General features: G+C 60.9%; 109 protein-coding genes, 2 tRNA genes and 1 other annotated feature (2 of these 112 only partly in view). Of the genes, 53 read left to right on the top strand and 58 right to left on the bottom strand.

Annotated elements, in window-relative coordinates:
- The 6 genes from ABNP46_RS05190 to rpsB all read right to left on the bottom strand — a co-directional run.
- Positions 1-717 carry the 5' portion of a phosphatidate cytidylyltransferase gene (locus tag ABNP46_RS05190; RefSeq protein ID WP_349921363.1) on the bottom strand. Its footprint begins 141 nt before the window's first position, so 717 of the gene's 858 nt are visible here — the first part of the coding sequence; its start codon is at positions 715-717; the stop codon falls past the left edge of the window.
- A gap of 26 nt (positions 718-743) precedes the next feature.
- On the bottom strand, positions 744-1520 hold the full coding sequence (gene uppS, locus ABNP46_RS05185; protein ID WP_349921362.1) for a polyprenyl diphosphate synthase: 777 nt from the start codon (positions 1518-1520) through the stop codon (positions 744-746).
- Between the two features lie 72 nt (positions 1521-1592).
- A complete protein-coding gene (gene frr / locus ABNP46_RS05180; RefSeq protein WP_349921361.1) occupies positions 1593-2150 on the bottom strand; it encodes a ribosome recycling factor in 558 nt (185 codons plus the stop codon).
- Positions 2151-2336: 186 nt separating this feature from the next.
- On the bottom strand, positions 2337-3071 hold the full coding sequence (gene pyrH, locus ABNP46_RS05175; protein WP_349921360.1) for a UMP kinase: 735 nt from the start codon (positions 3069-3071) through the stop codon (positions 2337-2339).
- A 71-nt stretch (positions 3072-3142) separates the two neighbouring features.
- Positions 3143-4024 (bottom strand): translation elongation factor Ts, encoded by an 882-nt coding sequence (gene tsf, locus ABNP46_RS05170; RefSeq protein ID WP_349921359.1) that lies wholly within the window; start codon positions 4022-4024, stop codon positions 3143-3145.
- Positions 4025-4128: 104 nt separating this feature from the next.
- The gene (gene rpsB, locus ABNP46_RS05165; protein WP_005303470.1) at positions 4129-4857 is read right to left on the bottom strand and encodes a 30S ribosomal protein S2; all 729 of its coding nucleotides are present in this window, start codon (positions 4855-4857) and stop codon (positions 4129-4131) included.
- 360 nt (positions 4858-5217) lie between these two features.
- Here rpsB and map point away from each other — a divergent pair, with 360 nt between their 5' ends.
- From map to ABNP46_RS05145, 4 genes are all read left to right on the top strand, one after another.
- Positions 5218-6006, top strand: coding sequence for a type I methionyl aminopeptidase (gene map, locus ABNP46_RS05160; protein WP_349921358.1), 789 nt, complete (start codon positions 5218-5220; stop codon positions 6004-6006).
- Positions 6007-6058: 52 nt separating this feature from the next.
- Positions 6059-8734, top strand: a complete 2676-nt coding sequence (gene glnD, locus ABNP46_RS05155; RefSeq protein ID WP_349921357.1) for a bifunctional uridylyltransferase/uridylyl-removing protein GlnD — start codon at positions 6059-6061, stop codon at positions 8732-8734.
- A 135-nt stretch (positions 8735-8869) separates the two neighbouring features.
- Positions 8870-9697 (top strand): 2,3,4,5-tetrahydropyridine-2,6-dicarboxylate N-succinyltransferase, encoded by an 828-nt coding sequence (gene dapD, locus ABNP46_RS05150; RefSeq protein WP_349921356.1) that lies wholly within the window; start codon positions 8870-8872, stop codon positions 9695-9697.
- Positions 9698-9823: 126 nt separating this feature from the next.
- Entirely contained in the window at positions 9824-10207 is a 384-nt protein-coding gene (locus ABNP46_RS05145) for a DUF3461 family protein (protein ID WP_349921355.1), read from the top strand.
- A gap of 248 nt (positions 10208-10455) precedes the next feature.
- Here ABNP46_RS05145 and ptsG read toward each other — a convergent pair whose 3' ends face one another.
- The 6 genes from ptsG to ABNP46_RS05115 form a co-directional block, all read right to left on the bottom strand.
- Positions 10456-11889, bottom strand: a complete 1434-nt coding sequence (gene ptsG / locus ABNP46_RS05140; protein WP_349921354.1) for a PTS glucose transporter subunit IIBC — start codon at positions 11887-11889, stop codon at positions 10456-10458.
- A 428-nt stretch (positions 11890-12317) separates the two neighbouring features.
- Positions 12318-13298, bottom strand: a complete 981-nt coding sequence (locus ABNP46_RS05135) for a MalM family protein (protein WP_349921353.1) — start codon at positions 13296-13298, stop codon at positions 12318-12320.
- A gap of 90 nt (positions 13299-13388) precedes the next feature.
- Positions 13389-14699, bottom strand: coding sequence for a maltoporin (locus tag ABNP46_RS05130; protein WP_349921352.1), 1311 nt, complete (start codon positions 14697-14699; stop codon positions 13389-13391).
- Positions 14700-15221: 522 nt separating this feature from the next.
- A complete protein-coding gene (locus tag ABNP46_RS05125) occupies positions 15222-15662 on the bottom strand; it encodes a flavodoxin (protein ID WP_349921351.1) in 441 nt (146 codons plus the stop codon).
- Between the two features lie 185 nt (positions 15663-15847).
- On the bottom strand, positions 15848-16594 hold the full coding sequence (gene truC / locus ABNP46_RS05120; RefSeq protein WP_349921350.1) for a tRNA pseudouridine(65) synthase TruC: 747 nt from the start codon (positions 16592-16594) through the stop codon (positions 15848-15850).
- A gap of 95 nt (positions 16595-16689) precedes the next feature.
- Positions 16690-17025 (bottom strand): YqcC family protein, encoded by a 336-nt coding sequence (locus tag ABNP46_RS05115; protein WP_349921349.1) that lies wholly within the window; start codon positions 17023-17025, stop codon positions 16690-16692.
- 190 nt (positions 17026-17215) lie between these two features.
- Here ABNP46_RS05115 and ABNP46_RS05110 point away from each other — a divergent pair, with 190 nt between their 5' ends.
- The 5 genes from ABNP46_RS05110 (at position 17216) to ABNP46_RS05090 (ending at position 20156) form a co-directional block, all read left to right on the top strand.
- Entirely contained in the window at positions 17216-18256 is a 1041-nt protein-coding gene (locus ABNP46_RS05110; protein WP_349921348.1) for a DUF3549 family protein, read from the top strand.
- Between the two features lie 95 nt (positions 18257-18351).
- Positions 18352-18648 (top strand): DUF3301 domain-containing protein, encoded by a 297-nt coding sequence (locus ABNP46_RS05105; RefSeq protein WP_349921347.1) that lies wholly within the window; start codon positions 18352-18354, stop codon positions 18646-18648.
- A gap of 80 nt (positions 18649-18728) precedes the next feature.
- Positions 18729-18965: a DUF2789 domain-containing protein gene (locus ABNP46_RS05100; RefSeq protein WP_349921346.1), complete on the top strand. Its 237-nt coding sequence runs from the start codon at positions 18729-18731 to the stop codon at positions 18963-18965.
- 107 nt (positions 18966-19072) lie between these two features.
- A complete protein-coding gene (locus tag ABNP46_RS05095) occupies positions 19073-19363 on the top strand; it encodes a hypothetical protein (RefSeq protein WP_349921345.1) in 291 nt (96 codons plus the stop codon).
- A gap of 7 nt (positions 19364-19370) precedes the next feature.
- Positions 19371-20156 (top strand): Zn-ribbon-containing protein, encoded by a 786-nt coding sequence (locus ABNP46_RS05090; protein WP_349921344.1) that lies wholly within the window; start codon positions 19371-19373, stop codon positions 20154-20156.
- A 75-nt stretch (positions 20157-20231) separates the two neighbouring features.
- Here ABNP46_RS05090 and syd read toward each other — a convergent pair whose 3' ends face one another.
- The gene (gene syd / locus ABNP46_RS05085; protein WP_349921343.1) at positions 20232-20780 is read right to left on the bottom strand and encodes a SecY-interacting protein; all 549 of its coding nucleotides are present in this window, start codon (positions 20778-20780) and stop codon (positions 20232-20234) included.
- 90 nt (positions 20781-20870) lie between these two features.
- Between syd and queF the strand changes: the two genes are divergently transcribed.
- The 7 genes from queF to ABNP46_RS05050 all read left to right on the top strand — a co-directional run bounded on the left by queF (position 20871) and on the right by ABNP46_RS05050 (position 29976).
- Complete coding sequence (gene queF, locus ABNP46_RS05080) at positions 20871-21722, top strand: NADPH-dependent 7-cyano-7-deazaguanine reductase QueF (RefSeq protein ID WP_349921342.1); 852 nt, start codon at positions 20871-20873, stop codon at positions 21720-21722.
- A gap of 115 nt (positions 21723-21837) precedes the next feature.
- Positions 21838-24108: a hypothetical protein gene (locus ABNP46_RS05075; protein WP_349921340.1), complete on the top strand. Its 2271-nt coding sequence runs from the start codon at positions 21838-21840 to the stop codon at positions 24106-24108.
- Positions 24109-24190: 82 nt separating this feature from the next.
- Positions 24191-25792 (top strand): GGDEF domain-containing protein, encoded by a 1602-nt coding sequence (locus tag ABNP46_RS05070; RefSeq protein ID WP_349921339.1) that lies wholly within the window; start codon positions 24191-24193, stop codon positions 25790-25792.
- Between the two features lie 157 nt (positions 25793-25949).
- On the top strand, positions 25950-27305 hold the full coding sequence (gene ppnN / locus ABNP46_RS05065) for a nucleotide 5'-monophosphate nucleosidase PpnN (RefSeq protein WP_349921338.1): 1356 nt from the start codon (positions 25950-25952) through the stop codon (positions 27303-27305).
- A gap of 135 nt (positions 27306-27440) precedes the next feature.
- Entirely contained in the window at positions 27441-28256 is an 816-nt protein-coding gene (gene xni, locus ABNP46_RS05060; protein WP_349921337.1) for a flap endonuclease Xni, read from the top strand.
- 150 nt (positions 28257-28406) lie between these two features.
- Positions 28407-29414, top strand: coding sequence for an isocitrate dehydrogenase (locus ABNP46_RS05055; RefSeq protein ID WP_349921336.1), 1008 nt, complete (start codon positions 28407-28409; stop codon positions 29412-29414).
- A gap of 118 nt (positions 29415-29532) precedes the next feature.
- Entirely contained in the window at positions 29533-29976 is a 444-nt protein-coding gene (locus ABNP46_RS05050) for a hypothetical protein (RefSeq protein ID WP_349921335.1), read from the top strand.
- A gap of 109 nt (positions 29977-30085) precedes the next feature.
- Here the strand turns inward: ABNP46_RS05050 and rlmM are convergent, their stop codons facing one another.
- The 6 genes from rlmM to dinB form a co-directional block, all read right to left on the bottom strand.
- Positions 30086-31180, bottom strand: coding sequence for a 23S rRNA (cytidine(2498)-2'-O)-methyltransferase RlmM (rlmM, locus tag ABNP46_RS05045; protein ID WP_349921334.1), 1095 nt, complete (start codon positions 31178-31180; stop codon positions 30086-30088).
- Positions 31173-31559, bottom strand: coding sequence for a DUF423 domain-containing protein (locus tag ABNP46_RS05040; RefSeq protein ID WP_349921333.1), 387 nt, complete (start codon positions 31557-31559; stop codon positions 31173-31175). Before ABNP46_RS05040 ends, rlmM begins: the two co-directional genes overlap by 8 nt.
- A 24-nt stretch (positions 31560-31583) precedes the next feature.
- Positions 31584-32219, bottom strand: coding sequence for an alpha/beta family hydrolase (locus tag ABNP46_RS05035; RefSeq protein ID WP_349921332.1), 636 nt, complete (start codon positions 32217-32219; stop codon positions 31584-31586).
- Positions 32212-33132 (bottom strand): transcriptional regulator GcvA, encoded by a 921-nt coding sequence (locus ABNP46_RS05030; RefSeq protein ID WP_349921331.1) that lies wholly within the window; start codon positions 33130-33132, stop codon positions 32212-32214. Before ABNP46_RS05030 ends, ABNP46_RS05035 begins: the two co-directional genes overlap by 8 nt.
- A 284-nt stretch (positions 33133-33416) precedes the next feature.
- Positions 33417-35558, bottom strand: a complete 2142-nt coding sequence (locus ABNP46_RS05025; RefSeq protein WP_349921330.1) for a methyl-accepting chemotaxis protein — start codon at positions 35556-35558, stop codon at positions 33417-33419.
- A gap of 66 nt (positions 35559-35624) precedes the next feature.
- Positions 35625-36677: a DNA polymerase IV gene (gene dinB / locus ABNP46_RS05020; RefSeq protein WP_349921329.1), complete on the bottom strand. Its 1053-nt coding sequence runs from the start codon at positions 36675-36677 to the stop codon at positions 35625-35627.
- 122 nt (positions 36678-36799) lie between these two features.
- Between dinB and ABNP46_RS05015 the strand changes: the two genes are divergently transcribed.
- Complete coding sequence (locus tag ABNP46_RS05015; RefSeq protein WP_349921328.1) at positions 36800-37006, top strand: hypothetical protein; 207 nt, start codon at positions 36800-36802, stop codon at positions 37004-37006.
- A gap of 80 nt (positions 37007-37086) precedes the next feature.
- On the opposite strand, the gene nqrM is transcribed toward ABNP46_RS05015, so the two are convergent.
- The 9 genes from nqrM to ABNP46_RS04970 form a co-directional block, all read right to left on the bottom strand.
- Complete coding sequence (gene nqrM, locus ABNP46_RS05010) at positions 37087-37311, bottom strand: (Na+)-NQR maturation NqrM (RefSeq protein WP_349921327.1); 225 nt, start codon at positions 37309-37311, stop codon at positions 37087-37089.
- A gap of 89 nt (positions 37312-37400) precedes the next feature.
- Positions 37401-38438: an FAD:protein FMN transferase gene (locus ABNP46_RS05005; RefSeq protein WP_349921326.1), complete on the bottom strand. Its 1038-nt coding sequence runs from the start codon at positions 38436-38438 to the stop codon at positions 37401-37403.
- Positions 38439-38441: 3 nt separating this feature from the next.
- On the bottom strand, positions 38442-39665 hold the full coding sequence (gene nqrF, locus ABNP46_RS05000) for an NADH:ubiquinone reductase (Na(+)-transporting) subunit F (protein WP_349921325.1): 1224 nt from the start codon (positions 39663-39665) through the stop codon (positions 38442-38444).
- A gap of 17 nt (positions 39666-39682) precedes the next feature.
- A complete protein-coding gene (nqrE, locus tag ABNP46_RS04995) occupies positions 39683-40279 on the bottom strand; it encodes an NADH:ubiquinone reductase (Na(+)-transporting) subunit E (protein WP_100857979.1) in 597 nt (198 codons plus the stop codon).
- Between the two features lie 3 nt (positions 40280-40282).
- Positions 40283-40915: an NADH:ubiquinone reductase (Na(+)-transporting) subunit D gene (locus ABNP46_RS04990; RefSeq protein ID WP_100857978.1), complete on the bottom strand. Its 633-nt coding sequence runs from the start codon at positions 40913-40915 to the stop codon at positions 40283-40285.
- Positions 40908-41696, bottom strand: coding sequence for a Na(+)-translocating NADH-quinone reductase subunit C (locus ABNP46_RS04985; protein WP_349921324.1), 789 nt, complete (start codon positions 41694-41696; stop codon positions 40908-40910). Before ABNP46_RS04985 ends, ABNP46_RS04990 begins: the two co-directional genes overlap by 8 nt.
- A complete protein-coding gene (locus ABNP46_RS04980) occupies positions 41686-42915 on the bottom strand; it encodes an NADH:ubiquinone reductase (Na(+)-transporting) subunit B (protein ID WP_349921323.1) in 1230 nt (409 codons plus the stop codon). The genes ABNP46_RS04985 and ABNP46_RS04980 overlap by 11 nt, the downstream gene beginning before the upstream one ends.
- Positions 42916-42918: 3 nt before the next feature.
- Positions 42919-44262: a Na(+)-translocating NADH-quinone reductase subunit A gene (locus ABNP46_RS04975; RefSeq protein WP_349921322.1), complete on the bottom strand. Its 1344-nt coding sequence runs from the start codon at positions 44260-44262 to the stop codon at positions 42919-42921.
- Between the two features lie 428 nt (positions 44263-44690).
- Positions 44691-44996: a BolA family protein gene (locus ABNP46_RS04970; protein WP_349922384.1), complete on the bottom strand. Its 306-nt coding sequence runs from the start codon at positions 44994-44996 to the stop codon at positions 44691-44693.
- A 204-nt stretch (positions 44997-45200) separates the two neighbouring features.
- Here ABNP46_RS04970 and ABNP46_RS04965 point away from each other — a divergent pair, with 204 nt between their 5' ends.
- The 6 genes from ABNP46_RS04965 (at position 45201) to ABNP46_RS04940 (ending at position 50389) form a co-directional block, all read left to right on the top strand.
- Positions 45201-46334 (top strand): methyltransferase, encoded by a 1134-nt coding sequence (locus ABNP46_RS04965; RefSeq protein WP_349921321.1) that lies wholly within the window; start codon positions 45201-45203, stop codon positions 46332-46334.
- A gap of 24 nt (positions 46335-46358) precedes the next feature.
- Positions 46359-46931, top strand: coding sequence for a YajG family lipoprotein (locus ABNP46_RS04960; RefSeq protein ID WP_349921320.1), 573 nt, complete (start codon positions 46359-46361; stop codon positions 46929-46931).
- Positions 46932-46946: 15 nt separating this feature from the next.
- Positions 46947-47498 (top strand): peptidylprolyl isomerase, encoded by a 552-nt coding sequence (locus ABNP46_RS04955; RefSeq protein ID WP_349921319.1) that lies wholly within the window; start codon positions 46947-46949, stop codon positions 47496-47498.
- A gap of 144 nt (positions 47499-47642) precedes the next feature.
- Complete coding sequence (locus ABNP46_RS04950; protein ID WP_349922383.1) at positions 47643-47936, top strand: hypothetical protein; 294 nt, start codon at positions 47643-47645, stop codon at positions 47934-47936.
- 85 nt (positions 47937-48021) lie between these two features.
- Complete coding sequence (locus ABNP46_RS04945) at positions 48022-49425, top strand: AmpG family muropeptide MFS transporter (RefSeq protein WP_434476177.1); 1404 nt, start codon at positions 48022-48024, stop codon at positions 49423-49425.
- 157 nt (positions 49426-49582) lie between these two features.
- On the top strand, positions 49583-50389 hold the full coding sequence (locus ABNP46_RS04940; RefSeq protein ID WP_349921318.1) for an outer membrane protein OmpK: 807 nt from the start codon (positions 49583-49585) through the stop codon (positions 50387-50389).
- A gap of 117 nt (positions 50390-50506) precedes the next feature.
- On the opposite strand, the gene ABNP46_RS04935 is transcribed toward ABNP46_RS04940, so the two are convergent.
- Positions 50507-50989: a YajQ family cyclic di-GMP-binding protein gene (locus ABNP46_RS04935; protein ID WP_349921316.1), complete on the bottom strand. Its 483-nt coding sequence runs from the start codon at positions 50987-50989 to the stop codon at positions 50507-50509.
- Between the two features lie 226 nt (positions 50990-51215).
- Here ABNP46_RS04935 and ABNP46_RS04930 point away from each other — a divergent pair, with 226 nt between their 5' ends.
- The gene (locus tag ABNP46_RS04930; RefSeq protein ID WP_349921315.1) at positions 51216-52163 is read left to right on the top strand and encodes a ketopantoate reductase family protein; all 948 of its coding nucleotides are present in this window, start codon (positions 51216-51218) and stop codon (positions 52161-52163) included.
- Between the two features lie 40 nt (positions 52164-52203).
- Positions 52204-52779, top strand: coding sequence for a DJ-1 family glyoxalase III (locus ABNP46_RS04925; RefSeq protein ID WP_349921314.1), 576 nt, complete (start codon positions 52204-52206; stop codon positions 52777-52779).
- Between the two features lie 117 nt (positions 52780-52896).
- Here the strand turns inward: ABNP46_RS04925 and ABNP46_RS04920 are convergent, their stop codons facing one another.
- The 9 genes from ABNP46_RS04920 to phnW form a co-directional block, all read right to left on the bottom strand.
- Complete coding sequence (locus ABNP46_RS04920) at positions 52897-53640, bottom strand: hypothetical protein (protein ID WP_349921313.1); 744 nt, start codon at positions 53638-53640, stop codon at positions 52897-52899.
- Entirely contained in the window at positions 53640-56810 is a 3171-nt protein-coding gene (locus ABNP46_RS04915; RefSeq protein WP_349921312.1) for a toxin VasX, read from the bottom strand. Before ABNP46_RS04915 ends, ABNP46_RS04920 begins: the two co-directional genes overlap by 1 nt.
- A complete protein-coding gene (locus ABNP46_RS04910; RefSeq protein WP_349921311.1) occupies positions 56807-57676 on the bottom strand; it encodes a DUF4123 domain-containing protein in 870 nt (289 codons plus the stop codon). Before ABNP46_RS04910 ends, ABNP46_RS04915 begins: the two co-directional genes overlap by 4 nt.
- Entirely contained in the window at positions 57673-59721 is a 2049-nt protein-coding gene (locus ABNP46_RS04905) for a type VI secretion system tip protein VgrG (RefSeq protein ID WP_349921310.1), read from the bottom strand. Before ABNP46_RS04905 ends, ABNP46_RS04910 begins: the two co-directional genes overlap by 4 nt.
- 285 nt (positions 59722-60006) lie before the next feature.
- On the bottom strand, positions 60007-60525 hold the full coding sequence (hcp1, locus tag ABNP46_RS04900) for a type VI secretion system effector Hcp1 (protein ID WP_349921309.1): 519 nt from the start codon (positions 60523-60525) through the stop codon (positions 60007-60009).
- 237 nt (positions 60526-60762) lie between these two features.
- Positions 60763-61524, bottom strand: a complete 762-nt coding sequence (locus tag ABNP46_RS04895) for a LuxR family transcriptional regulator (RefSeq protein WP_349921308.1) — start codon at positions 61522-61524, stop codon at positions 60763-60765.
- A 521-nt stretch (positions 61525-62045) separates the two neighbouring features.
- Positions 62046-62885: a phosphonoacetaldehyde hydrolase gene (gene phnX / locus ABNP46_RS04890; protein WP_349921307.1), complete on the bottom strand. Its 840-nt coding sequence runs from the start codon at positions 62883-62885 to the stop codon at positions 62046-62048.
- A complete protein-coding gene (locus tag ABNP46_RS04885) occupies positions 62878-64269 on the bottom strand; it encodes an aspartate aminotransferase family protein (protein WP_349921306.1) in 1392 nt (463 codons plus the stop codon). The genes phnX and ABNP46_RS04885 overlap by 8 nt, the downstream gene beginning before the upstream one ends.
- Positions 64266-65408 (bottom strand): 2-aminoethylphosphonate--pyruvate transaminase, encoded by a 1143-nt coding sequence (gene phnW, locus ABNP46_RS04880; protein WP_349921305.1) that lies wholly within the window; start codon positions 65406-65408, stop codon positions 64266-64268. Before phnW ends, ABNP46_RS04885 begins: the two co-directional genes overlap by 4 nt.
- 188 nt (positions 65409-65596) lie before the next feature.
- On the opposite strand from phnW, the gene phnR reads away from it, so the two are divergent.
- The 5 genes from phnR (at position 65597) to ABNP46_RS04855 (ending at position 71870) form a co-directional block, all read left to right on the top strand.
- Complete coding sequence (gene phnR, locus ABNP46_RS04875) at positions 65597-66304, top strand: phosphonate utilization transcriptional regulator PhnR (RefSeq protein ID WP_349921304.1); 708 nt, start codon at positions 65597-65599, stop codon at positions 66302-66304.
- Positions 66305-66406: 102 nt separating this feature from the next.
- On the top strand, positions 66407-67426 hold the full coding sequence (locus tag ABNP46_RS04870) for a putative 2-aminoethylphosphonate ABC transporter substrate-binding protein (protein ID WP_349921303.1): 1020 nt from the start codon (positions 66407-66409) through the stop codon (positions 67424-67426).
- A gap of 228 nt (positions 67427-67654) precedes the next feature.
- Entirely contained in the window at positions 67655-68719 is a 1065-nt protein-coding gene (locus tag ABNP46_RS04865; protein ID WP_349921302.1) for a putative 2-aminoethylphosphonate ABC transporter ATP-binding protein, read from the top strand.
- Positions 68719-70440, top strand: coding sequence for a putative 2-aminoethylphosphonate ABC transporter permease subunit (locus ABNP46_RS04860; protein WP_434476191.1), 1722 nt, complete (start codon positions 68719-68721; stop codon positions 70438-70440). Before ABNP46_RS04865 ends, ABNP46_RS04860 begins: the two co-directional genes overlap by 1 nt.
- Positions 70441-70457: 17 nt before the next feature.
- Positions 70458-71870 (top strand): FAD-dependent oxidoreductase, encoded by a 1413-nt coding sequence (locus tag ABNP46_RS04855; protein ID WP_349921301.1) that lies wholly within the window; start codon positions 70458-70460, stop codon positions 71868-71870.
- A gap of 247 nt (positions 71871-72117) precedes the next feature.
- On the opposite strand, the gene ABNP46_RS04850 is transcribed toward ABNP46_RS04855, so the two are convergent.
- Positions 72118-72205 (bottom strand) — tRNA-Ser (locus ABNP46_RS04850).
- Positions 72206-72403: 198 nt separating this feature from the next.
- Here ABNP46_RS04850 and ABNP46_RS04845 point away from each other — a divergent pair.
- Positions 72404-73153: a DsbA family protein gene (locus tag ABNP46_RS04845; RefSeq protein WP_349921300.1), complete on the top strand. Its 750-nt coding sequence runs from the start codon at positions 72404-72406 to the stop codon at positions 73151-73153.
- Between the two features lie 67 nt (positions 73154-73220).
- On the opposite strand, the gene galE is transcribed toward ABNP46_RS04845, so the two are convergent.
- The 13 genes from galE to ABNP46_RS04780 all read right to left on the bottom strand — a co-directional run bounded on the left by galE (position 73221) and on the right by ABNP46_RS04780 (position 85500).
- The gene (galE, locus tag ABNP46_RS04840; protein ID WP_349921299.1) at positions 73221-74234 is read right to left on the bottom strand and encodes a UDP-glucose 4-epimerase GalE; all 1014 of its coding nucleotides are present in this window, start codon (positions 74232-74234) and stop codon (positions 73221-73223) included.
- A gap of 83 nt (positions 74235-74317) precedes the next feature.
- The gene (locus tag ABNP46_RS04835) at positions 74318-75313 is read right to left on the bottom strand and encodes a hybrid-cluster NAD(P)-dependent oxidoreductase (RefSeq protein WP_349921298.1); all 996 of its coding nucleotides are present in this window, start codon (positions 75311-75313) and stop codon (positions 74318-74320) included.
- A 117-nt stretch (positions 75314-75430) separates the two neighbouring features.
- Complete coding sequence (gene hcp / locus ABNP46_RS04830) at positions 75431-77080, bottom strand: hydroxylamine reductase (protein ID WP_349921297.1); 1650 nt, start codon at positions 77078-77080, stop codon at positions 75431-75433.
- Positions 77081-77347: 267 nt separating this feature from the next.
- A complete protein-coding gene (locus tag ABNP46_RS04825; RefSeq protein WP_349921296.1) occupies positions 77348-77815 on the bottom strand; it encodes a Dps family protein in 468 nt (155 codons plus the stop codon).
- A 165-nt stretch (positions 77816-77980) separates the two neighbouring features.
- Complete coding sequence (locus ABNP46_RS04820) at positions 77981-78199, bottom strand: TIGR02450 family Trp-rich protein (RefSeq protein ID WP_349921295.1); 219 nt, start codon at positions 78197-78199, stop codon at positions 77981-77983.
- A gap of 172 nt (positions 78200-78371) precedes the next feature.
- On the bottom strand, positions 78372-78800 hold the full coding sequence (locus ABNP46_RS04815) for a nuclear transport factor 2 family protein (protein WP_349921294.1): 429 nt from the start codon (positions 78798-78800) through the stop codon (positions 78372-78374).
- 1 nt (position 78801) lies between these two features.
- Positions 78802-80238 carry a deoxyribodipyrimidine photo-lyase gene (gene phrB, locus ABNP46_RS04810; protein WP_349921293.1) on the bottom strand — a complete coding sequence of 479 codons (1437 nt, stop codon included), beginning with the start codon at positions 80236-80238 and terminating at the stop codon, positions 78802-78804.
- Positions 80235-81089, bottom strand: a complete 855-nt coding sequence (locus ABNP46_RS04805) for a MerR family transcriptional regulator (RefSeq protein ID WP_349921292.1) — start codon at positions 81087-81089, stop codon at positions 80235-80237. The genes phrB and ABNP46_RS04805 overlap by 4 nt, the downstream gene beginning before the upstream one ends.
- 71 nt (positions 81090-81160) lie before the next feature.
- A complete protein-coding gene (locus tag ABNP46_RS04800; RefSeq protein ID WP_349921291.1) occupies positions 81161-82120 on the bottom strand; it encodes a YbgA family protein in 960 nt (319 codons plus the stop codon).
- Positions 82121-82274: 154 nt separating this feature from the next.
- Positions 82275-82904 carry an autotransporter gene (locus tag ABNP46_RS04795; RefSeq protein ID WP_349921290.1) on the bottom strand — a complete coding sequence of 210 codons (630 nt, stop codon included), beginning with the start codon at positions 82902-82904 and terminating at the stop codon, positions 82275-82277.
- A 326-nt stretch (positions 82905-83230) separates the two neighbouring features.
- Positions 83231-83809, bottom strand: a complete 579-nt coding sequence (locus tag ABNP46_RS04790; RefSeq protein WP_349921289.1) for a DUF3157 family protein — start codon at positions 83807-83809, stop codon at positions 83231-83233.
- A 93-nt stretch (positions 83810-83902) separates the two neighbouring features.
- Positions 83903-84742 (bottom strand): hypothetical protein, encoded by an 840-nt coding sequence (locus ABNP46_RS04785; RefSeq protein WP_349921288.1) that lies wholly within the window; start codon positions 84740-84742, stop codon positions 83903-83905.
- 158 nt (positions 84743-84900) lie between these two features.
- A complete protein-coding gene (locus ABNP46_RS04780) occupies positions 84901-85500 on the bottom strand; it encodes an HAD family hydrolase (RefSeq protein WP_349921287.1) in 600 nt (199 codons plus the stop codon).
- A 185-nt stretch (positions 85501-85685) separates the two neighbouring features.
- Positions 85686-85807, top strand: a sequence feature (Phe leader region).
- Positions 85808-85845: 38 nt separating this feature from the next.
- On the opposite strand from ABNP46_RS04780, the gene pheA reads away from it, so the two are divergent.
- Positions 85846-87018 carry a prephenate dehydratase gene (gene pheA, locus ABNP46_RS04775; protein ID WP_349921286.1) on the top strand — a complete coding sequence of 391 codons (1173 nt, stop codon included), beginning with the start codon at positions 85846-85848 and terminating at the stop codon, positions 87016-87018.
- Positions 87019-87311: 293 nt separating this feature from the next.
- Here pheA and ABNP46_RS04770 read toward each other — a convergent pair whose 3' ends face one another.
- Both ABNP46_RS04770 and ABNP46_RS04765 read right to left on the bottom strand, forming a co-directional pair.
- The gene (locus ABNP46_RS04770) at positions 87312-87737 is read right to left on the bottom strand and encodes an LPP20 family lipoprotein (RefSeq protein ID WP_349921285.1); all 426 of its coding nucleotides are present in this window, start codon (positions 87735-87737) and stop codon (positions 87312-87314) included.
- Positions 87738-87750: 13 nt separating this feature from the next.
- Positions 87751-88371 carry a FlgO family outer membrane protein gene (locus ABNP46_RS04765; protein WP_349921284.1) on the bottom strand — a complete coding sequence of 207 codons (621 nt, stop codon included), beginning with the start codon at positions 88369-88371 and terminating at the stop codon, positions 87751-87753.
- Positions 88372-88649: 278 nt separating this feature from the next.
- Here ABNP46_RS04765 and ABNP46_RS04760 point away from each other — a divergent pair, with 278 nt between their 5' ends.
- Both ABNP46_RS04760 and ABNP46_RS04755 read left to right on the top strand, forming a co-directional pair.
- Positions 88650-89804 (top strand): flagellar assembly protein FlgT, encoded by a 1155-nt coding sequence (locus tag ABNP46_RS04760; protein WP_349921283.1) that lies wholly within the window; start codon positions 88650-88652, stop codon positions 89802-89804.
- Positions 89805-89854: 50 nt separating this feature from the next.
- Positions 89855-89931: transfer RNA gene (locus ABNP46_RS04755), tRNA-Arg, on the top strand.
- Positions 89932-90304: 373 nt separating this feature from the next.
- Here ABNP46_RS04755 and ABNP46_RS04750 read toward each other — a convergent pair.
- A complete protein-coding gene (locus ABNP46_RS04750) occupies positions 90305-90874 on the bottom strand; it encodes an MSMEG_1061 family FMN-dependent PPOX-type flavoprotein (RefSeq protein WP_349921282.1) in 570 nt (189 codons plus the stop codon).
- A 168-nt stretch (positions 90875-91042) separates the two neighbouring features.
- Between ABNP46_RS04750 and ABNP46_RS04745 the strand changes: the two genes are divergently transcribed.
- From ABNP46_RS04745 to ABNP46_RS04730, 4 genes are read left to right on the top strand one after another with little or no spacing between them, the layout of a single operon-like run.
- Positions 91043-92029 carry an iron-siderophore ABC transporter substrate-binding protein gene (locus ABNP46_RS04745; RefSeq protein WP_349921281.1) on the top strand — a complete coding sequence of 329 codons (987 nt, stop codon included), beginning with the start codon at positions 91043-91045 and terminating at the stop codon, positions 92027-92029.
- Between the two features lie 5 nt (positions 92030-92034).
- Positions 92035-93057, top strand: coding sequence for a FecCD family ABC transporter permease (locus ABNP46_RS04740; protein ID WP_349921280.1), 1023 nt, complete (start codon positions 92035-92037; stop codon positions 93055-93057).
- The gene (locus ABNP46_RS04735; protein ID WP_349921279.1) at positions 93057-94097 is read left to right on the top strand and encodes a FecCD family ABC transporter permease; all 1041 of its coding nucleotides are present in this window, start codon (positions 93057-93059) and stop codon (positions 94095-94097) included. The genes ABNP46_RS04740 and ABNP46_RS04735 overlap by 1 nt, the downstream gene beginning before the upstream one ends.
- Entirely contained in the window at positions 94094-94903 is an 810-nt protein-coding gene (locus ABNP46_RS04730; protein WP_319872978.1) for an ABC transporter ATP-binding protein, read from the top strand. Before ABNP46_RS04735 ends, ABNP46_RS04730 begins: the two co-directional genes overlap by 4 nt.
- A 41-nt stretch (positions 94904-94944) precedes the next feature.
- On the opposite strand, the gene ABNP46_RS04725 is transcribed toward ABNP46_RS04730, so the two are convergent.
- Positions 94945-95829, bottom strand: coding sequence for a LysR family transcriptional regulator (locus ABNP46_RS04725; protein WP_349921278.1), 885 nt, complete (start codon positions 95827-95829; stop codon positions 94945-94947).
- A gap of 122 nt (positions 95830-95951) precedes the next feature.
- On the opposite strand from ABNP46_RS04725, the gene ABNP46_RS04720 reads away from it, so the two are divergent.
- The 4 genes from ABNP46_RS04720 to ABNP46_RS04705 all read left to right on the top strand — a co-directional run bounded on the left by ABNP46_RS04720 (position 95952) and on the right by ABNP46_RS04705 (position 100558).
- Positions 95952-98072 (top strand): TonB-dependent siderophore receptor, encoded by a 2121-nt coding sequence (locus ABNP46_RS04720; protein ID WP_349921277.1) that lies wholly within the window; start codon positions 95952-95954, stop codon positions 98070-98072.
- Positions 98073-98359: 287 nt separating this feature from the next.
- Entirely contained in the window at positions 98360-99184 is an 825-nt protein-coding gene (ppk2, locus tag ABNP46_RS04715; protein ID WP_434476190.1) for a polyphosphate kinase 2, read from the top strand.
- 116 nt (positions 99185-99300) lie between these two features.
- Positions 99301-100371: a PQQ-dependent sugar dehydrogenase gene (locus tag ABNP46_RS04710; protein WP_349921275.1), complete on the top strand. Its 1071-nt coding sequence runs from the start codon at positions 99301-99303 to the stop codon at positions 100369-100371.
- Between the two features lie 40 nt (positions 100372-100411).
- Positions 100412-100558, top strand: a complete 147-nt coding sequence (locus tag ABNP46_RS04705; RefSeq protein WP_349921273.1) for an entericidin A/B family lipoprotein — start codon at positions 100412-100414, stop codon at positions 100556-100558.
- Between the two features lie 20 nt (positions 100559-100578).
- On the opposite strand, the gene ABNP46_RS04700 is transcribed toward ABNP46_RS04705, so the two are convergent.
- Positions 100579-101367: a DeoR/GlpR family DNA-binding transcription regulator gene (locus ABNP46_RS04700; RefSeq protein ID WP_349921272.1), complete on the bottom strand. Its 789-nt coding sequence runs from the start codon at positions 101365-101367 to the stop codon at positions 100579-100581.
- Between the two features lie 245 nt (positions 101368-101612).
- Between ABNP46_RS04700 and ltnD the strand changes: the two genes are divergently transcribed.
- From ltnD to ABNP46_RS04650, 10 genes are all read left to right on the top strand, one after another.
- On the top strand, positions 101613-102521 hold the full coding sequence (ltnD, locus tag ABNP46_RS04695) for an L-threonate dehydrogenase (protein WP_349921271.1): 909 nt from the start codon (positions 101613-101615) through the stop codon (positions 102519-102521).
- Positions 102518-103768 (top strand): 3-oxo-tetronate kinase, encoded by a 1251-nt coding sequence (gene otnK, locus ABNP46_RS04690; protein ID WP_349921270.1) that lies wholly within the window; start codon positions 102518-102520, stop codon positions 103766-103768. The genes ltnD and otnK overlap by 4 nt, the downstream gene beginning before the upstream one ends.
- On the top strand, positions 103761-104393 hold the full coding sequence (locus ABNP46_RS04685; protein WP_349921269.1) for an aldolase: 633 nt from the start codon (positions 103761-103763) through the stop codon (positions 104391-104393). Before otnK ends, ABNP46_RS04685 begins: the two co-directional genes overlap by 8 nt.
- 61 nt (positions 104394-104454) lie before the next feature.
- Positions 104455-105228: a 2-oxo-tetronate isomerase gene (gene otnI, locus ABNP46_RS04680; RefSeq protein ID WP_349921268.1), complete on the top strand. Its 774-nt coding sequence runs from the start codon at positions 104455-104457 to the stop codon at positions 105226-105228.
- Between the two features lie 41 nt (positions 105229-105269).
- A complete protein-coding gene (denD, locus tag ABNP46_RS04675; RefSeq protein WP_349921267.1) occupies positions 105270-106220 on the top strand; it encodes a D-erythronate dehydrogenase in 951 nt (316 codons plus the stop codon).
- A complete protein-coding gene (locus tag ABNP46_RS04670) occupies positions 106217-107722 on the top strand; it encodes a GntP family permease (protein WP_349921266.1) in 1506 nt (501 codons plus the stop codon). The genes denD and ABNP46_RS04670 overlap by 4 nt, the downstream gene beginning before the upstream one ends.
- Before the next feature lie 85 nt (positions 107723-107807).
- Positions 107808-108698, top strand: coding sequence for a DMT family transporter (locus ABNP46_RS04665; protein ID WP_349921265.1), 891 nt, complete (start codon positions 107808-107810; stop codon positions 108696-108698).
- A gap of 59 nt (positions 108699-108757) precedes the next feature.
- On the top strand, positions 108758-110692 hold the full coding sequence (locus ABNP46_RS04660; protein WP_349921264.1) for a methyl-accepting chemotaxis protein: 1935 nt from the start codon (positions 108758-108760) through the stop codon (positions 110690-110692).
- 496 nt (positions 110693-111188) lie between these two features.
- Positions 111189-112592, top strand: coding sequence for an OprD family outer membrane porin (locus ABNP46_RS04655; RefSeq protein ID WP_349921263.1), 1404 nt, complete (start codon positions 111189-111191; stop codon positions 112590-112592).
- Between the two features lie 106 nt (positions 112593-112698).
- Positions 112699-113529 carry an SDR family oxidoreductase gene (locus ABNP46_RS04650; RefSeq protein WP_349921262.1) on the top strand — a complete coding sequence of 277 codons (831 nt, stop codon included), beginning with the start codon at positions 112699-112701 and terminating at the stop codon, positions 113527-113529.
- A gap of 39 nt (positions 113530-113568) precedes the next feature.
- On the opposite strand, the gene ABNP46_RS04645 is transcribed toward ABNP46_RS04650, so the two are convergent.
- Positions 113569-113901, bottom strand: a complete 333-nt coding sequence (locus ABNP46_RS04645) for a DUF1904 family protein (protein ID WP_349921261.1) — start codon at positions 113899-113901, stop codon at positions 113569-113571.
- A gap of 86 nt (positions 113902-113987) precedes the next feature.
- Between ABNP46_RS04645 and ABNP46_RS04640 the strand changes: the two genes are divergently transcribed.
- Positions 113988-114143: the beginning of a TraB/GumN family protein gene (locus tag ABNP46_RS04640; RefSeq protein ID WP_349921260.1), read on the top strand. 732 nt of this gene lie beyond the right edge of the window; only the first 156 of its 888 coding nucleotides appear in the window; its start codon is at positions 113988-113990; the stop codon falls past the right edge of the window.

Below are 114143 nucleotides of genomic sequence, written 5' to 3'. Positions count from 1 at the left end.
GCTCTCGGTGAGATCGCCGAGCACGGAGGCCAGCACTGCCAGCAGGGAGCAGAGCAACACCACCCCCATCTTGGCGGGCACGAAGCCCATGAACCAGGTGACACCGACCGCCAGCAGGCTCGCGGTAAACAGGCCGCCCAACATGCCCTCGATGGTTTTACCCGGGCTCACCGCCGGCGCCAGCTTGTGTTTGCCGAATGCCTTGCCGAAAAAATACGCGCCAGAATCTGCCGCCCAGACCAGTCCCATGACGAACAGCAGGATCCAGGCCCCCATCATGGGGTCGTGATAGAAGTTGTAGCCACGGATGGCCACCAGGGACCAGAAGAAGGGCACCAGGGTGACCAGGCCAAACAGGGACTTGAGCCAGATGGACTTTTGCCACAGCTTGGCGCTCTGGGGGTAGCGCAATACCAGCAGCAGCCCCAGCAGCCACCAGCTGACCGCGGTCCAGAGTACCCCCATCAGCAGGGGATGCAGCTGCGGGATCCAGAGTTGCTCCACCGGCACCCAATACAGGCTGGCGCCGAGCAACAGGCAGAACACCAGCGGCAACCATTGCTGCGGCTGGGCAGAGACGAAGGCGCTCCATTCACGGCTGGCCAGCACGAAGACCAGGGCGGCCAGCAGGGCGAAGAATTTCAATGGCAGAAAAAACAGTGCCCCCAACACCAGGGGTACTAGCAGTAATGCGGTAATAATTCGTTGTTTTAGCAAAAGAACCTCTCTCTTGGGAGCGGGATTTAGCCGGTCTGGTGCTCGGCGATCAATGCCCGTATCTGTTCACCCGTGCACCCGAAGCGACGCTCGCGGGCCACGAAGGAGGCTACCGCCTCACTGAACTCGGCCTCGTTGAAATCGGGCCACAATACCGGAGTAAAATAGAGCTCGGCATAGGCCAGCTGCCACAGCACAAAGTTGCTGATGCGATGGTCGCCACCGGTGCGGATGAGCAGGTCCACCGGCGGCAGACCGGCCATGCAGACCTGGTCGGCCAACATCCCCTCGTCGATCGCCTCCGCATCCAGCTCACCGGCGGCCACGGCGCGGGCCAGCTTGCGAGCAGCCTGGGCGATGTCCCACTGACCACCATAGTTGGCGGCAATGTTGAGGGTCAGCCCCTGATTGGCGGCAGTCAATGCTTCCGCCTTGGCAATCTTGGCCTGCAACCGTTCGCTGAAACGGGCGGTATCGCCGATCACCTTGAGACGGATGCCGTTGCTGTGCAACTTGGTCACCTCGCGTCCCAGCACCGTCATGAACAGCTCCATCAGGGCGTTCACCTCCCCTTCGGGACGGCGCCAGTTCTCGCTTGAAAACGCAAACAACGTCAGCGCCTCCATCTGGGCGCGGGCGGCGAAGGTCACGGCTTCACGGACGGACTTCACACCCGCCTTGTGGCCCGAGACCCGCATCTTGCCGCGGTTTTGAGCCCAACGACCGTTTCCATCCATGATGATGGCAACGTGACGAGGCAAGGACGAGCTGGCGCTATCGCCCAGCGCTGCCAAAAGCGACATTCATTTCTCCCACAAAGACAAAAGCGCCGTGCAGGGGCACTACACGGCGCTCGTAATATACCTGTCGGAGGCTTAGATTTCCATTAGCTCCTTTTCCTTCGCAGCCAGCGCTTCGTCTACCAGCTTGATGAAGGAATCGGTGAGCTTCTGGATCTCTTCCTGGCCACGACGGTCGTCGTCTTCGGAGATCTCTTTGTCTTTGAGCAGGGACTTGAAGTCGGCGTTGGCATCACGACGGATGTTGCGCACCGCAACCCGGGCACCTTCCGCTTCGGCGCGGACGATCTTGGTCAGATCGCGACGACGCTCTTCGGTCAGCGGCGGCAGGGGCACGCGCAGGGTCTGGCCGTTGCTGGAGGGGTTCAGGCCCAGATCGGAGGTCAGGATGGCTTTTTCCACCGCCTGGATCATGGAGCGATCGAAGATGGAGATGGAGAGCGTACGGGCATCTTCCGCCACGACGTTGGCCAACTGTTTCAGAGGAGTGGCGGCACCGTAATACTCCACCTGGATGCCGTCGAGCAGGCTCGGGTGAGCACGGCCGGTACGGATCTTGGACATCTGGGTTTTGAGCGATTCTACGCTCTTGGCCATGCGGTCCTTGGCGTCGTTTTTAATCTCGTTGATCACAGTGTTTTCCTTTTGGCGAACGAGCCGGTACGCGGCTCGTGTCTATCTTATTGACTGGCGTAATGGATAAGCACGCCTAATGACCCAGGTTATCTTATTAGCTGGTGTCATGAGCAAGTGCACAGGGTTGCCCACTCTACCCGATTGGCCAGCCATGGATAAGAAAGTCCGATGACTGACGCTATCTTACTTGCTGGCCTGATGGATCAGGGTGCCTTCCGGCTCACCCATGATGACACGGCGCAGGGCACCCGGCTTGTTCATGTTGAACACCCGGATCGGCAGATCGTGATCACGGGCCAGGGTAAAGGCTGCAAGATCCATTACCTTGAGTTCTTTTTCAAGAACTTCATCATAACTCAGTTCGTGATACAGCACGGCATCCGGATTCTTGACCGGATCGTCGGTGAACACGCCATCGACCTTGGTCGCTTTCAGCACCACGTCGGCTTCGATCTCGATGCCGCGCAGGCAGGCTGCGGAGTCGGTGGTGAAGAAGGGGTTGCCGGTACCGGCGGAGAAGATGACCACCTTGCCGGCGCGCAGCTGGCTGATGGCTTCGGCCCAGCTGTAAGAGTCACAGACCCCCTGCAGGGAGATGGCCGACATCAGGCGGGCATTCACATAAGCACGATGCAGGGCATCACGCATGGCCAGGCCGTTCATGACGGTCGCCAGCATGCCCATGTGGTCACCCACCACGCGGTTCATGCCCGCCTTGGCAAGACCGGCGCCACGGAACAGGTTGCCGCCACCGATGACCAGACCAACCTGAACACCCAGCTCAACCAGCTCTTTGATCTCTTGGGCCATCCGTTCCAGCACCGCCGGATCAATGCCAAAACCCTCGGATCCTTGCAGGGCTTCACCACTCAACTTCAGAAGAACACGTCTGTATGCAGGCTTGGGATTGGTACTCATGTCACTGATTCCTGGTCATATAAAGACCGCGACATAAGTCGCGGTCTGGGGAAACGGAAAAACCGGTTCGATTAGGCCTTCTGAGCGGCCGCGATCTGGGCTGCTACTTCAGCAGCGAAATCGGTCTCTTGCTTCTCGATGCCTTCGCCCACTTCGAAACGGGTGAAGGAGACAACGTCAGCGCCTTCTTTCTTCAGCAGATCGGCAACAGTGATGGACGGATCCTTCACGAAGGGTTGACCAGTCAGGGAAACCTCACCGGTGAACTTCTTCATGCGGCCTTCAACCATCTTCTCGGCGATGTCTTTCGGCTTGCCGGAGTTGATGGCGATGTCGATCTGGATTTCGCGCTCTTTGGCAACGACTTCGGCAGACACGTCTTCCGGCTTGACGAATTGCGGGCTGTTGGCAGCAACGTGCATGGCCAGATCTTTGGCCAGCTCGGCGGTACCACCGGCCAGCTTGGTGATAACACCGATGCGGGAACCGTGTACGTAGGTACCCAGGTTGTCACCTTCAACCAGCATCACGCGACGCAGGTTCATGTTCTCACCGATCTTGGCGATCAGGTTGGTGATGGTCAGCTCAACAGACTCACCGTTACCGAAGTCGGCCGCCTTCAGGGCGTCAACGTCAGCAATTTTCTGGGTCGCGGCGATGTCGGCGATCTTCTGGCCCATGGCCATGAAGCTGGCATCTTTGGCGACGAAGTCGGTTTCGCTGTTCAGCTCGATCATGGCGGCAACGTTGCCTTCGGTACGGGCGAAGATCACGCCTTCAGCGGCGATACGGCCCGCTTTCTTGGCGGCCTTGGCCTGACCGGATTTACGCATGTTCTCGATGGCCAGCTCGATATCACCAGCAGCTTCTTCCAGTGCTTTTTTGCAATCCATCATGCCAGCGGCGGTGCGCTCGCGCAGTTCTTTTACCAGGGCGGCAGTAACGTTAGCCATGTCCAGTATCCTCGGTCTTGATTTGACAAGAAACAGGGGCCACAAGGGCCCCTGCTAACCAATTACATCAGCTTGGTTAATAAGGGCTTTTCAGTCCTTACTAATTACTCAGCTTCAACGAAGCCATCTTGTTCGGCTTGAACAACGATGTCCTGAGCGCGAGCTTCCAGTACGGTGTCAGCGGCAGCATTCAGGTACAGCTGTACGGCACGGATAGCATCGTCGTTACCCGGGATGACGTAATCAACGCCGTCCGGGTTGGAGTTGGTATCAACGATGGAAACTACCGGGATACCCAGGTTGTTGGCTTCTTTGATAGCGATGTGCTCGTGGTCGGCATCGACAACGAACAGAACGTCAGGCAGGCCGCCCATGTTCTTGATACCACCCAGGCTCTTCTCCAGCTTTTCCATTTCGCGAGTACGCATCAGCGCCTCTTTCTTGGTCAGCTTGTCGAAGGTACCGTCTTGGCTCTGGGTTTCCAGATCCTTCAGACGCTTGATGGACTGACGAACGGTTTTCCAGTTGGTCAGCATGCCACCCAGCCAGCGGTGGTTCACATAGAACTGGTCGCAACGCTCAGCGGCTTCTTTAACGGCTTCAGACGCGGCACGCTTGGTACCTACGAACAGTACCTTGCCCTTCTTGGCAGCTACGGAGCTGATGAAGTTCATGGCATCGTCAAACATCGGAACGGTTTTTTCCAGGTTGATGATGTGAACTTTGCTGCGGGCGCCGAAGATGTAGGACTTCATTTTCGGGTTCCAGTAACGAGTCTGGTGACCGAAGTGAACGCCGGCTTGCAGCATGTCGCGCATAGAAACTTTAGCCATTTTATACCTCTGTATTGGGGTTAGGCCTCCACACATCCCATGTAACCGACCCCAAAGGGGCACCCCGGTACAGGTGTCGATGTGTGTGTGTTGTTTAAGTAAGGGTGATGGAGCGAGGAACAAGTTCCCCATTCCGGCGCGCTTTATACCATAAGTTTGCATGGGATACCACCGGCCGCCTGCCTAAAAATCCCCCTGTCTGAACCGGGGTGCGACCGCTGGCTGACGTTGGGATGACGATCACACTGGAAGTGAACGGGGGTTGGGGATAAAATTTTGTCCTGATTGCAAACGCATCTATTTTTCATTACCTGGCTGGGTCATCCCGCGATGAGAGGCCAGGGTCGCAAGAGAGAATCCATGTCCATCACCATCAAGACTCCCGAAGAGATCGAAAAAATGCGCGTTGCCTGCCAGCTGGCAGCCGATGTGCTGGTCATGATCGCCCCCCATGTAAAGGCTGGCGTGACCACGGATGAGCTCAATACCCTGTGCCACGACTTCATCGTCAATGTGCAACAGGCCGTCCCGGCGCCGCTGAACTACCACGGCTTCCCCAAGTCCATCTGCACCTCGGTGAACGATGTCATCTGTCACGGCATCCCCAACCACAAGAAGCTGCGGGAAGGGGACATCCTCAACATCGACATCACCGTCATCAAGGATGGCTACCACGGCGACACCTCCGCCATGTTCATCGTCGGCCAGACCACGCCCCTGCGTCGTCAACTGTGCAAGGTGGCTCAGGAGAGCCTCTACGCCGCCATCAAGCGGGTCCGTCCCGGCATGTGCATCACCGAGATCGGCGCCGTGATCCAGCCCATCGTCGAGCAGGCCGGTTTCTCTGTGGTCCGTGACTACTGTGGCCACGGCATCGGTGCCGAGTTCCACGAAGAGCCGCAGATCCTGCACTACCGCAACGGCGGCAAGCAGGAGCTCAAGCCCGGCATGTGCTTCACCATCGAGCCCATGGTCAACAGCAAGAAGTATCACTGCCGCATCAACCCGAAAGATGGCTGGACGGTGACCACCAAGGATGGCGGCGACTCCGCCCAGTGGGAGCACACCCTGCTGGTGACCGAAGACGGTTGCGAGGTGATGACCCTGCGCCCCGATGACACTATCGACCGCTTCATCAAACACGGTTAACATCAAACCCCGGCCCATGCCGGGGTTTGTGTTTTCAAGACGACGAGATGCCATGGACGCCAGCCTGCTTTCCCCCCACCTGTTGCCCGACGATCAGCTCAGCCGCGAGAACTGCAAGGAGTACCTCAGCCGCTTTCTCACCTGGTTGCACGCGCGTTTCGATGCCGGCGACAACATCATCGAACTGGTGGCGACCCGCTCCGAATACATGGATGCACTGCTGACCCGCTTGTGGTGCAAGTTCGGCTTCGACAAGACCCCCCTCACCCTGATTGCGGTGGGCGGTTATGGCCGCGGCGAACTGCACCCCCACTCCGATATCGATCTCCTGATCCTCTATGAAGGGGACGAGCTCGACGAGGTGCTGGGGCTGCGCATCGGCGAGTTCATCACCCTGCTGTGGGATCTCAAGCTGGAGGTGGGGCAGTCGGTGCGCAACGTGAGCGAGTGCATCGAACAGGGCCGGGCCGACATCACGGTCGCCACCAACCTCATCGAGGCCCGCTACATCACGGGTCGTCTGGCTGGCTTCGAGCAGTTGCAGGCCGCCACCCAGCCCCAGCATTTCTGGCCGAGCGAGGAGTTCTTTCGCGCCAAGCGCGAGGAGCAGACACTGCGTCACCGGCAGTTCCTCGGCACCGCCTACAAGCTCGAGCCGGATCTCAAGAGCAATCCGGGTGGCCTTCGCGACATCCAGACCCTGGCCTGGGTCGCCCGCCGCCACTTCGGCGCCACCACCTTGTTCGAGATGACCAGCCACGGGTTCCTCAACCGCGCCGAATACCGCGAGCTGCTCGACTGCCAGAATTTCCTCTGGAAGGTGCGCTTCGCCCTGCACATGGCCATCAACAAGGGAGACAACCGTCTGCTGTTCGACAGGCAGCGCACCGTGGCCCAGATGCTGGGCTTCGAGGGCGAGGGCAACGGCCCGGTCGAGCAGATGATGAAGCGCTTCTACCAGACGGTGCGCCGGGTGGCGGAGCTCAACGAGATGCTGCTGCAGCTGTTTGACGAGGCCATTCTCGGCAATACCGCCATGGACGTGCGCCGCATCAGCGACGAGTTCCAGCTGCGTGGCCGCCTCATCGACGCGGTGGACTCCGAGCTGTTTGGCCGGGATCCCGCCGCCATATTGCGACTTTTCTACCAGATAGCCCAGCACCCCGACATCGCCGGCATCCACTCCGCCACCCTGCGCCAGCTGCGCGAAGCCAGACGCACCCTCAGTTGCTGGCTGCAGGACTTGCCCGAATGCAGGCGCCTGTTCATGGCGCTGCTGCGCCACCCCAATGGCATCGGCCGACCGCTCACGCTCATGCACAAGTACGGGATCCTGGCGGCCTATCTGCCCCAGTGGAACCTCATCGTCGGCCAGATGCAGTTCGACATGTTCCACGCCTACACGGTGGACGAGCACACCCATCGGCTGCTCCAGAACATCCATCGCTTCGCCAACCCAGCCAGCCGCCAGACCCACCCACTCTGTCACGAGGTGTTCACCCAGTTGCGCAAGCCGGAGCTGCTCAGCATCGCCGCCCTGTTCCACGACATCGCCAAGGGCCGGCGCGGGGATCACTCCGAGCTCGGCGCCGTGGATGCCCTGGAGTTCTGCCAACTGCACGGGCTGGATCGCTACGAGAGCCGCCTGGTGGCCTGGCTGGTGCGCCATCACCTGCTGATGTCGGTCACCGCCCAGCGACGGGACATCTATGACCCCGAGGTGGTGACCGATTTTGCCCAGAAGGTGCGGGACGAATTGCACCTCGACCTGCTCTACTGCCTCACCGTGGCGGACATCTGCGCCACCAACGACACCCTCTGGAACGACTGGAAGGGCACCCTGCTGCGGGAGCTCTACTTCGCCACCCAGAAGGCGCTGCGCCAGGGGCTGGAGAATCCGCCGGACATGCGCCTCAAGATCCGCGAAAACCAGCGTCAGGCCAAACAGATCCTGGCCCAGCGGGAGGTATCAGAAGAAGCCGTCAACACCCTCTGGAGCGACTTCAAGGCCGACTACTTCCTGCGCCACAGCCCGGAGCAGATCGCCTGGCACTGCCGCAAGATCATCGAGCACGGGGACAACCCGGCCCCCCTCGTCACCATCGGCAAGCACAGCACCCGGGGTGGCAGCGAGGTGTTCATCTATTGCCGCGACACCCCGAACCTGTTCGCCACCGTGGCCTCGGCGCTGGATCAGAAGAACCTCAACATCCACGACGCCCAGATCATGAATTCGCGCACCGACTATGTGCTCGATACCTTCATCGTCTTGGAGCCCACCGGCGACCCCATCAGCCCGAACCGCACCGCCACCATCAAGAAGGCGCTGGAGAAGGCGCTGCAGGAGCCGGGCAAGCTGGTGCTGCGCAGCAAGCCCCTGTCCCGGCGCCACCGCCAGTTCAGCGTGCCGACCCGGGTGGTGTTCCTGCCCCACAAAGGGGAAAACCGCCACACATTGCTGGAGCTGACGGCGCTGGATACCCCTGGTCTCCTGGCCCGCATCGGCGCCGTGTTCCAGCAGTGCGGCCTCTCCTTGCATGCGGCCAAGATCACTACCATCGGCGAGCGGGTAGAGGATTTCTTCAGCCTCACCACCCTCGCCGGGGAGCCCCTGACCCCGTCCGAGCAGCAAGCCCTGGAGGAGCGGCTGGTCAATCAGCTCAACCCCTCGGAGAACGGAGATGACGGCACCGAGGAGGGTCTCGGCAGGCGCCATATTTCGTTCTGATTTATCAGTCAGAACAAGCCCTTGAGCAAGCAACGCACAATAAATCGCCGCTCTCTCGAAGAAATCGGCCGGGCCCCTTAAAAACAATTGGAAAAATGTGATACAACAAACGGAATTTTTTAAAGGAAACCTGTCATGACCGAGTTGCAACAGACCATAGAAGCGGCCTTCGAGCGCCGTGACACCATCACTCCCGGCTCCGTCGATGCCACCACCAAGAGCGCCATTCTGGAGGCCATCGAGCTGCTGGACACCGGCAAGGCCCGGGTCGCCGAGAAGATCGCCGGCGAGTGGGTGGTTCACCAGTGGCTGAAGAAGGCGGTACTGCTCTACTTCCGCATCAATGACAACGGCATCATCAAGGGTGACGACGCCCAGTACTACGACAAGGTTCCCCTCAAGTTCTCCGACTACAGCGCCGAGCAGTTCAAGGCGGCCGGGGTGCGCGTGGTGCCGCCGGCGACCGCCCGCAAAGGCTCCTTCATCGCCCCCAACACCGTGCTGATGCCCTCCTACGTCAACATCGGCGCCTTCGTCGATGAAGGCACCATGGTCGATACCTGGGCCACCGTCGGCTCCTGCGCCCAGATCGGCAAGAACGTCCACCTCTCCGGCGGCGTCGGCATCGGCGGCGTGCTGGAGCCGCTGCAGGCCAACCCGACCATCATCGAGGACAACTGCTTCATCGGTGCCCGCTCCGAAGTCGTGGAAGGCGTGATCGTCGAGGAAGGCTCCGTCATCTCCATGGGCGTCTTCATCGGCCAGTCCACCCGCATCTATGACCGCGAAACCGGCGAGATCCACTACGGCCGCGTGCCGGCGGGTTCCGTGGTGGTCTCCGGCTCCCTGCCCTCCAAGTGCGGCAAGTACAGCCTGTACGCTGCCGTCATCGTCAAGAAGGTGGATGCCAAGACCCGCGCTAAGGTCGGCATCAACGCCCTGCTGCGCTCCATCGACGAGTAAGCAGCCTTGGCTGGATAAAAAGGCGCCTAATGGCGCCTTTTTTGTTTTGGCGCCCCTGTCACAGGCAAGCCATGGCGACTCGGTTAAGATAGATGGGTCAGGAACGTTTCAAATCGAGGAAGCCCGATGTACGAGAATCTGAAGAGCCTTGGGATCCAGGATCCCGCCTCTGTCGACAGCTACACCCTGCGCCAGGAAGCCAACCACGATATCCTCAAGATCTACTTCAAGAAGCAGAAGGGCGAATTCTTCGCCAAGAGTGTCAAGTTCAAGTATCCGCGCCAGCGCAAGACCATCCTCATCGATTCGGGTACCCATGAGTACAAGGATGTCACCGAGATCAACGCCAACCTCAAATACGTGGTAGATGAGCTGGACAACCTGACCCAGGGGCTGCATGTCCAGGCAGATCCGGACATCAAACAGAAGATTTTGCGCGATCTGCGCCACCTGGAGAAAGTGGTGCAGAACAAGATCAGCGAGATAGAGCGGGATCTGGAGAAGCTGTAAGCACTGCTCCATCGCAAAAAGAGCGCCATCAGGCGCTTTTTTTATTGCCATAGGCAGTGTTAATCACCGCCACAGAAAAGATAGGCAGTCAAACAATCTGAAAAAGATGAACGACCAGGTCTCACGAATGGCAGTCCAGGCCTTGTCGATGCCGGGGAAGCCATCCCCCTCGCGACATGGCCGGATCCCGCCCAGCAAAAAGGGAGGCTTGCGCCTCCCTTTTCGGAACTCTTGATGTCAGGCAAGGATTAGTTGCTCTTCATCCAGATGTCCATTTCGGTTTTCAGGTTGTCGGACTTGGTACCGAAGATGGCCTGGACACCGGAGCCAGCCACTACCACACCGGCGGCGCCCAGCTTCTTCAGACCTGCCTGGTCAACCTTGGCCACGTCCTTCACACCGACACGCAGACGGGTGATGCAGGCGTCCAGGGAGGCGATGTTCTCTTTGCCACCGAAGGCGGTCACCAGGGCGGCAGACATCTCGTCCTTGCTCTGGGCGGCAGTGGATTCCTGCGCGGTTTCGTCTTCACGGCCCGGCGTCTTCAGGTTCATGGCACGGATGACCACGGTGAAGACCACGTAGTAGAGGACGGCGTAGACCAGACCCAGACCCACCAGCAGCAGCATGTTATCGGCACGGGGGGATTGCACCACGAAGTCGATGAAGCCGTTGGAGAAGGTGTGACCGTGTACGATCCCCAGGGAGTTGGTCAGCACATAGGCCAGACCCGCCAGCAGGGCGTGGATGGCGTACAGTACCGGCGCCACGAACAGGAAGGAGAACTCGATAGGCTCGGTGATACCGGTCAGGAAAGAGGTCAGGGCGGCAGAAGCCATGATACCGACGATCTTGGCGCGGTTTTCCGGCTTGGCACTGTGCGCGATGGCAAAGGCAGCAGCAGGCAGACCGAACATCTTGAACAGGTAACCACCAGCCAGCTGGCCGAAGCCGTTACCGGCAGCACGGGAAGCGTCATCGGCGGTCAGGAAGCAGGTCATGATGCCGTGTACAGTTTCGCCAGCGGCGTTGACACAGGTACCGGCCTGATAGAAGAACGGCACGTTCCAGATGTGGTGCAGACCGAACGGGATCAGGGAGCGCTCAACCACGCCGTAGATACCGAAGGCCAGTACCGGGTTCTGGTTGGCAGCCCAGTCGGAGAAAGCACCGATGGCGCCCCCTACCGGCGGCCAGATCACGGACAGGATCACGCCCAGACCGATGGAAACGAAACCGGTGATGATGGGCACGGCACGTTTACCGGCGAAGAAGCCCAAATACTCTGGCAGCTGGATCTTGTAGAAGCGGTTGAACGCCCAGGCGGCGACGCCACCGGCGAGGATACCACCCAGTACACCGGTATCGATGCTCTCGACACCCATCACAGGGGCCATGACCTTCAGGGTGGCGACCATGATGCCGTAGCCGACGATGGCGGACAGACCGGATACACCGTCGTTATTGGTGAAGCCAAGGGCCACACCCACGGCGAACAGCAGCGCCATCTGACCGAATACGGAACCACCGGCTTGCTCCATCAACTGGGATACAATTTCCGGCAACCAGCTGAAGTGGGCAGCCCCCACCCCCAGCAGAATACCTGCAACAGGCAGGACGGATACGGGCAGCATCAGCGCCTTACCGACCTTTTGCAGATTAGAGAAAGCATTTTTTAACATGTGTGCGCTCCTGAATGGATTTGTTTCCGTACACGATCCAGCCAATTTATAGGTGACAGCGTTCGTCATCTGACCTTGTACTGAATTCGACCGGGTTTGCTTATTTTGACCAGCTGAATATAACCCAGCGATATCGGAATTTCTTCCATCAGGCAGAGGGGAATAATGAATTTGGAGGAGAGATCACAAGATATTACGAGAGGGCGAATCATCTAATTTTCAGAATATAATTCCGCATCTTTATAGTATTACGGATAAATATGAAGTGCTGTTTCCTATTGTATTTTAGAGAATCCCATTAATACATAAAGAAACTCAATGTAACCATTCGTAACGCATTGCTATTTTCTATGATCTAGTCTAGCGATTAAAAAGGCCTCCAACAAGGAGGCCTCACATAAATATTATCGCGGACAAAATGCGGTTATTTAGTTCTTTTGCGAACGCTTCACCGCATCGATAAAGACCGACTTCGCCTTGGTCGAACCGGCCCGTTCGGCCTCGCTCACCAGTTGCATCGCCTTGTCGATATCACCGGCCTTGACCGCCTTCTCGATCTGGCTGTTGTAGAAGGTTTCGGTCTCGCTCAGCATGGCGGGAGCCGGTTTGCTGGGGGCGGCCACCACGGCAGCGGTCGTGGCCGTTGCCGCCGTCGCCACCACGGCGGTGGTAGCCGGTTTGGCCTTACTCATCTCCACCTTGTCGGCATATTCGGGCTTGAAGACGGCCTCGAGGCCCTGATCCTTGGCCATGTCGACGGTCTTGATCTGTACCAGGCCCCAGGGCGAGTGCGGGATGACGGGGTCGGCAATATCCGGCTCGACGGTGTGATTGGCACGGGCAAAGGCCTTGGCCGGGTGCAGTATAGTGGTGCTGCCGGCGAGCTCAGTGGCCGGGGCATAAACCACCATGTAGGCTTCGCTTGCGGGGTTGCCCGGCATGCTGCGATCGACGAACACCCGACCTTCGATGCGATCGTTGTCAAGCAGGTGGGCCGGTTGGTAACTGAACACAGATTCACCCAGCACGCGGGTGACCTTGAATTGGGAGTCCAGCATGATCACCTTGGGGATCAGCACCGTCTTGCTGACCTGGGAGGCGAGCGTGATGGCCAGGTTGCCGGTGTTGATCGGCAGACGATAGGCGGCAAAGTAGCTCATGCCCTCGTCAAACTGATAACTGGGCTGCTTGCCATCGATGGCCAGCAGCGTGTCTCCCTCTGGCAGGGCGACATAGTTGAATTCGTTGAATCCTTTGCAGCAGCTGGTCGCCTGGGCGAGCACCTGTTTGGCCTCATCGGCATTACTCAGGATGGACGCATGCTCTTGCACGGGGACTACCATGCTACCGGAACAACCGGCCAACAGCGCGGTAACCACGGCCGCGATAGACATCTTTACCAGTTTCATTCTTCTTATCTCCATAACCCGATGGCCATATCCGACGAAACAAAACTGCCCCCAGAAGGGGGCAGTGACTAACTTAACTTAAAGAACGGCTTACCACCAAGCTTCTGCTTGAACACCCACTTGCCAGGTATCCTTGGAGGTGTTGCCTTCGAAGACTTCATTGTCTTCGGTGTTTTCCAGGTAGGAGGCGAACACACGGATCTCCGGACGGGCCCAGAAGCTGGCGCCAGCAGACCAGGCCTGAGCCAGGGTCAGCTTGTAGCCACCGTCTTTGTCAGACGCAGCACCATTGGTGTAGCTGGTCTTGTCCTTGAAGTAGCCGCCTTCGAAGATGGTCTTGTTGAAGTCATCCCACTTGTACATCGGGCGCACGACGGCGGAGAAGGTCTCGGCCTTGTCGTTGCCATCCCACATCTCGTTGCCTACCCCGTAGACCAATTGGTGACCCATCTCCCAGGAGTTGCCCATCGGGATAACGCCCCAGTTGATGATACGGTAGCCATCGGCACCGTCTTTGGCTTCGGCACCGTACCAGGAGCCATCACCGTAGTAGGCCATGGTCTTGGAGTAGCCTTCGGTACCGTACTGCAGCACGGTCTTGTTGAAGCCACCGAAGATGCCCTGGGTCAGCTCGGCAGTCAGCATGACGCCGTCTTTCATGTTGTCGTTTTTCAGCTCTTTCTGGGCGTCGGTCTCGTTGACCATGGCGTACATGACGCCCACTTCCAGAGAGCCGTCTTGCCACAGCGGGATGCCGGCATAGCGCGCATCAAAGGTGTTGACGTTCAGATCTTCATTCTTCTGGTACACACCCGGGCTGGTCTGGGTGTACTGACCGAATACATCGGCCGCGCTGCGGTCGTTGCGAACCCAAGCCAGGGAGATCTTGCCAGGACCGGCCTGGATGCCTTCGATACCGGCGCCGGCACCGGAGATGTTCCAGTAGTAGAAGTCAGAGATGTGAATGTCGTGACGTTGGTAGTAACGCTTACCGGCCCAGAGGGTCGCTTCCGGTGCAAAGCCCAGCAGGCCCTTGGCCTGGACGTTGAACTGGCGCAGGGCAAAGTCGGAGTCACCGTTGCACTGTTTGGCGTCGAAGTTACAGACGGTACCGGTACCTTCCCAGTCATTAGAACCGTTGGAAGACATGGCGAACATGGAATCTACGTAGAAAGTCTTGCCGTCCTTATTGAAGACTTCCTGACCCAATTGCACTTCACCGTAGGTGTCGTTTTCGTTACCCAGACGACCTACTTTGTTGACGTTGTATTTAACCATGTCCCCGTCACCGGAAACACCGACACCTGAACGGAAGTAGCCGTGGAAATCAACGGCGAAGGCGGCTTGGGAAGCCAGGGCAGCGGTTACTGCTGCTGCAATCGGGAGCCACTTTGCTTTCATTTTCATTTTCCTTATTCCCGCTGGGAGTGTGATCCTGAATATTCAAGTTCTTATCACCGTAAAAACGTTTTGGTGATAACCGGGGTCGATTATAAGTAGCCAATTTCGCGACAAACATGAGCTGATTCACAAAATGCTGACAAATCGCTCGCCCGAGACCCTAGCAGCAAAAAAACATAAAAAAACAGAGAAACCAAGCAATGCATCACCACAAAAAGTGAAATAAAAGAAAAAACACACCCTTGAAATCGATTTCAAATATTAATTCTCGATGACAATTAAGTCATCAAATGCCAACTCCGTTGCAAAAACATGACTGAAATCGCTTTCAATGGGGAACTTTTAATTTTCTGATTTGTCGCCGTGCCGATTAATAACGAGGATAAGCAGGTCGTTTTTCAGGGAAAAAATAACCTGACAAGTTGAGGGATATATTTGAAGAGAAGGTTAAGTGAGTCCCAAAATAACGATCCCCCGGGATGGTTCCACGGGGGATAATTTCCAACGGCCGAGAGAGAGAAATTAAAGCCTGTCTTCCCAGGTTTTCAGCCAGGCCAAGGCTGCGACTTCGGGTTCATCTTCCACCGTCGCATCGATCTCCAGCCTGGGTACCAGGGCCTCGGCCGCCAGCTCCTGCAGCAGTTCATCCAGCTTGCGACCCGCCCCGCAAAAATGCTCGTAGCTGCTGTCCCCCATGGCGATGAGGGCATAACGCCACCCCTTCATATAAGGGGCGCCATCGCTCAGGGCACTGGCAAAAGATTGCAGATTGGGGGGGATGTCCCCCTGCCCCGTGGTCGCGGTGACAACCAGCAAGAAACGAGAGGCATCGATGTCGGCCAGCTCGGCCTCATCGAACAGATGACAAACATGGCCCTTGGCCTGCAGATGGTCGCTCAGGGTTTCGGCCACCAGCATGGCCGAACCGTAGACGGAGCCGACCAGGATATCGATCTCGGCCATCAGCGCACCTCCCCATGGGGTGAGTGAGACAGGCAGGCGGGCACGCGGGGAGCACAGGCCTTGGCAACAGGCCGGGCGTAGGGGGTAACTGGCAGGGTATCTTGTTGAATCATCACCTGTTCCTCTGACTGACGTGGCCTACAGCATGCCACAGCCCGGCCAGAGGCAACAGATGATAACGGGGGTCAGAGGGCGTAGTCGCTCTCGCTGGCGGGCCAGCCCAGCTTGGCAAACAGCTCCAGCACTTGCGGCCCGAGCGGCGCCTGGATCCGCATCGGCACCTTGAGCACAGGGTGCTCGAAGCTCAAGCGATGGGCCACCAGCAGCAGGCGATCACAGCCATAGTGCTCGCGGAAGAAGCGATTGTGGCGGCCGTCGCCATGAGTGGTATCACCGACGATGGGGTGGAACAGGTGATCCAGATGGCGACGCAGCTGATGCTTGCGCCCCGTCTTGGGGAAGAGCCGCACTAGGCTGTAGCGACTGGTGGGGTGCTTCTTGGAGACGGCATGGGGCAGCTCCACCTGATGGAGACGGCGAAACTCCGTCACCGCCTCCTGGGCCGGGCGATCGGGATCGCTCATGGCGTCGGCTATTTTGTCCAGCTGCTCCTTGAGCGGGTAATCGATGAGCCCCTGCTCCGGCGCCCAGCCACGTACCAGCGCCAGGTACTCCTTCTGCACACGGCGAGCGGCGAAGGCCGAGGTCAATGTACGGGCCACCGCAGGATCCAGAGCAAACAGCAGCACCCCGGAGGTGGGTCTGTCCAGCCGGTGCACCGGGTAGACATGGCGCCCGCCGATGAGATCCCGGGTCATCTGCATGGCGAAGCGGGTCTCGGCCTTGTCGAGCCAGCTGCGATGCACCAGCAGACCGGACGGCTTGTTCACCGCCACCAGCCAGTCATCCTGATAGAGCAGGGTTAACTTCATAAAAACACCACCAAATGGCAATAACTCGATACGTTATATTGGCATGGAGCTGTGAAGCCGGATCTCGTCGCGATGCGCCACACCGGCCATCAGCCTCATTGCTCCACTATCTTGCCGGAGAGCAGCAGATCGAAGCGGCCGATGAGACGCAGCAGCCCCTCCACCTCGGCCAGCTCCTCTTTATAAACTTCGCTCGCCATGGGGTAGAGGGAGATGCTGGTCGGCAGCGGTGCCTGCAGCATCACCAGCTGTTCCATGCGCGGGATCAGCACGAACTGCAGCCACTGATCAAAGCTCAGGGTATCGACGCAAAACGGCAGCTCGCTGGCGAGGGCGTCACTCCCCGGGTGTTCCGCTTGCCAGCGCTCAAGGCGCTGCAACTCGGCGGTCAGTTCTCCCAACAGTCCGGCTACCAGCAGATATTGACTCATCTCGACCTCCTCTTCATCGCGGGGCCCACCCGACCAGGGGGCCACACTCATCAAACATGCCTATCAAAAAGGGGCGCTACTATACACCGCCCCTCCCCCGGCTGCCACGGCCCCGTCATGTTCACCCCGGGTTGGCTATCGGGTGCGGCCTCCTTATAATCGCCGACATCACTCTCTGCCGGATCCCCTCATGTCTGCCACTCCCCCCAGCATCAACACGCTGACCGAATTCCTGACCCAGGCCAACACCCAGTTCCAGCTGTTCGACATGGGCCGCCAGGTGCGCCCGCTGGCGAGCGATCACTTCTCGCGCATCGAGCAGCAACAGGAGCCCTACCCCTGGCCCTTGCAGCAACACGCCTGGCTCGCCGTGCACTTCTTCCAGCCGGATGAAGCCAGACACTATCTCTGGTTCCTCAAGTTTGCCCTCGATGAGCGCGGCCTGCTCATGGCCGCCGGTCCCAAGCACTTCATGGATCAGGTGGTCGAGACCCTGGGTTACAAGCTGACCGGTGAGCTGGACGAGGAGAAAGCCGAGCGGCTGGCCGAGAACCCCTACACCTTCCGCCCGGCCGAAGCCAAAATGGCGAGCCTGCACGCCAAGCTGGCCCGTCAGCTGGAGCAGGCTCCCTCCACCTACTTTGATGCCCTTTGCCACTATCTGGCGGCGCCCGGAGAAGAAGGCTGGCAGAGCCTGGGGCTGCAAGGCTTCGCCGATCTGGCCGAACGCCTGCAGGATGAGCGCAACCTCGCGCTGGTGTGCAAGGCGCTGCCCAGATTGCCCGATGCCCCGCTCTATGCCTTGTGTCAAAGTCTGGAGAACGCTCCCCTGCCCCCGGCGCTGCAAGGGGCCCTGCTCGAGCGGATTGGCAAGGAGCAGGAGTGCGCGGCCCCCAATGCCGAAACCCTGGCCTACCTGTGCCGGGCGCTCGCCGCCTGCAATGGCAACAGTCTGCGTACCAACAAGCTGCTGACCCTGCTGCAAACCCAGCCGAGCCCGGCCCTGCTGCTCGCCATCGCCGGTCGACTCTGGCCCGATCTGGCCAGCCCGGCGCTGCTGAGTCTGTTCCTAGAGCAGCTCGCGCTGCAGCCCACCCAGTTTTTCAATCAGGTCTTTGCCGAGCTGGTCACCCTGCCGGCCCTGCGAAATGATATGCTGGCCAGGCTGCGTGATCCCGAGCGTAGCGACGCGCTCGGTCAGGCCATCGGTCGGCTGTTCGCCTCGGCCTAGGGCCGCGAGTTTACCGGCATGATCGCCAGGCGCCCCCAACGGGTCGCCTGGGCGATCGGCCATCACAGATGATGTTCAGCACAAGGAACCCGCTGATGGGAGAAATGCTCGGAATCCTGCTCCTGCTGCTTGCCGGTGGCGCCTTCTGGCAACAGCGCCGTCAGGCAGAAATTGCCTGGCAATACATGAGACGCTACTGCCAGCACCACGATCTGCAGTTGCTCTCTCTGGCCCGCAGCCACAGGGCGCTGGGGCACAAGCCGCTGCGTCTGCTCACCTATTACCAGTTCGAGTTCTCAAGCGATGGCGAGAGCCACTATCAGGGCCAGCTCTGCATGCAGGGGCTGCACGTGGTCGGGGTCGAACTGCCGCCCCATCGCATACCGTCCTGACTCCCAATGCAGGGCGGCGCCTGCCCACGGGGCGTGCCAGTCTGGCTATAATTTCGAAAATCCCGCCAAGGAGAGACGAAATGGAACTGCTGACCCACGACATGGCCGCCCTCTTCGCCCAGCTCGGCCTTGCCAATGACGAGATGAGCCTGCACCGCTTCATCCGCGAGCACAGCCTGGACAACCAGACCCTGCTGCCCGAGGCCAGCTTCTGGAACCCGGCCCAGGCCGGTTTCCTGCGCGATGCCCTCTGGCATGATTCGGACTGGTCGGAAGCCATCGACCAACTGGATGTGATGCTGCGCCAGCCAAATTAACGCAGCCCCATCGCGCCTGCTTTCCTGATGGGCAGGCTTTGTTTAAGCTCTCTCCTCTTTAATCCCGCAGCAAGACGACCCCCGTCAGGTCGCAGTGAGAAAACCAGATGTCAGCCCAAGAGATCATCCGCATTGCCAACGAGCTGAACGCCAAGGGGATCACCCCCTCCACCGCCATGGTCAAGGCGCGCCTCAGCCAGCCCGTGCCCATGGCCGAGCTGCTCAAGGTGTTGAGCCAGTGGAAGCAGCAGCCGCAGACGGTCGAACCGGCCGCCGAGCCCGCGGCGGCGCAGCCCCAACCCGATGGGATCAACCTGCAAGCCCTGAGCGATCAGCTCAACCGCCTCGAACAAAAAGTCGATCGCCTGACCGCCCTGCTGTTGCAGCGCGCTGAATAAGGCTGCCATGTACATCCTCGAACTGCATTTCGAATGCTATCGCGACACCTCCCTCGGTGAGGCCGAAGCCGCCATCGTCAATTATCTCGACATGTTGCGCTACCAGGGCCAGATCCTGGGGCGGGAGTTTCCCACCAGCATGCAGGAGGGCTGCTTCATCAGCCGGGTGGTCTGCCCGGAGCAGGACAGCCTGCACCCTGACAACCAGAGCGAACAGGTCGCCCTGGCCGAACAGGGCCTGCACCAGGCCGGGCTGCTGGCCCCCAAGGTACAGTTGCAGGGCATGGACTTGCTCTCAGACAGCACGGACCCCTGTGGCCAGGATGGTGAGCGGCCCAGCTGGATGCTGCTCTATACCAGTTTCCTGCACAGTTGCTCGCCCCTGCGCTGCGGTGACCACTTCGCCCCCATCCCACTTTATCGTCTGCCCGCCATCGCCAACGGCGATCACAAGCAGATCATCAAGTGGCAGGAAGACTGGGAGGCCTGCGACCAGTTGCAGATGAATGGCTCCATCGCCGAACACGCCGCCCTGCACGAGATTGGCGAGGTGGGAAGCCGACTGCACCGCCGTGGCAGCGATCTGGTCAGACGGCTGGAAGCCCTCTCCGGCATCCCGACCTACTACTACCTCTATCGGGTCGGCGGTCTGAGTGCCGAGGAGGAGCGTCGTCGCCCCTGCCCTGGCTGCGGTGGCGACTGGACACTCGCCGCCCCCCTGCACGAGATCTTCGACTTCAAGTGCGATGGGTGCCGCCTCGTCTCCAATCTCTCCTGGGATTTCAAGGATTGACCCACGTTCGCTAATCCGCCGCGTCAAGACAGGAGGCCCTTGCCGGATGGCGAGGGTCTCCTGGTCAGTGACCGCTCACTGGGGCAGGGTTTCCAGCCGCGCCAGGAAGGCGGGCAGCGAGGGGGCCAGGGTCAGGCGGCGGCCGGAATCCAGCCACTCCAGCCACACCTGACCGGTTTCGTTGTCAAGCGACACCAGAGTCATCTCGTTGCGGGTCGTGGCGATAAAAAGCGACGGCGAGCGCTTCAATTTACGCAGCATCAGCAGGTGGCCGATGAGGTTTTCCTTGAGCAGATCCAGATCCGCTTCGTTCCAGGGCAGGATGAGCTCGATGCGCAGCCCCTTGTAGAGGCAAGGAAGAGGGCGGCTGAACCAGTGACCGAACAGGGCGATGGCGGCGGGATGCAGGGTCAATTCCAGCGCCTCGTTCATGGCGTCGAAGTCCGCCGGCTCAGGACGCTGCTGCGGGCGCCAGGCGACCTTGCCCTCCTTGGGGCCGTCCAGTTCGCAAGGGGAGCGCCAATCCGCCTCCCAGTCACACAGAGGCAACCCTCGTCTCGCCTCACCATCGCGTTGCCAGCGTAAAAAAAACTGCCCAAGGGCAGACAAGACTTGATCCGACATCGAAATCCCCCACAATAACGACCCCAAATAGCCGCGCTGAATGACCGAAAAATCCGGCTATTGCACCATCAAACTCCTGGGCAGACAAGCATGAGCAAACAAGAGAGATACGCAGGCGCCAGCGCGCTGCAGGGCCTGAGCCTGGGCCAGCAGGCGGCCTACATCAGCCAGTACACCCCGAGCCTGCTGCAACCCGTGCCCCGCAGCCTGAACCGTGACGACCTTGGCTTGGGTGAGGCGGACTTGCCCTTCGAGGGCTGCGACGTCTGGACCCTGTATGAGCTCTCCTGGCTCAATGCCAGGGGCAAGCCCGTGGTGGCCCTCGGCGAGGTCTCAGTCCCGGCCCAAAGCCCGAATCTTATCGAGTCCAAATCGTTCAAGCTCTACCTCAACTCTTTCAACCAGACCCGCTGCGACTCCATGGACGCGGTGCAGGCGATGCTGACCCGGGATCTGAGCGCCTGCGCCGGTGCGCCGGTTCAGGTCACCCTCTTCCCCCTGGACCAGGCGCCTCATCAGATAGCCAGCCTGCCCGGTGAGTGCATCGATGAGCAGGATATAACGATCGACCACTACGAGTTCGACGAGACCCTGCTGCAAGGGGCCGCAGGCAGCGAGATCGTCGAAGAGACGCTGCACAGCCACCTGCTCAAGTCCAACTGCCTGGTCACCAGCCAGCCGGACTGGGGCTCGCTGGTGATCCGCTACCACGGCCCGCGCCTTGATCGGGAGAAGCTGCTGCGCTACCTCATCTCGTTTCGCCAGCACAATGAATTCCACGAGCAGTGCATCGAGCGCATCTTCATGGATCTCAAGCACTTTTGCCGCCCGGATCAGTTGACCGTCTATGCCCGTTACACCCGCCGTGGCGGGCTCGACATCAACCCCTTCCGCAGCGACTGGGAGGCGGTTCCCGCCAACCTGCGGCTCATCCGCCAATGAGCGCCGGATGCATTCATGGAAGGGGTTTCTGATGCCTTTCGTCCCTCAGTAAATGGTGGACGCACAGGGGTCGGCTTGGATAACATGCCTGCACCCCTGTGCCGCTCTTAATCCAATGAATCAACTGTTTTTTCTGGCAATGATGATGACCTCCCTGTCGGCTCCGGATCTGGATCTGGCCAAGGAGCAATTGTCGATCGATCTGCAGCAGGCCCAGACCCTGGTGCTGACCGATCCCGCCAGATGCGTTCAGTTGGCCTCCTCCTTCCTCGAGCGCACCGCCAATAATCCCAAGCAGATCATCAGCAATCGTCAGGAATATGGCTATCGCGAGCCCATGCTGAATTACGGCACCGCCACCCAGGCAACCGGTGCCCACCTGCTGAAAGGAGAGTGTCTCGATCAGCTGGGAGAATACAAAGAGGCCCAGGCGTCCCTCGATCGAGGCATCGCCCTCGCCAAGAAAGAGCAGCAATTCGAGCTGGAGGCCCATGGCCTCTACCTCAAGATCCGCAGCCAGAACATGCTGCAGGGTTCCCACAACGCCAGCGCCATCCTGCTCGATGACCTGGACAAGCTGCTGACCAACCCCAGCCTCAAAGAGAGCCAGCTTCAGGTCTACAGCCGCCTGCTGCACATCAACGCCAGCATCGAGGGGCAAAGGTTCGACATCGCCAAGCAGCAGTTGGCCGATGCCAGGATCTGGGCCGAACAGGCACGCAACCCCCTCTCCCAGGCCTGGGTCAGCGCCGTCGGCGGCGATCTCTACCATGCCCTCAAGCAGCCCCAGCTCGCCCTCGGTGAATACATCGATGCCCAGCAACAGGCCAGGGGCGTGCAGGATCCCCTCTTCCTCGGCCTGCTGTCGAACCAGATGGTCAAGCTCTACCAGGAAGAGCAGGAGCCCCAGAAGGCGCTGCAGTACGCCAACGAGGCCGCCAACTACTTCCACGCCCTCGGCAACCCATCCCTGCTGAGCGATGCGCTGATCGTACTGGCCAGCCTCAACCGGGAACAGGGCGAGATGAACATGGCGCTGGTCTACTTCTTCAATGCGCTGGATCTGCTGGACGAGGGCAGCGATCGTACCCGTATCGCCCACCTCAAGTTCGAGATAGGCAAGACCTATCTGCAGACCGGCAACCTGACGCTGGCCCGCAACTATCTCAACGCCGCCCGCCAATCCCACGAGCTGGGAGATGACAAGTCATCCCTCATCGATACCCTGCTGCTGCTCGGTGAACTGCACCTCAAGCAAAAGGAGGCGGCCATCGCCATCCTGCAGTTGGAGAATGCCCTGAGCCTCGCCAATCGCACCGGCGACATCCGCCGCCAGCTGAATATTTTCCGCCTGCTGGCCATCGCCTATGAGCAGAAGGGCTACCTCAAGCAGGCACTGGGCAGCTACAAGCAGTACCACCAGCGCAGTGAACTGGTGCGTCAGCAGCAACTGGACTTGGAGCAGGAGGCGGTGCGTGACAACTATGCCCAGGTGGAGCGGGCCCAGCAGGTCAAGGAGCTGGAAAACAAGCTCGATGCCAGCGAACATCAGCAGGAGCGCTACCTCTGGTCCAGTGTCAGCACCGGCCTGCTGCTGGCGCTCTTCATCTATCTGTTCTTCACCCTCTGGCTCAAGCTTCGGGTCGCCCGCCTGAGGGCCAAGCAACTGGGGGAGGCGCTTCTGATCGAACCACGCAGCGGTCTTGCCAACTGGCAACGGCTGATGAGTCGCTGGCCGCGGGAGATGGCCAAGCGCCAGCAAAAATCCGAGCGTTGGTATTTAAGTGAACGTACCGACAGCGAATTTGATGACAAGCTGCATTATCTGCTGTTCCGGGTACCTTTCTTGGTCAGCGCTCTGGAACAGCACGGCTATCAGGTCAGCCGGGAGATAGAGCAGGCCTTCGGCGACTACGTCAACAAGCTGACGCCCCGGGACGGTCGGATCTACGACCTGCGCGAGGGGCATCTGCTCTATGTGGTGCCACAGCGCCACGTAGCCCATTTGCACCAGCTGGCCCAAGAGCTGCTGGCAAGCCTCGCCGCCTTCCCCTGCGACTACGAACTGGACAGGCACATCAGCCTTGGCATTGTCAGCCACCCCTTCCTCCCCAAGGCGGCGACGGCCCTCGATCATCACGGCCTGTTCGACCTCTGCTATCTGGCACTGTCCGGAGCCATGCAACTCAGTGAAAAACACCAGCAAAACGCCTGGTTGGAGCTGGCTGCCATCGATTGTCAGCAGGCCGCATTCTTTAATGGTGATGTGTGGCAATGCGGCTTGATGGCGATTGACAAGGGACTGGTAAAAGTAAATTCTTCTCATGAAAAGCAATGGGTTAACTGGCAAGCACTCACACGGACGAAAGTGCTGGATAATCCGTAAAAAAGGTACTCAACGGGGTCTTTCATTGGCTTACTGTTGCTGGACGACACAAAACGATAATGACAACAGGGCGACCTGAACAATGAATGATATCGCTGCCGTAACAGGACAACTGGCAAGACTCAGGGAATCCCTCCAGCAGAAACAGCAGGAGCTCGATGGCATGGCCTCGTTCTCCGATGCCGAACGAACCCGCGGCATCCAGTTTATCGGCAAATTGATGCAAGCCTGCCACGGCCACGATCGTGAACTGGACAACCGCCTCGCCAAGCTCAAGCAGAAACTGGATGGCAACCCTCCCCTCTCTTCACTCGATGGCGATCTGGCGCTCATCGAGAAGCTGCTGCAACAACACAGCAACGCGCTGGAGGAGTCCATCGGGCTGACCCTGTCCGCCATCGAACTCGGCAGCAAACAGCTCAAGCAGCTCAAGGGGTTCCCGGAAGAGAGCCGTCGCTCCCTCAAGGAGTTCTTGGCAAGCCCCAAGGGTTATGGCATCGGCGATCATCAGAAGAAGGTGATCCGCTTGCTGGAGTTCTACCAGCAGGCCATCAAGATCCAGCTGCTGCCTCGCCAGCCACTGCTCGCCCCGACCCAGGAGATGACCACCGAACTCTCCTCCCCCGAGGCGTCCGATCCCTTCGATGTGAAGGCCCATGCCCAGATTGCCGACGAGTTGCAGCGACTCATCACCGAACTCGACTTCGCCGGCGCCGTCGGCGAGAGCCTGGCAGACATTCGCCGCCAGTTGCTGAATGGCGTCACGCCGCAGTTGCTGGCGGAGATCTGTCTGCAGATCATCGAGCTCATCATCGAGGGCACCCGGGAGGAGCGCAAATCCTCCCAGACGTTCCTCAGCACCCTGAACGAAAGCCTCTCTTCGGTCCATTTCGGCTTCACCGAATCCCTGGACGAAGGGCGGGCCCTGCAAAATGCCTCCCATCTGAGCGGGCAGGCCCTGGAACGGGAGCTGACGGCCATCGATCAGACCCTGACCATCCATGACTCGCCGGCAGCCCTCAAGGGGGCCATTGGCGAGCACCTGGATACCATCCGCCGTCTGCAACAGGAAAGAGAGGCCATGGCAGGGCGCGAGCGCCACCTGCTGACCCATCTCTCCAACATGGAAGCCAAGTTGCGGCTGATGAAGGAGGAGACCGCCGAGTACAAGAAGCGGCTCACCATCCAGAAGCACAAGCTGTTCCTGGACAGCCTGACCCAGGTACACAACCGGGCGGCGCTGGATGAGCGGATCGAGCTCGAATACAAGCGCTGGCTGCGCTACGGCACCCCCTTGTGTCTGGCCATCATCGACATCGATCACTTCAAGAACATCAATGACAACTACGGCCACATGGCCGGTGACAAGGCATTGAAAGTGGTCGCCAAGGCGCTGCAGAAGGCCTTGCGGGACACCGACTTCATCGCCCGCTTCGGGGGGGAGGAGTTCGTGGTGCTGCTGCCGAACATCAATCCGGACAAGTACTTCAAACCCCTCGAGAACCTGCGCCAGACCGTCAAGAACATTCCGTTCCGATTCAGGGACACCCGGGTCGAGATCACCATCTCCATCGGTGCCACCCTGTTCCGCCCGGGTGATCACGCGACGGATGCGTTCGAGCGGGCCGACAAGGCACTCTACAGCTCCAAGCATTCGGGACGGGATCAGGTCAATCTGGCCTGAATCCGGCCTGACTGCCGGTCAAAAAGCGCACAAACGCACTCGCCCCCTATTCCCCTCCCCACCTCCTTGCCTCTACTATCGAAGATGAGGGATGCTGTTGCATCCCGTTCTCTCCCCAGGGAAAACACAACGATAACAAGCGAGTGAAGGGGAAATTATGATCACCCACATCAATCCGGTCGGCAGCATGGACTTGCTGTCACAACTCGAGGTGGACCGCCTCAAGCAGACCGCCTCCAGCGATATCTATCAACTGTTTCGCAACTGCTCGCTGGCGGTACTCAACTCGGGCAGTCACACCGACAGCTCCAAGGAGATACTGGAGCGCTTCAAATCTTTCGATATCCACGTGATCCGACGCGAGCGTGGGGTCAAACTCGAGCTGTTCAATGCCCCCGAGCATGCCTTCGTCGATGGCGAAATCATCCGCGGCATCCAGGAACATCTCTTCTCCGTGCTGCGCGACATCCTCTATGTCACCACCCAGCTGGAATCCAACCGCCAGGTCAACATGACCAGCTCCACTCATATCTCCAACGTGGTGTTCGCCATCTTGCGCAATGCCAAGGCGATCCTGCCAGGGGCCGATCCCAACATGGTGGTCTGCTGGGGGGGTCACTCCATCAACGAGGTGGAGTACCAGTACACCCGTGCGGTGGGCAATGAACTGGGGCTGCGGGAACTCAACATCTGCACCGGCTGCGGCCCGGGTGCCATGGAGGGCCCCATGAAGGGAGCCGCCGTCGGCCACGCCAAGCAGCGGGTGCGCAACGGCCGCTACATCGGGTTGACCGAGCCCTCCATCATCGCCGCCGAGCCGCCGAACCCCATCGTCAACGAGCTGGTGATCCTGCCGGACATCGAGAAACGGCTGGAGGCCTTCGTGCGCCTCGGCCACGGCATCATCATCTTCCCGGGCGGCGTCGGTACCGCCGAGGAGCTGCTCTATCTGCTCGGCATCATGATGCACCCGGCCAACGAGCGCCAACCCATCCCCATCGTGCTGACCGGCCCCAAGGAGAGCGCCGACTACTTCCGCGCCATCGACGATTTCGTCAAGGCCACCCTGGGCGAGACGGCCACCAGCCTCTATCGCATCATCATCGGCGATGCGCCCGAGGTGGCGCGGGTCATGAAAGAAGCCATGCCCAAGATCCGCGAGTACCGCAAGTCGGTGGGGGATGCCTACTCCTTCAACTGGTCCCTGCGGATAGAGCCCGAGTTCCAGCTGCCGTTCGAGCCGGATCACGCCAGCATGGCGAGCCTGGATCTGCACCGCAACCAGCCACCCCAGCTGCTGGCGGCGAACCTGCGCCGCGCCTTCTCGGGCATAGTCGCGGGCAACGTGAAGGAAGGCGGCATCCGCGCCATCGAGAAGAAGGGGCCCTTCAAGATCCACGGGGACAAGGAGCTGATGCACCTGATGGACAGGCTGCTGGAAAGTTTCGTCAAGCAGCAGCGGATGAAGCTGCCTGGCAGCCAGTACATTCCCTGCTACGAGATCGTGAAATAGGCAAGCGCGAATACGCGATGATCCAGAGAGGAGCCCAGAGGCTCCTCTTTCATTATCAAGACCTTGTGTCAAGAGAGGGTTAGCATCATGCCCCCCAGTTGTTACAATGGGCTCCCAGATCTGCGAGAGAGCCCCATGTCACAGCCCAGGCCACACCTGCTCATCATCGATGCCCTCAACCTCATCCGCCGCCTGCATGCCGTACAGGCCCAGCAGGGGCTCACCCCGGTCCAGGCGCTGCTCGCCACCCGGGCCAACCTCATCAATACCTGCAAGAAGCTGCTGGCGGCCAGTGAGCCGACCCACGCCATCGCGGTCTTCGATGGGGAGAGCGATGTGCAGAGCTGGCGCAAGGGGATCTATCCGGCCTACAAGGAGGGGCGAACCCCCATGCCGGCAGAGTTGAAAGAGGGATTGTCCGAGCTGCAGGATGCCTTCTGGGAGTGCGGCGTCGATGCGCTGCTCTCCGAAACCGACGAAGCGGACGATCTCGTCGCCACGCTGGCCTGCGGGGTGGCCCAGCACGAGGCAAGGGCCACCATCATCTCCACCGACAAGGGGTTCTGCCAGCTCATCTGCCCGCAGATCCAGGTTCGGGATCATTTCAACAAGCGCTGGCTGGATGCGGCCTTCGTCCAGCAGCAATATGGGGTCGCCCCCGCCCAGTTGGTGGACTTCTGGGCGCTGACCGGCATAGGCGGCTCCAACATCAAGGGGGTCCCCGGCATCGGCCCCAAGACGGCAACCCAGCTGTTGCAGCAGCACGGGGATCTGGCCAGCCTGCTCATCGCCTGCGAGCAGGAAGACGCCGGCAAGGCCCTGCTCAAGCTGCGTCAGCACAAAGACGAAGCCCTGCTGGCCCAGCGGCTGGTCAGGCTGCAGCGAGACATCCCCCTCGGCTTCAACCTGAAAGATATCCGCTACCCGCCCCAGCCCGACACGATCCCATGAGTGAAAACCGGCCAGCATAACGCCCATCTCTGGCCTGGCTGACTGTTGATATAAATGGGAGATATGTAAAGAAACATGGAGAAAGTGGTGCAAAAATGGTATAAAACCGCCGAATCCTCCCCCTCTGTCCCCTAGAAGTGGATACGCCTCATGTCAAAAAGAAAAATTACCGTCATTCCGGGCGACGGCATCGGCCCCAGCATCATCGAATCCGCCATCCAGATCCTGACCCACGCCGGTTGTGATTTTGACTACGAATACGCAGACGCCGGTCTGGTCGCACTGGAGAAGCACGGCGAACTGCTGCCCCAGGCTACCCTGGATCTGATTGAGAAGAACAAGGTCAGCCTGAAGGGCCCGCTCACCACCCCGGTCGGCGGCGGCTTTACCTCCATCAACGTCTCCCTGCGCAAGAAGTTCAACCTCTACGCCAACGTACGCCCCGTCATCTCCTTCAAGGGCACCAAGAGCCGCTACGACAACATCGATATCATCACGGTGCGTGAGAACACCGAAGGCATGTACTCGGGCGCCGGCCAGAAGCGCAGCAGCGACAACCAGAGCGCCGAGGCGATGAGCATCATCACCCGCGACGGGGCAGAGCGCATCGTCACCTTCGCCTTCGAGCTGGCACGCCAGGAAGGGCGCAAGAAGGTCACCATCATTCACAAGGCCAACATCCTCAAGTCCACCTCGGGCCTGTTCCTGGAAGTAGCGCGGGAAGTGGCCAGTCGCTATCCGGACATCCAGAGCGAAGAGATGATCGTCGACGCCGCCTGCATGAACCTGGTGATGTACCCGGAGCGTTTCGATGTCATGGTCACCACCAACCTGTTTGGCGACATCCTCTCGGATCTCTGCGCCGGTCTGGTGGGCGGGCTCGGCATGGCGCCGGGTGCCAACATCGGTGAAGGGGCGGCCATCTTCGAGGCAGTACACGGCTCGGCGCCGGATATCGCGGGCAAGAACATCGCCAACCCGACCTCGGTGATCCTCGCTTCCATCCAGATGCTGGAGTATCTGGGGATGCAGGACAAGGCCGAGCGTATCCGCGATGCGGTACGAGCCACTATCGAATCCGGTGATCGCGTGACGCGGGATCTCGGGGGCTCAGCCTCCACCAGCGAGTTCACCCAGGCCATCATCGACCGCCTGTGATTGCAAGCAACTCATTGATTTAAAAAGGGAGCTTCGGCTCCCTTTGTTTTATCCCGGATCCCCCTACCCCCCACGCCAGATGAATACTATGTTCAAAGGGAGGATAAGGAGATCCACTATGCGCGTGACCTTCATCTTGCTGTTTTTCAGCAGCGCTGCCATGGCCCTGGACAGGCCCATCGACAATGCCTGGCTGACACCGCCGCCCCAGCAGGCCGAACCCGCCAAGCAGGTCTGGCAATCCACCGTGGATACCAATGACTTGCTCCAGGCCCCCAACCCCCTCTCTTTTGGCGTGGACGTCATGACCGACAGCAATGGCACCCGCAGCATCACCCCCTACCAGAAACTGAATCTGACCGCCGAGAAGAGCGTGACTCTTTCCTTCGAGAAGCAGAAACCCAGGATCAAGTTCAATGTCAGCGGCATCAATACCGCCGTCAAACTCAGGGGTGATGGGGTCAAGATGCAGTTCAACCCGAGCGACAAGACCATTCCCCTGCAGGTGGAGCTCAAGCTCACGGATGACGAGTCCATGATGCGGGTCGACTATCGCTTCTGATGGTCCCAGATAGCACGAAACCGGACGGGTTGGCCCGTCCGGTTTCGTTTTTATCGCTTATGCCATAGACCTCAGCCATTCTCGGGCGCAGAGGACATCGGCGGGTAGCTTATGCCTTGGCTTCCAGCTTGGAGACCCAGTACTTGTTGTAGACGTGCACCGTGATCTCTTCGCGATCGTGATAGAGCTGCTTGGCCTGGATGACGAAGGCGTTGTCGATCTCCTTGAGCAGGCCGCGCAGTACCTCGATGTTGTGCACCGCCTCGGCGTAGCGCTTCTTCATCGGCAGCTTGAGGTTGAACATCGCCTCCTGGCAGTCGTTCTCCCTGAACCAGTCGGCCACCATGTGAGTCACCCGGGCCGGCTTGTCCACCATGTCGCATACCAGCCAGTAGATGTTCTTCTTGCTCGGCCGCCAGACGAAGCCATCGTCACGGATGTGCTTGACCTGACCGGTATCCATCAGGGATTGGGCCATCATGCCGTTATCCACCGCGGTCACCATCATGCCACGGCGCACCAGCTGATAGGTCCAGCCACCCGGGCAGGCACCGAGATCCACCGCCTTCATGCCGGAAGTGAGGCGCAAGTCCCACTCTTCCTTCGGCACGAACACGTAGAAGGCCTCTTCCAGCTTGAGGCTGGATCGGCTCGGGGCATCCGCCGGGCAGCGCAGACGCGGGATGCCCATGTGGAATTCGGAGTTGTTGAACGAGTAGGAGTAACCCAGCATCAGATGGTCGTTCGCCAGGAAGAAGGCGTGGAACACCGGGCGGTGCGGCGTCTCCTTCTTGGTCAGAATATCCTTGCCGCGCAGGGCCTGGCGCAGGGGTACGGTGAACTTGCGGCAGAAGGCCGACAGCTCTTTCGCCTCGTTGGTATCGGCGGTTTCCACCCGCAGATCGCCGCAGATGGCGTACTCACTGGCCGCCTCCAGGATGGGAGTGACCCGATCCGAGAGACTCAGATCCTTGAGCTCATGGGTCACCACCAGCATCTGGCGGATGAAGATGAGCTCACGGAACGGCAGCTTGCGCGCCAGCAGATCCGCCTGCTCCTCGTCATACAATTCGAAGATCACATAACCGCTGTCGTCCTTGACCCGGGCGAAACCATAGCACTGCATGTTGCCGGCACGCTCGGTGATCTCTGCCGCCGCCTCTTTCTCAAAACCCGGGCGGCAATACAGCAGCAGATTATTCATTCTTTCCTCCAAGACGACAGCCGGCCCATATCAGAGCCGCCCATCCCAACATAAAACAGAGGCCACCGGCCGGGGTGATGAGCCCCAGCCCCTTGCTGCCGAGCAGCACCATGGCATAAATACTGCCAGAGAATCCCAGGATCCCCAGCACAAAAGCGGTACCGGCGAAGGTGATCACCTTGCCGCGCACCCCGCACCACCCCAGGATCAACAGGGCCAATGCGTGAAAAAATTGATATTGCACGGCGGTATGAAACGCCGCCAGACGCTCGGGACTGATCCCGGTCGCCGCCAGTCCGTGGGCCCCATAGGCCCCCAGCATGGTGGCCGTCAGGCCGAAGAACCCGGCCAGTACCAGCCAGTGTCGCTGGATATGCATCCCTCTCTCCTTGTTATCAAGCCATCAGCCCCGGCTCGGGGTGGTCGCGATGAAGTTTCTCATGCTGTCCGCGGCCAGCCGCAGGTTATCCTGCTCGCTGAGTCCGCTCGCCTTCCTCGGCTTGAAGCCATGGTCACCATCGGTCAGCCAGTGGACCGATACGGCGGGTGAGAAGGGGAAGTCAGCCAGTTCGACGCGAGTGCCGAAGGTATCGCGCTCCCCCTGCAACAGCAGGGTCGGCGTCTTGATTTGCTTGAGCACCTCGCCCCGCCAGCTGTCGGGCTTGGCCGGGGGGTGGAAAGGATACCCGAGAATGAGCAATCCTGCAGCATTCATCTCGTCGGCGATTTCCGCCGCCATCCGTCCCCCCATGGATTTTCCCGCCACAAACAGCCTGGGATGGGCAAAGGCCTCTGCCATCTCCCGCCAGTGGGCGAGCAGCACGGGCTGCCGGTCCGGCGGGCGGCGCTTGCCATCCAGGGCGCGCTTGCTCATGTAGGGGAAATTGAAACGCACGACCTCGATATCCGGCCCCGCCAGCAGGGCCGAGAGCCGGGCGAGGAAATCGTGCGCCATGTCAGCACCGGCACCATGGGCCAGCAGAATGCGAACGGGGGCGTCGCTCGCCCCCTCCCGGATCACATCCAGCGCCTCAGCCATCGGCGAGTCGGGCCCGCCGGCGGGCCTCCTCCTGCTCCACCAGCTCCAGCATCCAGTCGCGGAAGGCCACTATCTTGCCCTGGTCGGACTGCTGCTCCTGGCATACCAGATAGAAGGCGTTCTTGCTCACCAGCACCTGCTCGAACGGGCAGATGAGTCGACCCGCCTCGATCTCCGGCTGGGCCAGCACGCTGTGGCCGAGCGCCACCCCCTGACCATGGATGGCCGCCTGGATCACCATGGTGGAGTGGCTGAAGATGGGCCCCTGGTTCACGTTGGGCGCATCGATGTCGAGCTGACGGAACCAGGCCTTCCAGTCGCGGCGGGAGGTATCGTGCAGCAGGGTATGGCGGGTCAGATCCTCCGGCGTGCGCAGGGGCTTGGGGCCGCTCAGCAGCAGGGGGGCACAGACCGGGATCAGATACTCGGTATGCAGCTTGTCCGAGCGCAGCCCCGGCCAGTTGCCGCGACCGTAATAGATGGCCACGTCCACGTCGTCGGTGAGGGACCCTTCGTCCATGTCGACCGCCTTGATCCGCACGTCGATATCCGGGTGACGCTCGCTGAATTTCACCAGCCTTGGCACCAGCCACTGAATGGCGAAACTCGGCTGCAGGCTGACGGTGAGCGCCCCCTTGGCGCTGCGGGCCAGCAACTTGTCGGTCGCCTCGGAGATGGAGGCGAAGATGTCCTTGATGTCGAGGAAGTAGCTCTGACCCTCTTCGGTCAGCAGCAGGGAGCGGTTCTTGCGGCGAAACAACTTGATGCCGAGATACTCTTCCAGCGCCTTGATCTGGTGGCTGATGGCGGCCTGAGTCACGAACAGCTCTTCCGCTGCCCGGGTGAAACTCAGGTGACGAGCCGCTGCTTCAAACGCTTTCAGTGCATTGAGCGGAGGTAAACGACGAGACATGGGATCGGCCGACGATGAATTTTTCTAATGGGGCGCATTATAAATTGTCGGTTGCGGGTCGACCAGTGAATAAACATAATTCGCCTCGCAATCAGTTGTCATATGGCTCGCATTCTTTGCTTCCATGTTGGTTTACATGTGGTTTTTGTGAGCGAGCCGACAATGATTGTGGTGTTGTGTTTCTTCCTCTGCGGGAAGAAAGGGCTAAATCCATCGGATTTAACCCAGTCTGTCATCTGAATGTGTTTGGCGCCTCCGGTTGGATGGCGCCTTTTTTGTAATCCTTACACCTTGAACTGCCCCACCAGATGCTGCTGCTTGTCCGCCAGTTGCGACAGTTCCCGTCCGTTGTCGGCGGAGGTCGCCGCCTCGGCCCGGATGCTGTGGCTCACCTCGCGGATGTTGCTGACGTTGCGATTGATCTCGTCCGCCACCCCGCTCTGCTCCTGGGCTGCCGTCGCTATTTGCTCGTTCATCTGATGGATGGTGCTGACCGCCTGGATGATCTGCTCGAGCACGCTCACCGACAGCTCCACCTTGGTCAGCGTCACGTCCGCCTGGCTGTGACCCGTCATGATCGCCTTGACCACCGCCTCGGTGCCTGACTGCAGCTGGCTGATGAGGTTCTGGATCTCGACGATGGCGTTCTGGGTGCGACCCGCCAGGTTGCGCACCTCGTCGGCCACCACCGCAAAGCCGCGGCCCTGCTCTCCGGCGCGGGCTGCCTCGATGGCGGCATTGAGGGCCAGCAGGTTGGTCTGCTCGGCGATCCCCTGGATCACCGCCAGGATGTCGTTGATGTTGTCGCTGTTGGCGGCCAGCCGCTCCACCACCGGCTTGGCATCGCTGATGACCACCATCAGGCGGGACATGGCCGCCTGGGTATCCGCCACCACCGCCTTGCCCTCCTGGGCGGCCCTGTCGGCCTGGTTGGCAGCCTGTACCGCCGAGTTCGCATCTCCCGCCACCTGCAAGGCGGTGGCGCTCAGCTCCTCGAACGCGGTCGCCACCAGATCCACCTCCTGATATTGGGCCTGCATGCCGGCGCTGGTGCGATCCGCCCCTTGCGCCGCCTGCACCGCGCTGGCCCGGGTGCCCGCCACGGTATCGATCACCTGACTGATGGTGCTCTGCAGCTTGTCGAGGAAGTTGTTGAACCACTTGGCCAGCTCGCCAATCTCGTCGTCCCGCTGCAAGTTGATCCGCTGGGTCAGATCCCCCTCCCCGCTGGCGATGTCCTTGAGACGGGCCACCACGGTGCGGATAGGGGCGACGATGCGCTGCGCCATCCACCAGATGCAGAGCAGGGCGAGCAGCGAGATGACGCCACCGATGAACAGCTGGGAGAGGACGCTACGGTCGGACTGGCTCTCGAGATCCCCCTGCAACTGCAGGGCGGAGGCGAGCACCACGGCGCGAGGTAGCTCGATATAGATACCCCACTTGCGATCCGTGCCGCGCATGCGTACCGGTACGAAGGTCTGCAGCAGGGCGCCGTCCGGGCTCCAGCGTGTCACTACCTCCCCCTTGCCGAGCCAGCCGTTGAGGTCGCTCACCAACCCCTTGTCCTGCTGCTCCAGGGTGCTGCCCGGCGCGATCTGGAAGCCCTCAACCCCGGCGACCCGCCCCTCGTGGCTGAGCAGCAGCACCTTGCCCTGTCCGCCATAAAGGGTCTTGCCCATCTCCTCCACCAGACTCTGCAGGGTGGTCAGCGAAATATCGACCCCCACCATGCCGAGCAGGTTGCCCTCCTCCAGCAAGGGAGCCGTCACCGACGTCATCAACACCTGCTGGTCACCCACCTCGTCGAGATAGGGCTCCAGCAGACAGAGGGCCCGTGACTGGATGCTGCACTTGTACCACTCGTTCTCGGGATGACCGTTGGCGCCCGGCTTGGCATTCGCCAGCATGGCTTCGTCCATCACCTCCAGGGTCACCTTGCCATCCACCCTGGCCCAGTAGCTGGAGAAGCGCCCCTTGTCGTTGGCCCCGAGGGCGGTCGAGCCCTGATAGTTGGCATCTTCGCCATCCAGCTGATTGGGCTCGAACACGCCGTAGACCCCGATCATGTTGGCAGAGGATTCCGCTGCATCCTGCAGCTGTTGATTCACGGCGCCGCGCAATGCCTCGGAATGGACGAAGTTATCCGCTGCATTCTTGCGCTGAAACAGAATATTCTCGGCCAGCAAGGTGGCGCGAAAATAGGCCTCGTCGAGGTAGCTGGTCACTCTGGCCGCCTGGGTGGCGCCCATGGCCTGCATCCAGTTTTCTGCCGCGTGCTGCGCCTCCAGGGTAGTGGAAGCGAGCACCTGCTCCTGCATACGGGCCGCGTTGAAGAGGGATGAGGCGACCAGTGCAGCGGCACTGGCCAGGAGGCAACAACCGGCTATCAGGGTGATCCGTCCCTGAACAGAAAGAGAACTCATGCATGATTTCCTAACTTCTACAGATGTAACCACTGTATCGGATTTGGAAACAGAAACTTAACTAAATCAGCCCAGATCCAGGCTAAGTTGATTGCGCTCCCCGGTGCTCGGCAGCCCCACCACCAGTCCGAGCAGGCGAATGGGTTTTCCTTGAGCCCTGTGTAGCCCCTCGTGCAGCAGATCGTGGAAACGAGCGGCCTGATAGCTCCCCTTGCGATAGACGGTGGTCTGCTGAAAATCGGCAAACTTGAGTTTGATCCCCTGCCCCATCAGCATCTCGGCAGGGCAATCCTTGGCAAAGCGCAGCTCCAGCTCGGGGATGAGCCGACTCAGCACGGCCCAGCAAGCCTCCTCGTCCAGCACATCGCTGCTGAGGGTGGTCTCCACCCCTACACTCTTGCGCACCCTGGAAGCCTGTACCGGCTGATCGTCCAGCCCCCAGATGCGACCGGTCAGCATCTCCCCCAACTTGCCGAAGCGGGCGATCAGCTCCTCACTGCTCATGGCCCTGGCATCCTCGCAGGAGTAGAGCCCCTGGGACTCCAGCCGATCGGCGGTCTTGCGGCCAATACCGGGCAACTTGGCCAGGGGGAGCAGGCGGACGAACTCGTCCACCTCCTGGGGCCGGATGACGAATAGGCCGTCCGGCTTGCGCTGCTCGGAGGCGAGCTTGGCCAGAAACTTGTTGGGCGCCACCCCGGCGGAGGCGGTCAGCCCCAGCTCGGCGTTGATCGCGGCACGGATCTCGGCGGCCATCAGGGTGGCGCTGCCGCCGCAATGGGGGCTCTCCGTCACGTCCAGATAGGCTTCATCGAGGGAGAGGGGCTCCACCAGTTCGGTGTAGCGCAGGAAGATCCCCCTCAACTGGCGGGAGACCTCCTTGTAGACCGCCATGCGACCCGGGATCAGCACCAGCGGCGGGCAGAGCTTCTTGGCCAGGCCGCTCGGCATCGCGGAGCGCACCCCGAAGCGGCGCGCCACATAGTTGCAGGTAGAGATGACCCCGCGCCTGTCCGCCGAGCCGCCGATGGCGAGCGGCACCTCTCGCAGGGCCGGGTTGTCCCGCATCTCCACCGCCGCGAAGAAGCAGTCCATGTCGATGTGAATGATCTTGCGCATGACACTGTACAAATAAACAGTTAACTGAGCCCATGCTACCCCAGTGCTGTGATTTCTGCCAGTCGTAGCAACGCGGGGAGCATATAGACTCTTAAGGAACCCATCATCAAGGAGGAAGAGGGATGAACAAGATCTGGCTGGGACTCTGTCTGCTGCCCGTCATCACGGCGGCCAAGGATCACCCGACTGCCGAGTGCAGCTGGCTGTTCGAGCGTATCGAGATACTGGAAAAAGCCATCAAGCAAGGGGATGAGCTGGGTACCCGGGAGGAGCTGACCCGCAGGAAGGCCGAGTTCAATAAAAAATCCTGCCAACAATACGATTACTGAGCACTGGCCCTTGCCCACAAAAAAAGCGAGCCGACCTCAAGGTCGGCTCGCTCTGTCAGGCGCCATGACGACGGTGCCGCTCAGATGATGCGGTGCTCTTCCAGCATCTTGCGACGGGCCTCTTCCTTGGCCATCTTCTGCTTGCGGTTGTCACAGGGCTCCGGGCAGTCGCACTCCTTCTCGATCCCTATGGTGCCAAGGCCGCCACAGGAGCCGGAGATGGTCTTCTTCTGGAAGATGTAACCGATGGCCATGGCCACCACCACCGCCAGAAACACCCCGAAGGTAATCAGAAAAGTCTGCATGCTATTACCCCTTACTGTTTAACCGGATGCCGCGAGAGGCACCCGTGCACTCAATACGTCAACGCCACCCCCGAAGGGATGGCCGTTCATTACTTCTTCACCAGATAGGGCTTGAAGGCATCCGAGTAGGACTCTTTGAAGCCATCGTCCGTCTTGGTGATCACGAAGATGGCCAGCCCCTGCTCCTTGGCATAGGCCAGGCTTTTCTCTGGCCCCATGACAGTGAGCGCCGTCGCCAGCCCGTCCGCGGTCATGCAGGAGGGGTGGATCACGGTCACCGACACCATCCGATGCTGAATGGGTTTGCCCGTCAGCGGATCGATGGTGTGGGAGAAGCGCTTGCCATCCATCTCGTAGTAGTTGCGATAATCCCCCGAGGTGGCCACGCCGTTGTCCCCGGGCTGGATCACCTCCTGCACCGAGCCGACATTGACGGTCGGCTTCTCGATGGCCACCCGCCAGGGGTGCCCCTTGCCGTTGACCCCGTTGAGGCGCAGCTCACCGCCGATCTCCACCAGGTAGTTGCGTGCCCCCAAGGATTCCAGATACTCGGCGACCTTGTCCACCCCGAAGCCCTTGGCGATGGCGGAGAGATCCACATAGAGATCCGGGATGTCTTTTTGCAGGGTATCCGCATCGGCGGAGGTGATCACGTGCAGATTGCCGAGCCCGGTCTTCTGGCGGGTCTGGCTGATCAGGTCATCGGACGGTACCTTGGTCGGTTTCGCGTCCGGGCCAAAGCCCCACAGATTGACCAGGGGGCCCACGGTCACGTCCAGCGCGCCGCGGCTCTCGCGGCCAATGTGTATGGCCTCGGTCACCACCCGTGCGGTGTCCCGGGAGACCACCACGGGCGTGTTGTCCTTGTGCTGGTTGAAGCGGGAGAGCTCGGAATCGGGTCTGTAGGTGGACATCTGATCGTTGACCCGCTCCAGCAGGACATCGACCTCGGCCTGTAATTTGGCTCCATCCTGGACGGCGTCATCCGCCACCTTGATGGAGTAGTAGGTACCCATGGTGCTGCCGGTGATGTGGATCTCCGGTTTGGATTGGACCGTTTCCTGACCGCACCCAGTCAAGAAAAAGGCTAGCCCGAAGGCTAGCCAGGTCTTTACAACGCTGTGCATGGATTAACCACCAAAGTCATCCAGCAGGATGTTTTCGTCTTCAACACCGAGGTTTTTCAGCATGTTGATGACGGCCGCGTTCATGACGGGAGGCCCGCACATGTAGAACTCGCAATCTTCCGGCGCCTCGTGGTTCTTGAGATAGTTCTCGAACAGCACGTTGTGGATGAAGCCGGTGTAGCCATCCCAGTTGTCTTCCGGTTGCGGATCAGACAGGGCGACGTTCCAGGTGAAGTTCTCGTTCTCGGCGGCCAGCATGTCGAAGTCCTCGACATAGAACATCTCGCGCTTGGAACGGGCACCGTACCAGAAGCTCATCTTGCGCTTGGTCTTCAGGCGACGCAGCTGATCGAAGATGTGAGAGCGCATCGGCGCCATGCCCGCACCACCACCGATGAACACCATTTCGGCGTCGGTGTCCTTGGCGAAGAATTCGCCGAACGGACCGGAGATGGTCACCTTGTCCCCTGCTTTCAGGTTGAAGATGTAGGAGGACATCTGGCCGGGAGGCGCAGTCCAGTTGCTCGGCGGCGGGGTCGCGATCCGCACGTTCAGCATGATGATGCCGAACTCTTCCGGATAGTTGGCCATGGAATAAGCACGGATGATCGGCTCATTGACCTTGGACTCCAGCTCGAAGATCTTGAAGCGATCCCAATCACCGCGATATTCCTCGGGAATATCGAAGTTCTTGTACTGCACGTGGTGTGCAGGGGCTTCGATCTGGATATAACCACCGGCGCGGAACGGGACGCTCTCGCCATCCGGGATCTGCAGCTTGAGTTCCTTGATGAAGGTGGCCTTGTTGTCATTGGAGATGACGGTACATTCCCACTTCTTCACCCCGAAGATCTCTTCGGGAAGCTCGATGTCCATGTCGGCGCGCACGGTGACCTGGCAGGCCAGACGCTCGCCATGACGGGCCTCGCCCTTGCTGATGTGATCCAGTTCGGTCGGCAGGATGTCGCCGCCGCCGGACTTCACCCGCACCTTGCACTGACCACAGGAGCCACCGCCGCCACAGGCGGAGGAGACGAAGATACCGCTGCCGGCCAGGACGCCGAGCAGCTTGCCACCCGCCGGGCTGGTGACAGCCTTGGCCGGGTCGCCGTTGATGCTGATTGTCACGTCACCCGCGGTCACCAGCTTGGACTTGGCGAACAGAATAACTGCTACCAGGGCCAGCAGGATCACGGTGAACATGACCACACCCAGAATAATTTCCATCTATATTTCCTTTCCGATTACAGGGAAATACCAGAGAAGGACATGAAGCCCAGTGCCATCAGACCCGCGGTGATGAAGGTGATGCCGAGGCCACGCAGGCCTTCCGGAACATCGGAATACTTCATCTTCTCGCGGATCCCTGCCATCGCGACGATGGCCAGCATCCAACCGGCACCCGAGCCCACGCCATAGACCACAGACTCCACGAAGTTGTAGTCACGCTGCACCATGAAGGAGACGCCACCGAAGATGGCGCAGTTCACGGTGATGAGCGGCAGGAAGATACCCAGGGCGTTGTAGAGCGCGGGGAAATACTTGTCCAGCGCCATCTCCAGGATCTGTACCAGGGCCGCAATCACACCGATGAAGGTGATGAAGCTCAGGAAGCTCAGATCCAGGCCCTGTACCAGGGCGCCGTCTTTCAGCACATAGTTGTAGATCAGGTTGTTGGCCGGTACGGCAACAGTCTGTACCACAATCACGGCGATACCCAGACCCATGGCGGTCTTGACCTTCTTGGACACCGCCAGGAAGGTACACATCCCCAGGAAGAAGGAGAGCGCCAGGTTTTCGATGAAGATCGAACGAATCAACAGACTCAGATAGTGTTCCATACCTTAATCCTTTGCCTCCACCTGCTTGGGATCCTTGGTGCGTACGCCCCAGATGATCAGACCAATGATGAAGAATGCACTCGGCGGCAGCAGCAGCAGGCCGTTAGGCACATACCAGCCACCGTTGTTCACCAGCGGCAGCAGCTCGATGCCGAACCAGGTGCCGGACCCCAGGATCTCGCGCACCGTGGCCACGGCCAGCAGCACGGCACCGTAGCCCAGACCGTTGCCGATCCCGTCCAGGAAGGAGGGCAGCGGGGCGCTCTTCATGGCATAGGCTTCGGCACGACCCATCACGATACAGTTGGTGATGATGAGGCCGACGAACACCGACAACTGCTTGGAGATGTCATAGGCATACGCCTTGAGCACCTGGTCAACCACGATAACCAGGGATGCGATCACCGCCATCTGGGCGATGATCCGCACGCTGTTCGGAATGTGGTTGCGGATCAAGGAGATGAACAGGTTGGAGAAGGCGGTGACCGCGGTAACGGCCAGCGTCATCACGAACGCTGTCTTCATCTGGCTGGTAACGGCCAGCGCGGAACAGACACCCAGCACCTGCAGTGCGATGGGGTTGTTGCCGAGCACAGGCGTCAACAGCAATTTTTTCATTTCGCTCTTGTCAGCCATTGTTGATTTCTCCTGCACGTACCTTGGCCAGGAAGGGACCGAAGCCCTTGGGACCCATCCAGAAGTCGAAGGTGTGCTGTACGCCATTGCCGGTCAGGGTTGCACCGGACAGGCCATCGATTTCATGCTCGGAGCCTGCCGGAGCATGGCCCTTGATCACGCGCAGCGCCGGCTGACCGTCCTGATCGAACAGCTTCTTGCCGACGAACAGTTCGCGCCAGGCCGGGTTCTCGATCTCGCCGCCCAGACCCGGGGTTTCGCCGTGATCATAGTAGGTGATGCCTTTGACGGTCTGACCGTCGGCCGCGACCGCGACGAAGGCATACATGGTGGACCACAGACCCTGGCCGTAGATCGGCAGGATGATGTTGTCGACCTTGCCGTCGGCATCCTTGGCAAAGAACACGGGAACCAGCTTGGAGATTTGACGCAGGCCAGCCTTGTCGTCGGCCGGGGCCAGACGGATGTTCTGGGCCGGATCCTTGGCGGCGACCTTGGTGTCGAAGTTGTCGGCATCGCCGTCAACGAACTCACCGGTAGTCAAATCCACCAGACGCGCTTCAATCTTGTCGCCATACAACTGGGCCAGGTCACGCTTGGCCACAGAACTGACATCGACACCGGCGACGGACAGGATATTGCTTTGCTTGTCCAGCGCCTTGTTTTCCAGCTGGGCCGGACGCAGTCCCACGGCGGCCACGGAGACCACGATGGAACAGACCAGGCACAGACCGGTTACGACGGTGAGGGTGCCGATAGTAGAGTCTTTATTAAAGGCCACGTGCGATCCTCCGCTTGATGTTCGCCTGTGCCACGAAATGGTCAAACAAGGGGGCAAACAGGTTGGCAAACAGAATGGCCAGCATCATGCCTTCCGGGAACGCGGGGTTCACGACCCGGATCAGCACCACCATGACGCCGATGAGGGCGCCATACCACCACTTGCCCTTGTTGGTAAAGGCAGCGGAGACCGGATCGGTCGCCATGAACGCCATACCGAAGGCGAAGCCACCCAGCACCAGATGCCAGTGCCACGGCATGTTGAACATGGGGTTGGTATCGGAACCGATGACGTTGAACAGCAGAGAGGTCGCAACCATACCGATCATCACACCGGCGATGATGCGCCAGGAGGCGATCCGCATGTAGACGATCATGGCCGCACCGATGAGGATCATCAGGGTGGAGACTTCACCGATGGAACCTGGCAGGTTGCCGAGGAAGGCATCCATCCAGCTGATGGCTTCGCCGGTCGCACCGTTGATCAGCGCCATCTGGCCGCCCTGGGCCCACTGGCTCAGCGCAGTCGCACCGGAGTAGCCGTCGACGGCAACCCAGACAGCATCACCGGAGATCTGGCCCGGGTAGGCGAAGAACAGGAAGGCACGACCCGCCAGCGCCGGGTTCAGGAAGTTCTTGCCGGTACCACCGAACACTTCCTTGGCCAGCACCACGCCGAAGGTAATGCCGAGAGCGGCTTGCCACAGGGGCAGCTCGGGCGGCACGATCAGGGCGAACAGGATGGAGGTCACGAAGAAGCCTTCGTTGATCTCGTGCTTGCGCACCATGGCGAACAGCACTTCCCAGAAACCACCGACGATGAAGACGGTGATGTAGATCGGGAAGAAGTGCGCCGCACCGATCAGCATCTTGCTGCCGACGCCGGCCACGGCCGGATCCAGCGAGGCACCCAGCAGGGTGGCGATGGTGTATTGCCAGGTATCGGCACCGGCCGCGCTGCCCAGATGGGCGATGGCGGCGATGGACTGGTTGCCGACGTTGTACATGCCCCAGAACATGGCCGGGAACACGGCCAGCCACACCATGATCATCATGCGTTTCAGATCGATGGCGTCACGGACGTGAGCGGCATTGCGGGTCACGGACCCGGGGGTATAAAACAGGGTGTACGCCGCTTCGAACAGGGCATAGTACTTAGCGTACTTGCCACCCGGCTCGAAGTGATGTTCCATATTTTCAAGAAGTTGCTTGAAACTCATCGCTTAACCTTCCAGTTCTATCTTGGTCAGGCACTCACGCAAGATCGGGCCGTATTCGGTCTTGCCGGGGCAGACGAAGGTACAGAGCGCCAAATCTTCCTCATCCAGCTCCAGGCAGCCGAGCGCCTGGGCGCTGTCGCTATCACCGGAGATCAGATCCCGCAGCAGCAGGGTCGGCAGGATGTCGAGCGGCATCACGCGCTCATAGTTGCCGATAGGCACCATGGAGCGATCACTACCGTTGGTGGTGGTCGTGAAGTTGATGAGCTTGCCTTTCACCAGGTGCGCCAAGGTGGTGCGGGTGATGGAGAACTTGTTGGCACTGGGGTTGACCCAGCCCAGGAACTCTTTCTCTCGGCCTTCGCCCAGCACGCTCACCTGGTTGTGATAACGGCCAAGGTAGTCATGGACTCCCGCAGCCTTGGAACCACTCAGGATGGAACCGGAGATGACACGGTTCTCGTCGGCGCGCAGCTCGTTGTTGGTCAACTGGCTGATGCAGGCGCCCAGACGGGTGCGCAGCAGGCGCGGCTTGACCACGTTCGGACCGGCCAGGGAGATCACCTTGTCGGTGAAGATCTGACCCGTGGTGAACAGCTTGCCGTAGGCGATCACATCCTGATAGTTGATGTGCCACTGCACTTTCTTGGCACCGACCGGGTCCAGGAAGTGGATATGGGTGCCAGGCAGACCGGCAGGGTGCGGACCGACGAAGACGGCTTCTTTGACTTGTGCCAGTTCGGCATGGGGTAGGCTCGCCTCGCCCTTGCAGACGTGAACGGCGCCATCAGTCAAACGGGTCAGCACGGCCAGACCATCGAGGAAAGCCTGTGACTGTTCCTTGATGATGATCTCGGCATTGGCTGCCAGCGGGTTGGTGTCCATGGCGGTGACGAAGATGGCACGGGGGGTGGAACCCACGGCCGGCACCTTGCTGAATGGACGGGTACGCAGCGCGGTCCACTGACCTGACGCGACCAGGATCTCCTGCACCTTGCTGCGCTCGAGCTGTGCAAGCTCGGCAGACGCAAAGTGTTCAAAGGTTACCTGCTCGTCGGAGCCATCGAGATCGATGACGACAGATTGCAGAACACGCTTGGCACCACGGTTGATCTCAGAAACCACACCGGTGGCAGGGGCCGTGAATTTAACGCCGGGATTCTTCTTATCTTCGAAGAGCTCCTGACCTTTAATGACGCGATCACCTACTTTGACGAACATAGTAGGACGCATCCCCACGAACTCTTCGCCGAGTGTAGCAACACGGGTGATGGCCGGGCCATCGTAGATTACTTGCTCCGGAGCACCCAGCACGGGGATGTCCAGTCCTCTTTTAATTGTAATCATACTCACTTGCACTACCGTTAAGGGAAGACAGGTTGGTTAGCGCCGAGAAATACATCACGACGAGTTGTTGAATGAGCCCGCCTACATCGCGACAAAATGTCGAAAAAACAAACAAATTAGCAACATACAGGATCATTCAAAAGCGCCTGAGTTTACCACCTTAGGCAAGTTAGCTGCCATGCCAAATGGGGAAAATCCCCGCGCTATCACAAAATTAACCCCCATTGAATATTTCCTCCTCATCTCCGCAAGCCGTGGTTTTAAAGGATTTTTCGTCCAGATAACCCTATGGGGGTATTTTTGTACGTCAGACAGGTAATTAGAAAAAGTAATCCGATACTCCATCGACCGCAGATGGAACACCGGTCACCCCGATTCGTGACGGAACCGTTAATTGTTGAAAAATTAGGTAATAAAAACGTCAATTATCACGCGAAGGGGGGCTTGCTGACACAGCTCGGCGTGGTTGGCGCCTGCTCCCGTTGCTGCCATTCAGTCTCGGTATAGGTATGCAGGGCCAGCGCATGAATAGCACCAGCCAGTTCGTCGGCCAACAGGCCGTTGACCTGACGATGACGACCGATCAGCCGTTGCCCCTCGAACGCCTGGCTCACGACAATGACCTTGAAGTGGCTCTCTGAACCCGGCGCCACCCGGTGCATATAGCTCTCGTTGATCACTTCCAGATGACTGGGGGACAAGGCGGCCAGTTTGGCCTCGATCTGTTGTTGCATGCTCACGACAAACACTCCCAAGATGGATGTCCGGCCATTGTAAGCCAGAGCCGACCCGGGATAAATCACGCCGAGGGCCTTATGAGCCAGTCACGCACCGGGCTGGTGAAATTCTGCGTCCCCGCTAGAATAGCGCCACTTCAACGACCGGCTCGTCGCTGGCTGTCGTTGCCATATATAAGCATCACCTTGGATACTTCTCTTATGCAGACCCTACTCGACACGGCGCATTGCCGCCTGACCCTTTACCGGTATCCGCGGCAGAGCCAGGATCCCCTGCAGGCCTGGGATGCGGCAGACGAATATCTCATCAACGAACTCGCCGAGTCGCCGCTCGAGCAGTGCGGCCCCGTCATCATCATGAACGACGGCTTCGGCGCCCTGACTGCCTATCTGCACGACCATACCCCCCGGTGCGTGACCGACTCCCATATCAGCGAACGGGCGACCCTGGCGAATCTGGCCGAGAATGGCCTGGATCCCCACGACATCCGCCTGCAGGATGCGCTGGCTCCGCTGCCCTTGGCTCCCGCTCTGGTGGTGATCAAGGTGTCCAAGTATCAGGCGCTGCTGGAGCAGCAACTGCTGGCCCTGCGCCAGGTGGTCACCCCGACCACCCGGATCCTGGCGGCGGGCAAGGCGAAGGATATTCACACCTCCACCCTCAAGCTGTTCGAGAAATACCTGGGCGAGACCCGCACCTCGCTGGCCTGGAAGAAGGCCCGTCTCATTCACTGTACGCCGGACGCCCTGCGCCCTGCGCTGGATAATCCCTTCCCCACCACCTGGCCGCTGGAAGGCAGCAACATGCTGATCCACAACCATGCCAACGTATTTTCCCGCACCAGCCTGGATATCGGCGCCCGCTTCATGCTGGACAACCTGCCTATCCACAGCGCCCGACGGGTGATCGATCTGGGTTGCGGCAACGGCGTGCTGGGGCTCTCCCTGCTGGCGCGAGACAGCGAGGTGGAGGTGACTTTCATCGACGAATCCCACATGGCGGTGGACTCGGCGCGCCTGAACGTCGAGCACAACCTGCCCGATGCCCTGCCCCGCGCCCACTTCCTGGTCAATAACTGTCTCGATGGGATAGAAACGGGAGCGGCCGATCGCATTCTCTGCAATCCGCCCTTCCACCAACTGCAGGCGATCACTGACCATATCGCCTGGCAGATGTTCACCGATGCGCACCGGGTGTTGCCTCAGGGGGGGGAACTCTGGATAGTAGGCAACCGCCATCTGGATTATCACAATAAACTCAAGCGCTTGTTTGCCAACGCACAAGTGGTTGCATCGAACAGCAAGTTCGTTATTTTGAAAGCCATCAAACGCTAAAGATAAAGCTAAAGGAAACCCATGATGAAAAAGTCACTCTTGCTGCTGGCCGCCCTGATGCTGGGTGGTTGTGCCACTCACTGGCCGGAGACCGCCTTGCTCAACCCGCAAGTCATCCCCGCCAACCAGCAGTACTACTCCGGCAACCGGATCACCATGGAAGGGGTCGACAAGCGCGAAGCCGCCTATGTCTTCTCCATCAAGAAGAAAGAGAAGGCCCCCGTTCTGGTCAACAGTGCCCAGCCCCTCAACAACCTGCTGGCCGAGAAACTGGCCGAGGGCCTGCGCAGTCAGGGGCTTGAAGTGGGCAACAGCGGTACCACCAACCTGACCCTGGCCATCTCCACCGCCGCCGTGACCGTGGAAGAGAAGACCTTCACCTATGTGACCAAATCCAAGGTCAGTCTGCAGGTGATCGCCGATTTCCAGGGCAGCAAGCTGACCAAGCAATTCAACATGTCCTCCAGCAAGGAGGAGCCGGGTGAGCCGAGCATGGCCGATCTGGAGTCCACCCTGAACCAGCAACTGGGCAGCGTACTGCAGCAGATCATGGCCGACGAGGCTCTGCGCGGTTATCTCAAGGGCCAACCGAGCTAAACGAGGAAGCGATACATGAAAAAACTCTGGTTATTGGCCATGCTGATCGCCCCCCTGGCGTTTGCCGGCCCCAAGGTCAGGATGGAGACCAATCACGGCAACATCGTCGTGGAGCTGGCCCCCAAGCAGGCGCCGCAGACGGTGAAGAACTTTCTGCGCTATGTGGCGGACGGCAGCTATGACGGCAGCCTGTTCCACCGGGTGATCCAGAACTTCGTGGTGCAGGGAGGGGGCTACAACCAGCAGTTCCAGCCGCTGCCGACCTTCGACCCTGTGGTGAACGAGTCCAAGGGAGGCCTGCCCAACAAGCGCGGTAGCATCGCTATGGCCCGTACCCAGGCCGTCGACAGCGCCACCCGCCAGTTCTATTTCAACCTGGCGGACAACGACAACCTCAACGCCAATGCAGGCGCCGGTTACACCGTATTCGGCCAGGTGGTGCAAGGCATGGAGGTGCTGGACAAACTGGCACTGGTGCAGACAGGTTACAGCTCCATCCTGAGAGCCAACGATGTGCCGACCAGCCCCATCATCCTGAAAAGAGTCGTGCTGCTGGCGGAGAAATAACGCGGAGCGGATCACATCCTGCCTCATCACCGCCAAGGTCACCGGCGCCCCTTTCTATACTCTGGCCTTGCCCCCATCCCGGGGGCCCCAGAGGAGAAAAAGGAGGCGCCGGTGATCTATCAGGCCTACATAACCCAACACGCCATGCTGCTGTCCCAGGCTGTTCGTCACTTCCTGGCACGGGAAATTGCCTACCAACAGCTGGAAGATGTGAGCTGGCAACTGCTCTCCCACTGGCAAGCCCTGCCCCACTGCACCGACAAACAACCGTCCAGTCAGCGAGAATCCGTCTTCTGGCACCTGCTGCACAGCCTGCATCTATGGGATGAGCAACAGATCGATACCGATCCCCGGCTGCGACTGCAGTTGATGGCCTGCGCCAACTATCTCCTCGAGCAGGGGCCCTGTCCGCCTCACTGCATCGGTTCACGACCCTGAAGGCCTGCGGACGACGTTCTGCTTGCCTTGGCTATCCCCTTCGAACCTGACAAAATAGCCACCTTTTCCCCGAGGAGTCAGGCATTTGAACACTCTCCGCCCGCCCAGTCGTAACCCGGGCCGCCTCACCAGCTGGCGAGACGCCCTCGCCGTGTATCTCGAAGGCCGGGTTCTCATCCTGTTTGCCATGGGCTTCTCCTCCGGCCTGCCCCTGCTGCTGGTCTTTGGCACCCTCTCGTTCTGGTTGCGTGAAGCCGATGTAAGCCTCACCGACATCGGCTACATGAGCTGGGTGGCCCTGGCCTACGGCTTCAAGTGGGTGTGGTCTCCCCTGGTCGATCGCCTCTCCCTGCCCCTGCTCTCGCGCCTGTTGGGACGACGGCGCAGCTGGATGCTGCTCTCCCAACTGCTGACCGCCCTCGCCCTAGTGGGCATGGCCTATTGCGATCCCAAGACCCAGCTCGCCCAGCTCGCCCTCTTCGCCCTGCTGGTGGCCTTTGCCTCGGCTACCCAGGACATCGTCATCGATGCCTACCGCATCGAGTCGGCCCCCGAGCGCCTGCAGGCGGCCATGGCGGCCTCCTACATGACCGGCTATCGGCTCGCGATGATCATGGCGGGCGCCGGCGCTCTGGCGCTGGCCGCCTGGCTTGGCAGCAACAGCGGCTACGACTATCGCGGCTGGCAGCTCACCTATCTGTGCATGGCGGGGCTCATGTCCCTCGGCATTATCACCACCCTGCTGTGTCATGAGCCCGACATCGATCTCGCTCGCCAGAACGAGCAACAGGCCGAGCGCAAGCAACTGCTGCAACAGCAAGGCTGGCCAACCCCGCTGGCGGGGCTGGGTGCCTGGGTCTACGAGGCCATCTGGTGTCCATTCGCCGATTTCTTCCGCCGTTTCGGGGGCTCCGCCCTGCTGATCCTCGGGCTCATCGCCTGCTATCGCATCTCGGACGTGGTAATGGGGGTGATGTCCAACAGCTTCTATGTGGACCTGCAATTCAGCAAAACGGAAGTGGCCACCATCACCAAGGTATATGGGGTCATCATGACGCTGGTCGGGGCGGCATTGGGAGGGGTACTGGTGATGCGGCTGGGAACCTTGCGCATCCTGTTTCTTGGCGCCGTGCTCACCGCCAGCACCAACTTGCTGTTTGCCCTGCTCAACGAAGTCGGCCACAACCTGGAGCTGCTGACCCTGATCATCTCGCTCGACAACCTCAGCGCCGGCATCGCCACCGCAGCTTTCGTGACCTATCTGTCGAGCCTGACCAACGTCGCCTTCTCGGCCACCCAGTATGCGCTGTTCAGCTCCATCATGTTGCTGCTACCCAAGCTGCTTGCGGGGTTCTCAGGCCGTTTTGTCGAGCTGTTTGGCTACAGTCACTTCTTCATCGGCACCAGTCTGCTCGGGGTGCCCGTGATGCTGCTGATCATTGTAGTTTCCAAACGAGGCAAGCATTTGTCACCACAAGCGAACAAATAGCAAGCGTTTGCCTAAATGAGGGGGTGATTAGATTCACAAATCCTGACAAAGTTCCCTGGCTCTTGTTTATCCGTTGAAATTATTTGGCTAGAATCCCTCCCGCTCCTTGTGGGCAGGCTACGGAAAACCTCAACTAAACACACAAGAGACCAATAAAATGGCCAAATTTACCAAGACTCTGATCGCTGCCGGTCTGCTGGCTGCATCCGCCACCCCGGCTTTTGCTGCCGACTACAGCGGTGACATCCACAAGAACGACTACAAGTGGTTCCAGTTCAACGTAATGCACACCATCGACCAGCTGCCCTACAGCGAGTCTGAAGGTGGCTACAACGATACCTACTTCGAAATGGAGTTTGGTGGCCGCTCTGGTATCTTCGATCTGTACGGTTACGTCGATGTGTTTGACATCTTCCAGAACCGTCACGACGACAAGCACAACCAAGACAACCTGTTCATCAAGTTCGCACCGCGTATCTCCATCGATGCCATGACTGGCAAAGATCTCTCCTTCGGTCCGATCCAGGAAGTCTACATCGCCAACCTGGTCAACGTAGGTGGTCCGGATGGTCTGTTCGAAGCCATGACCGGTCTGGGTGCCGACGTACAAGTACCTTGGTTCGGTAAAGTTGGCATGAACCTGTATGCCCGCCACGTCAACGAAGGCACCGGTGAGCAAGGCTGGAACGGCTATCAGTTCTCCATGAACTGGTTCAAGCCTTTCTACACCTTCTCCAACGGCAGCTTCGTCGCCTATCAGGGTTACCTGGATCACCTGTTTGATGCCAAGGACACCTCCACCGACGGTACCGCCATGTTCAACGGCCTGTACTGGCACTCCGACCGCTACGCCGTCGGTTACGGCCTGAAGTACTTCAACGACATCTACGGTATCCAGAACGGTTCCTACGGCCTGAAAACCACCGGTTTCGGCCACTACTTCTCCGTTACCTACAAGTTCTAATCGAACGGGTATCTGGGATACAAAAAACCGGAGCAACTGCTCCGGTTTTTTATGGGCTTTCGCCAAACAAAAAGGGGAAGCCTTATGCCTCCCCTTTCTCGTCAATCGAGCTATCGATCAATCACGGAAGTTCTGGAACTGCATCGGTTGGCCCAGCTCGGCACCGCGCACCAGCGCCATGGTTTCCTGCAGATCGTCACGCTTCTTGCCGGTCACGCGCACTTCGTCACCCTGGATGGCAGCCTGCACCTTGATCTTGGAGTCTTTGATAAGCTTCACCAGCTTCTTGGCGACCTCTTTGTCGATCCCCTGCTTGAACTTCACGGTCAGGTGGAAACGCTTGCCGGAGTGAATGCTGTCACCCACGTCCATGGAGCTGTTCTCGATCTGGCGCTTGAGCAGCGCCCCGCGCAGGATCTCGACCATCTGCTTGAGCTGGAAATCGGCATCCGCCTCCAGCTTGACCTCTTCTTTGTTCAGTTCGAAGCTGGCTTCCACCCCACGAAAATCGAAACGGGTCGCCAGTTCACGATTGGCGTTATCGACGGCGTTCAACACCTCGTTCATTTTGACTTCAGAGACAATATCGAATGACGGCATAGCCGGGCTCCTCATGCTGTGCTGTATGTTGTGCTTTGGGGTAATGCGAATAGGGGGCAAATCTACCAGAAAACGGGCAAATTTGCTGATTTCGATGGGATGGCTCTGCTAGAATCCTCTCCGCACAGGAATGGCGAGACCCGTTAGTGTCCGCCAGGCGACCTCTTCCTTTATCCCCGGTAAGCGGTTGATCGGAATGCGACCACTACCCTGACTGAGTCTCTCCATGCCAAGCGGATTACGCGACAATAACCTGAAAACCAGCCGTCACCCCCTCCCTCCCCAATGGACCCTGCTGGGCTGCGGTGCTCTGGGGGGTGTCTTCGCATCCCTGCTGACCCAAAGCGGTCAATCGACCCGTGTCCTGTTGCGCGAACGGCACCGGGCCACCCTGCACCCCGGCATCGATTTTACCTCTCTCGACGGTCATACCCAGCTGCTGACCATAGAGCGCGGCTTCATCAGTCAGCCCGGCGCCATCAAACGCCTGCTGGTGATGACCAAGGCAAGCCAGGTCGTCCCGGCCCTGACCCCGCTGATCGGCCGACTGCCTGCGGGCGTCCCCATCGTACTGCTGCACAATGGCATGGGCATCGCCGAGCAGGTGGTTCAACGCTTCCCGCACAACCCGGTCATCGCCGGCGTCACCAGCCACGGCGCCATGCAGAGCGGCCACTTCGTGTTCCGCCACACCGGCAAGGGCGAAACCTGGCTCGGACCGGTCAACGTGGCAGCCAAGGCTCACGCCTATCTGGCGGATGAACTCGCCCGTGCCCTCGGCCAGGCCGGATGGGATGAACAGATCCGGGCTCGTCAATGGCAAAAGCTCGCCATCAACTGCGCCATCAACCCGCTCACGGCACTTTACAAGGTCAAGAATGGCGAACTGAGTGGCTCCCGCTTCACCGATGCCCTGCAACAGATCTGCGTGGAAGTAGTGGACGTGATGCAGGCCGAAGGGTTGCCCGTCAGCAATGAAGAGCTGCTGCGCCGGGTAATGACGGTGGTGGAGCTCACCGCCGACAATTACTCTTCCATGTATCAGGATATGGAACTGGGACGAGAGACCGAGATCGAAGCCATCACCGGCTTCCTGCTCGCCAAGGCGGCGCAGCACGGCATCGCGGTCCCCGTCAATCAGGGCCTCTACCAGGCCATCAAAGAGAAGCAATAGACCCGGTGAAGTGACGGGCATCAAGCAGGAGGAGCGAGCAATGAGCGTTTTGGTACTGGTTGCCCCGGGTTCGGAAGAGATCGAAACCGTCGCCATCGTCGATACCCTGGTGCGGGCCTCCATCGAAGTGGTATTCGCCTCCTGCTGCCCGGCGGGGCAGCGCCAGATCCGCGCCTCCCGCGGGGTACAGATAGTGGCGGACTGTCATATCGACGAGCTGACCAGCCGTGATTTCGAGGCCATAATCGTGCCGGGCGGCCTGCCCGGTAGCGAAGCCATCCGCGATACCCCCCTCGCCATCGACCTGCTCAAGGTGCAGGCTCTGCGTGGCCGCTGGCGCGCCGCCATTTGCGCAGCCCCCGTGGTGGTGTTGCAGCATCACCACCTGCTGGGAGATGCGCGGGTCACTTGCCATCCAGGTTTTCAGGCCGAGCTCCCCCCTGCTCAACTCATCACTGAGCGGGTAGTGAGGGACGAGGCCCACCGCCTTATCACCAGCCAGGGCCCCGGCAGCGCCATCGAATTCGCCCTCGAAATCGTGCGGGCACTGCGAGGTGATGAAGCTGCCCACGCAGTAGCAGGTCCCATGGTGCAGCCCCCTTCGGTATCGCCATAATCGCGCCAAACTCGTCCCGGAAAACAACAGAGCGCCCTTGCCTGTAGCAAGGGCGCTCTGTTATAGGGACCCAGATTGCATCTAGATAACTCTCCCCTTACAGGTGCCATAGAAGAATCAAGTCATTGGATGACCTTTGATGTTTTTTATATCGACGCATCTGATTTGATTTTTAATCAGTTCAATAACACGCTCAAAATCCTCAGACTTGCAATATAGATTATCGCTATATGCAACTTTAAAGGGGGTAGATTCAAATCTCAGTGCCTTTTTTCTCTTAGAAATAGACAGCGTGTAGGGCCAGTCTTTTTTAAACATGGTTTCATGTTCTGATACTTCACTCTTAAAATCAGTGAAAAATACCGCAAAGAGCGCCATACCCCCAGCGCCAACCAGGGCCAGTGGCCCCAATATGGCAACAGCTACGACACATACCACCACACCAAGCCAAGCCAAACCACGCACTATGGTGTAGGCCACTTCGGGAATAGCATCTTGATAAGTGACGACTACACCCTCCGTAGTTAGCCGATAATGGTAGTCTTTATCCGCCATCACTAAATAACGAAAATAAGGAATCATTACCATGGCAACACCAAAGGCTAGATAAGCAAAACCCCAATCATTATCACCAGTAAGCAATACGCAACCCACAGCAAACAGTACCATTGTTGCTACAACTACCAATATCATTATCCAAGCGAATGGTGTAGGCACACAAATATTCCATTCATAAAGCGTTGGGGCCTCACGTACCCTTTTTTGATTGGCATCGATAATGCGCTGTTGCTCTTCCTGAGGTAACAGATGGAAGGTGGTCTCTTGCTCGCTCACATAAACCGATTCATTTTCCTTATCCATTATTTATTACCTTGCTTGCCGACTACTAGGGCTGGCATGGAGTCCAATACCCTTTGGTGTGTATCCAATGTTATTGGGCCATTGCTATTGCCACTTCCTTTGAAGATAAATTGTCGCTGTACCATCCCCCCCAAATAGCCCAGCTCCAACTTGATGGCTGTATTGGTGTCGACTTTCAGAGGTAGCGTATAGACCAGCTCATTCCAACGTCCACCTTGAATTTCAATTATTTTGGGCTGCATAGCAGACTGATAGCGAGCCAGCTCCTCTTTGGATCGTACCGATACCATCTGACCAGCTCGGGCAAGAGGGTGACCAACGATGTTCAACCCTATGGTCTGCCCTCGCAAATGTGAAGGGAGCGAGAGTTGCAACTGCCACTGTGAGCAGCCAGTATCCATCCAGCCTTGGGGCGCTGAACGAACTACCGTCAAGCTAGCTCCAGGCTTATTTACCAGTTGTTCAAACCGAGCCAGTTCATCCTCAGCGGCCCAGTTGGCAGTTTGCTTGCCCCAGGTCGATTGCAGCAACCACTTTTCCAGATCCGATCTTTTAAAAATATTGATCAACACAGTTAGAGCCAGATAGGCGATACCCAGCACAAAGAGTCCAACAACCATCCAGGGCGCAAAAATAGCAGCGATGGATGAAAAACCTAAACCATTGATACCTAAATACGCAAGCTGGATAAGGAAGATTCCACCTTGTCCAAATAACACCCCTGCCTTCATCTGCAAGAGTGTTTTTTCCATGCCACTTATCAATGGATCTTGGCTCGCCTGCCAACTGTCCAAGGCTTCAAGCCCTGCCGCAGCCAACCCTAGACTAGCAAATGCCAGCATCCGTAGAGAGAAGGCTTTAACCCAGAACGCATGCCCACCCTCTTTTATCGCTGCTTTTATCGAGATTTCGGTCAGGGCTCGACCAGTAGTGAGTGGCTTTAACTTCTCCCATGCCGCCCCCTGGTAGAGCGCGGCGATGGCATTGCCCGTCCAGGCAAAAGCCGAACCCAGTTGCATATTGGCTCGTGACTGGCCGATCGACTTGGCATTTTGTGCCATCCCACCAATGACCACCGTCAGGTTCCAGAGGTTGAGCAGGGCTACCAATCCCCCAAAGGTCGCCAAGTTGGGAACTCTTTCGTTCATAGCGGTGATGCGTTGATTCACTCCACTGCGCACGCTCGCCAGATAGTCACCGATATATTGCCTGGCCTGCTGTTGATACAGGTCACCTTTCAGTTTCACCAGCAGGGGCATTTCGCTGGCAATCAAGGTATCAAGTTGTTGTTGCAAGGTTTTTAGCTGACCGTTGATGGCCTTCACCGTGGTATTGCGCCCGGGTGGTGGTGAGCTGATAGCTGATATTTCCTTGGTAATCGCCCAGACACGTTGCTGGAAGCTGCTGTGAAGCATCCGATAACCGTGATTCACTTCCAGCGGTTTATCACCGAGCAGTGATTCCAGCAGTACCAGCCTCAGGTTGCCTGCCAGGCTGTTCTTCCAGGTGTGGGGCAAGATGGCCGCCATGATTTGGGCGTGGGCGCCCTTGGCAAGGGATTGGCCCGCCCCTTTGATGGCGTCGATCACTGCCTCAACCGTCTGGAACCAAGGCTTCTGCCTGAGCCTCTCCTCCCCCAGCAAGGTCTCCAACTCGGCCACTCGACCAAAGAGGGCAGTCATGTCCCCCGAAGAGGTACTGAGCCAATTATTGTCTACCGTCTGCTCGCTCAGCCCCTTGTGCAACACGACATCAAAACCATAGGGAGCCAGTGCCAGCAAGTTATCACTGACCTTTTCACCAAGCAGTTTTTCCAACGCTTTCTTCCGGGCTTCAGTGCTGCAACTGAGTGAGAGCGCCTGCCCGGCCTCGGCAAACAGAACCTGCAAATAGGCTTGGCCCTTGTCTGTTTTATGGTCCAGACCAAAGGGTAATGGATCGGCCTTAAGGCGAGTCATACCATTGAACAGGTCCTCATGAGCCAGAGTCAGTGCCAGCTCCAGCTCATTGAGAGGCACCTGATACTGCTTGATAAAGGCATTGAGCCCGCCCCAGTTGACCTCGTCCTGAAATGCGGCTCGCTCTTTCCATTGATTGACCTGCTTTTGAGAGGGGTTGAAACCATATTGCTCCCGCAAGATTTTCAGCTTCGCATCGGCCTGTCTCGCCATGGGGGAGTTGAAGTTGATAACTCCAGGCTCCGAACTCATACCCTCTGTATCGGCAAGATAGCGATCCCCCAGATAGTCATCCAGCGCATCTTCAAATACCTGGGTCTTGGCCACATTTCCCCTGACGGAGGCGGGCAAGTCCTTCTCGTCTAGTCGCACCCTGGCAAGATTGCGCGTCACCTCCGCCATCATCAGCTTGTGACTGTTAACTTTGATGGTGGCATCATCTTTACCCAGCAAGGCTTCACGCTTGGCAAGCAGTTGATTGACCGTCATGGAGAGGTCGGCCAGATCGGCCAGATAGTCATTAAGCGCCACTACCATGGCACTCTTGGGATCCGGCATCCCCGCCTTGTAGGCAGCAGGTGAACCGGCTGGTTTATGCGCCAACAGCTTGATCCCTTGCTGATCCTCTTCGGCTGGTTTGGCGAGGGGTGTACAGGACAAGACAAACCCCTGATTCGACATTCCCAGATCTGCCACCTTGTCGAGCGAATCAGGCAAGCCGCAATGGGGGGCCTTCATGGTACTGGCAAAGCTGCCCAGTTTGACTTGTCGCATCCAGGCACTGCGCAAGCCGCTATTTTTCACCATCTCTTTCTTGATGCGCCCCGTCCAACGCTGGGGAGAATAGATGAAGGACAGCGTATGGGTGGCCGGATAGAGCAGATGGCCTTTGCTCCCCTTGCTCTGGCTGATGAAAGCAGCCCCTTTTACTTCATACTCATCAAGATTCTTGGCTGTCTCGTCATAGGCATAGAGCCAGCCATCACGCAGCTGACGCAGGGTATGGTGATGAGACTTGAATTTGACAGGGGCAACGAAGCCGGCCCCCGCAGGAAATGGATGAGGTTGCGTCTTGGGTGAAGAGCAGGGCTCATCAATGGCATAACGCACCGGCACTATGGCTATCTGCTTGTTTTTAAGTGGACAGACCCCTGCCGGGCTCTTGCCATTGGTCGTGCTTGCACACTGGGCGGCTTGATTGGGCGAACTCATGCGTCTCGATCCTTCTTACTCAATGTTTCTGCCAGCTCGGCGGCTCGCTCAATACGCTGTGACGGTGTCTGTGACGAAGATTGGGTGACCAATGCCCTGAGTCCAGGATGCTCCTCTTCCTCATACCAATGGCTGCCGAGATACCCGAGCACATTGAAAAACAACAGCAGATCCCGCTCACTCTCAAACCCCATGTCATAGGCTTGTTCTGCCCAATGGGTCAACCAGCGCTCCGGCTCGGCCTGCTCCTGCCAACGGTCAGGGAACCAGGTGAGCATATGCTCTCTGATCCCATCCAGAATATGCAGCCAACTCACCTCACCCAGGCGCTCCCACTGGGGATCAGACAACCTGAATCTTGCGCCAACAGGATTACCCAGCTCCGATTTGGCCTTTTTGTGCCACCAGACATAGTCCGTTCCTTGACGCATCGGGATCCATACCTGCTCCACCCCCTGCCACAGCCAGGGTTCATCATCCATGAACAGGCGTCCCATGGTTTCGGGCATCGCCAGTTTGAGCAGGATCCGGCTGGTGTAGGGGCTCTCCACTTCGATCAGGGAGCGAAGTTTCTCGGCCATGGGTAACAATGGAAGCCGAGACGATAACAGGTAACCCCATGATGGCTCACGGTTTTGTATGAACCATTTCAGCAGCATCGGGGTCACGCTGACCAGGCAGGGGCTTACTTCCCGCAGGCTGTCCCAAGGAGAATAGAGATAGAGGGGTTGATAGGCCGGAGTCTCCACCTGTTCGAACAGGGCGCGTTCCACCCCGTCAATACGGGCTCCATCCAGCATCAGATAGAGTTGTTCTCCCTCGAACAACGCTATGTCGGGGAAGATGCCATTTTGGGCAGAAGTCATCCTCCGGCACCCTCCTGCGACGCCAATTGCTCACAGATCTCGCAAACCGGTTCCGCCGATTTGAGCGTCGCGATTTGACGCGCAGGTTCCATCGGGGGGGGCGGTGCCACCACTTCCACTTCACCGGGTTGGATGGGCATCTGTCCCGCCCAGCCGGAGCCGGAGCCCGGGCTGCCGCCGGAGTTCATCTTGATGGAGCCGCCACTGAGGGTGACGCCGCTCGGGTCTATCTTGACGAAGCTTCCCCCCACCTTCAGAGTCAGCTCCGCACCGGCTTCCATCACTATCTTCATGCCCGCCTTGTGATGCGCCTCGGTGCCCGCCTCCACCAGGAGAGATTGCCCGAGCTTCTGATGCATGGAGGCATCCACGGTGAGCGAATAGTCGCCCTTGATATGATCCCGCATCTCACCGTTGACGGTGAGATGGTCATTGGCCTTGATGCGGGTCACCCGCTCGTTGTCGATGTCCCTGTGCTCGTCGTGCTTGATGTGCCAGGCAGTGTCACTTTCGATGAGCAGGTTCAGGTCTTTCTGACCGTGGATATAGATCTCTTCCTTGCCCGCCTGATCTTCGAAGCGCAGCTCGTTGAAGCCCTCTCCCTGATGGGTCTCGGTGCGCAGCACGGTGCGGGTCTTGTTGGCCGGAAGCGGATAGGGCGGTCGGTTGGTGGCATGATATGTACGGCCGGTGATGATGGGCTGATCCGGATCCCCTTCCAGGAAACTCACGATCACCTCGTGACCGATGCGCGGGATCGTCATCATGCCGTACTGGCCGCCGGCCCAGCCCTGGCTCACCCGCACCCAGCAGGAGCTCTGATCGTTAGAGCTGCCGTATCTATCCCAGGGGAACTGCAGCTTCACCCGGCCGTGCTCGTCGCAGTAGATCTCCTCCCCTTCCGGTCCCACCACGGTCGCAATCTGCGGGCCATCCACCATGGGTTTGTGGGGCGCCTCTTTGCTGCCGATGCGGGCGCGCCAGGTGGTGCTGGCCTTCACTACCCCGAATTCGTTGTAATAGACGGTGGGGCCGCTGCCCCCCTCCTCTTCCAGCGCCTGGGGTTGCTGGCCAGTGTGGCTGATGCGCACGACTTGCCAGTCGGTGTTGAGCGCGCCGTTCGGATGTTCGGTCAGAGAGAAATACTGCCCCGGCAGCAGGGCCGCGCAGTTGGACTTGCCCTGGCCGGTGACGGCGTCATTGCGCAGAGCGTCGAGCCTGTGCCGGGCAAAGGCCTTGCCGCTCGGGTCCAGCTTGTAACGGCCCGGGGAGTCGAAGTGTTGGTAGCTATCGCGCTGGTGGGTGAGCTCGGCGCCGCGCTGCTTGTGGGAAAGCCCATAGGCCGGGGTCTTGAAGCTGTAGTCCTTGAGTTCCACCTCCGAGGGGCGCACCGCCTCCCGGTAGTGGAACTGACGTACATAAGGGCCCTGCTCGAGCGAGCGATTGCCGAGGTTGAAGAAGAGCTCGGGGCCTTGGGTCAATGCGGCGGCATCGTCGGCAAAGACGATACGATGCTTGCCAGCTTCAAACTCGTGGAAGTAGAAGAGCCCCTCTTCGGCGGCGAGGCGATTCAGGAAATCCAAGTCCGTTTCCCGGTACTGGACGCAGTATTCGCGCTTCGCGTGCTCGTTTTTCAGCGCAAAGGCGTAGTCGGTGATGCCGTGCTCTTGCAAGAGGATGGAGAGGATTTCGTCCGGCTTCTGGGCCTGGAATATGCGCGAATTCTGGCGAAGCCCCAGTCGCCACAGGGTGGGCTGCACCAGCAGCTGATAGCGGGTGCGGCGAAAGCCGCTGTCCCCTTGACCAACATCGCTCACGACACCACACACTCGCCGCTGCAGCTCGCCGTTGTACCAGATGAGTAGCTCGCAGGGTTGGTCCAGCACGGCGCCGAAATCGACATCAGGCTGGGGGCTGGCGAGTTCCAGTCTCAGCTGGAAGGGGCCGCTCAGCGCCTCCTCCAGCGCAAATTCCGCCACCACGAAGGTGCTCTCGGGCAGCGCCCCCACCTTGACGGTAAATTGTAATCCTGTGCTGTCTGCCATCGGTGCGCCTCTGCTGTCGGCCCGCATCGCTGCCGGCTGCCTCAAGGTGGGAGAGAGATCCGCCATGGCCGCCGCTTTTTCGCCGCCATGGCTACCGCACGCCCTCAAGGCGTGCGTGCAGATCCGTCGTCATGTTCTTTGTTGTGCCCGCTCACGCGGCAAACGGGCAGAAGAAAGCCATGGCATGGGTCAGGGGATGAGGAGTTAAGCAAGCGGGGTTTTGAGCTTCATCAGGCTCTGCGGCACACAAAACAAGGAGCACCCATGGGGTGCTCCTTGCAGGCATCACGCCTCGATCGGCGCGCGCCAGTCGTCCGCACCGGAGGTGCCGGCAACGGTGTGCTCCCAGTCAATCTTGCGATAGGCCAGGGAGACCTGGATCAGCTGGGTGAAGTCAGCTTTCGCCGGATCCTGGCAGTGGGGCATCTGGCAGTCGATGTCGACGATGGTGGCATCGGTCAGCACGGTGCTGAAGAAGTGCTCCTGCTTGCCCTCGACGGAGGTGCGGTACCACTTCAGGGTCACTTTCGGCAGCATCTCGCCAGAGGCCAGGGAGTTGTACATCAGCGGCACGGCCTTGTTCAGGGCCACGGTGAACTTGAACGGCTTGTGGACACGCTGACCAGCCGGCTGGCCGGATTGCGGATCGGTCGGCACGGTGACGATGTGCTGGAACTCTTGCACCAGCATCTCGTCTTCGTGGCCTTGCACGAAGATGTTGCCGACGGAGTCGGAGGTGAAGGCACCGGCGGTGATGTTGCCCTGGGTTTTACCTTCGATGCTGATATAACATGGAGTTGGCATGGAATTGCTCCTGATTGGTTAAACGGTAATGACACTCAACCGAAACCATTAGCAGCGTCCATGCCACCTTGCTTATCCCTTATATTTCAATCAATTACCACTATCCCTCACATATCCATCAGCACAAATGGCGCAACAAGACGCCCCCATTAGCACCTTTTACTGCCTAGAGTTGCATTTACAGAGTATTACGCTGGGAAATAGGCAATCCATTGCGCAGTACCGACGAGTCCACTGCTACTCATCCACATTGGCAACCGATGCCAGCTCCACATTCAGCCTGACGACCCCCTGCTTGAGTGCCCAGGAGATGGCCTGGCACTTGCTGTTGGCCCCCAGCTTGGTCACCACATTATTCAGATGGAACGTCACCGTGCGCGGGGTGATCCCCAGGATCTGGGCGATGTCGCTGGTCTGCTTCCCCTCGGCCGCCCAACGGCACACCTCCAGCTCCCGCAGGCTCAGGGCGTCGTGGGGGGAGATCCCCACCAGACAGACTCGCGCCACGGCTTCGAAGATGTGCATGGAGAGCCAGGTGAGGGAAGGCACATCCGCCAGCCACTGCGACTCGGTGCGCGGCGCCGTGGTGATGAGGGAGAGCAGACCGACATGACCGTTGGCCCCGTGCCAGGGGAAAGTGATCCCATCGCACAACCCCGCCTCCCGGGCCAGGGTCATGACCGACAGACTCTGCGCATCGCACACCCCCTCCTTCATGAGGTCCGCCCACAGGATGGGGGTACTCTGCACCATGCCACGCTGCACCACGGGATCGATGGCGAAGAAGTTGGCCTGGGTATAGGCATCCACCCAGGCCTGGGGGCAACCGTTGAAGATGATGACATCCGGCCGCTGTATGGTATTGGGGAAGATCAGGGCCATGCGAAAATGCTCGAACCCCATGTGTGCCGTCAATGTCCGTAGCAGCGCCACTATGGTGCGCTCATCGTCAGCCTCGTCAAACCGGGCGATGAGATCTAATGCGTCAGTTGTATCCATGTCATTGTCTTGCTTGAAACGGTAGCCATATTGTTCAACCCCAACCCCAATGGGCGCTGAACCAGCCGTTAACGAATTGCAACAACCAGGCTACAAAAAACAAAAAGCCCGGTGACGCGAGTCATCTGGGTCATATGAAAGAGGGGGGGAACCACTCGAAACCAAGTCTAACCATCCCATAAAAAGGGGGAAAGTGATAATTATTAATATATTTAGTAAATAAAAACTCCAATTGACATATTTAACACAACTAAAGCCAATTAAATGCAGCATATAAAACTATATCAGGGTGCGAAGCGGGCCATCCAGAAGTGCGTCGCCCATCATTCATTGCCCAGCGTGCCCCCACAGACGTTATCCACGAGGATCCCGGCAGGCTGACTCGATGCTGACACCTGAGCCGACCTGCACCGGACACAGCAAAGGCCCAAGCCGGGGCGAACAACGGGCCGTCAGCTCCCGGTAAGGGCTCATGACCATGAGCCCTTACCTTTCGTCAAATGGATGGACAACGCCTCTTCTCAGGGTCGCTCCCCCAGCGCCAACCGGCGGTTGATGTCGGCAATCACGGGCGCGATGTCTGCCAGGGTGTCGATGACATAGTGGGCCCCCGCCGCGCGCAGTTTGGCCTCGGCGGGAGCGCGGCGCACGGCGATCTCCTCCTGCCCCATGGCCGAAAGCTCTTCCCAGGTGGCGCCGAACTCGTTGCCGGAGACCGAGAGCCCCACGGTCCACATGCCGGCGTTCAGCCCCTCGCTGATGCCGGGCACGGCGTCGTCCACCTTGATGCAGCGATGCACCGCGCCTATCCCGAGTGCTATCACGTTGGCCAGCGCCATCCAGGGGCCGGGACGCCCGCCCGCCTTGAGATCATCGGTGGCGACCCAGTGATCCGGGCAATACCCCAGCTCGGCCGCAGCCGGCACCAGTGCCTCCATCACGGGGCGTGGATAGCCGGAGCAGGAGCCGATGCGCAGCCCCTGCTCCCGCAAACTGGCAAGCACCGGCAGGACCCCGGGGATGGGGGCGGCGAAGTGGGTCACCGCCGCTATCTGCAGCGGCATGAAGGTGTGATAGAGGTGATCCACCTCGTCGCGGCTCATGGGGTGGCCGAAACGGGCCTGCCAGCGGGCATCCACCGAGGGCAGGCGGCCGAGGGTGGCAATGTGATCCCACTTGCCAAGACCCATGGGCTGGCGTGCCTCCTCCAGAGTCACCTCGAAATCAAACGCCTGGGCAAAGGCCTCCACGAAGATGGAAGTCGGCGCGAAGGAGCCGAAGTCCACCACGGTTCCGGCCCAGTCGAGGATCACGCCCTGAACGTCAGTGGCGGGGTGAGAAGCGGTTTGCATGTCAGTCATGTATCTGTTCCTGTGAGGTTTCGATCTCGCCGAGGGCCTGATCGAGGATGGCAATGGCCTGCGCCAGATCGGCGCGGCTGATGTTAAGAGGGGGGGAGAGCTGGATGACGTTGCCCTGGGAAACCTTGAAACTGAGGCCCAGCGCCAGGCAGCGATAGAGCAGCCGCTCGGCGGCCTGGCTGGCCCGGGCCCGGCTCTGGTGGTCAGTCACCAGATCCAGCGCCCACAGCAGGCCGATGCCGCGCACCTGGCCTATCAGGGGGTGACGCTCGGCAAGCTTGCCAAGCTCGGTGGCCATGAAGCGGCCATCCTCCTGCGCCTTGGCCAGCAGTCCCTCTTCGCGAATCACCTCGATGATGGCCAGCGCCGCCGCACAACCGACGGGGCTCTTCTCATGGGTGTAGTGACCGAGCGAGATGGCGGCCGCCTGATTGAAACGATCCCGGGTGATGAGGGCGGCAAACGGCACCACACCGCCCCCCAACCCCTTGCCGAGGCAGATGATGTCCGGCTCGATGCCAAACTCCTCGAAACTGAACCAGTGACCGGTCCGCCCCAGGGCATTGGGGATCTCGTCGACGATGAGCAACACCCCATGGCGATCGCAGGTCTCCCTCACCCGCTGCCAGTAAGCTTTGGACGGTACCTGCACATCGGTATTGCGGATGGGCTCGGCGATGAAGGCGCCTATCCCCCCTTCCTTCTCGATCACGTATTCCAGGTAGTCGGCGTAGTGCAGATCCTCCCCTTCCCCGCGATACCAGGCTCCGCGATAACGGGTAGGGGGCGGGATCCGCTCCACCCCGGGGAGCAGCGGCCCCATCCCGACCCGAAAACAGGCCTCTCCCCCCACCGAGATGGCATCGAGGGAGGCGCCGTGAAAGGCATCCCACAGCGACACCACCTTGCTGTTGCCGGTGATGAAGCGGGCGAGCTTGAGGGCGATGCCCACCACTTCGCTACCCCCGGGGGCAAACAGCACCCGGTTGAGATCGCCGGGGGCCAGTTCGGCCAGGGTGCGGGCACAGTCGATGGCGACCTGATGGGTGTAGCGACGCGGCGCAAACGGCAGCTCAGTCAGTTGCTGCTGCACCCGCGCCACCACCTTGGGATGGCCATGGCCGAGCTGATGCACGCTGTTGCCGTGAAAATCCAGATACTGATGGCCGGAGACACTGGTCAACCAGCACCCCTCTGCTCCCGCCAAAAGATCAAGGCAGGGGCTGGAGAGGGCCTGATGGAGGAAATAGCGGCCATCGTCGGCCAAGCCATCGCGCACGGGTTCAGGCTGACCCGCCCACCAGCGCTGGCGAGCCGCCCCCAGATTGATGTCCCCCTCGGTGTCGGCGAGGCCGCCGCCGGGCAGGGTCGGGTAGCCGCTCATCGCGCTCCCTCCTGCCAGTAGCAGGCATCCGCCATGGCGGCCAGCAGGTCACGCACCTTGGCCGGCGTCACGTCGCCGATGTTGCCGATGCGAAAGCAATCCGCCCGTGAGACCTTGCCCGGGTAGATGACGAAGCCTTGGGCCTTGAGGCGCTGATAAAAATCGACAAAGCGGTAGTCGGGATGGGTGGGGGAGTAGAAGGCCGTGATGATGGGAGATTGCCAGGCCGTGGGCAGCAGAGGCGCGAAACCGAGGGCGGCCATGCCTGCCACCAGGGTGCGCTGGTTCTCCTGATAGCGGCGATGGCGCGCGGTGATGCCCCCCTCCTCCTCCAGTTCCCGCAGCGCCTGGGCGAACGCCAGCACGGTGTGGGTCGGCGAGGTGAAGCGCCACTTGCCCCCCTGCTGCTCCATGGTCTGCCACTGGGCGTGCAGATCGAGGGAGACGGAGCGGGCCCGTCCGGCGCAGGCCGCGAGGGCGGCTCGACGCGCGATGACGAAACCAAAGCCCGGCACCCCCTGGATGCACTTGTTGGCGGAGCTGATGAGGAACTCGATGCCAAGCTGCCCCATGTCGATGGGGATGCCGCCAAAGCTGCTCATGGCATCGACGATGAAGCGGATGCCGCGGCGCTGACAGAGCGCTGCCACCTCCTCCAGCGGGTTCAGCATGCCGGTGGTGGTCTCGCAGTGCACCATGGCGAGGTGGGTGATGCCGGGATGCCCATCAAGCAGGGCGTCGATGGTCGCCACCTCGGGGCGCTCGGTCTCGCCGCAGTCGAGCTCGAGATGATTCAGGCCGAGGCAGCGCGCCATCTCCACCATGCGGGCCCCGTAGGCACCGTTGTTGATAATGAGCAGGCAGTCATCTTGCCCGAGCGCCGAGCCCAGCACGCTCTCCACCACATAGCTGCCGCTGCCCTGGAGCAGCACGGCACTGTAGTCGGCGGCATATTGCGGGGCCATGGCCAGACGCACCAACTCGCGGCGGATGGGCTCCACCACTCCCTGGTTGTAGTCCGCATCCCAGGTGCAGCTGTCCTGCAACATGGCGGCGCGCACCGTGGGAGTGGTGGAGAGGGGGCCCGGGGTCAGCAGCAGGTAGTCGACGGCAGCGGGGGCGGCAGGGATGTGGGTCATGGCTTTGCTCCATTTGGTATATACCAGATTGAGCTTATTGTGCTGAACGCCCCCTTCCGGGTCAAAGGGGTGCCCCTACGTGCAACAAAAAATTCATTTTCGGCGCCATCATCGCGATAATCTAGAGATCCTGAATCGGGGACCAAAACTGGTCTCTACCAAGCATGTTTTCGTCCACAAGGATCCCCATGAGCAAACCTCAATACCTGCAGATCAAGGATGCCCTCACCACCCAGATCCAGGCGGGCGGGCTGCAGGCCAACGACAAGCTCCCCTCCGAACGGCTGCTGGGGGAACTCTACGGCACCACCCGGGTCACCATCCGCGAGGCCCTGGTGCAGTTGGAGGCAAACGGCCTCATCTACCGGGAAGACAGGCGCGGCTGGTTCGTGACCCCGCCCCGCTATCGCCTGAACCCGAGACGCACCTCCAACTTCCACCAGATAGTGCGCGAGCAAGGGGGAGAGCCTTGTACCGAGCTGCTGGAGAAGGGCCGCCAGCCGGTGCCCCCCGCCCTGATGACGCGGCTGCAGCTCAAGCCATTCGACAGCCTGTTCCTGCTCAAGCGGCTGCGCTACGCCAACGGACGTGCCCTCTGCTACTGCGAGAACCACTGCCTGCCCGAGCGGGTGCCCGGCCTGCTTGAACTGGATCTCAACGGCAGCCTGACCGAGATCTACGAGGCCCACTACGGTCTGCAGTATGCCCGCATGCAGGTGCGCTTCTTCCCCACCGCCCTGCCGGACGAGGTGGCCAAGGCGCTGGGGGCCACCGCCGGACTGCCCGCCCTGCGCCTTGAGCGGCTCAACTTCGATCAGCACGGCCGGGTGCTCGATTTCGATCTGGAATACTGGCGCCACGACAGCCTGGAGATCGAGGTGGACACCGGGGAGTAACCTCATCAAAACGTCACGGGGCTGTCACCCGAACGTCACAAACCTCCCCTAGCCTCTCTCTCGACCAATCTGGTTTATACCAATACTTGATGGAGACAGAGGATGAAACAGGGAACCCCCTTGCTGGCGAGCGCACTGCTGGCCGCCATGACAGCCCCGGTGATGGCCGCGACCGACCTCACCGTCTATACCGCCTTCGAGCCGGAGCAGCTCGCCGAGCTGAAAACCGCCTTCGAGCGCCAGCACCCGGACATCAACATCAAGTGGGTACGGGACTCCACCGGCGTGGTCACCGCCCGGCTGCTGGCCGAGAAGGCTCAGCCCAAGGCTGACGTGGTGTGGGGACTGGCGGCCACCAGCCTGATGCAGCTCGACCAGCAGCAGATGCTGGCAGGCTATGCTCCCAAGGGGCTGGACAAGCTCGACAGCCGCTTCCGTGACCCCAAGGCAGAGCCGCACTGGATCGGGCTTGACGCCTTCTTCAGCGCCATCTGCTTCAACAAGGTCGAGGCCGAGAAGCAGGGGATCCCGGCGCCGACCAGCTGGAGCGACCTCACCAAGCCCATCTACAAGGGCAAGGTGATCATGCCGAACCCCAGCTCCTCCGGCACCGGCTTCCTGAGCGTGGCAGGCTGGTTGCAGACCATGGGCGAGCAGCAGGGCTGGCAGTACATGACCGGCCTGCATCAGAACATCGACCGCTACACCCACTCCGGCTCGGCCCCCTGCAAACTGGCGGCCAGCGGCGAGACAGTGGTCGGCATCTCCTTTGACTTCCCCGCCACCAGCCTCAAGGGCAAGGGCGCTCCCATCGACGTGATCTTCCCAAGCGAAGGCTCGGGCTGGGACATGGAGGCCGCCGCCATCCTCAAGGGCACGCCCAAGCTCGAGGCCGCCAAACAGCTGCTGGACTTCGCCGCCACCGAGCAGGCCAACAGCCTCTACAACAAGTCCTTCGCCGTGGTCGCCATTCCCCAGGTCGCCAAGACCAGGGACGGCTATCCAGCCGACATCAAGGGCCAGATGATCGAGAACGACTTCGCCTGGGCCGCCCGCGAGCGCAACCAGATCCTGAGTCAGTGGACCGCCAGCTTCGACAGCAAGTCCGAAGCCAAGCAGTAAGCGCCGTTCAGGTGAGCAGCTGTCAACAAGGCCGACTCCCGTCGGCCTTTTGCCGTTGCGGGCAAGCGGCGCGTCCGGCATCCATCCTCACCAACTTGCTCGCCTTGCCCCCTCTGCCCTGACCCGCCGTCACGGTCCTGACCATCACGCTCCCGTCATCTTTCTGTCATGGCACGGTCACACTCCAATCGCAAACTGGTATATACCAAAACAGCAGTGAGCTCGACCATGACCCGGCCCTATCTGGATATCCAGCACCTCAACAAGCACTTCGGGCACTTTCAGGCCCTGACAGAGATCTCCCTTGGCATCGAGCAGGGGGAGTTCGTCTGCTTCCTCGGCCCCTCCGGCTGCGGCAAGACTACCCTGCTGCGGGCCATCGCCGGCCTGGATCTGCCGGACGAGGGCGAGATCTGGCAGGGAGGGCGCGACATCTCCCGGCTCCCCCCCCAGCAGCGGGACTTTGGCATCGTCTTCCAGTCCTATGCCCTCTTCCCCAACCTGACGGTGGCCCAGAACATCGCCTTCGGCCTCGAGAATCAGGGGCAGGACAGAGAGAACATCCAGCAGAAGGTGCAGCACTGGCTGGCCCTGGTCGGCCTCGATGCCCAGTCCCACAAGTATCCGAGCCAGATCTCCGGCGGTCAGCAGCAGCGGGTGGCACTGGCCAGGGCCCTGGCCCTCTCCCCCGGTCTGCTATTGCTCGACGAACCCCTGAGCGCCCTCGACGCCCTGGTACGCACTCATTTGCGCAGCGAGATCCGCGCCCTGCAACAGCGCCTCGGCATCACCACCATCATGGTGACCCACGACCAGGAGGAGGCGCTCACCATGGCGGATCGCATCGTGGTGATGGAGGGGGGGCGCATCGTGCAGGTAGGCACCCCGCAGGAGATCTACCACCAGCCGGCGAACCGCTTCGTGGCTAGTTTCGTCGGAACCATGAACTTCCTCGACGCCCTGGTGCTGAGCCCGCAGCAGGTGCGCCTGAACGAGCAGCCCCTGGCGCTCGCCAACCGTGCCCAGGCCGGCAGCAAGTTGCAGCTCGCCATCCGCCCCGAGGCCATCAGTCTGTCTCCCTCAATCCACGGCGGCTTGCAGGCCGAGGTGGAGCAGGTGGAGTTTCTGGGCGCCACCCAACGCCTCATCTGCCGCGCCCAGACCTATCTCGGCCCACAGCAGGTGCTGGTGCAGCGCCCCAATGACGAAAAGGCCCAGTGGCGCGCCGGCATGACCTGCTCCCTGCACTGGCCCGCCGACGCCGTGCGCTGCTTCGACGGGGAGGCCTCATGATGATGCAACCCAAGACCCTGGGGACAAACCGCCCAAGGCTTCGCTGGCGCCAGCACCTCGGCGGCTGGAGTCGGGACAGCGTCATCCAGCTCGCGCTGCTGCTGATCGGCATCCTCCTGCTGGCCGGTGGCCTGCTGCTGCCCCTGCTCGCCATGCTGCAAAAGAGCCTGCAGGATCTGGACGGCAACTGGGTGGGGCTCGCAAACTTTCGGGACTACTTCCTCTCCCCCCACCTCACCCGCACCATAGGCAACACCCTCTGGCTCGGCCTGCTCATCACCACCCTGGTGATCACTGTCGCCTTCGGCTACGCCTACGCCCTCACCCGCACCTGCATGCCCGCCAAGGGACTGTTTCGCCTCATCGGCCTCATTCCCCTGCTGATGCCCTCCCTGCTGCCCGCCATCAGCCTGGTCTACTGGTTCGGCAATCAGGGGGTCGCCAAGGGGTTGCTCGGCGGGGAGAGCATCTATGGCCCCATCGGCATCGTGATGGGGCTGGGTTTCTGGTGCTTCCCCCATGCCCTGATGATCCTCATCACGGCACTGGGTCACAGCGACGCCCGCCTGTACGAGGCCGCCAGGGTGCTCGGCAGCTCGCCCCTTCGCACCTTCCTCACCGTGACCCTGCCCACCGCCCGCTACGGCCTGCTCAGCGCCGCCATCGCCGTGTTCACCCTGACCATCTGCGACTTCGGGGTGGCCAAGGTGATCGGCGGCCAGTACAGCGTGCTGGCCACCGACATCTATCGCCAGGTGATCGGCATGCAGAACTTCTCCCTGGGGGCGGTCGCCAGCGTCACCTTGCTGCTGCCCGCCCTGCTGAGCTTCGCGCTGGAACACAGGGTGCGCAGCAAGATGCAGGAGCAGAGCAGCAGCAAGTCCGTCCCCTATCGGCCAAGCCCCCACAAGGTGCGGGATCTGCTGGCGCTGCTCTGGTGCGGGCTCTGGGCCCTGCTGTTCCTAGCCCTGGTCGGTATGGCCATCTACGGCTCCCTGGTGCAGTTCTGGCCCTACAACCTCAACCTGACCCTGGCGCACTACGCCTTCGACAGCAACAGCGTCTACGGCTGGCAACCCTTCACCAATACCCTCAAGCTCGGCGCCCTCACCGCCATCTTTGGCACCGCCCTCATCGTGGTGCTGGCCTGGGCCCAGGAGAAAGGGCGCCACTTCGCCCCCCTGCGCCAGCTGATGCACCTGCTCGCCATGCTCTCCCTGGCGGTGCCCGGCATGGTGCTGGGGCTGGGTTACATCTTCTTCTTCAACCGGCCGGAAAGCCTGCTCGGCAGCCTCTATGGCACTCTGCCGCTGATGGTGCTCTCCTGCATCATCCACTACTACACGGTGGGGCACATGACGGCGCTCACCAGCCTCAAGCAGCTGCCGCGGGAGCTGGAGCTGGTCGCCATCTCCCTGCGCATCCCGCTGCTCAAGGCGTTTTGGCGCGTCACCCTGCCCGCCAGCCTGCCCGCCCTGCTGGAGATCTTCATCTACCTGTTCGTCAACGCCATGACCACCACCTCGGCGGTGATCTTCCTCTACTCCAGCGACAGCGTGCTCGCTTCCATCGCCGTGCTCAACATGGAGGACTCCGGCGACACGGCCGCGGCCGCCGCCATGGCCACCCTGATCCTGCTGGCCGCCGCCAGCGTCAAGCTGCTGCAACTCGGCCTCAGCCGCACCCTGCTGGCGCGTACCCAGCGCTGGCGCCAACCCTGATGTTCAACGGAGACAACATGCCTCACACTCAACTCCCCTTCTGGCTGGCCGAGGCCCTGGCCGCCGAGCAGCCTGCCGAGCCCACTCCTTTGCGAGGGCAACATGACGCGGATGTCTGCATCGTCGGCGGCGGCTTCACCGGGCTCTGGTGCGCCATCCAGCTCCAACAGGCGCAGCCCGAATTGCGGGTGCTGGTGCTGGAGAAGGGGCTGTGCGGCGGCGGCGCCTCGGGTCGCAACGGCGGCTGCCTGCTCACCTGGTCCGCCAAGTACCCCAGCCTGTGCAAACAATTTGGCGAGGAGCAGGCCGCCTGGCTGGTACGCACCTCGGAGCAGGCGGTGCACGAGATAGCGCGTTTTTGCGAGGCTCATGGCATAGCGGCCGAGCTGCGAGTAGAAGGCACCTGCTACACCGCCACCAGCGAGGCCCAGCGCGGCGTCATGGCCTCCATCATGGCGAGACTGGATGAAGCGGGATTGAACCAGTGGCAACCCATAGCGGCGCAGGATCTGGCGGGCCAGTGCGGCTCGGCGGCACATCTGGAAGGCGTGTTCAGCCCCCACGCGGGCTCGGTGCAGCCCGCCCTGCTGGTGCGCGGCCTGCTGCGGGTCGCCCGCACCCTCGGGGTGGCTGTCTATGAGCAGACCCCCATGCTGCGCCTCGATGCCGGCCAACCAGCCCGCGTTCAGACGCCAGCGGGGAGCGTCAGCGCCGGCAAGGTGGTGCTCGCCATGAACAGCGCCATGGTGGAGCATTTTCGCGAGTTTCGCCGCGCCATCGTGCTGGTCTCCTCCGACATGGTGATCACGGAGCCCGCCCCCGCGGCCCTGGCCGCCCAGGGGATGGATCACGGTCGCAACACGGTGGATGGGCGCACCTTCGTCTACTACGCGCGCTCGACCCCGGCCGGGCGCCTGATGCTCGGCAAGGGAGGCAACACCTTCGCCTTCGCCAATCGTCATCTGGCCAGCTTCGATGAACCCAGCCGCTACCTGGCCCCCCTCACCCGGGCCTTGCACCGCTTCTTCCCTGCCCTCAAAGACGTGCCCATCGCCGCCAGCTGGTGCGGCGCCTCGGACCGCTCCGTGGACGGCCTCCCCTTCTTCGGCCACTGGCGCCGCCAGCCAAACATCGTCTACGGCCTCGGTTATTCCGGCAACGGGGTGGCCCAGAGCTGGATTGGCGGCCGCATCCTGGCGGCCATGGTGAGGGACGATAAACGGCAAGAGGATGCCCCCTGGCGCCGGTGCGCCCTGGTGGGGGGGCCGCGCGGCTATTTTCCGCCCGAGCCAGTGCGCTGGCTGGGGGCCATGCTGGTGCGCAGCGCCATTCGCCGCAAGGAGCGGGCGGAGGATGCAGGGCTGCCCGTACGCAGGCTCGACAAGCGTCTCGCCCGTCTCGCCGACGCCGCCGGCAAGGCCGACAAGTAGCGAGCGTTGAGCCCGGCCAAGCGCGCGATGGGCGAAAAAGGCTCCCATTATTCATTCGGTGAATGAAAATCACACAGTCATTCACCGTATTTATGAGGAAAAGGAAATGCCGCCTTGGGGAGCGTTCGGGCCAAGGTGGTGAGCAAAAACAGGGTCGAGCCCGGTAGCCCGGCGAGGAGATGGATGAATGGGAAGAGAGGAAAACAGAAGAGCCCAGATGATGGAATCATCTGGGCTCTTGAATGAATGGCGGAGGAGGTGGGATTTGAACCCACGGATGGTCGCCCATCGCCGGTTTTCAAGACCGGTGCATTCAGCCGCTCTGCCACCCCTCCGCAGCAGTGCGCCGAATACTACCCATCGCCTTCCCCCTTGTAAATCCCCGCCCCATCCGTTTGCCGATTTATTGGCCTAAATGACGCACAAATCCCGCAAACTGGGCATAACCCGCGCTTTTTCAATCGGATAACTTGACTTGAAAACAGACTCAACCACTATAGGGCCCACCCCCATATTCCCAGCAAGATGGACTTATGAGAATCAAACATGCCCTCTGTGCCGCCCTGACCGGCGTGACCCTGTTCGCCGCCCCGCTACAGGCGAGTGAGCTGACCAAGAGCGATGTCGAGCAGATCGTGCGCGATTATCTGGTCAAGAATCCGGAAATCCTGGTCGAGATGTCCAATGCCCTGCGCGCCAAGCAGGAGAGCCAGCAGGCCGAGAGCGACAAGGCCCTGATCCAGGCCCACGCCAAGCAGCTCTACGCCAACAACGACGCCGAGAGCGGCAATCCCAAGGGCAGCCTGACGGTGGTGGAGTTCTTCGACTACAACTGCGGCTACTGCAAGCGCGCCCATCCCCTGGTCAAGCAGCTGCTCAGTCAGGACAAGGACATTCGCTACATCTACAAGCAGTTCCCCATCCTGAGCGAGACCTCCTACTACGCCGCCCGCGCCGCCCTGGCGGTGCAGCTCGGTCAGCCGGACAAGTATCAGGCCTTCCACGACAAGCTGTACGCCCATCAGGGTCCCCTCGCCGACGAAGCCCAGGTGAAAGAGATCGCCAAGGCCGCCGGTGTCGACTGGAGCAAGGTCGAGGCCAAGATCAAGGATGGCAGCATCGACAAGAACCTCGGCACCAACCGGGCTCTGGCCGAAGCCATGAGCATCTCCGGCACCCCGGCCTTCATCGTCGGCGATCAGATCCTGCGCGGTGCACCGCGGGATCTGGCGAGTCTGCAGGCCATCATCAAGGACGTGCGCGCCGGCAAGAGCATCCAGTAAGCCGCCCGTCGCCCATAAAAAACGCCCCGGTCATGCCGGGGCGTTTTGCTATCTGCGCACTGGCCGTTCAGGCCTGATAACCGTTCGGGTTCTGGCTTTGCCAGCGCCAGGTATCCACCATCATCTGCGTGAGGCCCCGCTCGGCCTGCCAGCCCAGCTCGTCCCGGGCCAGGGTCGGTTCGGCCCAGCACTCGGCGATGTCGCCGGGACGACGGGGCTTGACCTGATAGGGGATGGGGCGACCGCTCGCCCCTTCAAACGCCTTGACCATCTCCAGCACCGAGTAGCCCTGGCCGGTCCCCAGGTTGTAGGTGAAGACGCCGGTGTCGCTCTCGATGCGCGCTAATGCCTTCAGATGGCCGATGGCGAGATCCACCACGTGGATGTAGTCGCGCACCCCGGTGCCGTCCGGCGTCGGGTAGTCGTCGCCAAACACCCCCAGCTCCTTGAGTTTGCCGACCCCGACCTGGCTGATATAGGGCAGCAGGTTGTTGGGAATGCCGTTGGGATCTTCGCCGATGAGGCCGCTCTGGTGGGCGCCGACCGGGTTGAAGTAGCGCAGCAGCACGATGGCCCAGCGCGGATCTGACTTGGAAAGGTCCCGCAGGATCTCTTCCACCATCAGCTTGGAGCGGCCATAGGGATTGGTGGCACCGGTGGGGAAGTCTTCCCGCAGGGGCACCGAGGCGGGATCGCCATAGACGGTGGCCGACGAGCTGAACACCAGCCGGAATACCCCCGCCCTGGCCATCTCCTCGCACAAGACCAGGGTACCGGTCACGTTGTTCTGGTAGTAGGTGAGCGGGATCTGGCTGGACTCCCCCACCGCCTTGAGGCCGGCGAAGTGAATGACAGACTCTATCTGGTAGCGGGCAAACAGCCGCTGCAGGCAGGCCCTGTCCAGAATGTCCCCTTCGACGAAGTCGACCGTCTTGCCGGTGATCCGCTCGACCCGTTTGAGAGATTCCGGCGAGGCGTTGGAGAGGTTGTCCAGCACCACCACTTGCTGGCCCGCCTCCAGCAGTTCGACCAGGGTATGGGAGCCGATATAACCGGCGCCCCCGGTAACCAAGATTGTCATGTGTTATCCCGTATGCCGATGAAATTGGCCAGAGTGTACCCGCCTGCCCGGTGCGGGAAAAGCACAAGTCTCTGATGACACCATCAGTAATCCAGACTGATATCCCCTTTGGCGGTGCAGGAGCAGGCCAGCGCCACCCCGCTCTCGAGATCCTGCGGGCTCAAGGTCATCACGCTCTGGCGCTCGATCTCCCCCGTGGTGGTGCAGCGGCAGGCGCCGCAGACCCCGGCGCGGCAAGCGGCCATCATGGTCTCTCCCGCCCCTTCCAGCGCCGCCAGCAGGGTCTGACCCGGCAAGATCTTCACCTTCTTGCCGCTCTTCTTCAGAGTCAGCCAGAAGTGGTCGTTGCCGGCTGCAACCGGCGCCGCTGCCGGCAGGCCGAAGGACTCCTGGTGCAATTGGTCGGCGGGCAACCCCAGCTCCGCCAGCATGACGCAGACGGCGGTCATGTAAGGCGCCGGGCCGCACAGATAGACGTGGCGGCTCAAGAGATCCGGTGCCAGCTCCTGGAGCATGGCGGGGGTCAGGCGGCCAACCCAGGGGTGAGTGGCGCAGGCTTGCTCCAGCACCAGGGCATGGCGCACACCGGGGTGGGCCTCGGCCAGCACAGCCAGCTCGGCGGCGAAGATCACATCCTCGGGGGAGCGGGCGCTGTGGATGAAGCGGATATCTGCATCCGGCCGCTTGGTGAGTTCATCCCGCAGCATGGCCCACATGGGGGTGATGCCGGAGCCGGCGCTCAAGAGCAGCGGCCGCTCGCAGGGGATCGCACTCAGGTTGAAGTCGCCGAAGGGGCCATCGACCCGGATCTCGTCCCCCACTTGCAGACTCTGGTGCAGATGATGGGAGACCAGTCCCACGTCCTTGATGGTGACCTGCCAGCAGGCATCCTGCGGGCTGGAGGACAAGGTGTAGGCGCGGCACTGGGGCTGGCCGTCGATGTGGGTATGCAGGGTGACACACTGGCCCGCCAGCACGGGGGGCAAAGTGCCCGTCAGGGGGGCGAACTGCCAGCTCACCACATCGTGAGTGTCTGCCCGGCGGCCGATGCACCGCAGGGTCAAAGAGGTGGAGGTCATCGCAAGGCTCCTCTTGTTGAAAATAGGGAGAATCCGTCTTGGAAAAAAGGCGAGCCATCAGGCTCGCCAAAGGCTTACAACATCTGGGTCCGGCCCGCACAGGGGCCGGCACAAGGGTCAGGCTGCCAGGATCTCGGCCAGATCCGCTTCGGCACTGGTGGTGCCCTTGAGGCCGAACTGCTCCTCCAGCACCTTGAGCAGGGCCGGGGTGAGGAAGGCCGGTGCGGTCGGACCGGTACGGATGTCCTTCACGCCGAGTGCCAGCAGGGTGAGCAGGATGACGATGGCTTTTTGCTCGAACCAGGAGAGCACCAGGGTCAGGGGCAGATCGTTGACGCCGCACTCGAACGCCTCGGACAGCGCCAGCGCCAGCTGGATGGCGGAGTAGGCATCGTTGCACTGACCCACGTCCAGCAGACGGGGGATGCCGCCGATGTCGCCAAAATCGAGCTTGTTGAACTTGTACTTGCCGCAGCCCAGCGTCAGCAGCAGGCTGTCTTGCGGGATCGCCTTGGCAAACTCGGTGTAGTAGGCGCGCTCGGCGCGATCACCGTCACAGCCCCCCACCAGGAAGAAGTGGCTGATCTCGCCGGCCTTGACCTTGTCGATCACCGCGGGAGCGGCTTGCATCAGGGCGTTGCGGGCAAAGCCGATGGTGATGAAGTGCTCGAGCTCGGTGTGTTTGAAGCCGTCGAGTGCCTGGGCCTTGGCCACCACGGCAGAAAAATCTTCCCCTTCCAGGTGGGTGACACCGGGCCAGCCGACGATGGAACGGGTAAAGATGCGATCCGCATAGTCGCCCACGTTCGGGTCGATGATGCAGTTGGAGGTCATCACCACGGCACCCGGGAAGTTGGCGAACTCTTTTTGCTGGTTCTGCCAGGCGGAGCCGTAGTTGCCCACCAGGTGCGGGTACTGTTTGAAGAAGGGGTAGGCCAGGGCGGGCAGCATCTCGCCGTGGGTGTAGACATTGATGCCGGTGCTGGCGGTCTGCTCCAGGATGAGCTTGAGATCCACCATGTCGTGGCCGGAAACCAGGATGCACTTGCCCGGCACGGGAGTGACACGTACCTGGGTCGGTTCCGGATGGCCGAAGGCGGTGGTCTCGCCGAGATCCAGCATCTCCATGATCTTGAAGTTGAGCAGACCGATGTCCATGGCGCACTTGAACAGGGGATCCAGATCGCTCGGATCCGTGCCGAGCCAGCTCATGATGCGATGGAATTCGGCGGCGACTTCGCTGTCTTGCTGGCTCAGTACCCGGGCATGCTCCATGTAGGCGGCGGCACCCTTGAGGCCATAGAGGCAGAGCAGACGCAGCCCCATGATGTCTTCGTTGACTTCACTCTTGCCACGGTTGACCGCAGTCTGGGGCGCATGGGCCAGCTGTTCCAGCAGCTCGGCACCCGGTTCGAAACCGGCGGCGGCAGGCAAGCCGTTGACCTGCACCGCCAGCTCGGCCAGGCGAGCGGCAAGGTGACGGCGATGGGCCAGCGCCTGATTGACGTAGGCAACGATGCGGGCGGAGTCGAAGTTGACGTTGGTGAGGGTGGCGAAGAAGGCTTTGGGCACGAAGGCATCGATCTCGGCATCGACGATGCCGTGCTCGCGGGCGGCCAGCGCCCAGGCGCTGAGGCCTTGCAGCGTATAGATCAGCACATCCTGCAGATCCGAGGTTTCCGCCGTCTTGCCACACATGCCTTGCGCATAAGCACAGCCATTGCCTGCCGGGGTACGAATTGTTTGTTCACATTGCACACAAAACATCATGCCTCTCCTAATTGGACATTTCAGTTGTTTGTTTTGTGGCGATTCTATTCCCCTCATGGAAAACTTAATAGGCATTCAATTTACCAATTAAGTTTTCATTGATGCAGATCAAAAACAAAAAAGCCGCCCGAAAGGGCGGCAACAGGGTGGATAAAAGGAGAGACAACTCAAGGATCGGGTGCCGGGAAAGCGGGTCGGGTCAACCCGCTTTACCCTCATTTCAAACCATCAGGCTGGATAAATACGCCGCTGCTTTCCAGCTTGTCAGGCCAGGTAGGCGCGCAGCATCCAGACCAGTTTTTCCTGCTGCTGCACATAGTCGGAGAGGATGGAGGCCGTGCCCTCGTCACCGGCATCGCCTGCCTGCCCCAGGATGCGGCGCTGGGCCACCAGCAACTCGCGGAAGCTCTCCAGCAGGGATTCGACACAGGCGCGGCCGTCGTGCAGCCCCTTCTGTTCGGGAATCGCGGAGACCTTGAGGTAATCGCTGAAGCTGTGCATGGGCACGCCGTCCAGGGTGAGGATGCGCTCGGCCAGGGCATCGACCTTGAGCAGCAGATCGTTGTAGATCTCCTCGAACTTCAGGTGCAGTTCGAAGAACTGGTTGCCGCGGATGTTCCAGTGGAAGCCACGGACGTTCATGTAGAGGATCTGGTAGCTGGCCAGCAACTTGTTCAGCTCGGCGGCCAGGGCTTGTGATTGAACGGTATCAAGACCGATTGGGCTTTTCATCATTCACCTCCAGGTGGACATCAAATTGGGGAACAGGGCTAGAATATCCCCGCATAGACTCAAAGGACAATCGACTCTCCCTTGCCCATCCATAGTGAATGTCTATCAAAAATCCCCTGTTCACCGGGTTGAACCATATACACCCCTTCGCCACGAGGCCGCAGGCTAGCTCCAGCCCATATGCCAGCGCGCCCCATCCTCCAGTTCATGGCAATCGAGCTCCTGCTCCTGCAGGGTATTGATATCCTGCAGCACCACCCTCGCCAGCCGCCCCTGGGCATCCCGCTGGCAGGAGACCACCAGATAGAAGTGCGCCCCCGGCCCTTGCTGGCCCTCTCGGGTCCACTTGGAAAACAGCAGAGTGTCGGTCGAAAAGGTGCTCATATTGGCTCCCCCTCCAGCTTGACCCATTCCCATATCCGGATCTGCGCTGCGACAGCGCATGGATCCCGACTCCCAAGACAAGTGTATCGGCTCCGGGGCAGCGCTCACCATACAGGGGATTTTTCCCCGCCCCCATCCGTCATCGCAGATTGCCAGCCACGCCTGAACGCGCTCAGGCGCCCAACCTGGCTCGCAGGGTGCGGACAAACCGTCCGAGCAGGGGCACTTGCTCATAGAGCATGGCGCCGAGATCGAAATAATCCCGCTGCAGGCGCACCTTGCCCCAGGGGTCGAACTGCAGCCGGGTCGCCCCTTCCACCCGTATCGGCTTGCCACCGGCGAGACGCGGGTGAACGAAGGTCATCACCCAGCCGAGCCAGGCCTCATCCCCCTGCTGTTGCTGGCTCACTATCTCGACGCGGCAATGCTCGAAGCGCCGATAGAGGGCGGAAAAATACCGGGTCAGCGCCGCCAAGCCCTCGATCCGGCAGACAGGATCCACGAACACCACCTGCTCCGCGTAGATCTCCGGCAGCCGGTGCCACTGCTGCCGATCCCGCTGCAGATAGATGACGATGAAATGGGCCAGCGGTGCATTCATCCTATTTTCTCTCCAGTTCCCGGAACATCTCGATGGCCCTTATCCGTGCCGCAGCGTGATCCACCATGGGGAGCGGGTAATCATGTCTGTCATGCTGCTGCAACCACTCGTGAGGCCTGTGCAACTGGGCGGTCGGCACATCCGCGAGCTCTGACACCCAGGTACGGATGAAGGCTCCGTCAGGATCAAAACGTTGCCCCTGGGTGGTGGGGTTGAAGACCCGAAAATAGGGGGCCGCGTCGGCACCCGTGCCCGCCGCCCACTGCCAACCGCCGTTGTTGGCGGCGAGATCCCCGTCGATGAGCTGGCTCATGAAGTAATCCTCCCCGAGCCGCCAGTGCAGGTGCAGATCCTTGGTGAGAAAACTCGCCACTATCATCCGCAGCCGGTTGTGCATCCAGCCGGTGGCATTGAGGCAGCGCATGGCGGCATCGACGATGGGATAGCCGGTGCGCCCCTCACACCAGGCAGAGAGCGCCTCGGGATCCCAGCCCCAGGGCAGGGCCCGGGTTTCGTCCCTGAACGGCAGGTTCATGGAGAGGTTCGGCACCAGCATCAGCAGGTGGCGATAAAATTCGCGCCAGATGATCTCGTTCAGCCAGACAAAACCGGGCTGCGCCCTGGACTGGGGTCGATAACCGAGCCTCTGCTGCAGGGCCGCCACACACTGGCGTGGGCTGATGATCCCCGCCGCCAGATAGGGGGAGAGGGTGGAGGTGCCAGCCTGGGCCGGGAAATCCCGGTTCTCCCCATAGTCCAGCACGGCCTGCTCCAGAAAATCGTGCAGCCGGCGCCGGGCTTCGACCTCCCCCACCGGCCAGCGGGCCGCCTCCTCAGGCTCGCGTGCCACCCCCTCCACCAGGCCGGTCTCGGCCAGGGGAGTCCAGGGCAAGGGGGTTCCCCGCGGCGCCGGGGAGCGATGAATGACGAACCCCTCCTCCTCCAGGGCCTTGAGCCAGGCCCGGCTGTAGGGGGTGAATACCTTGAACATCTCCTGACTGCCCGTCAGCACCCGCCCCGGCGGCAGCACGCAGCAGCCGTTGAACCAGTGACTTCGGATATCCAGCCCCTGCAGCGCCTGGCTCACCGCCCGATCCCGCCGCTGCTCGTCGAGCTCGATGGCCTGATTGGCGTAGAGTTGGCGCACCCCGAGCCGGGTCGCCAGGGCCGCCATCTCGGCCGGCACCTCGGCGAATGTCTCGACCCGCAGCAGGTGCAACCGAATGCCGAGGGCCGCCAGCCCCTTGCCGAGTTCATCGATCTGGGCCAGCAGGAAGCGCTGGCGGATGGGGGCCATCTTGTGCGCGCGCCACTGGGCCGGGCTGATGACAAAGAGCGCGGTGACACCGCCCTCTTCATCCCCGCAGGTGGCGCAGGCGTGGCGCAGGGCCGGGTTGTCCGCCAGCCTCAGATCGTTGCGAAACCAGATGAGCCTCATGGCTGCCTCCCCTGCGGCTCATCCATGGGTGTCACGAGCGGGCGCTCAAGGGTCGGCGACCAGGCATGCACAGCGAGCCAGTCCGGCTCATAGAGGGCGCCCAGAGGGCCGAACAGCTGACAGGTGACCGGCCAGGGTTCGGCGAGCTCCCCCTTGCCAAGCCCGGCCCCCAGCAGCACCCGCCACGCATCCGACACCCTTCCTGCCAGCAGGGCGGCCCCCCTGGGATCGCACGGGCCAACCAACTGCACTTCATGGCCCTGGTTGATCAGCTCATAGGCATGCCAGAGCAGATCCAGCGGCCCGACCTGGCCCCAACTCGCCAGACAGACGGGGCTCCCCTTCTCCTGTCCGATGAGATGGCGCGCGAAATGGGCCTGCAGCCAACCCAGCCAGCAGCGCTGCAACCACTCCCCGTCGGGTCGCTCCCGCCAGAGCCCCAGCAACTGCGCCTGCAAGGGTTGCAACACCCGCTCACGTACCAGTTCGAAGGGATAGCTGGCAAGCAGCTCCTGCAGCTGCGCCTCCGCCCTGCGCTGGTTGAAGGCGAGCATGGCCTCCCCCAATTGCTGCAGGCTCTGCTGCCAGTGATCGCGGCTCAGCGGGAGATGGGGCTCGCTCAAGAGCCCCTTCACCTGACCTATGCTGACCCCGCGCTCCAACCAGCTCAGGATCTCCCCTATCTGGCGGATGTCCTGCGCGCTATAGAGGCGATGGCCCTTCTCGGTACGGGCGGGTTGCACCAGGCCGTAGCGCCGCTGCCAGGCCCGCAGGGTGATGGGGTTGACCCCGGTCAGGCGAGCGACGTCGCGAATGGGGTAGAGCCCCTCTTCATCAATCTGTTGTGGCATGAATCGTCCGTTCAATGAGCAATGCCGGGGGGCGCCTTGCCCCGCATCGGCGAAAAATTGTCTCCCTCCCCTCACAGGCCATATCGGAGCCTGAGGGATTCCGGGTGGGGATTGAGGTAGACCTGGCGAGCCAGATAGGGATTGGGGTGCTCGCGCAGGTGGTGGCGCAGCAGGGTCAGGGGCACCAGCAGGGGCACCAGGCCGGTGCGGTACTTGTCGATGAGCTCGCACAGCTCCTGCTTCTGGGAGGGGGTCAGCACCCGCTTGAAATAGCCCTGCAGGTGCATCAGCACATTGGTGTGACCCCGCCGGTTGGCCCGCAGGCCAAGGGCCTCCATCAGCCCCTGGATGTAGCGCTGCGCGATCTCGTCGAGGGGGGCTCGTCCCAGATCCCCCAGCAGGCGGCCGAGGGTCTTGTAATGACGGGTGGCGTGGGAGAGCACCAGATACTTGTAGCGGGCGTGGAAGTCAGTGAGGCTGGCGGCGCTGAGGCCGCGGGCACAGAGCTGCTGCCAGTCGTGGTAGGCGAAGACCCGCAGCACGAAGTTCTCCCGCAGCACGGGATCGCACAGCCGGCCATCTTCTTCCACCGGCAGCAGGGGGTTGGCCGCCATCAGCGCCCTGGCAAACAGGCCCACCCCCTCCTTGGCGCCTCCTTCCCCACCCGACCCCTTGTCGTTGGCGGCATAGACGCGCACCCGCTCCATGCCGCAGCTCGGCGACTTGGCGCAGAGGATGTAACCGGAGAGAAAATCGAGGCGCCCGGCCTGCTGCTCGCTGAAGGCGATGAGCCGCGCTGTCACATCCAGCGCACCGTCCCGGCTCTGGGCCCGCAACTCACCATCCCGCCGCACCAGCCGGATGGCGGCGCGGGGCGCACCGAGGCCGATGGCCATCTCGGGGCAGACGGGGTGATAGTCAAAGTGGGTGCCGAGCTCGCGCTCGCAGAAAGAGGAGTGCTTGTGGCCCCCGTCGAAGCGTACCGCCTGACCGAGCAGGCAGGCGCTGATCCCGACCCTTATCTTGTACATGGCAAAGCCTCGCGTATAACTATTTCTCAGTTATAGCACTTATACAAGATTGGTAAAGTCGTATAACTTTTTTACGCGCAGGGCCACAGAAACAAGAAAGCCCATGGTCGACACCATGGGCAAAAAAACCAAGACACTACTACGGACAGGAAGATCAGAAGCTGTATTTCACACCCAGGCTGGTGATGGAACCCTGTTGCAGATCCCAGTGACGATAGGTGTAGTCGGCGGTCAACGCCAGGTTCTGGGTCAGCTTGTAGGCGCCGCCCACTTTGAAATCGTGCATGTCATCGGTCATGTTGGCGTAGCGATAACCAGTGGAGAGCTCGACCGCGCCGATGTCGTAGCGCAGGCCCACTTCACCGTACAGGCTGCCGCTCTGCTTGCGGGTGATATCGTCCCAGCCGGAGTCGTTCACGTTGGAAGCCAGTTCCCGCTCCATGCTGTAACCCATCAGACCCGCTTCTCCATAGAGGTTCAGACCGGTGCTGAGGGGGGTGAACACCCCCATCCCCAGATTGGAGATGCTCATGCTGTCGTTGCCGCTGTTGCGGGAGCTGTATTCGGTGCCCAGACGGCCGTAGAAATTGGAGCCGAAGCTCTTGGAGAGATCCAGGCTCAGACCACCGAAGTCACGGTTGTTGCTGTCCTTGCCGCCGACGTAGTCGGACTTGGCGTGGGTCCAGGTCGCTGCGCCCTTGGCATAGCTGAAGGCATCCTGTGCCATGACGGAGGTGGAAGCGAAACCGGCCAGAACCAGAGCGGAGAGTGCGACTTTTTTCATGGGATTGACTCCATTTGTTGAGCTAGTGAGGACTAGCTGGAATGGGGTCATTGTGACGGGCAAAGCGCGCGGTGCCGAGCGGCAAGCTGTTGCCAAAGCATTGCAGATGTAAGCAAATATTGCAGGGGATTGCCGACGCAACATTCAAGCGAAAGGGGGCCCGGCGACCCCCTATATCCCTCACCCTGCCGGCGCCTTTTCAGGGGCCGGGACGTTGACGTCCTGGCCTGATGACGACCTGTGGGCAGCGATTTATCTGCATCCATCGCGATTTCATGGTCGATTTATCCACAAAGAAAGCGAATTACAGCATGGTCGCGATGGTATTAGCGGAATTCCACCTCGTCGATCTGCACCCTCACCAGCGGTTTGCCGCTCAGACCGGCGGGGCGGGCCACTTCGATGGCGCGGGAGGGACGCTGCTCGCCCTTGCGCAGGTAGGACTCCGGCAGGCGGTTCTCACCGGCCCAGAGGCGCACGGGCTGGCTGCCAAGCTGCACCCCCTGCTCGCTGAACAGGGTGACACTGCCGTTGACCCGCACCACATTGCGGGTGCCAGTGTTGCTCAGCTGGAAGTGCAGTAGCAGGGGATCAGCCCCCTCCACCAGCTCCAGTTTGGCGGTGATCCCGTCCCGGGTCGCCTGGGAGAGCAGCTCGGGGTTGGCCAGCGCCTGCTCGGTCAGCACCGGAGCCGCCACCGCCACCGTGGTGGCCGCGACTGTGCCCTTGGCGCCCGTCGCCAGCTCGGCGGGGGCCGCCGGTTTGACCAGCAGATACTCCCAGGTGAAGTCATCGTTGAGCTGGATCTGGCGGCCGTCCGGCAGGGTAACCTGGGTCAGGGGGGCGGCCTGCACCAGCAGGGGGGAGAGGCAGAGGGCGATCAGCAGTCGGGACAAGGGTTTCATAGGCGATGGCTCGATAGATAAGCGAAAGCCGTCAGTATAAAGAGTCGGGCGACCCTTGCCTATGACCGGCCTCACGCCCCGGCCATCGACTACTCAGACCACCCATTCGAGAGGCTCGTCGATGACCGTCATGTCCAGGGTCACCAGATCGAAATCCGTGCTCTTCAATGCCTTGAGGATGCTGCCCTGCATGTCGAACACCCGGGCCCGCAGCCGCTGGGGCACCCGCACCCTGGCCAGGGTGGTGACCCGGTCCGCCAGGGTGTGGAAGAAGACTTGCGCCTCCTCCAGCCCCATGTCGGAGAGCATCTGCTCGGCCATGTCCACCATCCGCAGATGGTGTCTGTCCAGGGTGACGGGGTCGATGAAGCGGCTGCTCAGGCAACCGTTGCCCCCCTTGCCCCAATGATCCAGCCGCCGCTTGTGAAAGCCGTAGCGGAAGTCCTGATCCGTCATCCCCTGCTCGGCAAAGCACCAGAGGGTGTTGGCGGGCAGGCTGTCGAAGCGTTGCAGATAGCAGCGCTGCTCATCGATGGAGGCCGGTAGCAGTATGGGTTGATGGCCCCAGTTGCTCTCAAGGGAGGCCAGCTCGCACACATAGCGGATGGGGTCTATCACCTTGCCCAGCCGGCCCAGGTAGTTGCAGATGAGGATCTCGTCTGTCTGGATCACCTTCTGCTCGATGCCATGGTGCTGACAGTAGCGTTTGGCCCGTGACACCGCCTGGCGGCTGAGAGTGGGGCTGTCCAGAGTGACGGCGCGAATGCGAACTCCGCTGGCCCGGCAGAGATCCATGCAGTAGCAGGCGGCAAGCCTGCCCGAGAATGAGACGACGAGCTCATCATAACTGGCCAGGGTCTCGATGATGCGCTGTTCCCTAGCCTGAAAGGTCTGATCGTATCCCCGATTCAGCATGACAACATTGGCATCCATACAACGACTCCGGATGGTGAATTGGATACCATTTTGTTGTTATAAAGCTGAATAGACCCTTAAAGAATGAGGGTAAACCCATTTTTTATTCTGAAAAGATTTACCTTCCATGCTTTTTATGCTAGGAAATTTCCGGCTGACAGAGGCGATGCCGCCCCTCAGATTGGCAATAATTTGCGCTCAATCATGTCATCCCGGCACATCTTATGGTCGAGAAAGATCAAACCCTGCAGGCCGAGGGCCTCGGCGGCCCTGACATTGGCCGGACTGTCATCGATGAACAGGCACTCCTCGGCCTTGAGATCGAAAGAGACCAGCAGGTAGCGATAGATGTCGGGCTCGGGCTTCATCATGCGCACCCGCGCCGACACAACCTTGCCGCTGAAGAAACGCCAGAACGTCTGATGCTGCTCCAGCCAGTCGATGCTGGCATGGCCCATGTTGGAGAGGGCATAGAGGCGATGACCGGCGCCATGCAACTCCTCGATGAGGCGCACCATGGCGGGATCCGGCAGCAGGGAGGCGGGCACCGCCTGCAGGATGGCGAGGTTCTGCGCCGCACTGAGCCCGGTGCGCGCCTCGGCCTGGCGCGCCATGGTGTGAAGGGACAAGGTGCCCCTGTCCACCTCCAGCCAGTCCGGGTGATTGAACAGCCGCTCGGCCAGCCGTTCGGCATCCACCGTCCCCATCACGGAGCGCACGATGGCCACCGGATCCCAGCTCACCACCACGCGTCCCAGATCGAAGATAATCACCATCGTCTCACCTCCTGCATGCGGCCTGTGACACCGCTGAAATCGGATGTTGAAAAAGGGACCAGTACGGCACTGACACCAGCCAGCCCCAGCTTCCCTACCCTGCCTTCAACACAGGGGAGCGGGCAAGTTTTACTTGCATCGGATGCCCAAATCCCTTAATGCTTATGGCGTTAACTCAAGGACACACCCATGCACGCACCATTCTTCTTCGTTTTCTCGTTTATCCGGCCCACATGAGGGAAGGCCCTGTCGTCGCATGAACAGAAAACAAAGACGAACCGAGCCTCCCTAGCGGAGGCTTTTTTTTGCATTCACCATCATCGAATAGTTGGATAGGGAACCACAATGGCGACGCTCGACGAGATCAGACAGGACATTACCCAGTTGGATGAGGAGCTGCTCGCTCTGCTGGCCAAGCGCAAGACCCTCAGCATCGAGGTAGCCCGTGCCAAGCAGGCCAATCCCCGCCCCATCCGCGACACCCAGCGCGAACAGGACCTGCTGGTCGCCCTGATCCAGAAAGGCCGCCCCCTCGCCCTGGATGCCCAGTACATCACCCGCATCTACCACACCATCATCGAAGATTCCGTGCTCTCCCAGCAGGCCTATCTGCAGAGCCTGCTGAACCCCGAGCAGCAGGAGCCCATGACCAGCGTCGCCTATCTGGGCCCGCGCGGTTCCTACTCCAGCCTGGCGGCCCGCAAGTACCTGGCGCGCTACAAGGATCAGGTGATCGAGGTGAACTGCCAGAACTTCCGCGAGGTGCTCGACAGCGTGGAATCCGGCCGCGCCGCCTTCGGGGTGCTGCCCATCGAGAACACCAGCTCGGGCTCCATCAACGAGGTGTATGACGTGATGCAGCACACCACCCTCTCCATCGTCGGTGAGCTGACCTACCCCATCGAGCACTGCATCCTGACGGCGGTGCCGACCGAACTCTCTCGCATCAAGACCTTCTACGCCCATCCCCAGGTGTTCCAGCAGTGCTCCCATTACCTCGGCAAGCTGGACGGGGCCCGCCACGAGATCTGCGACTCCTCCTCCAGCGCCATGATGAAGGTCAAAGAGCTGGCAAGCCCGGACGCCGCCGCCATCGGCAGCGCCGCCGGCGGTGAGCTCTATGGCCTGGATGTGCTGGCCGAGCAACTCGCCAACCAGAAAGAGAACTACAGCCGCTTCATCGTGGTGGCGCGCAAGCCCATCGACGTGGCGTCCCAGATCCCGGCCAAGACCACCCTCATCATGTCCACCTCCCAGAAGCCCGGTTCCCTGGTGGAGGCGCTGCTGGTGCTGCGCAGCCATGACATCAACATGACCAAGCTGGAATCCCGGCCGGTGCAGGGCAACCCCTGGGAGGAGATGTTCTACCTGGATGTCTCCGCCAACCTGCAAAACCCGGAGATGCAGGCCGCCCTGCTGGAGCTGACCGCCATCACCCGCTACATCAAGGTGCTGGGCTGCTACCCGAGCGAAGACGTCAAGCCGACCACGGTGCCGCCGGTGCTGATGGGCAGCTAAGCCGCCCCCAATGCGCGAGGCGAGCCAATGGCTCGCCTCGCTTTTTCACTCTCCGCCCCTCTCTCCCTGAGCTTGCCTCTGCTTGTACCCCATGCTCACACCCGCCGGATCGTTTAATAAAATTAAACGGCAAGCCCCCGGCATTTAGTTTTTTGATACAAAATGGACAACCTGCACAGCCCTCAGGTGCGCGGGATGCGGTGCTGGCGCTCACGTGGCGCCGGGCTGGCCAGATCCCGGACAGCAAAAAGGCGAGCCCCGGGCTCGCCTTTTTGCATGGTGACTGACCGCCCCTAGAACTGGCCCGCCATCAGCTGGTTGAGGCTATAGAGATTGCGGGTATCGAGCTCCATCTCGGTGGCATAGGTGTTGCCACGGGGATAGGTCGCCACCACCCGGGCACCGCGCACCACGCCAGCCACCGACACGTCCAGGGAGTTGGCGGTCTGGGTCAGATCCTTGTAGCTGCTGCTGCCCCGCACCTGCTGACCGTTGAGCTGTTCTGCCAGCTCCCGGTAGGCATCCATCTTGGAGGCACGAATGGCCTGCAGCATCTTCTCGGACTGGGAGGGGCCCGGCTGGATGTCGATCACCGCGTAGCCCACCGCCTTGAGCACGGGAAAATCGTCCGGCTTTTGCGCCACGTCGTAGTTCACGACCCGATTCCCGCTACAGGCGGTCAACAGCATTGCCATCAGGCAGCCCAACAGGATTTTCATCGCATCTTCCTCATCAGGGGGTCAGGTTGACCAGATGGCCGGACGGGCTCTGGCCCCCCCGCATCAGGTAACCCCGGTTGACGGATGCCCGGCCAAACGAGTTGCTGGCACCGGACAGATATTGTTGCGGGATCAGGCTCTGGGCCGTGGTCTCCACCATCTTGGTCCGCAGGTCGATGATGCGGGCATTGACCAGGATCCCCTGCGAATTGCGGCTGAAGGTGCCGGTCAGGATGCGGGAGATGGGCAGCCGGGAGGAGAGATCCTTGTAGTTGCGGCTCATCACGAAATCCCCCTGGGGGGTCACCTGGATGTTGCCCGTGGTCTTGAAGTCCACCACCACCTCACCGCGCCGGTTCAGCTCGTAGATGAAGCTCTCCTCGATCTGCTGGCCCATCCAGTTGGTGTCCTTCAGGGTGTCGAGATCGACGAAGGAAGCCACCGCAATGGGCTCGGTCAGGGTGGTGAGGGACTTGCGCTCCATCAGCTGATCGGTCATGCGCGCCACCAGCCAGTTGAGCTCCATCCCCTTGGCCGCCTGCCTGGGGTCGCCCTGATCCCGGTTGATGGGGTCGGCGGAGCCGCAGCCGGCCAATGCCAGCGCCAGGGTCAACGCCGTGAAGAATCTGTTCATTGATACCTTTCCTGTATCTACACCTGACTCTGTTATCGGTCGCGGCGGCCAACACTTGAGGCCCGAATTGCGCCGAGGATCGCGCCGGATCCGCAGAAGCGGATCCCGTTACCTGGCGCCAGATGGCCTCGGCCCTGACCTGGCGGCGATCCCGAAGAATGAGGCATGGATCTTGCTTTTATTTCGGGCAATGACATAGGCCTGCCGGTGCAGGCCGTTGGTCGACCTGCGCCCCGTTGGCAACGGCCGATGTGGTCCGTCTATTCAAGGTATCTGATATGAGAGTTGCGCTGCTGTTAACCCTGCTGCTGGCCAGCCTGTCGGCCCGGGCCGAGATCATCGAGGCCCAGGGCAGTGCCGCCATCATCGGCGGCGATGAGGCCTATGCCCGCGAGCAGGCGACCCGGGATGCCCTGCGCCAGGCGCTGCTGGCGAGCGGCGCCGCCGTCTCCAGCATCCAGCGGCTGGAGAACGGCAGCCTGCGCTCTGAGCAGATCCAGATCCGCTCCGGTGGCGACATTCGCCAGTATCGGCTCAAGCGGGAAGAGGTGCGCAACGGCCGCATGTACATCACGGTGCAGGCCGACATCCTGGCGGAACGCCAGCTCTGCCAGACCCAGCACTACGCCAAGGATTTGACGCTGGTACGCCTGCGCATGCGCTACCCGGATCAGGCGAGCCCGGGCGCTCTCGACGATATGCCGGCCGATCTCTCCCGCCAGCTGTTCGAGACCCTGGCCGCCGCACCGCAGGGGGTCGTCGCCCGCCAGTGGCTGGACGAGAATCTGCGCATCGACCCGTTGCATCTGCAGCAAGGGGATCGCAGCGTGCTGGAGGAGCTCAAGGCCTTGAGCCTGCGCACCGACAGCCAGTACCTGGTGCTCGGCAGCATCGACGATCTCTCCCTCGAGCCCCAGGGCAATGAGCTGACCCGCTGGTACAAGGATCCCATCCGCAATTTCCGCATGCAGCTCTACCTGTTCGACGGCATCAACGGCAGCCTGCTCGGTCGCAAGGAGTACAAGGGGCGCGCCGAGTGGACCTTCTCCAAGCGCGATCAGGTCGGCAGCAACAGCGGCCAGTTCTGGCAATCGAGCTATGGCCAGGAGGTGAATTACCAGTTGCAGGAGGCGGCCCGCGACATCATCGCCGAGCTCTCCTGCGCCCAGGTCACCGCCCGCATCGTCGGCCAGCACGAGCGCGGCCCCCACATCAATCTGGGCAGGCGCAACGGGGTCAAGCTCGGGGATCAGTTCCGCGTCCAGCACAGCGCCGACTTCGTCGACCCGTATGGCAAGTCCCGCGTCATGCGCAACCCGGCCGATGGCCTGTTCGAGGTGGTGCAGGTGTTCGAGGATGGCGCCGTCATCAGCAGTCAGAACAAATATTCGCCGTTTAACATCCAGGTCGGCGATTTGGCGGTATTGGAATAGGAATCAAGGGTTTAAAAGCGGGCGGCTTCTTGTATAATGCCCGCCACAAGGTTCCCGTAGCTCAGCAGGATAGAGCGGTCCCCTCCTAAGGGACAGGCCACTGGTTCGACTCCAGTCGGGAACACCATATAAAGCAAGGGGTTGGCACCATCAGATGCCAACCCCTTGGTCGTTTTGGACAAGCGCCACGAGCCATCCCCTTGGCGTCTTCCAGCAGAGGAATGCGCGGCCTGAAGTGCCAGTGCGGGCCTCGCTGACAGGAGCGCCGCGATACGCTCGCGGCGTCCTCTCATCACTCCGTGTCATTCACCGCGCTCTCAGCGCATTACCTTCCGGCCATATGCGTTGGCGCACTGATGAAACTGCATTCCACAGGCGAGCATTCGCCCTTTTCATTAATCCTGAAAATAATCGTCGATATATTTCAATGCCGGGTCATTGCACCGGTACAGATAATGAATTCATTATTTTTCTCACCCACCATGAAATAACAATCCGTTTCAGCTTCGCTCGTTTTTCTCAATCTGCTGATCCTGAATGATCTTGAGCAGGGATGGCAGGAAATCACGCTGCTGGTAATTGTCTTTATTCCAGAGCCCCCCTTTCATCAGTGCCTTGGGGCAATGGAATAACAGGGTATCGATAGAGACCTTGATAACCAGCTTGGGCACAGTCTTGCCATCCAGGCATATTTCACGGCTCGCTTCATCGGCATGAATGGATGCCGTCCCCCGAATTCTGACGACATCTTCGATACCCGGCACCACAAACAACAGGCCGACTTTCGGGTTTTCGAGCAAATTGGTCAGCGTGTCCAGACGGTTATTTCCCGGACTGTCGGGAAAGCCCAGAGTCTTGTCATCGAATACTTTCACAAACCCCGCATCGCCCCCCCGGGGGGACAGGTCCAGAAAGCCCTCTTTCGTGTGGGAAGCCAGAAAGAACAGGGTGCTGTTCTCGATGAATGTCCGGGTATGTTGATCGATATGGTGAAGGTCTTTCGCCACCGCCAACGGCGCCGGCAGGCTGTAAAGTTCCCTCAGTTGTTCCAGTGTGGTTATCTGACTCATCACATGCATTCTCTTTGGTTATCGGTCATGAACTATTTGTAAATGACACTGACTTTCGGCTCACTTCTAACTGCTAATAGTTTCCATTATCATAATCGCGCTCATGATAACGAGCCCCCAGCCACCCCTGCAATCAAATAGTGATTCGATTGAGTAGAAGCAAAACTGATGTTTAATGTTAAAGCGATTGTCATCACCCTTGTATTGGCACTGACCAGCACCCTGTGTCTGGCTGAAAATAATGTCAGTTATCCCATCACCATTACTCATGCCTTTGGCACCACCGTGATACCGAAAAAACCACAACGGGTGGCGACGGTGGCCTGGGCCAATCATGAAGTTCCGCTGGCGCTGGGTATTGTGCCGGTGGGGTTTGCGGCCGCGAAATTTGGTGATGATGACGGGGATGGCGTATTGCCCTGGGTAAAGGCTCAACTGGATTCATTGCATGCCCCCATTCCCAAATTATTCGACGAGGGGGATGGCATCGATTTTGAAGCCGTCGCCGCCACTGAGCCCGACGTGATCCTGGCCGCCTATTCCGGGCTGAGCCGCTCGGACTATGACACCCTGAGCATGATTGCCCCCGTGGTTGCCTACCCCGATGCCCCCTGGGCCACGGATTGGCGCAGCATGATCCGCATCAACAGCCTGGGTCTCGGCATGGTGCAAGAGGGAGAGGATTTGATTGCGCAGATCGAGCAGGATATTGCCCGGCGTCTTGCCAAGTATCCCGAGCTGCACGACAAGACCGCCATGTTCATTACCCACCTAGACCCCACCGATTTGAGCGTGCTGCGCTTCTATACGGCGAACGATTCCCGCGTCAAATTCTTTGCCGATCTGGGTCTCGCCTCCCCTCGCAGCATCGAGGCGCTCAGCCGCTCCGGGCAGTTCTCCGGGGAGGCCAGCATCGAGCAGGTCGATGCCTTCGATGACGTCGACATCTTCGTCACCTATGGCGGCAAGGCCTTGCTCGATCCGCTCTCTGCCAACCCCTTGATGGCCAAGATGCGGGCCGTCAAGCAGGGCTCCATGGTCATGCTGGGTGGCGGGACGCTGGCGACGGCGGCGAATCCGACGCCGTTGTCCATCTCCTGGGTGCTCGACGATTATCTGGAGGCGCTGGCAGCCGCTGCTCGCAAGGTGAAATGAGCGGCATGCCATTGAAACGCCATGCCTCTTCCGCCCCGCTGCTGAACCGCTCAACCAGCCTGTTGCTGCTGGTGCTGGTACTGCTCATGCTCAGCCTGCTCTCGGTCACCTTCGGCACCCGTGATGTCTCCTGGGCCGAGATCACCGGCGCGCTGCAGGGGCAGATCGATACCGTGGGGGAAGCCGCCGTCGCCATGCGCATTCCCCGTACCCTGCTGGCGGTGATCGTTGGCGCCTCCCTGGGCCTGTCCGGCGCCGTCATGCAGGGGATCACCCGCAATCCGCTGGCGGATCCCGGCATTCTCGGGGTCAACATAGGGGCGGCCTTCTTTGTGGTGATTGGCCTGGCGTGGTTTGGGATCGAGCAGCTGCACAGCTACGTGTGGATGGCCATTCTGGGCTCCGCGGTGACGGCGGCCTTCGTCTACACCATCGGCTCCATGGGCCGGGGCGGGGCCACCCCTCTGAAGCTGGCGCTGGCTGGCGCCGCCACCTCCGCCGCCCTCTCCTGCTTTACGCTGGCGGTAGTCCTGCCGCGCAACGACATCGCGGGCGGTGTCCGCTCCTGGCAGATCGGCGGGGTCGGCGGGGCCACCTTCGAGGCGATGCAATTCGTGCTGCCTTTCATGCTGGCGGGCCTGGTGATCACCCTGGCGACCGCAAGAAAGCTGAACTCCCTCGCCCTCGGGGATGACTTGGCCGCCGGCCTCGGTGAAAACGTGGCCTGGGCCAGAGGGAGCGCCGGGCTCGGTGCCATCCTGCTGTGTGGCGCCGCCACCGCCATCTGTGGCCCCATCGGTTTCGTGGGCCTGGTTGTTCCGCATTTCTGTCGGCTGCTGGTCGGGGTGGATCACCGCTGGCTGCTGCCCTTCTCCGCCCTCGGCGGCGCCAGCCTGCTGGTGCTGTCAGACCTCGTCGGTCGCCTGATCGCCAGGCCCAGCGAATTGGCCGTCGGGGTGGTAACGGCTTTCATCGGTGCCCCCTTCTTCATCTGGGTGGTCCGTCGTCAACGGGTCAGGGAGCTGTGATGAATGAGCGAGTGAACCTGATCCGTCAGGTAAAAGCGGTACGCTTGCAACGATCCCGCCGCTGGATGGGCATCGCCTTCACCCTGTTGCTGCTCTCGGCGGCAGCCTGGTGGCTCACCCTGCTGCTGGGGCAGTCTTACACCCCGCCCTCCGTCGTCTGGCAAGTGCTGACCGGTGAACAGGTGCCAGGGGCCAGCTTCACCGTGGGGCAACTGCGCCTGCCTCGCGCGCTGATCTCCCTGCTGGTGGGGATGAGCTTTGGCCTGGCCGGGGTCGTGTTTCAAACCATGCTGCGCAATCCGCTGGCCAGCCCGGATATCGTCGGCGTCTCATCGGGTGCCAGCGCCGCCGCCGTCTTTGCCATCGTGGTACTCAAGATGGATGGATCCTCCATCGCACTCTTTTCCATCGCGGCCGGATTGGCGGTGGCCCTGTCGGTATACGGGCTCTCCTACTGCAACGGGGTCGCCGGCACCCGCCTTATCCTCATCGGCATTGGCGTATCGGCGATGATCGAAAGCTTCATCGCCTATCTGCTCTCCCAGGCCAACTCCTGGGATCTGCAGGAGGCGATGCGCTGGCTGGCGGGGAGCGTCAACTCGGTCCAGCTCCATCAGGCCTTGCCCCTGCTGTGCTCCCTTGCCGTCTTCGGCGGTCTGTTGCTGCATCGCGGCAAAGATATTGAAGCCTTGCGGCTGGGGGAAGACACGGCCGCGGCCTTGGGGGTGAATATCGGGCTGACACGTCTCGTGGTGATGATCTGCGCCGTCGGGCTGATTGCCGTCGCGACGGCGGTAACCGGCCCCATCGCCTTCGTCGCCTTCCTGTCCGGCCCGATTGCGGCACGCATCGTCGGTACGAACGGCTCTCTATTCATTCCGGCGGCCCTGGTGGGCGCCAGCCTGGTGTTGGCAGGGGATTATATTGGCCAGTTCTTGTTGCCAAGCCGTTATCCCGTTGGTGTCGTCACCGGGGCCCTGGGGGCGCCGTACCTCATCTATCTCATCATCCGTGTCAATCGTAAAGGGGGTGCGCTGTGACCATCGCTCATCGCATGGTGGTTGAGCAGTTGTCTGCTGGCTACGGTGAAAAAACCATCCTGCAGGATGTAAATCTCGACATCATGCCAGGCAAGATCACCGCCATTGTCGGGGCCAATGCCTGTGGCAAATCGACGCTGCTGCGTACCCTGTCCCGCTTGCTGGCCCCGACCCGGGGGCAGGTCCTGCTGGACGGGAAATCGGTTCATCACACCCCGACCCGCATGCTGGCCCGCACCCTGGGACTCTTGCCGCAATCTCCCATCGCACCCGAGGGGATCACGGTCGGGGATCTGGTGGGACGAGGGCGCCACCCCCACCATCAGTTCATGTCCCGCTGGAGCAGCCGGGATGATGAAGCCGTGGCCAACGCCTTGGCGCTGACCAAGACCGCAGATCTTATCGACCGGGACGTGGATCAGCTGTCAGGGGGGCAGCGCCAGCGGGTATGGATAGCGATGGCCCTGGCCCAGGAGACGGACATCTTGCTGCTCGACGAGCCGACCACCTTCCTGGATGTCACCCACCAGATAGACGTGCTGGATCTGCTGGTCGATCTGAATCTGCAGCGCGGCGTCACCATAGTGATGGTGCTGCATGATCTCAATCTGGCAGCACGTTATGCGGATTATTTACTGGCGATGAAGAATGGCCAGGTTCACATCCATGGCGAGCCGCCAAAGGTGTTCACCAGAGAGATGATCCAGACGGTTTTCGGCTTGAATAGCCATATTATTCAAGATCCGATCTCGCATATTCCCATGATGATCCCGATCGGACGCCACAAGCAGAATACATCCCTGTAAACATCGCAAAATAATGCCCATCGCAACACGATGGGCATTATTTATTCATGCTGAGACAGGAGTTCGAGAAAGGTGCTGAGTGCAGGGTTGTCGGAGGTGTGTTTATAAATGAAGTGCAGTGGTGTCGTCTGGGGCAGAATATCCAGGGAGGTATAGCGGATCATTTTTGATTGACGACTGAGGTGGCGTTCATTGACGATGGCGACGCCATTGCCAGAGGCAACCAATCCCAGCATGGTGCCTTCACCGTGCGCCCATTGGGTAACTTCCGGCCGCCATTCCATCTCCTGGAATAATGCCTCTTGCCAGTCGTAGTAATTGGGATCCGTGGTTCTGGGCAGACGAACGGCAGAGAATTGATTCAACTCTTCGACCGTGATGGAACACGGGATATGAATATCCCAACTGGCCGGGTAGGCAAGCACGAGTTTATCTTGTGCGATCGGTTGCACCACATATTCAGAGGGGAGTTCAGGGAAGTGATACAAGAAGGCGCCGTCTATCTGGTCCAGCTCTAGGCGTTTTAGCAACACCATGGGCGTATCCGAGTAGACTTCCAGTTCGACCTCGATATTGGTGTGGTGAAACTGGTTAACACATTGTGTGACTTCGCCTTCCCATAATACGAAATCCGGCGCACCCAGTGTGAGCGAACCATATTCCGTATGGGTAAACTGGCGCATTCTCTCATTGGCATCGTCAATTTGACGAATGATGGCCCCCAGTTCCTTCTGATAGACCTTTCCCGCCCTGTTTAAACGCAGCCCTCTCGGCAGGCGATCAAACAGTTGCACACCCAATTCGGATTCCAGTTCTTTTATCTTTCTTGAGATGGCAGGTTGAGTGACGTGAACCCTTTGGGCAGCTGAACGGATATTTTGCGTTTCAGCAACGGCCAGAAAGTACTTCAGCTGACGTAATTCCACTCGACTTCTTTCCCTGTCGGCATCAATCGATGTTTATATATTAATTTAATTTGTTGCAAATGACAAGTATTATCATTTGCGTTATCACAACGTTAAAAGCTTGTCAAACGGAACCGGACAGAATGAATAATACTAGCAGTGGCACTCTCTCACCTATAAATCGCTATAAGATCAAATACCTGTGGTTATGTTGCGCCTCTGCGCTGACTTGCTCAGGATTCACCTACGCGGAGGACAAGGTCGACGATCAGCAAACCGAGGCCTATCGCATCAACACCATCACAGTCTATGGCCAGCCGGTATCGGACGATAGTGAGACGACCGTCTCCAAGGAGCTGTGGGTGGGCGGCAAGGTCGCTACCAGCGTGCTGGATACGCCGGCCCTTGTCTCCGTGATCACCGAGAAAGAGATCAACCAGCGCAACGCCACCACCACGGAAGAGGTGTTGCAGTATTCCCCCGGCCTGGTCACCGACTACTATGGCTCGGATGATCGCAACGACTACTTCACCATCCGTGGCTTCCAGGCCACCACCTATCGCGATGGCCTGACCCTGGGATCCATGCGTGGCGTGCGTGAAGACCCCTACGCCTATGAGCGCGTGGAAGTGATCCGCGGCGCCAACTCGACCCTGTTTGGCCCGGCCGATCCGGGTGGCTCGGTCAACTTCGTGAGCAAGCGCCCCAAGTTCAAGCGCTTCGGTGACGGCTACATCTCCTATGGCTCGTTTGACAGCAAAGAGATCGGGGTCGATTTTGGCGACACACTGAACGAAGACAAGACCCTGGCCTACCGCTTCACCACCAAGCTGAAGAAGGGGGAGCTGGAATACGATCATTCGAAAGATGACTCCCAGCTGGTGATGGGCAGCCTGACCTGGCAGCCCTCCGCGGATACCACGGCCAGCCTGATCATCGATTACCTCGGCCGGGACTCCACCCCGAACAGCGGCGGATATCCTCTGGATAAAGAGTATGATCGCAGCAGTTTCTATGGCGAACCTGACTACAACAAGCACGATGTAGAACGGACCAACGTCAGTGCCCAGCTCACCCACTATTTCTCCAGTGATCTCAAGCTGAGCGCCAACCTGCGTTACAGCGATCTGAAGGACAACTTCGGGTATATCTACCTCTACGACTTCGCCGGTCGTACCGGCAGTGATGTCTCCCGCTACTACTTCGGTACCGACACCTCGTCCAACGAGCTGATCGGCAACACCATGCTGCAATACGATGCAAACTTCGGCCGCATCGACAGCAGCACCCTGATCGGGCTGGAGTATCGCGATGCCTCGAGCAAGGATCAATCCGTCTATGGCTCGGCCAGCCCCATCAACATCGACAATCCGGTCTACAGTGGTGTTCCCGTCATCGGTGCCCCCTACAGCAAGAACGATCAGGACTACCAGACCACCTCGGCCTTCTTGCAGCAGAACCTCTCGCTGGACGATCGCTATATCCTGACCCTGGGTGCCCGCCATGACTACATGGACTTGTCGAGCCGCGACATCAGCGACGTGGAGAGCAGCGATGACTTCTCCGAGACCTCGCTGCGGGCGGCTCTGACCTACAAGCTGACCCAGGAGTGGTCCACCTATGTCAGCCAGGTTGAGTCAGTTGCGCCTCCCGCCATCGGCGTCAAACCCGAGCGCGGCGAGCAGCTTGAATTGGGGGTGAAATACGCGCCTGAGTCGGTCAACGCCCTCTTCTCTGCCGCCATTTACGACCTGAACAAAAAAGATGTCACCATGGCCATCGTTCAGGACAACGGCACCATAGAGCGGGAAACCGTCGGTGAAACCCGGGTCAGAGGCTTTGATCTGGAGATGAAGGCGGAAGTGGCCAAGAACTTCAACCTGACGGGCGGCTACTCCTACATGAAGTCCGAGGTCGTGCGCGGCTCCACGCGCTCCGGCGCCTCCCTGGAAGGGAATGAGTTTGCCAGCACGCCGAACCACTCCGCGTCCTTGTGGGGCTACTACACCCTGCCCATCGAGACGATGGATGTCGGCCTGGGTGCCCGCTATGTTGGCAGCTATTACTTCGACCCGGACAATACCGCCAAGAGTGAAGCCGCCACCCTGCTGGATGCCGCCTTCGCCTACCGCATCACCAAGGATGCCAACCTGTCGTTCAATGTCTCCAACCTGACCGACAAGCAGTACGTGGTCGGCTCGGCGACCGCCAACTACTACAACCCGGGCCGCGCGTTCAACGCAGCGATCAATTACGCCTGGTAAGTCGTCCCCCCCTAAAGAGCCGCCATCGCGGCTCTTTTTTATGGGTCTCCTGTAACCCTGGCAGCGTCACTCCGTCTGCAGAGTCCCACCAGGATGAGCACAGCCATTGCGATACTCCTTCCTGACCATGTCGCCCGGCACAGACAAGACGCACGGGGCAATCTGTGATCCCGGCCGCTTTGGCTCCACCTGTGGCTATGATGGCCCGCATCCTCATGTACACTCAGAAAATCGGTCGCCGATATCGGTGGCCAGACGTCATGGCATCGCTGCAAGAGAAGGACATCATGGGCAACAAGAAGAAAACCAAGGCAGAACAGGCGGCGCCGACGCCAGAGAGCAAACCCCTTGGCACCAAGGAGTACGAAAAAGAGCTGCGCCGCCTGCACGTGGAGCTGGTGAAGCTGCAACGCTGGGTCGTCCACAAAGGGCTCAAGGTCTGCATCGTGTTCGAGGGGCGCGACGGGGCCGGCAAGGGGGGCGTCATCAAGGCCATCACCGAGCGGGTCAGCCCACGGGTATTTCGGGTGGTCGCCCTGCCTGCCCCCACGGAGCGGGAAAAGAGCCAGCTCTACATGCAGCGCTATGTCCCCTTGCTGCCCGCCGCCGGCGAGATCGTCATCTTCGATCGCAGCTGGTACAACCGGGCCGGGGTGGAGCGGATCATGGGCTTTTGCACCCCGGAGGCGAGCGACAAGTTTCTGGCCAGCACCCCGCAGATGGAGTGGTCTATGGTCGATGCGGGCATCATCTTGCTGAAATACTGGCTGGAGGTCACGCCAGAGGAGCAGGAGCGTCGCCTGCGAGACAGGATCGACGACGGCCGCAAGATCTGGAAACTCTCCCCCATGGACATCAAATCCTTCGACCGCTGGGATGACTACACGGAGGCGCGGGACGCCATGTTCGCCGCCACCGACACCACCTGGGCACCCTGGTTCGTGGCCCACTCGGAGGACAAGAAGAAGGTACGCCTCAACATCATCTCCCACCTGCTGGCCCACATCCCCTATGAGGAGCTGCCGGTGGATCACGTCAAGCTGCCCAAGCGCAAGATTGGCAAGGCCAAGCCCACCGATCACCCCTTCCGCTACGTGCCGGAACTGTTCTGATCCCCAGCCAGCCCCTGCCCGTGAAGGGGCTTGTCACATCCTGTGTCGTCCCTTTCCCTCTACACTTCAGCCATGCCGATGTTGACCACACCAGGATCTTGAGAGGAGATATCCCTTTGTTTTCACTCTCCGTTCGACTGCTTGCCCTGCTGCTGATCTGCCTCGCCACTCCGTTGCGGGCCCTGACCCTGACGCCGATCGCAACCGATCTTGCCCATCCCTGGGGACTGGCCTTCCTGCCGGATGGCGAGATGCTGGTGAGCGAGCGGCCCGGCCGCTTGCTGCACATCGATGCCAAGGGAGAGCGCCATCAGATTTCCGGCCTGCCGCCCATCGCCAGTCAGGGTCAGGGAGGCTTGCTGGATCTCGCCCTGGATGGGGATGGTTGGCTCTATCTCAGTTACAGCGAGCCCGGTGACGGAGGGGCCGGTACCGCCGTGGCCCGTGCCCGCTTGCAAAAAGATACCCTGATGGACTGGCAACCGCTGTTTCGCCAGCAACCCAAGGTAGCCGGCGGTGCCCACTTCGGCTCCCGGCTGGTGCTGATGGATGACTACCTCTTCATCACCCTGGGCGATCGCTACACAGAGCGGGAGCGGGCCCAGAGTCTCGACAACCACCTCGGCAAGACGGTGCGCCTCCACAGGGACGGCCGGGTCCCCGTCGACAACCCTTTCGTCAAGACGGCCGGGGCCCTGCCCGAGATCTGGAGCCTGGGCCATCGCAACATGCAAGGGGCCGCCCTGCGCCCCGGCAACCAGCAGTTCTGGACTCACGAGCATGGCCCTCAGGGGGGTGACGAGATAAACCTCATCCAGCCCGGCCACAACTACGGCTGGCCCAAGGTCACCTTCGGCGAGGAGTATGGGGGCGGCAAGATTGGCACGGGCCAGAGTGCCCCCGGCATGACGGCCCCCCTGTGGATCTGGGTACCTTCCATCGCCCCCTCCGGCATGACCTTTTATCAGGGGACGCTATTCAAGGAGTGGCAGGGAGATCTCTTCGTCGGCGCCCTGCGCGGTCAGTCCCTGATGAGGCTCAGCCTGGAGGGGGACAAGGTCGTCTCGCAGGAGCGGCTGCTCACCGACCTGGGGGAGCGGATCCGCACCGTCAAGGAGGGGCCTGACGGCGCCCTCTATCTGCTGACCGACTCGGGCAAGGGGCGGCTGCTGCGGCTGACCCCCTGATCCGGATGAAAACGCTGGCCAAGGGCCGCAAGGAGGAATCATGAACAAGCGTCGACACCTGCTGATACTGTGCGCCTGCCTCTGGTTGCTGGGCTGCAACACCATTCACGGCATGGGTCGGGATGTGGAGCGGGCCGGGGAAGTCATTCAGGGATCCGCCAAGCTCGCGGACGAAACGGCCCGCTGAGCAGCGGCAGATCCCGACCCTCAGTCCGTGCCTGCCGCCGCCATGGTGAGGGGGGCCATGGTCAGCTTGACCCCGTGCTGGGCCAGCAGCTCCCGGGCGCTGTCCGGCAGTTGATCGTCGGTGATCACCTGATCGATGGCATCCCAGCCCACCACGTTGAAGGTCCCTACCTTGCCATATTTGGACGAGTCGCAGATGAGGATGCGGCTCGCCGCCGACTCCACCACCGCCCGTTTCACCGGCACCTTCTGCTCGCTCGGGGTGGAGATCCCCTGCCCGTCCCAAGAGGAAGAGGAGAGAAAGGCCACGTCCAGGTGCAGGTTGCGCAGGAAGTGGGCGGTCGCCTCACCGGCGCAGGACTGGTTGTCACGAATGACCTGGCCGCCGGTGTGGTAGAGCCGGCAGCGGCCGTGCTCGATGAGGTAGGCGCAGACCATGAAGTCGTTGGTCACCACCATGAGATCTTCTCGCAGCGCCAGCTCGCGCGCCAGCTCCAGGGAGGTGGTCCCCGCATCCAGATAGACGGTGCAACCCTCCGCCACCTGGGCCGCCGCCAGCCGGGCGATGGCGAGCTTGGCTCCCTGCATCAGGCTGCGCTTGGTGGCATGGGAGGGCTCGCTCTTGATCCGCTGGGAGAGGCTGACCCCTCCCGACACCGAGAGCACCCGCCCCATCTGCTCCAGTTTCTGGATGTCCCGCCTGATGGTCATGTGGGAGACCTGCAGCAGGTCGGTCAGTTCCACTATGCTGACCACGCCGCGCTCTGCCAGCAGGTGCAGGATCTGTTGCTGTCGCTCTACGGGTATCATGGGGTTCACACCTTGGGAAAAGAGGGGGTCATTCTACCCCAGTGACATGGGAAAAAATGATAAATAAGCTCGAAGCAGCTCACAAATCACATTTATTCACATAAAATCGTGACTCATACAAATCCAACCCCAACGAAATAACAAAAATTAACACACAAATAGTTAATTTTTGTGACAACCGCCTGATATTTCATCGCCACAAGCCTCTACTATCGGCTCATCAGTCGTAACCGAGGAATCACAAGATGAGCACTCCCTTCCACGTCGCCGTCATCGGCCTGGGTGCCATGGGCATGGGCGCCGCCCGTTCCTGCCTGCGGGCCGGGCTCACCACCTATGGCATCGATCTCAGTGAATCGGCCCGCGGCCAGTTGCAGCAAGCCGGAGCCGCCGCCGTCATGGCCGACGCCAGACCGCTGGCCGAGGTGCTGGACGCCGTCCTGCTGCTGGTGGTCAACGCCGCCCAGGTGCGCCGCATCCTGCTGGGGGAGGAAGGGCTGGCCCCTCATCTCAAACCGGGCACCGCCGTCATGATCTCCTCCACCATCTCGGCGGCGGATGCGGCTTCCCTCGCCGACGAGCTGGGGCAGCTTGGGCTGCTGATGCTGGATGCCCCCGTCTCCGGCGGCGCCATCAAGGCCGATGCGGGGGAGATGACCGTCATGGCGGCGGGGGCCGAGGCGGCCTTCGACAAGCTGGATCCGGTGCTGGACGCGGTCGCAGGCCGGGTCTACCGGGTCGGCAGCGAACCCGGCCAGGGCAGCACGGTGAAGATCATTCACCAGCTGCTGGCCGGGGTGCACATCGCCGTGGCCGCCGAGGCCATGGCGCTGGCGAGCAAGGCGGGCATCTCTCTGGACCTCATGTATGACGTGGTCACCCACGCCGCCGGCAACTCCTGGATGTTCGAAAACCGCATGCCGCGCGTGCTGGCCGGCGACTACCAGGCCCGCTCCGCAGTGGACATCTTCGTCAAGGATCTGAATCTGGTGGCAGACACGGCCAAGGCACTGCACTTCCCGTTGCCGCTCGCCAGCACGGCGCTGAACATGTTCCTCGCCGCCAGCAACGCCGGTCACGGCCAGGAGGACGACAGCGCCGTCATCAAGACGTTCTCCGGCATCCAGCTGCCGGGACAGGGGGAAACACCATGAAACTCGGGGTCATTGCAGACGATTTCACCGGCGCTACCGATATAGCAGGATTTTTGGTTGAGAACGGTCTCTCGACCCTGCAGCTCGCAGGCGTCCCGGAAGAGCATGATCTGCCCGAGGTGGATGCCATCGTCATCAGCCTCAAGAGCCGCTCCTGCCCGGTGGACGAGGCGGTGCGCGACTCCCTGGCGGCGCTGGCGTGGCTCAAGGCCCGTGGCTGCCCGCGCATCTACCAGAAATATTGCTCCACCTTCGACAGCACGGCCCAGGGCAACATAGGCCCGGTCACCGACGCCCTGCTGGCGGCTCTTGGCAGTGACTTCACCCTGATCTGCCCGGCCCTGCCGGTCAACGGTCGCACCGTCTATCAGGGCAACCTGTTCGTGGGATCCCAGCCGCTCGCCGAATCCGGCATGCGCCACCACCCCATCACCCCCATGCAGGACAGCAACCTGTTGCGGCTGATGGAGTCCCAGGCCGCTGGCCGCGCCGGTCTGGTTCCCTTCGCCACCATAGCGCAGGGTGCCGAGGCCATCACCAGCGCCTTCGAGCAACTGCAGACCGAGGGGGTGCGCTACGCCGTGGTGGATACCCTGACGGAACAGCACCTGCTGGGTATCGCCAGCGCCAGCCTGACGCTGCCGCTGCTCACCGGCGGCTCCGGTCTCGCCATCGGCCTGGCCCGCGCCCTCAGTCGTGGCGATCTGCAGGGAGCCCGTGAAGCGGGTTGGCCCCGCGCCACACGTGCCGTGGTGCTGTCGGGCTCCTGCTCCGAGATGACCAACCGCCAGGTGGCCCGTTACCGCGAGCAGGCCCCTGCTCTCGCGCTGGACGTGGATGCCTGCCTCGGCCGCCCGGATTATCCCGAGGAGCTCGCCCGCTGGGTGCTGGCGCAGCCCGCCGCCCCCGCGCCCATGATCTATGCCACCACCAGCCCGGCCGATCTTGCCCGTATCCAGCAGAGCCACGGCCAGCAGGCGGCAAGCGAGGCGGTGGAGCACTGCTTCGCCCGGCTCGCCCAGTTGCTGTGCGGCGCCGGGGTGGATGGCTTCATCATCGCCGGTGGCGAGACCTCGAGCCGCATCACCCAGGCCCTCGCGGTCAAGGCCTTCCACATCGGCCCGCAAATCGCCCCCGGGGTGCCCTGGGTGCGTGCCACAGATGTCCCCCTCTCCCTGGCCCTCAAGTCTGGCAACTTCGGCGATGAGGCGTTCTTCACCAAGGCACAGGAGTTCTTCCATGACTGAGCAAGCCTTGCGCGACACCATGGTGATGCTGGGGGCCTCTCTCTTCCAGCGTGGTTACGCCACAGGCGGAGCGGGCAACCTCTCGGCCCTGCTGCCGGATGGCACCCTGATCGCCACCCCCACCGGCTCCTGCCTCGGTCGCCTGAGCGCCGAGCGCCTCTCCCGGGTCAGCCTGCAGGGGGAGCACCTGGATGGGGATCGCCCCTCCAAGGAGGTGGCGTTCCATCTGGCGCTTTATCACAACAATCCGGCGTGCCGGGCCGTGGTGCATCTGCACAGCACCTATCTCACCGCCCTCTCCTGCCTGGACGGGCTGGATCCTGCCAACGTCATCCGCCCCTTCACCCCCTACTACGTGATGCGGGTCGGCCAGCTGCCGCTCATCCCCTACTACAAGCCGGGGGATGCCCGCATCGCCGAGGAGCTGGGACAGCGGGCACAAGATGGCAAGGCCTTCCTGCTCGCCAACCACGGTCCCGTGGTGATGGGCAAGGATCTGATCGATGCGGTCAACAACATGGAAGAGCTGGAAGAGACGGCCCGTCTCGCCCTGCTGCTGCACGGCCAGTCCATCCGTTACCTGAGCGAGCACGAAATCGATGAACTCCGGAGGATGAAACCATGAGCAGAGCCTGCTGTGCCCCGCTGACCCGATATGACAACACCGCATTGAGGAACATCATGCCATGAGCAAATTTGCTGCCAATCTCACCATGCTGTTTACCGAGGTCCCCTTCCTCGAGCGTTTCGCCGAGGCGCGCCGCGCCGGCTTCGAGGCGGTGGAGTTCCTCTTCCCCTATGACTGGCCCGCCGCCGAACTGGGCCGCCAGCTGCGCGAGCAGGGGCTCTCCCAGGCGCTGTTCAACATGCCGCCGGGCAACTGGGGCGCGGGGGAGCGCGGCATGGCCGCCATCCCGGGGCGGGAGGCGGAGTTTCGCGCCCACCTGCCCATGGTGCGGGACTACGCCCTGGCGCTCGGTTGCAAGAAGGTGCACGCCATGAGCGGCATCGTCGACCCGGCCCATAGCCTGGCGGCCCACCGCCAGACCCTGGTCGACAACATCCGCTTCGCCGCCGACTACCTGGCCGAAGATGGCATCCGCGTGCTGCTCGAGCCCCTGAACGACAGGGACGTGCCCGGCTACTTCCTGGCCCACCAGCTCGATGCCCTGGCCCTGGTGCAGGAGATAGACAGACCCAATGTGGCGGTCCAGCTCGATCTCTATCACGCCCAGATCATGGATGGGGATCTCACCCGCCTCATCGGCAAGCTGGGCCCGGCCATCGGCCATGTCCAGATAGCCTCTGTGCCGGATCGTCACGAGCCGGACGAGGGGGAAATCGCCTACCCCCATCTGTTCGAGGCGCTGGCCGAGGCTGGCTACCACGACTGGATAGGCTGCGAATACAACCCCAGAGCCGGCACCCGTGAAGGGCTCGGCTGGCTGTCCCAACAATAAAAAAACACAACCTACACACGAACGAGTCTGAGGATAACGAGATGCAAATCATCATCACCGGCGGTGGTGGCTTCCTGGGCCAGAAACTGGCCAAAGCCCTGCTGAAAAGCACACACCCCTTCACCGAACTGCTGCTGGTGGATATCCAGCTGCCCCAGGCGCCACTCCCGGATGCCAGGGTGCGCTGCCTGCAGGCGGATCTCACCGCCCCCGGCGTGGCTGAGTCCCTCATCGGCGAGCAGACCGCCATCGTCTATCACCTGGCGGCCATCGTCAGCAGCCATGCGGAGCAGGACTTCGATCTCGGCTGGAAGGTGAATCTGGACACCACCCGCACCCTGCTGGAGGCCTGCCGTCATACCAAGCCCGGCATCCGCTTCATCTTCACCAGCTCGCTGGCGGTCTACGGCGGCCGCCTGCCGGCCCTGGTGGACGACGGCACCGCGCTGACCCCGACCTCCTCCTATGGTGCCCAGAAGGCCATGGGGGAACTCCTGGTCAACGACTACAGCCGCAAGGGCTATGTGGACGGCCTGGTACTGCGCCTGCCCACCATCTGCGTGCGGCCGGGAAAGCCGAACCGGGCTGCCTCCTCCTTTGTCAGCAGCATCATCCGCGAGCCCCTGCAAGGGGAGCAGGCCATCTGCCCGGTGAGCACGGATCTGCGGCTCTGGCTGTCGAGCCCGGCCACCGTGGTCGCGAACTTCCTGCTGGCGGCCAACCTGCCTGCCACCGGTGACTGGCGCAGCGTCAACCTGCCCGGCATCAGCGTGACCGTCGGCGAGATGCTGGAGGCCCTCGGCCGTACGGGTGGCGCCGCGGCCCGGGAGCGAGTGCAATTTGCCGCAGATCCCGCGGTGGAGCGCATCGTCGCCAGCTGGCCCGGTCGCATCGACAACCAGCGGGCCCATGCCCTCGGCTTCACGGCAGACAGGACGTTTGCCGACATCATCGACAGTTTCATCACCCATGACATGCAGGAGGCATCATGAGCGACATCCCAACCCCCATCATCGGCCTTATCATCGCCGTATTCGTACTGGTCTTCCTGGTGGTTCGCACCCGGGTACACGCCCTGATCGCCATGCTGGCGGCGGCCTGTATCGCCGGTATCACGGGCGGCATGAGCATCGACAAGACCCTCACCGTCATCACCCAGGGCTTTGGCTCCACCCTTGGCAGCATAGGCATCGTCATCGGCCTCGGGGTCATGATGGGCCGTCTGCTGGAGGTCTCCGGCGCAGCCGAGCAGATCGCCTACAGCTTCATCAAGTGGCTGGGCAAACGCCGTGAAGAGTGGGCGCTGGCCATCACCGGCTACATCGTCAGCATCCCCATCTTCGTGGATTCCGCCTTCGTCATCCTCTACCCGGTCGCCAAGGCTCTGGCGAAAAGCGGCAAGCGCTCCCTGCTCACCCTCGGCGTGGCCCTCGCAGGCGGCCTGGTGGTGACCCACCACACCGTGCCGCCGACCCCGGGGCCGCTCGGCGTCGCCGGTCTGTTTGGCGTGGACATCGGCGCCATGCTGCTGATGGGCATGGCGCTGGCCATCCCCTGCGTGCTCGGCATCGTCTTCTATGCCCAGTGGCTGGACAAGAAGTACCCCGAATTTGCCGCCCAGGTCGCCCAAACCCCGGATGAGCTGCAGGCTACTTACGACACTTATCTGAAGGAGAAAGAAGGCAAGAGCCTGCCGAGCCTGACCCTGTCGCTGCTGCCGATCCTGGTGCCGATCGTGCTCATCTTCCTCAAGGCCATCTTCACCACCCTGGCCACCCTGGAAGGCATGGAGAACCTGGCCGCCAACCCGCTGGTGCAGGGCGTCAACTTCATCGGCACCCCCATCATTGCGCTGGCCATCAGCGTGCTGCTGGCGGTCTATACCCTGGTGCCCCACATGGACAGGCACGCCACCGCCGCCCGCCTGGAAGAGGGGCTGCAATCGGCCGGCATCATCCTGCTGGTGACCGGTGCCGGTGGTGCGCTCGGCGCCGTCCTGCGTGACAGCGGCGCAGGCCAGCAACTGGCGGAGCAGATTGCCCAGCTGCCCATATCCCCCATCCTGATCCCCTTCATCGTCGCGACCCTGGTGCGCCTCATCCAGGGGTCCGGCACCGTGGCCATGGTGACGGCGGCCTCCATCTCCGCTCCCATACTGGCCCAGATCCCCGGGGTCAACATGCTGCTGGCGGCCCAGGCGGCCACCATGGGCTCGCTCTTCTTCGGCTACTTCAACGACAGCCTGTTCTGGGTGGTCAACCGCATGATGGGGATCTCGGACGTGAAACAGCAGATGATCGTCTGGTCCATTCCCACCACCATCGCCTGGGCCATCGGCGGCACCGGCGTCGCCCTGCTGAACCTGATGTTCGGCTCAGGTGGCACCTGGTTTGACCCGGTGCTGCCGCTGCTGGTGCTGGCGCTCATCGTCTGGTACGTCAAGGGCCAATCCCTGGCCCCTGCGACAGGTGCGGTGGCGAGCCGGGAGTCATAAGGGTTCACTCCACACACCCACTACCCAGCGAGGGCCAGTCTGCTAGACTGGCCCTCTTTTTCATCCACCGACAAAGGAGTGTTGGATGTCTGCTGTTTCCTGGTGGGATAGGTCCACCGCCCTGGCCCTGCTCACCATCTTGCTGTGGGCCTCCCTCGCCGCCCTCACCTCCCGGGTCACCAGCGTCTCCCCCCTGGTGCTGGTGGGGCTGGTGCTGTTCTTCTGCGGCCTGGGGGCCCTGCCCTTCTGGCGCCAATGGCGGGCCAGCGCCCTCAGCTGGCTGGTGACCATCACGGCCCTGCTGCTCTACCACAGCCTGCTGTTCATGAGCTTTCGCCACGCCCCCGTGCTCGAGGCGAACCTCATCAATTACCTCTGGCCCCTGTGCATCATCCTGTTCACCCCGCTGCTGCTGCCGGGCCATCCCCTCAAGCCCCAGCATCTGCTGGCGGGGGCGCTGGGTCTCGTCGGCTCGGTGCTGGTGATGGTGGATGGGGAGCTGAAGCTGCAGCAGGCCTATCTCCCCGGTTACCTGCTGGCGCTCGGCGCCGCCATCGTCTGGGGAGCCTACTCCGTGCTCTCCCGCCGCCTGCCTCCCGCCCCCGCCGTGGTCACCGCCGCCGCCTGCCTGCCGGCGGGTCTGCTGGCCCTGCTGCTCGCCTGGGGGCTCGAAGGCCCCTTGCCCCTCGCCCAGATCCCCCAGGCAGACTGGCTGCTCATCGCCGGGCTGGCCCTGGGGCCCATGGGGGCGGCCTTCGTCACCTGGTATCTGGCACTGCGAGACGGGGATCCGCGCCGCATCGGGGCGCTCGCCTACCTGACGCCACTTCTCAGCACCCTGCTGCTGGTGTGGCTCAACGGTGAAGAACTCACGTCCCGTCACCTGCTGGCGGGGAGCCTCATCATGGGGGGCGCCCTGCTCGGCCTGATGGTGAAATCCCCCAAGAGTCAGAGGGTTGTAAAACCCTTGTCATAAAAACGCCATCACTCCTGCTTAAGCTCGCAGCCATTGCGTGGTTCAAGCAGGATGTTGACGTGAAAATTGCCCATTATGCCTCCCTCTCCTCTCTGATATTGCTGCTGGTGGCCGCCACCCAGGCCACCGCCCTGTTCCATGGCTGGCAGCAGCTCAATGACACCGAACAGGATCAACGCCAGCACGAACGGCTCCAGCAGCGATTGAGCGGCCCCCTGCAAGAGGCGCTGCGGGACTACCTCGGCAGCGGTGACCCCCTGCGCCTGACCGAGGCACAAGGGGTACGCAAACAGGCGCTCGGCCAACTGGAACAACAGGATCCCGAGCAGAGTGCCCCGCTACGCACCCTGCTGGAGCAGATGGGCAGCCGCATCGACGGCGACTATCTGGCGGCAGGCAAGCTCTCCGGCAATAGCCAGCTGCTGCTGCAAAATGCCGAGAGCGAGCTGACCGCCCACGCCAAGGCGCTGCTGCGCTACGGCCAGCAAGGCGCGGAGGCGACGGATCCGTCCAGTGCCGATCGCTACCGTCAGGGCGCCGCCGACATCCTGGCGGCCCTGCCTGCCCTGGCTCATCTGCGCCAGAACTACATGGATCAGGCCAGCCCCAAGTTGCTGGAAGGATTGAAGTTCGAACTGGCGGCCCTGCAACGGCAGGCAGAGCAACTGGCTGCGCTGCCGAGCCTGGGGCTGTTCGAGGAAGCCCCTGCCGACGAATTCACCCTGGGAGAGCCGGTGCGCAAAGAGCTCGGCGATCTCCCGCGCAGCGAACTGGTTTCCCTGCTAAAACGCTACCCCCAGGAGCTGGAGAACAGTCGCAAGGCCCTGCAACAGCAGCAGGAGGCACGCCTGATGGTGCAACAGGACATCAGTCGACTGCTGCAGGAAAGTGACAAACTGGGGGAGCGCCTCTCCGCCCTGCGCCAAGGGGTGAACCGGGAGCTCGCCGTCATTCTCGGCTCCCTGGCGCTCACGCTGGTGGGGGTGGCCCTGCTGTTCGCCTTGGTGCAGCGCCGCTGGTTGGTCAAGCCACTGCTGCAATTGCGCGGCGCCTTCCTGCAACTCGATACCACAGGGGAAGCACAGATGCTGCCCGAGGGGCGGGAGCGCAACGAGCTGGCCGACATAGTGGCGAGTTACAATCGCCTCATCCTGCGTTTGAAACAGGATCAGCAACAGAAGGCAGGGCAACTCTCCTCCGTCTCCCTGAGCCTGCAGGAAATGGTGGATCAGGTGCAGGAGATCCATCACAGCACCCGCACCACAGAACAGGCGGTGGACGAGAGCGACCACATGATGAATGAGCTGAACCAGCTCGCCAGCGAGGTGCACCAGGTCGCCGCCGAGATAGCCCAGCACGCCCAGCACAACGAGCACTCCATGAGCCAGAGCGAGCAGCTGGTCGGCGGCATGCTGGCCGCCACTGCCCAGACCGGACTCGCCATCGACGAGAGCAGTGCGGCCCTGGCCCAGCTCAAGCGTTCGGTGGAGGATGTCACCGCCATCGTCGACGTCATCGGACACATCTCCCAGCAGACCAACCTGCTGGCCCTGAATGCCGCCATCGAGGCCGCCCGCGCCGGTGAGCAGGGGCGCGGCTTTGCCGTGGTGGCCGACGAGGTACGCCACCTCTCCGCCGATACCCAGCGCTCCCTCGGCCAGATCACCGAGATCCTGACAAGCCTGACCCAGGCCGGGGATCAGCTCGCCACCGTGATGACCCGGATCACCAGCGAGGCCGCCGGCCAGCGTCAGCAGGCCGAGCAGTTGCGCCAGACCACATTGACGGTGCGGGAGATGGCCCGCAGCACCGCCGTCATCGCCCTGCAAGGGGCCGACAACGCCAGAAGCCAGGAGCACAGGCTGGCCAGCTTCGCCGCCCTCATCGGCCGCATCAGCCAGCATGCCCGCCAGGGCAGCCAGCTCTCGGTGCAGGTGTCGGAACACATTCACCATCAGGCCCAGCAGATCCCCCGCATCCTGGGACAAGCCTGATCCCTGACGACTGACCCACCATGGCCCCGCCTCCCTGCGGGGTCATCTTTTTTTGCAACACAAAATTATCTGTTATCAGTCGGTTAACAAAGAAAGTTCAGCTTCCTCATCGAGTTTCATCCACGGAAACGGCCAACCCAGCATGAAAGCGTTGTCATTGTTGATATGAGCGGGATCACAGTGTCCACAACAAGGGTCATGATTATTTGCACTCGGTCATATTTTTGAAACTTCGATGGAACTTCATGTTGATATTTCGCACCGCGAACGTACTCTTGTGGTGTCCGGTCGCCAAGGGCCGCACATAAAAAATAAAGATTGTAAATACACAGATACCCCCACTGATGCGCCAAGGCATGCAGGGAGGGGCACAGCACAGACAAACGATTTTTTTGCCCTCCGGGGCCTTGATTGCAATGCCATTACCGAGCGGCGGGCCCGTGCCTGACTGCCGGACAAAAAAAAGCTAAGTCCATAAAATCAGGAGCAATACAAAATGGAAAAAGTGATTTTCAAGCGTGCCGCCTTGAGCGCCGCTGTGGTTGCCGCACTGGCTGCCCCGGGAATGGCCTTCGCCGCCCAGGACACTATGGGTCCGGGTTACGGAAAATCCTATGAGGCGTTTGCCGAAGACGCCAAAGTCACCGGTGGTCTGTTCTACTTCCAGCGCGACCGTGAACGCAAGCAGGCCGGTCCCGGCCAAGATGGCAAATACCACTCCAACCTGAGCCACGCCACTACCCAAGCTGCCCTCAACTTCAACTCCGGTTATGCCTGGGATGTAGTCGGCATCGACGTGGGCGGCTTCGGTGCCTATGACCTGGCCGTCGACGAGAGCAACGGCGTCAACGAAGAGAACGAGTTCTCCTTCTGGGGCAACAAGTGGGGTTCAGGTGGTGACGGTGTTCCCGAGAATGGCTTCAGCCTCTCCACCGCCGCCCTGAAACTGAAATTCTTCGATGGTGCCGTCACCGCCAAGGGTGGTTTCACCCAGCTGTACGTACCCGGCATCCTCGGTGTGAACTGGTCCTATCAACCCGGTACCTACCGTGGTGGCCAGATCGAAGGCAACTTCGGTGGTCTCTACCTGACCTACGCCATCGCCGATGAGTACAAGGCGCCCTGGTTCAAGAATACCGCCGGCTTCTCCAAGAGCAGCCCCTATGCCAGCGACCCCTTCACCGATGCCAACAAGATCGACTACATCCACGGTCTGGCCGCTCGCTACACCTTCGAGGATGGCACCGCGGTCACCGGTGGCTTCGGTCAGTCCGAAGGCTACATGGACAGCTACCACTTCAAGCTGGCTCACAAGTTTGACGTCCTGGGTGGCCTCTCCACCAGCTACCAGTTCTACGGTTCCGACACTGACAACAGCGATTACGATGGTCTGGCATGGCAGCAAGCGCTGACCGCCGCCTGGAACTACGCCCAGTACGGCTTCCGTCTGGAAGGTATGTGGACCAAGGCCGAAGGGGATCTGGGCAACTACCTGCCCCGTCTGACCCGTGGCTACGGCAACTCCCAGGGCGCGAACGAGATCTGGTGGGATTCCCGCTCTGACTGGAACCACAACGACGAGAAGGCCGTGTTCTTCGGTGTGACCCGTACCCTGGACGATCTGGTGGGTGCACCTGGTTGGGCACTCGGTGTCTCCGGCGCCTACGGTTGGGATGCCAACAATGGCGACAAGTCCCTGGAAGGTGGTAAAGAGTGGGCTGCCAACTTCGACGTCATGTACACGGTGCAAGACGGCAAGTTGAAGGGCACCCTGTTCAAGCTGCACTACACCGACTACAACAACGAGCAGGACGACAAGGGCAGCTGGTACTACCCGAACATGTTCAGCTCCGAGCATGACGTCAAGTTCCACATCATCATGCCGTTCACCATCCTGTAATCGGGAACGTGAATCATCTGAAAACCGGGCCCTTGGGCCCGGTTTTGTTTTTGGGCCGGGCAGGCTACCATGCCCCATCACAGGACTCGACACCGCAAGGATCCCCATGCCCCACCCCTTCGTGCTCATCACCGGCTGCTCAAGCGGCATCGGCCTGTCCGCCGCCAAGGCGCTCGGCGAACAGGGTTTCACCGTCATCGCCTCGGCCCGCCGGGAAGAAGACGTGGCGCGGCTGCAACAGCTGGGATTGCTCGCAGTGCGGCTGGATCTCGCCGATGAAGACAGCATCACCCAGGGGGCGGCCGAGGCGCTGGCCCTGGCTGGCGGTCGCCTTTATGGCCTGTTCAACAACGGGGCCTACGGCCAGCCGGGAGCACTGGAAGATCTGCCCACGGCGGCGCTGAGAGAGCAGTTCAACACCAACCTGTTCGGCTGGCATCAGCTCATTCGCGAAGTGCTGCCCGCCATGCTGGCGGCGGGAGAGGGGCGCATCGTGCAAAACAGCTCGGTGCTCGGTCTGGTAGCCATGAAGTATCGCGGCGCCTACAACGCCAGCAAGTTTGCCCTCGAGGGCTACACCGACACCCTGCGCCTCGAACTCGCCGGCACCGGGGTACAGGTCAGCCTGATCGAACCCGGGCCCATCGACACCCGTTTTCGCGCCAATGCCCGCGCCGCCTTTCTGCGCCACATCGATCCCGACACCAGCCGTCACAGCGCCGCTTACCAGCAGACCCTGAGCCGACTGGAGCGCGAGGGCGGAGCCCGAGGCTTCACTCTGCCAAGCGAAGCCTGCCTGCCGCCGCTCATCCACGCGCTCACCAGCAAGCGGCCCAAGCACCGCTACCCCGTCACCTTCCCGACCAGGCTGTTCACCGTGCTGCGCCGCCTGCTGCCAAGCCGCTGGCTGGACAGACTCCTGATAAAATCCGCCTGACACAGGGGATCGGGCCGATAGCCCGATCCCCTTCATCACTCAGTAGTGCTGACCGTTGCTGTAGTACTGGCTTGGAACTATGGGCAGCACCTGCACCACCACATAGGTCTCCTCCCCGAGCACCGCTTTCAGATGACGGGTGATGAGGGCCGCGGCGGCATCCTGCACCTCCTGGGGCCGCTCGAACCAGACCAGCTCCACGAAGGGAAAACCCGTCTCCGGCTGACCGTTTCGCACCCATTGGCTCGGTACGCACTCCAGGGTGACAAACTCCGGCTTGCCGCCGGTGAGGGCGCAGAGATCCGCCAGCAAGGGCGTGCTGATCCGTTGCAGGGTGTCGACAGAAACTGCCCGAAAACGAAGGTGGGGCATGGGAAACCTCTTGGCTGTGACGAATGAGGACTTATCATAGGGTTTATTGCCATGAAGCCAAGTCACCCCTTCATACAAGGAGCCCCATGAGATTCCATCGACCGCTGTTCTCCTTCCTGGTCTGCCTGCTGCTGCCGCTGCAGGCCCTCGCCGATCCGGCTTTCTATCGCATCGAGAAAGGCAGTGAACAACACTGGCTGCTGGGCTCCATCCACGCGGGCAAGCCCTCCCTCTATCCACTG

Origin of the sequence: Aeromonas veronii, assembly GCF_040215105.1 — a bacterium.
Lineage (GTDB): Bacteria > Pseudomonadota > Gammaproteobacteria > Enterobacterales > Aeromonadaceae > Aeromonas > Aeromonas veronii_G.
Note: the sequence above shows the minus strand (reverse complement) of the source record. Positions and strands in the feature narration are given on the sequence as shown.

Bases quoted from the DNA above. Each gene is read 5' to 3' on its own strand.
- uppS (WP_349921362.1), bottom strand. From the start codon at position 1,520: ATGTCGCTTTTGGCAGCGCTGGGCGATAGCGCCAGCTCGTCCTTGCCT.
- pyrH (WP_349921360.1), bottom strand. From the start codon at position 3,071: ATGAGTACCAATCCCAAGCCTGCATACAGACGTGTTCTTCTGAAGTTG.
- tsf (WP_349921359.1), bottom strand. From the start codon at position 4,024: ATGGCTAACGTTACTGCCGCCCTGGTAAAAGAACTGCGCGAGCGCACC.
- rpsB (WP_005303470.1), bottom strand. From the start codon at position 4,857: ATGGCTAAAGTTTCTATGCGCGACATGCTGCAAGCCGGCGTTCACTTC.
- map (WP_349921358.1), top strand. From the start codon at position 5,218: ATGTCCATCACCATCAAGACTCCCGAAGAGATCGAAAAAATGCGCGTT.
- glnD (WP_349921357.1), top strand. From the start codon at position 6,059: ATGGACGCCAGCCTGCTTTCCCCCCACCTGTTGCCCGACGATCAGCTC.
- dapD (WP_349921356.1), top strand. From the start codon at position 8,870: ATGACCGAGTTGCAACAGACCATAGAAGCGGCCTTCGAGCGCCGTGAC.
- ABNP46_RS05145 (WP_349921355.1), top strand. From the start codon at position 9,824: ATGTACGAGAATCTGAAGAGCCTTGGGATCCAGGATCCCGCCTCTGTC.
- ptsG (WP_349921354.1), bottom strand. From the start codon at position 11,889: ATGTTAAAAAATGCTTTCTCTAATCTGCAAAAGGTCGGTAAGGCGCTG.
- ABNP46_RS05135 (WP_349921353.1), bottom strand. From the start codon at position 13,298: ATGAAACTGGTAAAGATGTCTATCGCGGCCGTGGTTACCGCGCTGTTG.
- ABNP46_RS05130 (WP_349921352.1), bottom strand. From the start codon at position 14,699: ATGAAAGCAAAGTGGCTCCCGATTGCAGCAGCAGTAACCGCTGCCCTG.
- ABNP46_RS05125 (WP_349921351.1), bottom strand. From the start codon at position 15,662: ATGGCCGAGATCGATATCCTGGTCGGCTCCGTCTACGGTTCGGCCATG.
- truC (WP_349921350.1), bottom strand. From the start codon at position 16,594: ATGAAGTTAACCCTGCTCTATCAGGATGACTGGCTGGTGGCGGTGAAC.
- ABNP46_RS05115 (WP_349921349.1), bottom strand. From the start codon at position 17,025: ATGAGTCAATATCTGCTGGTAGCCGGACTGTTGGGAGAACTGACCGCC.
- ABNP46_RS05110 (WP_349921348.1), top strand. From the start codon at position 17,216: ATGTCTGCCACTCCCCCCAGCATCAACACGCTGACCGAATTCCTGACC.
- ABNP46_RS05105 (WP_349921347.1), top strand. From the start codon at position 18,352: ATGGGAGAAATGCTCGGAATCCTGCTCCTGCTGCTTGCCGGTGGCGCC.
- ABNP46_RS05100 (WP_349921346.1), top strand. From the start codon at position 18,729: ATGGAACTGCTGACCCACGACATGGCCGCCCTCTTCGCCCAGCTCGGC.
- ABNP46_RS05095 (WP_349921345.1), top strand. From the start codon at position 19,073: ATGTCAGCCCAAGAGATCATCCGCATTGCCAACGAGCTGAACGCCAAG.
- ABNP46_RS05090 (WP_349921344.1), top strand. From the start codon at position 19,371: ATGTACATCCTCGAACTGCATTTCGAATGCTATCGCGACACCTCCCTC.
- syd (WP_349921343.1), bottom strand. From the start codon at position 20,780: ATGTCGGATCAAGTCTTGTCTGCCCTTGGGCAGTTTTTTTTACGCTGG.
- queF (WP_349921342.1), top strand. From the start codon at position 20,871: ATGAGCAAACAAGAGAGATACGCAGGCGCCAGCGCGCTGCAGGGCCTG.
- ABNP46_RS05075 (WP_349921340.1), top strand. From the start codon at position 21,838: ATGAATCAACTGTTTTTTCTGGCAATGATGATGACCTCCCTGTCGGCT.
- ABNP46_RS05070 (WP_349921339.1), top strand. From the start codon at position 24,191: ATGAATGATATCGCTGCCGTAACAGGACAACTGGCAAGACTCAGGGAA.
- ppnN (WP_349921338.1), top strand. From the start codon at position 25,950: ATGATCACCCACATCAATCCGGTCGGCAGCATGGACTTGCTGTCACAA.
- xni (WP_349921337.1), top strand. From the start codon at position 27,441: ATGTCACAGCCCAGGCCACACCTGCTCATCATCGATGCCCTCAACCTC.
- ABNP46_RS05055 (WP_349921336.1), top strand. From the start codon at position 28,407: ATGTCAAAAAGAAAAATTACCGTCATTCCGGGCGACGGCATCGGCCCC.
- ABNP46_RS05050 (WP_349921335.1), top strand. From the start codon at position 29,533: ATGCGCGTGACCTTCATCTTGCTGTTTTTCAGCAGCGCTGCCATGGCC.
- rlmM (WP_349921334.1), bottom strand. From the start codon at position 31,180: ATGAATAATCTGCTGCTGTATTGCCGCCCGGGTTTTGAGAAAGAGGCG.
- ABNP46_RS05040 (WP_349921333.1), bottom strand. From the start codon at position 31,559: ATGCATATCCAGCGACACTGGCTGGTACTGGCCGGGTTCTTCGGCCTG.
- ABNP46_RS05035 (WP_349921332.1), bottom strand. From the start codon at position 32,219: ATGGCTGAGGCGCTGGATGTGATCCGGGAGGGGGCGAGCGACGCCCCC.
- ABNP46_RS05030 (WP_349921331.1), bottom strand. From the start codon at position 33,132: ATGTCTCGTCGTTTACCTCCGCTCAATGCACTGAAAGCGTTTGAAGCA.
- ABNP46_RS05025 (WP_349921330.1), bottom strand. From the start codon at position 35,558: ATGAGTTCTCTTTCTGTTCAGGGACGGATCACCCTGATAGCCGGTTGT.
- dinB (WP_349921329.1), bottom strand. From the start codon at position 36,677: ATGCGCAAGATCATTCACATCGACATGGACTGCTTCTTCGCGGCGGTG.
- ABNP46_RS05015 (WP_349921328.1), top strand. From the start codon at position 36,800: ATGAACAAGATCTGGCTGGGACTCTGTCTGCTGCCCGTCATCACGGCG.
- nqrM (WP_349921327.1), bottom strand. From the start codon at position 37,311: ATGCAGACTTTTCTGATTACCTTCGGGGTGTTTCTGGCGGTGGTGGTG.
- ABNP46_RS05005 (WP_349921326.1), bottom strand. From the start codon at position 38,438: ATGCACAGCGTTGTAAAGACCTGGCTAGCCTTCGGGCTAGCCTTTTTC.
- nqrF (WP_349921325.1), bottom strand. From the start codon at position 39,665: ATGGAAATTATTCTGGGTGTGGTCATGTTCACCGTGATCCTGCTGGCC.
- nqrE (WP_100857979.1), bottom strand. From the start codon at position 40,279: ATGGAACACTATCTGAGTCTGTTGATTCGTTCGATCTTCATCGAAAAC.
- ABNP46_RS04990 (WP_100857978.1), bottom strand. From the start codon at position 40,915: ATGGCTGACAAGAGCGAAATGAAAAAATTGCTGTTGACGCCTGTGCTC.
- ABNP46_RS04980 (WP_349921323.1), bottom strand. From the start codon at position 42,915: ATGAGTTTCAAGCAACTTCTTGAAAATATGGAACATCACTTCGAGCCG.
- ABNP46_RS04975 (WP_349921322.1), bottom strand. From the start codon at position 44,262: ATGATTACAATTAAAAGAGGACTGGACATCCCCGTGCTGGGTGCTCCG.
- ABNP46_RS04970 (WP_349922384.1), bottom strand. From the start codon at position 44,996: ATGCAACAACAGATCGAGGCCAAACTGGCCGCCTTGTCCCCCAGTCAT.
- ABNP46_RS04965 (WP_349921321.1), top strand. From the start codon at position 45,201: ATGCAGACCCTACTCGACACGGCGCATTGCCGCCTGACCCTTTACCGG.
- ABNP46_RS04960 (WP_349921320.1), top strand. From the start codon at position 46,359: ATGAAAAAGTCACTCTTGCTGCTGGCCGCCCTGATGCTGGGTGGTTGT.
- ABNP46_RS04955 (WP_349921319.1), top strand. From the start codon at position 46,947: ATGAAAAAACTCTGGTTATTGGCCATGCTGATCGCCCCCCTGGCGTTT.
- ABNP46_RS04950 (WP_349922383.1), top strand. From the start codon at position 47,643: ATGCTGCTGTCCCAGGCTGTTCGTCACTTCCTGGCACGGGAAATTGCC.
- ABNP46_RS04940 (WP_349921318.1), top strand. From the start codon at position 49,583: ATGGCCAAATTTACCAAGACTCTGATCGCTGCCGGTCTGCTGGCTGCA.
- ABNP46_RS04935 (WP_349921316.1), bottom strand. From the start codon at position 50,989: ATGCCGTCATTCGATATTGTCTCTGAAGTCAAAATGAACGAGGTGTTG.
- ABNP46_RS04930 (WP_349921315.1), top strand. From the start codon at position 51,216: ATGCCAAGCGGATTACGCGACAATAACCTGAAAACCAGCCGTCACCCC.
- ABNP46_RS04925 (WP_349921314.1), top strand. From the start codon at position 52,204: ATGAGCGTTTTGGTACTGGTTGCCCCGGGTTCGGAAGAGATCGAAACC.
- ABNP46_RS04920 (WP_349921313.1), bottom strand. From the start codon at position 53,640: ATGGATAAGGAAAATGAATCGGTTTATGTGAGCGAGCAAGAGACCACC.
- ABNP46_RS04915 (WP_349921312.1), bottom strand. From the start codon at position 56,810: ATGAGTTCGCCCAATCAAGCCGCCCAGTGTGCAAGCACGACCAATGGC.
- ABNP46_RS04910 (WP_349921311.1), bottom strand. From the start codon at position 57,676: ATGACTTCTGCCCAAAATGGCATCTTCCCCGACATAGCGTTGTTCGAG.
- ABNP46_RS04905 (WP_349921310.1), bottom strand. From the start codon at position 59,721: ATGGCAGACAGCACAGGATTACAATTTACCGTCAAGGTGGGGGCGCTG.
- hcp1 (WP_349921309.1), bottom strand. From the start codon at position 60,525: ATGCCAACTCCATGTTATATCAGCATCGAAGGTAAAACCCAGGGCAAC.
- ABNP46_RS04895 (WP_349921308.1), bottom strand. From the start codon at position 61,524: ATGGATACAACTGACGCATTAGATCTCATCGCCCGGTTTGACGAGGCT.
- phnX (WP_349921307.1), bottom strand. From the start codon at position 62,885: ATGACTGACATGCAAACCGCTTCTCACCCCGCCACTGACGTTCAGGGC.
- ABNP46_RS04885 (WP_349921306.1), bottom strand. From the start codon at position 64,269: ATGAGCGGCTACCCGACCCTGCCCGGCGGCGGCCTCGCCGACACCGAG.
- phnW (WP_349921305.1), bottom strand. From the start codon at position 65,408: ATGACCCACATCCCTGCCGCCCCCGCTGCCGTCGACTACCTGCTGCTG.
- phnR (WP_349921304.1), top strand. From the start codon at position 65,597: ATGAGCAAACCTCAATACCTGCAGATCAAGGATGCCCTCACCACCCAG.
- ABNP46_RS04870 (WP_349921303.1), top strand. From the start codon at position 66,407: ATGAAACAGGGAACCCCCTTGCTGGCGAGCGCACTGCTGGCCGCCATG.
- ABNP46_RS04865 (WP_349921302.1), top strand. From the start codon at position 67,655: ATGACCCGGCCCTATCTGGATATCCAGCACCTCAACAAGCACTTCGGG.
- ABNP46_RS04860 (WP_434476191.1), top strand. From the start codon at position 68,719: ATGATGCAACCCAAGACCCTGGGGACAAACCGCCCAAGGCTTCGCTGG.
- ABNP46_RS04855 (WP_349921301.1), top strand. From the start codon at position 70,458: ATGCCTCACACTCAACTCCCCTTCTGGCTGGCCGAGGCCCTGGCCGCC.
- ABNP46_RS04845 (WP_349921300.1), top strand. From the start codon at position 72,404: ATGAGAATCAAACATGCCCTCTGTGCCGCCCTGACCGGCGTGACCCTG.
- galE (WP_349921299.1), bottom strand. From the start codon at position 74,234: ATGACAATCTTGGTTACCGGGGGCGCCGGTTATATCGGCTCCCATACC.
- ABNP46_RS04835 (WP_349921298.1), bottom strand. From the start codon at position 75,313: ATGACCTCCACCTCTTTGACCCTGCGGTGCATCGGCCGCCGGGCAGAC.
- hcp (WP_349921297.1), bottom strand. From the start codon at position 77,080: ATGTTTTGTGTGCAATGTGAACAAACAATTCGTACCCCGGCAGGCAAT.
- ABNP46_RS04825 (WP_349921296.1), bottom strand. From the start codon at position 77,815: ATGAAAAGCCCAATCGGTCTTGATACCGTTCAATCACAAGCCCTGGCC.
- ABNP46_RS04820 (WP_349921295.1), bottom strand. From the start codon at position 78,199: ATGAGCACCTTTTCGACCGACACTCTGCTGTTTTCCAAGTGGACCCGA.
- ABNP46_RS04815 (WP_349921294.1), bottom strand. From the start codon at position 78,800: ATGAATGCACCGCTGGCCCATTTCATCGTCATCTATCTGCAGCGGGAT.
- phrB (WP_349921293.1), bottom strand. From the start codon at position 80,238: ATGAGGCTCATCTGGTTTCGCAACGATCTGAGGCTGGCGGACAACCCG.
- ABNP46_RS04805 (WP_349921292.1), bottom strand. From the start codon at position 81,089: ATGCCACAACAGATTGATGAAGAGGGGCTCTACCCCATTCGCGACGTC.
- ABNP46_RS04800 (WP_349921291.1), bottom strand. From the start codon at position 82,120: ATGTACAAGATAAGGGTCGGGATCAGCGCCTGCCTGCTCGGTCAGGCG.
- ABNP46_RS04795 (WP_349921290.1), bottom strand. From the start codon at position 82,904: ATGAAAAAAGTCGCACTCTCCGCTCTGGTTCTGGCCGGTTTCGCTTCC.
- ABNP46_RS04790 (WP_349921289.1), bottom strand. From the start codon at position 83,809: ATGAAACCCTTGTCCCGACTGCTGATCGCCCTCTGCCTCTCCCCCCTG.
- ABNP46_RS04785 (WP_349921288.1), bottom strand. From the start codon at position 84,742: ATGGATGCCAATGTTGTCATGCTGAATCGGGGATACGATCAGACCTTT.
- ABNP46_RS04780 (WP_349921287.1), bottom strand. From the start codon at position 85,500: ATGGTGATTATCTTCGATCTGGGACGCGTGGTGGTGAGCTGGGATCCG.
- pheA (WP_349921286.1), top strand. From the start codon at position 85,846: ATGGCGACGCTCGACGAGATCAGACAGGACATTACCCAGTTGGATGAG.
- ABNP46_RS04770 (WP_349921285.1), bottom strand. From the start codon at position 87,737: ATGAAAATCCTGTTGGGCTGCCTGATGGCAATGCTGTTGACCGCCTGT.
- ABNP46_RS04765 (WP_349921284.1), bottom strand. From the start codon at position 88,371: ATGAACAGATTCTTCACGGCGTTGACCCTGGCGCTGGCATTGGCCGGC.
- ABNP46_RS04760 (WP_349921283.1), top strand. From the start codon at position 88,650: ATGAGAGTTGCGCTGCTGTTAACCCTGCTGCTGGCCAGCCTGTCGGCC.
- ABNP46_RS04750 (WP_349921282.1), bottom strand. From the start codon at position 90,874: ATGAGTCAGATAACCACACTGGAACAACTGAGGGAACTTTACAGCCTG.
- ABNP46_RS04745 (WP_349921281.1), top strand. From the start codon at position 91,043: ATGTTTAATGTTAAAGCGATTGTCATCACCCTTGTATTGGCACTGACC.
- ABNP46_RS04740 (WP_349921280.1), top strand. From the start codon at position 92,035: ATGCCATTGAAACGCCATGCCTCTTCCGCCCCGCTGCTGAACCGCTCA.
- ABNP46_RS04735 (WP_349921279.1), top strand. From the start codon at position 93,057: ATGAATGAGCGAGTGAACCTGATCCGTCAGGTAAAAGCGGTACGCTTG.
- ABNP46_RS04720 (WP_349921277.1), top strand. From the start codon at position 95,952: ATGAATAATACTAGCAGTGGCACTCTCTCACCTATAAATCGCTATAAG.
- ppk2 (WP_434476190.1), top strand. From the start codon at position 98,360: ATGGGCAACAAGAAGAAAACCAAGGCAGAACAGGCGGCGCCGACGCCA.
- ABNP46_RS04705 (WP_349921273.1), top strand. From the start codon at position 100,412: ATGAACAAGCGTCGACACCTGCTGATACTGTGCGCCTGCCTCTGGTTG.
- ABNP46_RS04700 (WP_349921272.1), bottom strand. From the start codon at position 101,367: ATGATACCCGTAGAGCGACAGCAACAGATCCTGCACCTGCTGGCAGAG.
- ltnD (WP_349921271.1), top strand. From the start codon at position 101,613: ATGAGCACTCCCTTCCACGTCGCCGTCATCGGCCTGGGTGCCATGGGC.
- otnK (WP_349921270.1), top strand. From the start codon at position 102,518: ATGAAACTCGGGGTCATTGCAGACGATTTCACCGGCGCTACCGATATA.
- ABNP46_RS04685 (WP_349921269.1), top strand. From the start codon at position 103,761: ATGACTGAGCAAGCCTTGCGCGACACCATGGTGATGCTGGGGGCCTCT.
- otnI (WP_349921268.1), top strand. From the start codon at position 104,455: ATGAGCAAATTTGCTGCCAATCTCACCATGCTGTTTACCGAGGTCCCC.
- denD (WP_349921267.1), top strand. From the start codon at position 105,270: ATGCAAATCATCATCACCGGCGGTGGTGGCTTCCTGGGCCAGAAACTG.
- ABNP46_RS04670 (WP_349921266.1), top strand. From the start codon at position 106,217: ATGAGCGACATCCCAACCCCCATCATCGGCCTTATCATCGCCGTATTC.
- ABNP46_RS04665 (WP_349921265.1), top strand. From the start codon at position 107,808: ATGTCTGCTGTTTCCTGGTGGGATAGGTCCACCGCCCTGGCCCTGCTC.
- ABNP46_RS04655 (WP_349921263.1), top strand. From the start codon at position 111,189: ATGGAAAAAGTGATTTTCAAGCGTGCCGCCTTGAGCGCCGCTGTGGTT.
- ABNP46_RS04650 (WP_349921262.1), top strand. From the start codon at position 112,699: ATGCCCCACCCCTTCGTGCTCATCACCGGCTGCTCAAGCGGCATCGGC.
- ABNP46_RS04645 (WP_349921261.1), bottom strand. From the start codon at position 113,901: ATGCCCCACCTTCGTTTTCGGGCAGTTTCTGTCGACACCCTGCAACGG.